68 protein-coding genes (1 of these 68 running past the window's edge) are annotated in these 83,862 nt (G+C 67.2%); 30 read left to right on the top strand and 38 right to left on the bottom strand.

The features are described from left to right. Nucleotides 1-199: 199 nt before the first annotated feature. Genes G154_RS20995 through G154_RS20985 form a run of 3 tightly spaced genes read right to left on the bottom strand, consistent with a single transcriptional unit; the run spans nt 200 to nt 3,879 of the window. Complete coding sequence (locus tag G154_RS20995; protein ID WP_019511766.1) at nt 200-1,402, bottom strand: alpha/beta hydrolase; 1,203 nt, start codon at nt 1,400-1,402, stop codon at nt 200-202. 9 nt (nt 1,403-1,411) lie between these two features. Further along, nucleotides 1,412-3,070 (bottom strand): acyl-CoA ligase FadD12, encoded by a 1,659-nt coding sequence (fadD12, locus tag G154_RS20990; protein WP_019511765.1) that lies wholly within the window; start codon nt 3,068-3,070, stop codon nt 1,412-1,414. After that, the gene (locus G154_RS20985) at nt 3,070-3,879 is read right to left on the bottom strand and encodes a 1-acyl-sn-glycerol-3-phosphate acyltransferase (RefSeq protein ID WP_023985140.1); all 810 of its coding nucleotides are present in this window, start codon (nt 3,877-3,879) and stop codon (nt 3,070-3,072) included. Before G154_RS20985 ends, fadD12 begins: the two co-directional genes overlap by 1 nt. Nucleotides 3,880-3,960: 81 nt before the next feature. Between G154_RS20985 and G154_RS20980 the strand changes: the two genes are divergently transcribed. Next, the gene (locus tag G154_RS20980; protein ID WP_019511763.1) at nt 3,961-4,785 is read left to right on the top strand and encodes an arylamine N-acetyltransferase; all 825 of its coding nucleotides are present in this window, start codon (nt 3,961-3,963) and stop codon (nt 4,783-4,785) included. Here G154_RS20980 and G154_RS20975 read toward each other — a convergent pair. Continuing rightward, on the bottom strand, nt 4,763-5,749 hold the full coding sequence (locus G154_RS20975; protein WP_019511762.1) for an acyl-CoA dehydrogenase family protein: 987 nt from the start codon (nt 5,747-5,749) through the stop codon (nt 4,763-4,765). The genes G154_RS20980 and G154_RS20975 overlap by 23 nt on opposite strands. Next, on the bottom strand, nt 5,749-6,903 hold the full coding sequence (locus tag G154_RS20970) for an acyl-CoA dehydrogenase family protein (RefSeq protein ID WP_019511761.1): 1,155 nt from the start codon (nt 6,901-6,903) through the stop codon (nt 5,749-5,751). The genes G154_RS20975 and G154_RS20970 overlap by 1 nt, the downstream gene beginning before the upstream one ends. A gap of 71 nt (nt 6,904-6,974) precedes the next feature. Between G154_RS20970 and G154_RS20965 the strand changes: the two genes are divergently transcribed. From G154_RS20965 to G154_RS20955, 3 genes are all read left to right on the top strand, one after another. Next, the gene (locus G154_RS20965) at nt 6,975-7,877 is read left to right on the top strand and encodes a helix-turn-helix domain-containing protein (RefSeq protein ID WP_023985141.1); all 903 of its coding nucleotides are present in this window, start codon (nt 6,975-6,977) and stop codon (nt 7,875-7,877) included. Between the two features lies 1 nt (nt 7,878). After that, nucleotides 7,879-8,424 (top strand): dihydrofolate reductase family protein, encoded by a 546-nt coding sequence (locus G154_RS20960; RefSeq protein WP_023985142.1) that lies wholly within the window; start codon nt 7,879-7,881, stop codon nt 8,422-8,424. 257 nt (nt 8,425-8,681) lie between these two features. Next, nucleotides 8,682-10,514, top strand: a complete 1,833-nt coding sequence (locus G154_RS20955) for an acyl-CoA dehydrogenase (RefSeq protein ID WP_023985143.1) — start codon at nt 8,682-8,684, stop codon at nt 10,512-10,514. Between the two features lie 119 nt (nt 10,515-10,633). Here G154_RS20955 and G154_RS20950 read toward each other — a convergent pair whose 3' ends face one another. Together G154_RS20950 and G154_RS20945 are read right to left on the bottom strand one after the other, a co-directional pair. After that, complete coding sequence (locus G154_RS20950; protein ID WP_019511757.1) at nt 10,634-12,103, bottom strand: aldehyde dehydrogenase; 1,470 nt, start codon at nt 12,101-12,103, stop codon at nt 10,634-10,636. 46 nt (nt 12,104-12,149) lie between these two features. After that, the gene (locus G154_RS20945) at nt 12,150-12,914 is read right to left on the bottom strand and encodes a class I SAM-dependent methyltransferase (RefSeq protein ID WP_019511756.1); all 765 of its coding nucleotides are present in this window, start codon (nt 12,912-12,914) and stop codon (nt 12,150-12,152) included. A 95-nt stretch (nt 12,915-13,009) separates the two neighbouring features. Here G154_RS20945 and G154_RS20940 point away from each other — a divergent pair, with 95 nt between their 5' ends. Then, nucleotides 13,010-14,182, top strand: coding sequence for a glycosyltransferase family 4 protein (locus tag G154_RS20940; RefSeq protein WP_031601268.1), 1,173 nt, complete (start codon nt 13,010-13,012; stop codon nt 14,180-14,182). Here the strand turns inward: G154_RS20940 and G154_RS20935 are convergent. Together G154_RS20935 and G154_RS20930 are read right to left on the bottom strand one after the other, a co-directional pair. Then, nucleotides 14,166-15,683: a hypothetical protein gene (locus tag G154_RS20935; protein WP_019511754.1), complete on the bottom strand. Its 1,518-nt coding sequence runs from the start codon at nt 15,681-15,683 to the stop codon at nt 14,166-14,168. The two genes, G154_RS20940 and G154_RS20935, sit on opposite strands and share 17 nt — an antisense overlap. Before the next feature lie 109 nt (nt 15,684-15,792). After that, a complete protein-coding gene (locus G154_RS20930; RefSeq protein ID WP_023985145.1) occupies nt 15,793-17,004 on the bottom strand; it encodes a DUF3068 domain-containing protein in 1,212 nt (403 codons plus the stop codon). Nucleotides 17,005-17,246: 242 nt separating this feature from the next. Here G154_RS20930 and G154_RS20925 point away from each other — a divergent pair, with 242 nt between their 5' ends. Next, complete coding sequence (locus tag G154_RS20925; protein ID WP_234713145.1) at nt 17,247-18,347, top strand: acyltransferase; 1,101 nt, start codon at nt 17,247-17,249, stop codon at nt 18,345-18,347. On the opposite strand, the gene G154_RS20920 is transcribed toward G154_RS20925, so the two are convergent. Beyond that, nucleotides 18,341-19,318, bottom strand: coding sequence for a phosphotriesterase (locus tag G154_RS20920; protein ID WP_019511751.1), 978 nt, complete (start codon nt 19,316-19,318; stop codon nt 18,341-18,343). The two genes, G154_RS20925 and G154_RS20920, sit on opposite strands and share 7 nt — an antisense overlap. Before the next feature lie 86 nt (nt 19,319-19,404). Here G154_RS20920 and G154_RS20915 point away from each other — a divergent pair, with 86 nt between their 5' ends. Next, complete coding sequence (locus G154_RS20915) at nt 19,405-20,301, top strand: metal-dependent hydrolase (RefSeq protein WP_019511750.1); 897 nt, start codon at nt 19,405-19,407, stop codon at nt 20,299-20,301. Then, nucleotides 20,298-21,368: a PDR/VanB family oxidoreductase gene (locus G154_RS20910; protein WP_019511749.1), complete on the top strand. Its 1,071-nt coding sequence runs from the start codon at nt 20,298-20,300 to the stop codon at nt 21,366-21,368. Before G154_RS20915 ends, G154_RS20910 begins: the two co-directional genes overlap by 4 nt. A 10-nt stretch (nt 21,369-21,378) precedes the next feature. Here the strand turns inward: G154_RS20910 and G154_RS20905 are convergent, their stop codons facing one another. Continuing rightward, on the bottom strand, nt 21,379-21,939 hold the full coding sequence (locus G154_RS20905) for a TetR/AcrR family transcriptional regulator (protein WP_019511748.1): 561 nt from the start codon (nt 21,937-21,939) through the stop codon (nt 21,379-21,381). Between the two features lie 210 nt (nt 21,940-22,149). Here G154_RS20905 and G154_RS20900 point away from each other — a divergent pair, with 210 nt between their 5' ends. The 5 genes from G154_RS20900 (at nt 22,150) to G154_RS20880 (ending at nt 26,829) form a co-directional block, all read left to right on the top strand. Next, nucleotides 22,150-22,548: an MmpS family transport accessory protein gene (locus tag G154_RS20900; protein ID WP_234713144.1), complete on the top strand. Its 399-nt coding sequence runs from the start codon at nt 22,150-22,152 to the stop codon at nt 22,546-22,548. Next, nucleotides 22,545-25,460, top strand: a complete 2,916-nt coding sequence (locus G154_RS20895) for an RND family transporter (RefSeq protein ID WP_019511746.1) — start codon at nt 22,545-22,547, stop codon at nt 25,458-25,460. The genes G154_RS20900 and G154_RS20895 overlap by 4 nt, the downstream gene beginning before the upstream one ends. Further along, a complete protein-coding gene (locus G154_RS20890; protein WP_019511745.1) occupies nt 25,457-25,786 on the top strand; it encodes a DUF732 domain-containing protein in 330 nt (109 codons plus the stop codon). Before G154_RS20895 ends, G154_RS20890 begins: the two co-directional genes overlap by 4 nt. Nucleotides 25,787-25,823: 37 nt before the next feature. Then, nucleotides 25,824-26,255, top strand: a complete 432-nt coding sequence (locus G154_RS20885; protein WP_019511744.1) for a DUF5078 domain-containing protein — start codon at nt 25,824-25,826, stop codon at nt 26,253-26,255. 115 nt (nt 26,256-26,370) lie between these two features. Next, nucleotides 26,371-26,829 (top strand): hypothetical protein, encoded by a 459-nt coding sequence (locus tag G154_RS20880; protein WP_019511743.1) that lies wholly within the window; start codon nt 26,371-26,373, stop codon nt 26,827-26,829. Between the two features lie 74 nt (nt 26,830-26,903). On the opposite strand, the gene G154_RS20875 is transcribed toward G154_RS20880, so the two are convergent. After that, a complete protein-coding gene (locus G154_RS20875) occupies nt 26,904-31,115 on the bottom strand; it encodes a DUF3367 domain-containing protein (RefSeq protein WP_019511742.1) in 4,212 nt (1,403 codons plus the stop codon). Beyond that, complete coding sequence (locus G154_RS26120) at nt 31,093-31,266, bottom strand: DUF2613 domain-containing protein (protein WP_019511741.1); 174 nt, start codon at nt 31,264-31,266, stop codon at nt 31,093-31,095. Before G154_RS26120 ends, G154_RS20875 begins: the two co-directional genes overlap by 23 nt. Nucleotides 31,267-31,369: 103 nt before the next feature. Here G154_RS26120 and G154_RS20870 point away from each other — a divergent pair, with 103 nt between their 5' ends. Then, the gene (locus G154_RS20870) at nt 31,370-32,524 is read left to right on the top strand and encodes a glycoside hydrolase family 3 N-terminal domain-containing protein (RefSeq protein WP_019511740.1); all 1,155 of its coding nucleotides are present in this window, start codon (nt 31,370-31,372) and stop codon (nt 32,522-32,524) included. Nucleotides 32,525-32,549: 25 nt separating this feature from the next. Further along, nucleotides 32,550-33,149, top strand: coding sequence for a TetR/AcrR family transcriptional regulator (locus G154_RS20865; protein WP_023985149.1), 600 nt, complete (start codon nt 32,550-32,552; stop codon nt 33,147-33,149). Nucleotides 33,150-33,219: 70 nt separating this feature from the next. On the opposite strand, the gene G154_RS20860 is transcribed toward G154_RS20865, so the two are convergent. Both G154_RS20860 and G154_RS20855 read right to left on the bottom strand, forming a co-directional pair. Further along, entirely contained in the window at nt 33,220-34,062 is an 843-nt protein-coding gene (locus tag G154_RS20860) for a MaoC/PaaZ C-terminal domain-containing protein (protein ID WP_019511738.1), read from the bottom strand. Between the two features lie 98 nt (nt 34,063-34,160). Then, on the bottom strand, nt 34,161-35,513 hold the full coding sequence (locus tag G154_RS20855) for a 3-oxoacyl-ACP reductase (RefSeq protein ID WP_019511737.1): 1,353 nt from the start codon (nt 35,511-35,513) through the stop codon (nt 34,161-34,163). A 46-nt stretch (nt 35,514-35,559) separates the two neighbouring features. Here G154_RS20855 and G154_RS20850 point away from each other — a divergent pair, with 46 nt between their 5' ends. Continuing rightward, nucleotides 35,560-36,858 carry an acetyl-CoA C-acetyltransferase gene (locus G154_RS20850; RefSeq protein ID WP_023985150.1) on the top strand — a complete coding sequence of 433 codons (1,299 nt, stop codon included), beginning with the start codon at nt 35,560-35,562 and terminating at the stop codon, nt 36,856-36,858. 201 nt (nt 36,859-37,059) lie between these two features. Here the strand turns inward: G154_RS20850 and G154_RS20845 are convergent, their stop codons facing one another. Beyond that, nucleotides 37,060-38,193: a TDT family transporter gene (locus G154_RS20845; RefSeq protein ID WP_234713143.1), complete on the bottom strand. Its 1,134-nt coding sequence runs from the start codon at nt 38,191-38,193 to the stop codon at nt 37,060-37,062. Here G154_RS20845 and G154_RS20840 point away from each other — a divergent pair. Continuing rightward, nucleotides 38,192-39,106 carry a TIGR03564 family F420-dependent LLM class oxidoreductase gene (locus G154_RS20840; RefSeq protein WP_023985151.1) on the top strand — a complete coding sequence of 305 codons (915 nt, stop codon included), beginning with the start codon at nt 38,192-38,194 and terminating at the stop codon, nt 39,104-39,106. The two genes, G154_RS20845 and G154_RS20840, sit on opposite strands and share 2 nt — an antisense overlap. Nucleotides 39,107-39,342: 236 nt before the next feature. After that, entirely contained in the window at nt 39,343-39,669 is a 327-nt protein-coding gene (locus G154_RS20835) for a helix-turn-helix domain-containing protein (RefSeq protein WP_023985152.1), read from the top strand. Here G154_RS20835 and G154_RS20830 read toward each other — a convergent pair. From G154_RS20830 to G154_RS20820, 3 genes are all read right to left on the bottom strand, one after another. Continuing rightward, nucleotides 39,666-40,256, bottom strand: coding sequence for a ClpP family protease (locus G154_RS20830; RefSeq protein WP_023985153.1), 591 nt, complete (start codon nt 40,254-40,256; stop codon nt 39,666-39,668). The genes G154_RS20835 and G154_RS20830 overlap by 4 nt on opposite strands. 2 nt (nt 40,257-40,258) lie before the next feature. Further along, complete coding sequence (locus G154_RS20825; RefSeq protein WP_019511731.1) at nt 40,259-40,870, bottom strand: ClpP family protease; 612 nt, start codon at nt 40,868-40,870, stop codon at nt 40,259-40,261. Nucleotides 40,871-40,998: 128 nt separating this feature from the next. Continuing rightward, nucleotides 40,999-42,834, bottom strand: coding sequence for an acyl-CoA dehydrogenase (locus G154_RS20820; protein ID WP_019511730.1), 1,836 nt, complete (start codon nt 42,832-42,834; stop codon nt 40,999-41,001). Nucleotides 42,835-43,092: 258 nt separating this feature from the next. On the opposite strand from G154_RS20820, the gene G154_RS20815 reads away from it, so the two are divergent. Beyond that, on the top strand, nt 43,093-44,172 hold the full coding sequence (locus tag G154_RS20815) for a dihydrodipicolinate reductase (RefSeq protein WP_023985154.1): 1,080 nt from the start codon (nt 43,093-43,095) through the stop codon (nt 44,170-44,172). A gap of 197 nt (nt 44,173-44,369) precedes the next feature. Here the strand turns inward: G154_RS20815 and G154_RS20810 are convergent, their stop codons facing one another. Then, entirely contained in the window at nt 44,370-55,262 is a 10,893-nt protein-coding gene (locus tag G154_RS20810; protein WP_019511728.1) for a type I polyketide synthase, read from the bottom strand. A 304-nt stretch (nt 55,263-55,566) separates the two neighbouring features. Between G154_RS20810 and G154_RS20805 the strand changes: the two genes are divergently transcribed. The 3 genes from G154_RS20805 to pe are packed head-to-tail and all read left to right on the top strand — an operon-like array spanning nt 55,567 to nt 61,153. Then, entirely contained in the window at nt 55,567-56,988 is a 1,422-nt protein-coding gene (locus tag G154_RS20805) for a condensation domain-containing protein (RefSeq protein WP_019511727.1), read from the top strand. A gap of 41 nt (nt 56,989-57,029) precedes the next feature. Then, a complete protein-coding gene (locus G154_RS20800; protein WP_023985155.1) occupies nt 57,030-60,005 on the top strand; it encodes an RND family transporter in 2,976 nt (991 codons plus the stop codon). Beyond that, a complete protein-coding gene (pe, locus tag G154_RS20795; protein WP_019511725.1) occupies nt 60,002-61,153 on the top strand; it encodes an acyltransferase PE in 1,152 nt (383 codons plus the stop codon). The genes G154_RS20800 and pe overlap by 4 nt, the downstream gene beginning before the upstream one ends. 7 nt (nt 61,154-61,160) lie before the next feature. Here pe and G154_RS20790 read toward each other — a convergent pair whose 3' ends face one another. Both G154_RS20790 and G154_RS20785 read right to left on the bottom strand, forming a co-directional pair. Beyond that, nucleotides 61,161-61,796 carry a GAP family protein gene (locus tag G154_RS20790; protein ID WP_019511724.1) on the bottom strand — a complete coding sequence of 212 codons (636 nt, stop codon included), beginning with the start codon at nt 61,794-61,796 and terminating at the stop codon, nt 61,161-61,163. Nucleotides 61,797-61,805: 9 nt separating this feature from the next. Continuing rightward, on the bottom strand, nt 61,806-63,518 hold the full coding sequence (locus G154_RS20785; RefSeq protein ID WP_036480323.1) for an AMP-binding protein: 1,713 nt from the start codon (nt 63,516-63,518) through the stop codon (nt 61,806-61,808). Nucleotides 63,519-63,732: 214 nt separating this feature from the next. Here G154_RS20785 and G154_RS20780 point away from each other — a divergent pair, with 214 nt between their 5' ends. Continuing rightward, nucleotides 63,733-64,215: a flavin reductase family protein gene (locus G154_RS20780; RefSeq protein WP_019511722.1), complete on the top strand. Its 483-nt coding sequence runs from the start codon at nt 63,733-63,735 to the stop codon at nt 64,213-64,215. Here G154_RS20780 and G154_RS26850 read toward each other — a convergent pair. The 5 genes from G154_RS26850 to G154_RS20760 all read right to left on the bottom strand — a co-directional run bounded on the left by G154_RS26850 (nt 64,212) and on the right by G154_RS20760 (nt 68,422). After that, a complete protein-coding gene (locus G154_RS26850; protein WP_019511721.1) occupies nt 64,212-64,373 on the bottom strand; it encodes a hypothetical protein in 162 nt (53 codons plus the stop codon). The two genes, G154_RS20780 and G154_RS26850, sit on opposite strands and share 4 nt — an antisense overlap. A gap of 172 nt (nt 64,374-64,545) precedes the next feature. Next, nucleotides 64,546-65,295 (bottom strand): succinate dehydrogenase/fumarate reductase iron-sulfur subunit, encoded by a 750-nt coding sequence (locus tag G154_RS20775; RefSeq protein WP_019511720.1) that lies wholly within the window; start codon nt 65,293-65,295, stop codon nt 64,546-64,548. 2 nt (nt 65,296-65,297) lie between these two features. Next, nucleotides 65,298-67,229: a fumarate reductase/succinate dehydrogenase flavoprotein subunit gene (locus G154_RS20770; RefSeq protein ID WP_019511719.1), complete on the bottom strand. Its 1,932-nt coding sequence runs from the start codon at nt 67,227-67,229 to the stop codon at nt 65,298-65,300. Nucleotides 67,230-67,260: 31 nt separating this feature from the next. Then, complete coding sequence (locus G154_RS20765) at nt 67,261-68,082, bottom strand: hypothetical protein (RefSeq protein WP_019511718.1); 822 nt, start codon at nt 68,080-68,082, stop codon at nt 67,261-67,263. Between the two features lie 46 nt (nt 68,083-68,128). Next, a complete protein-coding gene (locus G154_RS20760) occupies nt 68,129-68,422 on the bottom strand; it encodes a hypothetical protein (protein WP_019511717.1) in 294 nt (97 codons plus the stop codon). 114 nt (nt 68,423-68,536) lie between these two features. Here G154_RS20760 and G154_RS20755 point away from each other — a divergent pair, with 114 nt between their 5' ends. After that, nucleotides 68,537-69,295, top strand: a complete 759-nt coding sequence (locus G154_RS20755; protein ID WP_019511716.1) for an isocitrate lyase/phosphoenolpyruvate mutase family protein — start codon at nt 68,537-68,539, stop codon at nt 69,293-69,295. Between the two features lie 66 nt (nt 69,296-69,361). Here G154_RS20755 and G154_RS20750 read toward each other — a convergent pair whose 3' ends face one another. Beyond that, nucleotides 69,362-69,787 carry an Hsp20/alpha crystallin family protein gene (locus tag G154_RS20750; protein ID WP_023985156.1) on the bottom strand — a complete coding sequence of 142 codons (426 nt, stop codon included), beginning with the start codon at nt 69,785-69,787 and terminating at the stop codon, nt 69,362-69,364. Nucleotides 69,788-70,005: 218 nt separating this feature from the next. Between G154_RS20750 and nirB the strand changes: the two genes are divergently transcribed. Further along, nucleotides 70,006-72,573, top strand: a complete 2,568-nt coding sequence (gene nirB / locus G154_RS20745; protein WP_019511714.1) for a nitrite reductase large subunit NirB — start codon at nt 70,006-70,008, stop codon at nt 72,571-72,573. Next, nucleotides 72,570-72,941 carry a nitrite reductase small subunit NirD gene (nirD, locus tag G154_RS20740; protein ID WP_019511713.1) on the top strand — a complete coding sequence of 124 codons (372 nt, stop codon included), beginning with the start codon at nt 72,570-72,572 and terminating at the stop codon, nt 72,939-72,941. Before nirB ends, nirD begins: the two co-directional genes overlap by 4 nt. On the opposite strand, the gene G154_RS26115 is transcribed toward nirD, so the two are convergent. The 9 genes from G154_RS26115 to G154_RS20700 form a co-directional block, all read right to left on the bottom strand. Further along, entirely contained in the window at nt 72,907-73,167 is a 261-nt protein-coding gene (locus G154_RS26115) for a hypothetical protein (RefSeq protein WP_081650070.1), read from the bottom strand. The two genes, nirD and G154_RS26115, sit on opposite strands and share 35 nt — an antisense overlap. A 46-nt stretch (nt 73,168-73,213) precedes the next feature. Continuing rightward, nucleotides 73,214-73,924, bottom strand: a complete 711-nt coding sequence (locus tag G154_RS20735; protein ID WP_019511712.1) for a sirohydrochlorin chelatase — start codon at nt 73,922-73,924, stop codon at nt 73,214-73,216. Continuing rightward, entirely contained in the window at nt 73,921-75,069 is a 1,149-nt protein-coding gene (locus G154_RS20730; RefSeq protein ID WP_019511711.1) for a uroporphyrinogen-III synthase, read from the bottom strand. Before G154_RS20730 ends, G154_RS20735 begins: the two co-directional genes overlap by 4 nt. Before the next feature lie 203 nt (nt 75,070-75,272). Then, nucleotides 75,273-75,857: a GNAT family N-acetyltransferase gene (locus tag G154_RS20725; RefSeq protein ID WP_019511710.1), complete on the bottom strand. Its 585-nt coding sequence runs from the start codon at nt 75,855-75,857 to the stop codon at nt 75,273-75,275. A 16-nt stretch (nt 75,858-75,873) separates the two neighbouring features. Then, nucleotides 75,874-76,758, bottom strand: a complete 885-nt coding sequence (locus G154_RS20720) for a 5-oxoprolinase/urea amidolyase family protein (RefSeq protein WP_019511709.1) — start codon at nt 76,756-76,758, stop codon at nt 75,874-75,876. 93 nt (nt 76,759-76,851) lie between these two features. After that, a complete protein-coding gene (locus tag G154_RS20715; RefSeq protein ID WP_019511708.1) occupies nt 76,852-77,511 on the bottom strand; it encodes an allophanate hydrolase subunit 1 in 660 nt (219 codons plus the stop codon). 86 nt (nt 77,512-77,597) lie between these two features. After that, nucleotides 77,598-78,284 carry a queuosine precursor transporter gene (locus tag G154_RS20710; RefSeq protein ID WP_019511707.1) on the bottom strand — a complete coding sequence of 229 codons (687 nt, stop codon included), beginning with the start codon at nt 78,282-78,284 and terminating at the stop codon, nt 77,598-77,600. A 12-nt stretch (nt 78,285-78,296) separates the two neighbouring features. Next, on the bottom strand, nt 78,297-79,244 hold the full coding sequence (locus tag G154_RS20705; RefSeq protein WP_023985157.1) for an ABC transporter substrate-binding protein: 948 nt from the start codon (nt 79,242-79,244) through the stop codon (nt 78,297-78,299). Between the two features lie 116 nt (nt 79,245-79,360). Further along, nucleotides 79,361-79,897 carry a TetR/AcrR family transcriptional regulator C-terminal domain-containing protein gene (locus G154_RS20700; protein ID WP_187697587.1) on the bottom strand — a complete coding sequence of 179 codons (537 nt, stop codon included), beginning with the start codon at nt 79,895-79,897 and terminating at the stop codon, nt 79,361-79,363. 136 nt (nt 79,898-80,033) lie between these two features. On the opposite strand from G154_RS20700, the gene G154_RS20695 reads away from it, so the two are divergent. Both G154_RS20695 and G154_RS20690 read left to right on the top strand, forming a co-directional pair. Next, nucleotides 80,034-81,014, top strand: coding sequence for a nitrilase-related carbon-nitrogen hydrolase (locus G154_RS20695; protein WP_019511704.1), 981 nt, complete (start codon nt 80,034-80,036; stop codon nt 81,012-81,014). After that, nucleotides 81,011-82,024 (top strand): agmatine/peptidylarginine deiminase, encoded by a 1,014-nt coding sequence (locus G154_RS20690; protein WP_031601275.1) that lies wholly within the window; start codon nt 81,011-81,013, stop codon nt 82,022-82,024. The genes G154_RS20695 and G154_RS20690 overlap by 4 nt, the downstream gene beginning before the upstream one ends. Before the next feature lie 52 nt (nt 82,025-82,076). Here G154_RS20690 and G154_RS20685 read toward each other — a convergent pair whose 3' ends face one another. Continuing rightward, the gene (locus G154_RS20685) at nt 82,077-82,481 is read right to left on the bottom strand and encodes an organic hydroperoxide resistance protein (protein WP_031601276.1); all 405 of its coding nucleotides are present in this window, start codon (nt 82,479-82,481) and stop codon (nt 82,077-82,079) included. 111 nt (nt 82,482-82,592) lie between these two features. Here G154_RS20685 and G154_RS20680 point away from each other — a divergent pair, with 111 nt between their 5' ends. Next, nucleotides 82,593-83,033: a MarR family winged helix-turn-helix transcriptional regulator gene (locus G154_RS20680; protein WP_019511701.1), complete on the top strand. Its 441-nt coding sequence runs from the start codon at nt 82,593-82,595 to the stop codon at nt 83,031-83,033. Between the two features lie 21 nt (nt 83,034-83,054). Further along, on the top strand, nt 83,055-83,862 hold the 5' portion of the coding sequence (locus G154_RS20675; RefSeq protein WP_019511700.1) for an FAD-dependent monooxygenase. 743 nt of this gene lie beyond the right edge of the window; the window shows 808 of its 1,551 coding nt (coding positions 1-808); the start codon lies at nt 83,055-83,057; its stop codon lies off the right edge, out of view.

Here is an 83,862-nt window from a genome sequence, read left to right as displayed (position 1 = left end):
ACGACGGGGTGCCGCCGGTCCCACCCGCGCCGCGTGGGCCTGCGCTTCCCCCGCCACCGCAGCTGCCGCCGCCACCGCAGCTGCCGCCGCCGCCCAGGCTGCCGCCGCCACCGGCGCTGCCCGCCCCGCAATTACCGCCGCTGCCTGCTGGTGTCTGCGGTAACACGCCGTTGTGCTGAGCGGTTGATCGCCGAGAATTTCAGCCGCGCAACCAGTTCAGGAAGCGCTCCACCGCTGCGGCGGTGTTGTGCCCGTGTGCCGACCCGAAGAAGTCGAAAGCGTGCTGGGCGTGCGGGATCTCGGCGTAGATGACCGGGGCCTTCGACACTGCCCGCAGCGCGGCGACGAAATCGCGGCCCTCCTGCACCGGGATGACCGAATCGTCTGCCCCGTGCAGCACGAAGAACGGCGGCGCGTCCGCGTGCACCAGACTGATCGGGGAGGCGTCGAGGTACACCTGCCGGTTCGTGGCGAACGGTAGTTTGACGATGAACTTCTGCAGGATCGCCACGAATTCGGCTCGGCCGGAACCCGTGTCGGTGAACCAGTCGTAACGTCCGTAGATCGGAACCGCGGCCGCCACCGACGTGTCGACATGCTCGAACCCGGGCTGCCATTTCGGATCGTTGGGTGTCAGCGCCGCCAGCGCGGTCAGGTGTCCGCCGGCCGAGCCGCCGGTGATGTACACCGATTCGGGATCACCGCCGTACTCGGCGATGTTCTCCCTGACCCAGGCGATGGCACGCTTGACGTCGACGATGTGATCCGGCCAGGTGTGCTTAGGGCTGATCCGGTAGCCGATGGACACACAGATCCAGCCGTGTTCGGCGAGCCTGCTGAGCATCGGGTAGGCCTGCGGCCTGCGCATCCCGATCATCCATGCCCCACCCGGAACCTGCAGCAGCACAGGCGCTTTGCCGTCGCGTGGCAGGTCAGGACGCATCCAGACATCGGCGAGGTTGGGACCGTGGGGGCCGTACCGCGCCGTCTCGTGCACGTAGCGGCGGCGCGTCCATCCGGTGCCGAAGACCCCGCGGGGTTTGCGTTCGGGTTCCTCGGCCTCCGGATAGTCCGGACCCAGCGCCGCGCGAAGCGGGTCTTCAAAGTACTTCTTGGATGTGTCCTCGCGGCGTTGCACCATGACGAGCAGGCCCCAGGTGAGTGCCTTGAGCGCCAGCGAGACACGACCGTTGCGGGTTCGATAGTGGCCGAGCAATGTTCGGCGCAGCACATCGAGCAGCGAGCCGGTCAGGAACAGCGGCGCGTTCTCCGACGTCGGCCAGCCGAAGGCGAATGTCGGCAAGGTGCTGTAGCCCTTACGCCCGAGTGGGCGTACAGCATTGGCGGCATTGACCAACTCGGCCAGCGCGCCCAGCGCAGGACGGGGTTTACGCACGGTCATGCGGTCCTACTACCCACCGAGGCGGTCTTGCAAAGCACGACGGTCGATCTTTCCGGTGCTGTTGCGCGGCAGCTCATCGAGGATCGTGATGTCGCGAGGGACCTTGTAATTGGCCAGGTTCTCCCGCACGTGCGCCTTGAGCGCGTCGACGGTGACCGCGCCCTGCAGCACCACGAATGCCGACAGGCGCTGACCGAACTGTTCGTCGTCGACCCCCAACACAGCGGCCTCGGCGACATCGTCGTGGGTGACCAGCGTCTTCTCCACCTCGATGGGATAGACATTCTCACCGCCGGAAACGATCATCTCGTCATCTCGGCCGACGACGAACAGCCGGCCGGCCGCATCCAGATAACCGACGTCCCCGGAATTCATGAAACCATCGTGGAAGTCTTTGTTCTTACCGTTGGTGTAGCCGTCGAACTGAGTGGAGTTTCGGACGTAGATGGTTCCCACTTCGCCGGCCGGCAGCGGGTTCAGATCGGGATCCAGAATGCGAATCTCGGTGCCCTCGGCCGGTTTTCCGGCGGTGTCCGGTGCCGCGCGCAGATCGGCCGGGGTCGCCGTGGCGATCATGCCTGCCTCGGTGGCGTTGTAGTTGTTGTAGATCACGTCACCGAACTGGTCCATGAATTTGATGACCACATCGGGCCGCATCCGGGATCCGGACGCGGCCGCGAACCGCAGGGTGCGTCCGCTGTAGCGATTGCGGACCTCGTCGGGCAGTTCCACGATCCGGTCGAACATCACGGGTACCACGCACAGGCCGGTGGCGCGGTGGGTGTCGACGAGCGCCAGGGTCGCCTCCGGATCGAACTTTCGCCTGGTGATGATCGTGCACGCCATCGATGCGGCGAAGGCCAGCTGGGAGAAACCCCAGGCGTGGAACATCGGAGCGACCACGACCACGGGCTCCTCGGCCCGCCACGGCGTGCGGTCGAGGATCGCCTTGAGCACCTCCGGACCACCGCCGGAATGCCTTGCCCCCTTGGGGGTTCCGGTGGTTCCCGAGGTCAACAGGATGACCTTGGACTTCTCCTTGGCGCGCTGCGGCTCCCGACCGGCGTACTCGGTGATCAACTTCTCGACGGTGAACAACGCCGTCGCACTGTCGGCCCAGGCGACCACACGCGTGGTCTGCGGGGAATCTTCCAGCGCCCGTTCGACCGTCGAACTGAACTCCTCGTCGTAGATGACCGCACTGGGCCGGTCCGCGGTCTCGCGTTGCCAGACCTCGGCCAGAGCGGGGCCGGCGAATGCGGTGTTGAGCAACAGCACGTCGGCGCCGAGCCGGTTGGCCGCGATCAAGGATTCGACGAAGCCCCGGTGATTGCGCGCCATGATGCCGATCACCTGCGGCTCACCCGACGGCAGGTCCTGCAGCCCCGCCGCGAGCGCATCGGAACGCTGGTCGATCTCCCGCCAGGTCAGCGCGCCGAGTTCGTCGATCAACCCGACCCGGTCGCCGCAGCGTTGCGCCGCGCTCGCGAAACCCGATGTGATTCCCATGTTCTCGCGTGCCATGGCCGCCGCGATACGCAGGTACTTGTCGGGGCGCAGGGGAGCGATGACACCGGCCCGGACCATGGTGTCGACCAGACCGACCGTCGCGGTGACCCGGTCGACGACGGGGCGGGCGAGGCGTCCGGGGATATCCTGCAGGCCCATCAGCCGATCACCGGAAGCCGTCGCTCGGCGGCCAACTCGTCCAGAGCGCCCTGCATGACACGGCGCACGTGGGCGTCGACCTCGTCGATATCGGGGTTCTCCCCGAACTGTTCCTCGATGTGGACCGGCGGCAACACCTGCATCGTGATCTTGGCGGGCAACGGGACGTTCAACGGAACCACCGCGGACAGGCCGAACGGGAACCCGAAGGACACCGGGACGATCTTGGTACGCGCCAGTCGGGCGATCGGTCCGAGCCGCTTGGCCAGCCAGGTGCCCCGCGAGAGGTAGAGCTGGGTCTCTTGTCCACCGATGCCGACCATCGGCACGATCGGCACCCCGGCGTTGATGGCGGCGCGGACGTACCCCTGGCGGCCGTCGAAGTCGATCTTGTTGGCCTCCAGGGTGGGGCGGTAGACATCGAAGTCACCGCCGGGGAAGACCACCACCACACCGCCCGAGCGCAGCGCCTCGTCGGCATTCTCGTGGCTGGCCAATATGAAACCGGTCTTCTTGAAGAAGTCGCCGGTCGGCCCGATCATCAGCATGGCGTGGCTCAGCGTGTAGACCGGCCTGCCGTACCCGTGACGGTCGTAGAAGTCGGCGGCGAAGATCGGTACGTCCATCGGGAACAGCCCGCCGGAGTGGTTGCACACCACCAGCGCACCCCCCTCGGGGAAGTTCTCCAGTCCGCGGACCTCGGAGCGGTGATAGGCCTTCAGGAACGGCCGCAACAGCCCCATCACCCGCTCGGTGAGTCCGGGGTCGAACTTGGTGATCTCGGTCGGTTCGATATCGGTCGAGCCCATGGCCATGCCTCCGGCGGTCGAAATAGAACGTGTTCTAATTTTGCACGTAATCTCGTCCGGGGTCAAAGGCATGATGGAGCCATGACCGTCGATGTGGCCGCCTACTTCGCCCGGGTCGGGTACTCCGGCGATGGCGCGCCCACCCTGGATACGCTGCAGGTTCTGCACGCCGCACACAACCGGAGCATCCCGTTCGAGAACCTCGATCCGGTGCTGGGCACACCCGTGGTGGACCTCGGTGCCGACGCGTTGTTCGCCAAACTGGTCGACCGCCGCCGCGGCGGATACTGCTACGAGCAGAACGGACTGTTCGGCTACGTCCTCGAGGCGCTCGGGTTCGGGGTGGCGCGGCTGACCGGCCGCGTGGTGTGGATGCAGGAACCGGGCGCTGCGCTGCCTGCCGAAACGCACAACGTGCTCGCCGTGAGCGTCCCCGGGCGTGACGGTCGCTACCTGTGTGACGTGGGGTTCGGCGGCCAGACGCTGTCGTCACCGATCCGGTTGGAGGCCGGACCCGTGCAACAGACCCGGCATGAGCCCTACCGCCTGGTCGCCACCAGTCCTGATGCCTTGCGGCTGGAGGCCTTGGTGCGCGAGAAGTGGCAGGCCCTGTACGTCTTCACCACCGAGCCGCGACCGCGCATCGATCTGGAGGTCGGCAGCTGGTACGTCTCGACCTACCCGAAGTCGGTGTTCGTCGCCGGGTTGTCGGCAGCTCTGGTGACCGACGACGCGCGCTGGAACCTACGCGGCAGACAGCTCGCCGTGCACGGCAAGGGCGGCACCGAACGCATCGACCTCGCCGGGGCCGACGAGGTCGTCGATCAGCTGGTGCACCGGTTCGGGCTGGATCTCACCGGCCTCGGCGATGTGGCGGCCGGCATCAGTCGCGTGCTGGGGAACTGACGAACACATCCCATGGGTCGGCGGCATCCAGCGCCCAGCGGCCCAGCCGGCGTGCATGGGACGCGGTGCTGCCGAACTCATCGGCCCAGCTACGCGCCCGCATGGTGACCGACCACAGCGGATGCTCGATGGTGACCCCGATGGCGCCGTGCAGCTGGTGTGCGATCGTCGTCACCGGTGTGGTGGCGCGGCCGACGGCCACCTTCGCCACCGTCACCGCGTAGTCGGCGCGGGGATCGGCGAAACCGTACTCGGTGACCGCGGCGGTCGCCAGATCTGTTGCCGCCCTGGCCTGTTCGATTTCACCGGCCATCGATGCCAGCGAATGTTGGACGGCTTGGAACTTGCTCAACGCCCGGCCGAACTGCACCCGGTCGGAGGTGTGTGCCACCGTCAGCCCCAACGCCGCGTCCAGTGCCCCGACGATCTGCACACAGCGGGCCCACGCGCCGCGGCGCATCAACTCTTCGAGCGCCGAGGCATCGAGGCGGGTCTGCCCAGGGGCCGCGTAGCGCAGCGTGCCGCGTGGTTCACCGCCCAGGTTGTGCCCGGTGGTGAGTTCGGGATCGTCGATCCACCCGATGTGCAGCCCGTCGTCGGTGCGTGCGGCGAGCAGGATCGCCGCATCCTCGGGCCACGGCACATCGCGTGCGACGCCGTCGGTGCCGATGGCGATCGTCAGGGGCCCATCCGGCGCATCGAGTCCCGCCTGCCCGGCCAGCCAACCCGCCAGCAGATCGGTCTCGGCGACCGGCACGGCCGCGGCATGGCGGGCCAGTCCGGCCAGCACCACCGCGGCCTCGGCGGGTCCGGCGTCCTGTTCGGTGGTCAGCCGGGCCAGCCCGGTCTCTTCCATATCCCGCCACAGATCGGCGTCGAAGGTCTCCGGTAACCGGCGGTTGCCGAACCGGGCCTGTGCCGCCTTGGTGCCGATATCGTCGACCAGTTGCGTGAGCTCATCCACTAGCGAACCCCCAGTCCCCGGGCGATGACTCCGCGCAGCACCTCGTTGGTGCCGCCGCGCAGGGTGAACATGGGCGAATGTTGCCGGGCCGTGGCCAGCACCGCGCGTAGCCGCTCGGCCGCCGCGTCGTCGCTGACGTAGTCGATCAACTCGGCGCACAGCTCCACCGACTGCTGCTCGAAACGGGTACCCAGATCCTTGACCAGTGCCGCCCGCGTTGCCGCATCCTCACCGGCGGACAGCGCTCGGGCCACCGAGACCGACAATTGGCGCAGCGCCATCGCGCGGCCGAGCAGGTCGCCGACCTCGGCGGCGGTGCGATCGTCGACGGTCTGTTGGCCGAGCGACCGGATGACGTCGATGACGAGCGTCGCGGTGGACAGGATGCGTTCCGGTCCGCTGCGCTCGAAGCCCAGTTCGGCGGTCACCTGGTGCCATCCGTCGCCGATCTCGCCGAGCACGTCGGCATCGGCGACGCGCACCTCGTCGAAGGTGACCTCGTTGAAGTGATGGTGCCCGTCGAGGGTGATGATCGGGCTGATGGTCACACCGGGGGAGTCCAGCGCGACGATGAACTGGCTGAACCCGGCGTGCCGGTGGTCGGGATCCAGCGCGCTGGTGCGGGCCAGCACGATCGCGAAATGTGCGCGGTGCCCGCCGCTGGTCCACACCTTGGTGCCGTTGATGGCCCACCCGCCATCGACCCGGGTCGCCTTGGTGGCGGTCGCGGCCAGATCGGACCCCGCACCGTGTTCACTCATCCCGATCGCCGAGTACAACGTGCCCGCGGCGATTCCGGGTAGCAGGCGACGGCGCTGCTCCTCGGTGCCGTAGGTCAGCAGTGACGGCGCCACTTGCCGGTCGGCGAACCAGTGCGCGGCCACCGGGGCGCCGGCGCCGAGCAGTTCCTCGGTCACCACGTACCGGTGCAGGAAGCCCAGACCGTGCCCGCCGTACTCGGTCGGGATCGTCAACCCGACGAAGCCCGCGTCGGCCAGCCGCTCACTGAACGCGGCATCCCAACTCGTCAGCCAGGAGTCGATCTCGGGTTGCCAGCCGAACGTGTCTCTGTCGGCCACCAGGAACTGCCGGACCGTGGACCTCAACTCGGCCAGGTCCCCGTCGTTGGCGCACAGCGCATCGAATTCACTCACCGATCGCCAAGTCTAGAACCAGCAGGAAATGTCATGGTCGCCGCGGCCGCCCTGGCAATACGCTCCGAGACGTGAATGCCCCTCGGCGTGACCGGTTGCGCGAGCTGCTCGACGCGGTCATCGATGCGCAGAACACCGATGTTGCCGGCATGGCGCGCAGCAGTTTCGCCTCGGAGTTCCATTTCTCCCGCGAGGTCAGCCGGTTCACCGGTGAGCCACCTGCGGCGTTGCGCCGCCGGGTGATGCTCGAACGTGCGGCCTGGCGGTTACAGCGCGGCGCCGGTGTGGCGGCGGTCGCGGTGGCGGAGGGCTGGTCCTCACCGGAAGTGTTCTCCCGGGCCTTCCGGCGTGCGTTCGGGGTGCCGCCCTCGCAGGCCGACGCCGTCGGGTTCCGGTTGCCGGCACCCAACGGGGTGCACTTCCACCCGCCGGAGTCGCTGTGGCTGGACTCGCCCGGCGATTCCGTCGCGCCCGATATCTCGTTGCTGATGATCGCCCACGATATCGCCGATACGAGCGAACTCATCGGTATCGCCGCCGGTCTCGCCGAAGAGCAATGGAGACAGCAGATTTCCCCCGGACAGGTGGTGCTGGACTGGGACGGGCCGGAACCGAGCGTGGGTGCGGTGCTCGATGCGCTGGTGTGGAGCAAGGAGGTCTGGCTGGCCAGCATCGAGGGACGCGATCTGCCTACCCGCGCGGGGCAGCGCAGCGCACGTGCGCTGGCCGCCGATCACGACGATATCGCCGCCCGCTGGACGGCGATGGTGCGCGAGTATGGGGAGCAAGGCAGGTTGGGCGACACCGTCATCGACGCGTTGTGTGATCCGCCCGAGTCGTTCCAGCTGTACGGCATCATCGCCCACGTCCTGACCTACTCCGCGCATCGCCGGGAACTGGTGCGCACCATGCTTTCCCGCCTCGGTGTCCAGGTGCATCGCGGTGACCCACTGGAATGGATGAGAGGTAACTGAGATGGCTTGCGTGTATTTCACGGCGTCCAGCCTCGACGGGTTCGTCGTCGACGAGCGCGACAGCCTCGACTGGCTGGTGACCCGCGATTTCGATGCAAAGGGCCCGTTCGGTTATGACACGTTCGCCGAGGGTGTCGGCGCGCTCGCGATGGGCTCGAGCACCTATGAATGGATCGTCGAGAATCACCCGGGCGACTGGCCGTATCGGCAGCCCAGTTGGGTGCTGACCAGCCGGGAAGGCGTCGTTGCGCCAGGACGCCCGGTGCGTACGTTCGACGGCGATGTGGCGCAGCTGTATTCGGTGCTGACCGAGGCGGCCGCCGACAAGGATGTCTGGGTGATGGGCGGCGGCAGGACCGCCGCGCAGTTCGTGGCGGCGGGGCTGGTCGACGAATTGGTGGTCACCTACGCGCCGTGCAGTCTCGGTACCGGTGCGCACCTGTTACCGGTGCGTTCGGAGTGGGAACTGGCCGAGGTCGACCGCAACGGTGAGTTCGTCTGCGCGCGCTGGCTCAGGCGGCCCGATCCGTCCGCGGTGGCCGGCTGAGCGGGTTGCGGCGGCGCATCGTGGGCCGCGGAACGCCGAGCTTCCCGGTGAATCGACGGCCTGCCACGTTGAGCTCGATCAGCAACATCGGTGCGCCTCCTTTCTGTCTGGTTCAGCTTAGGCAAAGTAACGCCGGCGCACGTCGTGGCTATTTCGCGTATCGGCAGGTGATCGGTGAACAACTGATGAACATCCGGTCACCGTCGAACCTGACCGTTGGGCGGGACTGCGCGCCGCCGCCGGTTTATCCTCACCGGATGGGGCACTACCTTTCCAACGTTCGCGACGTCGAGTTCAACCTCTTCGAGGCGCTCAATCTCGACAAGGTGCTGGCGACCGGCGAGTTCGGCGACCTCGACGGTGCATCCGTGCGGGAGATGCTGGCCGAGGCCGCACGGCTGTGTGAGGGCCCGATGGCCGAGGCATTCGCCGAAACTGACCGTCAGCCACCGACTTTCGATCCCAAGACGCACACCGTGAGTTATCCGGAACCGTTCAAGGCTGCTCTGCAGGCCTGGCAGGACGGTGAGTGGTTCCGGGTTGGGCTCCACGAGGCCGTCGGCGGGATGCCCGCGCCGGCGGCCCTGACCTGGGCCATCGCCGAGTTCGCGCTCGGCGCCCAGCCCGCGGCCTACATCTGCCATTCCGGGCCGGTGCTGTCGGACATCGTCTACAGCCTGGGTAACGAGCAGCAGAAGCACTGGGCGACGCTGATGGCCGAGCGCAACTGGGGCGGCACCATGGTGTTGACCGAACCGGATGCCGGTTCCGATGTCGGCGCCGGCCGCACCAAGGCGACCCAGCAGCCCGATGGCAGTTGGCATCTGGACGGCGTCAAGCGGTTCATCACCAACGGCGACACCGGCGACATCTACGAGAACATCGTGCACGCGGTGCTGGCGCGGCCCGCGGGTGCAGGTCCTGGCACCAAGGGCCTTTCGCTGTTCTTCGTCCCGAAGTTCCTCTTCGATCCGCAGACCGGTGAGATCGGGGAGCGCAACGGGGTGTACGTGACCGGACTGGAACACAAGATGGGTCTCAAGGCCTCGGCGACCTGCGAGCTGACCTTCGGCCAGCACGGCCGTCCGGCCGTCGGATGGTTGGTCGGCGACGAGCACAGCGGAATCGCGCAGATGTTCAAGATCATCGAGTATGCGCGGATGATGGTCGGCACCAAGGCGATCGCGACCCTGTCGACCGGTTATCTGAATGCCCTGGAGTACGCCAAGACTCGTGTGCAGGGTGCCGATCTGACGCAGATGACCGACAAGACCGCACCGCGGGTGACGATCCTGCACCACCCCGACGTACGGCGATCTCTGTTGACGCAGAAGGCCTATGCCGAGGGTCTGCGTGCGCTGTATCTCTACACCGCGGCGCACCACGACCCCGTGGTTGCCGAGATCGTCTCCGGCGCCGATCCCGACATGGCGGCTCGGATCAACGATCTGCTGCTACCGATCGTCAAGGGTTTCGGTTCGGAGACGGCCTACCGCTACCTGACCGATTCGTTGCAGACCTTCGGCGGATCGGGCTATCTGCAGGACTATCCGATCGAGCAGTACATCCGCGACGCCAAGATCGACTCGCTGTACGAGGGCACCACAGCGATCCAGGCGCAGGACTTCTTCTTCCGCAAGATCGCCCGCGATCAGGGTGCGGCGCTGACCCATCTGCTGGGGCAGGTGCAGTCCTTCCTGGATCGCGAGGATGCCCGCCCGGAACTGGCCGAGGGGCGCGCGGCGCTGGCGGCGGCGGTCGGCCACGCGCAGGCCATGGTGGGCGCGCTCATCGGGTATCTTGTTGCCTCCCAACAGGAGCCGCGTGAGCTTTACCGCGTGGGCTTGGGTTCGGTGCCGTTCCTGATGGCCATCGGTGACCTGCTGATCGGCTGGTTGCTGTTGGAGCACGCCGAAATCGCAGCCACCGCACTGGAGTCGGCGTCGGATAAGGACCGGGCGTTCTACCAGGGCAAGATCGGGGCCGCCGAGTTCTTCGCCAGACACGTTCTGCCGCGACTGAGTTCGGATCGCGCCGTCATCGAGTCGGTGCGACTGGACACCATGGAGTTGCCCGAAGAGGCGTTCTAACCTGTTTTACCGAGGGTTATCTGGGCCCGGCTGCCCTGTCTCACCTCGCGAGCAGACACTTCTACCCCCAAAAGCTTGGGGAATTGGGGGTAGAAGCGTCTGCTCGCGAAAGGAAATGGCTACTCCGGGGTGTACCCGAACGGCAGCAGCACGCTCTTGGACTCGCAGTAGCCGGCGATGCCCTCGGGACCACACTCGCGTCCCACACCGGAGTTCTTGTAGCCGCCGAACGGGGCTCCGGCGTCGAAGGCGTACATGTTGATTCCGTAGGTACCGGTGCGGATCTGCTTGGCGATCTCGACGGCCTTGGCGAAATCGGTGGTGTACACCGATCCGGCCAGCCCGTACACCGAGTCGTTGGCGATGCGTACGGCGTCGGCCTCGTCCTCGTAGGGGATCACCACCAGGACCGGTCCGAAGATCTCCTCCTGGGCGATTGTCATCGAGTTGTCGACATCGGCGAACACGGTGGGCTGGACGAACCAGCCGGTGTCCAGGCCCTCGGGTCGGCCGCCACCGGTGACCAGCCGGGCGCCCTCGTCGAGACCCTTCTTGATGTACCCCTCGACGCGCTCACGCTGCTTCTCCGAGATCAGCGGGCCCACCATGGAGGCCGGGTCGTCCGGCTGGCCGGCCTGCATGCCTGCCGCCGCGGCGGCGACCTTCTCGACGACCTCGTCATAACGCGAGCGCGGGGCCAGGATGCGGGTCTGGCCCACACACGCCTGCCCGGAGTTCATCAGCCCGGAGAAGATCAGCATGGGCAGCGTCGAGTCCAGGTCGGCGTCTTCGAGGATGATCGCCGCGGACTTGCCGCCCAGTTCCAGCGTGCACGGCTTGAGCTTCTCGGCGGCGATCTTGCCGATCTCCTTGCCGACGGCGCTGGAGCCGGTGAAGGTGTACTTGTCCAGTGCCGGATTGTCGGTCAGCGCGCGGCCGGTCTCGACACCACCGGGCACCACCGAGAGCACACCCTCGGGCAGCCCGGCCTCGGCGAACACCTCGGCCATCAGGTTCGTGGTCAGCGGCGTCTCGGCGGCGGGCTTGAGCACGATGGTGCAGCCGGCCAGCAGTGCCGGGCCCAGCTTGTTGGCGGCCAGGAAGAACGGCACGTTCCAGGCGACGACCGCGCCGACGACCCCGACGGGCTCCTTGAGCACCAGCGTCTGGCCGTACAACCCGTCGCGGATCTCCTGCCAGGAGAACTTGTCGGCGCCGGAGGCGTAGAACTGCAGCGTCGACATCGCCGCGCCGAACTGCATCATGTCCACGATGGTCGGCGGCTGACCGGTCTCCAGCTTGAGCAGGTGCTTGAACTCCTCGGCGCGCGCCTCGATCAGTTCCACCGCCTTGGCCAGGACGGCCTCGCGCTCCTTGGGCGACATCCGGGGCCACGGGCCCTCGTCGAACGCCTTGCGCGCGGCCTCGCAGGCGGCATCGACATCCGCCTTGGCGGCCATCGGAACCTGGCCCACCTTCTGTTCGGTGGCGGGCGAGTAGACCTCGATGACCTCGGCGGTCGACGGTTCGACCCACTGGCCTCCGATGAACAGCTTGTCCCACGTTGTCTTGAACGCCGTCTGTGTCATACGCGTCACATTACCCAGAAAACACCGAAACGAGAACCTGTTGCAGTCAGGGCTGTAGCACCAGCACCAGATTGCTCACCGTGAACTCCCGAAACCCTGGTACCTCGGTCATCCACCACGCCCATCGTGGGTGGTAGCGGGGAAATGCGGCCACCAGCGCGCCGGTTGAGCGGCCCCAGCGCAACCCGTCTGCCGCCGAGACCGCGAACAACGACGATCCGTAGTCGTTTTTCGGCCGATGTCCGTGCCTGCGGGCATATCGGTCGGCGGCCCGCGCTCCGCCCAGATAGTGCGTCAGGCCCATCTCGTGCCCGCCGAACGGCCCGAGCCACACCGTGTAGGACAGCACCACCAACCCACCGGGCCTGGTGACGCGCAGCATCTCGTTGCCGAGCCGCCACGGTTGCGCGACGTGTTCGGCGACATTGGAGGACAGGCAGATGTCGACGCTGGCGTCGGCGAAGGGCAGCGCGGTTCCCGAGGCCCGCACGAAGGTCCCCGCGCCGCCCGGTGTCCCGGCGGGACCGGCATGCATCTCGCCGGGGTCTGGTTCGACGCCGATATAGGCCATCCCGGCCGCGGTGAACGCCGATGCGAAGTAACCAGGGCCCCCACCGACGTCGATGACGGTGCGGCCGGCGGCGGTGGAGGCGGTCAGGCCCGTCCACAGATCGGTGACCATGTCCACCGTGTCATCGGCCAGCGCCCCGTAGAAGCGTGCCGGGTCGGACTGTTCGAACCGAAACGAGCTCAGCAGCCCGACGGAGCGCCGCAGAGTGGCCCGACGGGCGAAAAGGGAGGTGGGCGGCACCTCGTCACCCTAGGTGTTCGGCTCTCGCAGGGGCCTGGCCACCGGCTTTCCCGCAGGTTCGACCGCAGGCGTGCGCAGGCTAGGCTGGCCGGGTTATGACTTCAGGCTCGGTACACGCCCCCGTGCAGCGCGTCCTGCTGCTGTGCTGGCGCGATACCGGCCACCCGCAGGGCGGCGGTAGCGAGGCCTATCTGCAGCGCATCGGCAGCCAGCTGGCCGCCGCCGGTATCGAGGTCACCCTGCGCACCGCGCGCTACCCCGGGTCGGCGCGCCGCGACGTGATCGACGGCGTCACCGTCAGCCGCGGCGGAGGCCCCTATTCGGTCTACATATGGGCCGGGCTGTCGATGGTCGCGGCACGGATCGGCCTCGGCCCGTTGCGCCGGACCCGTCCCGATGTGGTCGTCGACACCCAGAACGGTATTCCGTTCCTGGCCAGGCTGGCCTATGGGAAACGCTCGGTGCTTTTGGTGCATCATTGCCACCGCGAGCAGTGGCCAGTGGCCGGCGAACGGACCGGTCGATTCGGGTGGTTCGTCGAATCCCGGTTGTCGCCGCGGCTGCACCGACGCAATCAGTACGTGACGGTGTCGTTGCCCTCGGCGCGCGAACTCACCGAGCTCGGTGTCACACCGGATCGGATCGCGGTGGTGCGCAACGGGCTCGACGAGGCGCCCGCGGCCACCCTCAGCGCGCCACGATCGGTGACACCGCGGGTCGCGGTGCTGTCACGGCTGGTGCCGCACAAGCAGATAGAGGATGCGCTCGACGCCGTCGCCGCGCTCCGCGCCGATATCCCGGATCTGCACCTGGACATCGTCGGCGGTGGGTGGTGGAAGCAACGGTTGGTCGAACACGCCGCCGCGCTCGGCATCACCGACCACGTCACCTTCCACGGGCATATCGATGACGCCGCCAAACATGCTGTGGTGCAGCAGTGTTGGGTGCACCTGATGCCCTCGCGCAAAGAGGGCTGGGGGCTGGCGGTCATCGAGGCCGCTCAGCACGGGGTGCCGACCATCGGCTACCGCGCCTCGGGTGGGCTCACCGACTCGATTGTCGACGGGGTGACCGGTTTGTTGGTCGACGGGCCCGACGAATTGGCCGACGGCCTGCGCAGGCTGCTGTCCGACCGGGTGCTGCGCGAGGAACTCGGGGCCAAGGCGCGCATCCGCAGCGCGGAGTTCTCCTGGGCGCTCAGCGCCGATTCCATGCGCACGGTGCTCCAGGAGGTTGCCGGCGGCCGCCGCGTCAGCGGCGTCGTCTGAGCGCTGCGGTCACCCCGGCACCGAACAACGACGCCAACCACACCAGGTGCGCGCCGATCAGCAGACCGCGCCCGTCGGCGGGTGATGTCGAGCCGCCCACGTCGTAGAGGGCCAGATCCGCATCGCGGTAGACCACCGGCAGATCCAGCGGGGCGCCGCTCCCTTCGACGACCACCCACCCGACGCCGGCGTCGGCGAGCTCACGCTGTGGTGCCCCGTCGAGCACCAATTGGGTGACTGCGCGTCCGTGCGCCCCCTCCCCGGGGATGATCCGACCGCCGATCAGCAGATCACCACTGACCAGGACGTCGGCGGACACCCAGCGCGGCAGGGGATCCAACACCGGCGCGGAGCCCGCCCAGTCGAACTGCCGCATGCTGTCCAGGGGTAGCACCGCCACCGGCCGGGGGTCGGCATTGATCAGTGCGGCCACCGCGGGCCACGCCTGCGGATAGTGCACCGCGCGCAGCTGACCGCCGACGCCCCAGGCGAGGTCCGGCAGCACCGCGATCAGGGCCACCCCGGACACCACGGCAACCGAACGGCCGAGCCGCGCGACACCCGCGGCCGCCAGCGCGTAGCCGGGTAACGCCAATGCCACCCACTTCTGGCCGTCGCGCAGCACGCCGAGGCCGGGCAGCTGACCGGACGCCCAGGCGAGCACCGCCTGTCCGGGGCCGGTGGCCAACGCCGCAGGCACCAGCACGGCCACCGCCGCCAGCACCAGCAGTGGGCGCGCGAGCGGCGAGGCGACCGCCGCCGGTGCGCCGACCGCGACCACCGCCACCAGGACCAATGTTGCGGTGACCGCGAAAATCGTTGTCCGGGAATCGGGTACCGCCTGGGCGTTCCAGATCCCGGCCAGCCCGGCCAGGCTGCCGAGGGTGCCGAGCCCCGGCTCGGCGCGGGCGGCGAACGCGTCAACCCCCGCCCCCGCCGTCGAGCTCAACGACGCCGAGACCACCGTGGCCACCAGCCACGGCAGGGCAGTCACCACGGTCGCGGCCAGCGCCGCGGCGGCCGTGCCCCAGCGGCGGGCACACGCCAGGGCCGTCACCGCGGCCAGCAGCACCCCGGTGGGGGTCAGTCCGGCGAGCGCGATCCAGAACACCAGTGCCCAGCGTCGTTGTGCCAGCGCGGCGGCGGCCACCCAGGGCAGGCAGCCATATCCGACCAGCAGGCTCCAGTGGCCCTGCAGGAGACGCTCGGCGACATACGGGTTCCAGATCGCCAGGGTGGCCGCCACCAGCCTGCCGCCGAACGCGATATCGGGCAGAAGCTGGGCAACCAGGCGCGCCGATCCCCAGCCGGCCAGCGTCAACCCGAGGACAAGCAGCGCCTTGACGACGATTCCGCCGTCGAGGACATGCGATGCCAACGCGATCGCGAAATCCTGCGGCAGGGCCCGCGGCGCGGCATCGGTGAGGCCGAGGGCGGCGTCGGTCAGATATGACCGCGGTGTCGAGACGGCATCACGCAGCAGCAGGTACCCGGGACCCAACAGCGGGCCGGTGACAACCAGACTCAGCGCCAGCGAGTAGACCGGCGGAACCCACCGGTGGTGACGGGCCGAGCGGGGTGCGGTGTCCGAAATGTCCGCGGCGTCCGCGTCAGACCGGTCGGTCCGGCGGCAGGTCGGTAGGCCGCCGGGTCGGGATCTTCTCGGTCTGCGCTTCGGCCGCGGGCATGGGCCCGGACTCGTCATCGCGGCGGCCGAAGAACCCGCGGTCCGAGCCGTCCAGGCCCGGGTCGATCAGGGCCGACTCGGCGCGCAGCGCGAACGATCCCAACAACGCCCCGCCCACCAAGGTCACCAGGCCGAGCGCGGTGAAGGTGATCGGCAGGATCCTGGTCCACAGCGCCAGGTGATCGGCCTCGTCGCGGGCGGCCGCAACCTGTGACTCGACGGTCTTCTCGGTGGAGGTCACGTCGAACTCGGCGAAGGTCACCTCGGGCCGCAGCGCATCGCGCGAGTAGTAGTGGAAGCCGTGATCTTCGGCGCGGACGATCGTGCCGGTGATCGGGTCGACCCAGAAGGTCCGCTTGGCCGCGTAATAGCGGTTCATCGTGATCGGGTCTTCGGGATTCTCGGCCTCGACGCCCCACAGGGACGCCCGCGCGGTCACCTCGGAGTCCTCGTCGTTGTCGTAGAGCGAGGAGTACTTGAGCGGGTCGGCGAGCTTGCCGTCGGCGTCATAGCCGATGTTCTGGGTGAACCGGTAGGTGGTAAGCCCGTTGACATCTTCTTCGCCGTCGTAGTTGGCGTCGAAAGCCTTCTGCGCGATCGGATCGAAGTAGGGGTAGGTCTTCTTTTCGGTGCCGAACGGGAAGCGATAGGACAACCCCTCGTGCGGCAGCGCGATGTTGGTGGGCGGCGCATCGTCCTCGATGGTGCGCGGCTTCTGCACCGCACCGCCCGGGTTGGTGTCACTGGACACCGCTTCAGCGGTGATGCGATCCAGCGTCACGGTGTCGACCATCGCCAGCAGCAAACCCTTGTCCTGCTGCTGATCGGTGCGGCGCAGCGAGCTGCCGACCTGCAGGGTCACGACATCGGCGTTGGCCGGCGCCTCGACCGACAGCTGCTGCTGCAGCGCGACCGGCACGTCCTGGTTGATCACGAAACGTTCCGGCGAGGACAGCGACGCCGGATCCAGCGCCGTGGCCGTGCCCTCGCTGACGAGGTCGGCGTCCAGATTCAGCGGAATCTTGGCGATCTTGCCGTGGGTGTAGGTGGATAGCAGCAATGCCGCTATGAGCAGGGCAGCGCCCAGCCCAAGAAGTCCACATGCGGCAAAGCGCAGGGCCACTGCTCGGTTCAACCCAAGCTCCCTTCGGTCACGGACGACCCTAACAGCACAGGGTAAGCGCGATGTTCATGACGACGTTCACTGATGCCGATCACCGATACCGACTACCGACTAGTTGTGAGGTCGGCACCCGATCGCGGCACACTGACATCATGACTGTCCAGCGAGCCTCGGCGATCGACGGTGATCGCGCACCGGCCGGCCGACCGTCGACCTCCGGTGGCACCCGCAGCTTCCTGCCCGCCGTCGAGGGCATGCGAGCCTGCGCGGCAATCGGCGTCGTCATCACCCATGTCGCGTTCCAGACCGGGCACACCGGCGGGGTGTCGGGCCGACTGCTCGGCCGCTTCGATCTGGCCGTCGCCGTGTTTTTCGCGCTGTCCGGTTTCCTGCTGTGGCGCGGGCACGCCGCCGCGGCCCGGGGGCTGCGCCACCGTCCCCCGACGGGGCACTATCTGCGCTCCCGGCTGGTGCGCATCATGCCGGGCTATCTGGTGGCTGTCATCGTCATCCTCGCCCTGATGCCGGACACAAACGCCAACCTGACGGTCTGGCTGGCGAACCTGACGCTCACCCAGATCTACGTTCCGTTGACACTCACGTCGGGGTTGACCCAGATGTGGAGCCTGGCGGTGGAGGTGAGCTTCTACCTGGCCCTGCCGTTCCTGGCGATGCTGGCCCGACGGCTCCCGGTGTCGGCGCGCATCCCGGCGGTGCTCGGCGTCGCCGCCGTGAGCCTCGCGTGGGGGCTGATCCCGTTCGATCCGCCGTACGGTGTCAACCCCCTGAACTGGCCGCCGGCGTTCTTCTCCTGGTTCGCGGCGGGCATCGTGCTGGCCGAACTCTCGGTGAGCCCGGTGGGGCGGCTGCATCGATTGGCCCGCAGGCCGTGGGTGATGGCGGGTATCGCCGCGGTGGCATTCGTCGTGGCCGCCTCCCCGCTGGCCGGGCCCGAGGGCCTCACGCCGGGCACCGTGGGTCAGTTCGTCGTCAAGATCAGCATGGGCGCGATCGTGGCCGGCGCGCTGCTGGCCCCGTTGGTGCTCGATGCGCCCGACACCGAGCACCGGATTCTGGGCAGCGCGGTGATGGTGACGATGGGCCGGTGGTCCTACGGTTTGTTCGTCTGGCATCTGGCCGCGTTGGCGATGGTCTTCCCGATCATGGGTTATTTCCCGTTCAACGGGCACATGCCGGTGGTGCTGGTGCTGACGTTGATCTTCGGATTCGCCATCGCAGCGGTCAGCTATGCGCTGGTGGAATCACCGTGCCGGGAGGCGCTGCGGCGGTGGGAGAACCGCCACCATCGGGCTGCCCCCTTGGATAGCGCGGTATCCGACACAGGCGGTCAGTAGCCGCCGCCGTGGTCGAAGATCCGGCGGGGATTGTCCACCAGCATGGTGTGCAGCTGATCGTCGGTGACACCGCGCTGCTTGAGCGCGGGGATCACGTCATTGTGGATGTGCAGGTAGTGCCAGTTCGGCAGCAGCGCGGAGACGGTGTCCTCGGGCAGTGCGTCGAAATAGCACGACGCATCATGGGACAGCACCATCTTCTCGGCGTGCCCGCGTTCGCACATCTGCGCCACGGTGTCGACGCGCTGCTCGAACGGCAGGATCGAGTCCACCCCGAACCGGTCCATCCCCAGGTAGGAGCCGTCGGCGATGAGCTCCTCCAGATACGCCAGATCGGTGGTGTCCCCGGAGTGCCCGATGATCACCCGGCTCAGGTCCACCCCCTCCTCGGCGAAGATGCGCTGCTGTTCCAGGCCGCGCCGGGTACCGGCGTGAGTGTGCGTCGAGATCGGGACACCGGTCTCGCGGTGGGCCGCGGCAACGGCCCGCAACACCCGTTCCACGCCGGGAGTCACGCCCGGCTCATCGGTCGCGCATTTGAGGATTGCCGCCTTCACGCCGGTATCGGCGATCCCGGTGGTGATATCGCCGACGAACATCTCGGTCATGATCTCGGGTCCGTCGAGCATGGTGCCGGGTCCCTGGAAGTGGAAACGGAACGGTACGTCGTTGTAGGTGTACAGGCCGGTCGCGACGACGATGTTGATCTCGGTGGCGGCCGCGATGCGGGCGATCCTGGGGATATAGCGTCCCAGCCCGATGACGGTGAGGTCGACGACGGTGTCCACACCGCGCGCCTTGAGTTCGTTGAGTCGCGCGATCGCATCCTGCTCGCGCCGCGCTTCATCGCCCCAGGCCTGCGGGTAGTTCTCGGTGATCTCGGTGGTCATGATGAACACGTGCTCGTGCATGAGCGTCACGCCGAGCCGGGAGGTTTCGATGGGCCCGCGTGCGGTATTCAGCTTGGACACCTCGCCGATGCTAGGAGGCCGGCGCGATGCCCGGGCCCGATCACGCGTATCGACATCTACCCGGTACCAGGGGTACCGTTTCGCAGATGGAGCTGTTGGACACCGATACCCCGGACAGCGGTCAGATTGCTCTACACGCACGTGCCGTGCAGTTCGATCTCAGCGATGTGCCCGCGCAGTGCGTCTATGGCGATCCTTACGCCAGTCACCTCTACAACGGGCTGAGCCTGCTGTTGCCCGCCGGCGAGGAATGGTTCATCGAGTTGCTCAAGGAAGCGCTGCCGCAGATCCACGACGAGAAGCTGCGCGAGGATGTCATCGGCTTCATGGGGCAGGAGGCGATGCACGCCACCGCCCACTCGGGCATCTACGAATATCTGGAGCGCCACGGTATCGACCCGACTCCGGTGATCGATCGTGCCAACTGGGTGTTCGGCAGCCTGCTGGGGCCGCGCGCGGCCAAGGGCGCCAAGGCGCACAACTACATGGTCGAGCGGCTGGCCGTGATGGCCGCCCTCGAGCACATCTTCTCCTTCCTCGGCGACTGGGTGCTCAACGCCAAGCGACTCAATGCCGAGACCGCCGACCCGACGATCGTCGACCTGTTGCGCTGGCATGGTGCCGAGGAAGTGGAGCACCGCATGGTGTCCCATGACGTGCTGCGCTACTTCGACCACAACTACGCCCGCCGGGCGTGGGCGCAGGTGGTCGCCGGGCCGATGCTGCTGTACTTGTTGTGGCAGGCCACCCGCTACCTGATGCGGGTCGACCCGAACCTGAAGATGTCGGTGCGCAAGCGCAGGGCGATCTGGCGCGGATTGATCCGATCCGGCCGCCGCGGGGTCGCACCGTCGGTCATGCACACCACCTGGCGTGGGCTGCAATACTTCTCGCCGCGCTATCACCCCGGTGATGTCGGTGACACCGCGCAGGCGGTGGCCTACCTGGCTTCCTCGCCCGCCGCGCGCGCCGCAGTCAAGTGAAGCGCACCGCTCCGCCGTTGGGTTCGCCGATCGATGACAGGGCGACCAATCTCGTGGTCACCCTGCTCGACCGTTTCTGGCTGAACCGAGTCGTCAAGGCTGACTATGCCGATGAGCGGGCAGATCGGACCCCACACGATCCGATGACGCTGCAACTGCGCGGGCGGGAGATCGTCGCCCATGACAAAGACGTTGTGGCGCTGACCTTTACCGCACCGGATGGTGGCGATCTGCCGGGCTGGCAGCCCGGCAGTCATCTGGACCTCCATCTGCCGTCGGGACGCCGCAGGCAGTACTCGCTGTGCGGGGACCCGCAGGATCGGGACCGTTACCGTATCGCCGTGCGCAAGATCCCCAGCGGTGGTGGCGGATCACTGGAGATGCACGATCTGCGCATCGGCGACACGGTCACGGTCCGCGGGCCACGTAACGGCTTTCCGTTCATCCCCTACGAGCGGGCGCTCTATATCGCGGGCGGGATCGGCATCACACCGATTCTGCCGATGGTGCGTGCGGCGCAACGCCTGGGCACCGACTGGCATTTCGTGTACTGCGGTCGTAGTGCCGACACCATCCCGTTCCTCGACGAAATATGGCAGTGGGATCCGCAGCGGGTGACCGTCCGCTTGGACGAGGAACACGGGATACCTACGCCGGCGGACCTGCTCGGGCGCGCCGCGCCCGGCGGGGCGGTCTACGTGTGCGGCCCGCCGCCCATGATCGAGACGGTGCGCGGCAATTTCGATCGATCCCCGGCCTCGGCACTGCATTTCGAACGTTTCAGCGCGCCGCCCGTCACCGATGGCACTGCGTTCGAGATAGAGATTGCCAGTACCGGTGCGGTCGCCACCGTTGCCGCCGACGAGTCGCTGCTCGACGCGCTGGTCCGGGTACGGCCCGATGTCGCGTACTCCTGCAGGCAAGGATTCTGTGGGACCTGCCGGGTGGGCGTGCTGTCCGGGACGCCGGAACACCGCGATGCGCGGCTCACCGCCGCCGAGCGGGCGAATTCGATGTTGGCCTGCGTATCTCGTTCGGCGAACGGGCGACTGGTCCTCGATCTCTGAGAAGGTCTGCTCACATGGCGCTGGTGAAGGTCTTGACCACCGTCTCCAGCTCGGCCCGCAGCTCCTCGTCGGTGAGCTCGGCGATCCTGGGATCGGTTGTGCAGCAGTAGATGCCGGCCGTCAGTAGTGTCATCGCGACCAGCTGGGTGCGGTTGGTGGAGGCGCCCGTCAGTAGCTTGGTGAAGCCATCGACACACTGCCTCATCGATTCATGGGTGACCATCAGCTCGCGCATCGCGGGATCGCCGTAGAGGACATTGGCCACCTGACGGTGTCGGATGGCCAGGTCGATCAGACCGCTCAACGCGACATCGCGACGCGCCTCGTCGGTGGGTAGGGCGTCGGCGATGCGCCGTACGTGCTCGATATCGTCGAGGATCGGCTGGGCAACTGCCAGCACGATGTCGTCCTTGGATTGGAACTGATAGTACACCGAGGCCTTGGTGACCCCCAGTCGCGAGGCGATCATCTGGATCGACGTGCCGCGAACACCGTGCTGGACGAACAGCTCCAGCGCAGCGTCGACCACGCGTTCTCGCGCGAAGCCTCGGGCGGCGACGGGCTTTGCCATGGGTCGGCACCTCCTCGCCTGAAGGTTACCGGCCCCCCATGGTGCGACGGCGATCACAGCAAAACCCCAGCATCGTGTGGGTCACACACAGACTTGCACTGGTTGATTGAACTCATACGAATGGTTAAGTTCAGTCAGTCAATCGTGTGGCTAAGATCTGCCAAGTCGAAGGGTTGGGGCACGAAGGTGCTGGCGCGCAACTGGTTGCCGATGGTGATCATCGCGGTCCTCTGTGTCGGTGCAGTGGCCGTGTGGCAGATCAGGGGGATCTTCGGTGCCGACCCGGTGATCGTGGTCCCGCAGAACTTCGCCGGCGATGCCGAACGCTTCAACAAGAAGGTCGTGCGGATGGAGGTCTTCGGTAATCCCGGTGCGGTGGTGGACATCAGCTACCTCGACCTCGATGCGGTACCGCAACAGGCCAAGGGCGTTCCTTTGCCTTGGACGCTGATCCTGTCCACGACCGATCCGTCGACAGCGACCACCCTGGTTGCCCAGGGCGATGCGAACTCGCTGGGCTGCCGCGTTTTCGTCGACGACGAGTTGATGGCCGAGCGGGTCGTCGACGGGTACAACGCCCAGACCTACTGCATCGTGAAGTCCGCATGAGCGGCAAGCATGCGGATGCCGTGACCGAAGAGATTCCGGTTGCCGTGCCCGTCTACCGCACCGAACATTTCGGCCGGATCGCCCACATCCTGCGCAAGCTGTCGGTGCCGATCATGATCGCCTGGCTGGGACTGGCGGTCTTCCTCAATGTCTCCACCCCCCAGCTGGAAAAGGTTGGCGAGCTGCGGTCGGTCTCGATGAGCCCGCAGGGGGCGCCGGCCGCCATCGCCACCCAGCGAGTGGGCGAGGTCTTCGAGGAGTACACGTCAGACAGCTCGGTGATGGTGGTGCTGGAGGGGCAGGACAAGCTGGAAGCCCCGGCACGGAACTACTACGCCGAGTTGGTGAAGCGGTTGCGGGCCGATACCGAGCATGTCGAGCACATCCAGGACCTGTGGAGTGATCCGCTGACCGCGACCGGGGCGCAGAGCGGTGACGGCAAGGCCGCCTATGTGCAGGTCTATCTGTCCGGAAACCAGGGCGAGGCCAAATCGAACGAGTCGGTGGCCGCGGTGCGACAGATCATCGCCGACACCCCGGCTCCGGATGGCGTCAAGGCCTATGTCACCGGCGGCGCTGCGCTGGCATCCGATCAGCAGGAGGCCGGACACAACAGCATGCGGACCATCGAGACGCTGACGATGGCCGTCATCTTCACCTTTCTGATCATCTACTTCCGGTCGATCATCACCACGACGCTGATCATGACCATGCTGCTGCTCGGTCTGGCCACCGTGCGCGGTGTCATCGCCTTCCTCGGCTATCACCACATCATCGGTCTCTCCACCTTCGCGACCTCCCTGGTGGTCACTCTCGCGATCGCCATTGCGGTGGACTACGCCATCTTCCTGATCGGCCGGTATCAGGAGGAACGCGGTAAAGGTGCCGATCGAGAAGTCGCCTACTACAAGATGTTCGGTGGCACCGCCCATGTGGTGGTCGGATCCGGGCTGACGATCGCGGGTGCGACATTCTGCCTGAGTTTCACGCGGCTGCCGTACTTCCAGACCCTGGGTATCCCGCTGGCCATCGGCATGCTGGTGCTGATCGGCTATGCCATGACGTTCGGCCCGGCCTTGGTGACCATCGGTAGTAGATTTGGTTGGTTGGATCCTAAACATGTTGTGCGGGTTTCCCGTTGGCGCAAGGTCGGCACGGCGGTGGTGCGCTGGCCCGGACCGATCCTGGTGGCCAGTCTCGCGGTGTCCTTGATCGGCTTGGTCGCCATCCCCAGCTATCAGACCAGCTACAACGACCGCCTCTACATGCCGGCGGACCTTCCCTCCAATCAGGGCTACGCCGCCGCCGAACGGCATTTCTCCCCGGCTCGACTCAACCCCGAGATGTTGATGATCGAGACCGACAAGGACCTGCGCAATCCCGCGGACTTTTTGGTCATCGACAAGGTGGCCAAGAACATCTTCCGAGTGCCGGGTATCGGTCGGGTGCAAACGATCACCCGCCCTGACGGGCTACCCATCGAGCACAGCACGATTCCCTATGCCATGTCGCAGCAGAGCGCGCTGAACAAGCTCAACGAGCAGTTCCAGGGCGACCGCACGGCCGACATGCTCAAGCAGGCCGACGATATGCAGAAGAACATCGACAACTTGGAGAAGATGCAGTCGATCACCGTCGAGATGGCGAGTACGACCAACGACATGGTCGTCAAGATGAAGGATATGGCGATCTCGATCGGCGAAGTACGCGACAAGATGGCCGAATTCGACGATTTCTTCCGGCCGATGCGTAACTACTTCTACTGGGAGCCGCACTGCTACAACATCCCGATCTGCTCGGCCATGCGCTCCATCTTCGATGCGCTCGACGGCATCGACACCATGACCGACGGCATCCAGGGAATGATCCCAGACATGGAGCGCTTGAATGCGCTCATGCCGCAGATGACGGCGCTCATGCCGGCGATGATCGACACGATGAAGTCGGTCAAGCAGATGATGCTGACCACATATCAGACGCAGAACGGCATGCAGCAGCAGATGATCGAGATGCAGAAGGACTCCAGGGCAATGGGGGAGGCCTTCGACACCGCCAAGAACGACGACTCGTTCTACCTACCGCCAGAGGCCTTCGAGAACGCAGACTTCAAGCGCGGCATCGAACAATTCATTTCGCCGAACGGCAATGCCGTGCGGTTCATCATCGCCCATGAGGGTGACCCGATGTCCGCCGACGGCATCGAGAAGATCGATGCGATCAAGGAAGCCGCCAAGGAAGCGCTGAAGGGCACGCCGCTGGAGGGCGCACGCATCTACCTCGGGGGTACGGCGTCGACCTTCAAGGACATGGCCGACGGCACGAGATACGACCTGATGATCGCCGGCATCGCCGCGCTGGGGTTGATCTTCCTGATCATGCTGATCATCACCAGGGCGATCGTGGCCGCCGCGGTCATCGTGTTCGCGGTCGGTATGTCGCTGTGCGCCTCATTCGGTATATCGGTGCTGATATGGCAACACCTGATCGGGCTTGAGCTGCACTGGATGGTGCTACCGATGGCCATGATCATCTTGTTGGCCGTTGGCGCCGACTACAACCTGCTGGTCATCTCGCGGCTCAAAGAGGAGGTCGGGGCCGGGGTCAAGACCGGGATCATCCGCACCCTGGGCGGCAGCGGATCGACGGTCACCGCGGCTGCGGCGCTGTTCGCCCTCACCATGATGGCGATGGCAGTCAGTGACCTGAGGGTGATCGGTCAGGTGGGCACCACCATCGGGCTCGGTCTGTTCTTCGACACCGTGGTGGTCCGGTCGTTCATGACGCCGTCGATCGCCAACCTGCTCGGCCGATGGTTCTGGTGGCCGCAACGCATCCGGGTGCGACCGGTGCCGGCTCCGTGGCCCAATCCGCCACGGCTGCAAACCGATCCAGCGACAGGGGTGACGTCGTGAAATGGCCGTCGTTGATCGGCGGTGTCCTCGCGGCAGCGGTGGCACTCGCCCCGCCGGCGTCGGCGGATCGCGATATCGATTTCGCGCGAGAGCTACACACCTATGGCATCTACGGTCAGCGCGACCACAACGCCTGGCTGGCCAAGATCGCCTGTGAACGATTGGACCGAGGAGTCGATGAAAATGCTCATGACGCAGCTGCATTCGTCCACACCAATCTCGACAGCGGCACCTCTACGGAGCAGGCGTGGCAGTTCCTCGCAGCGGGCATACGAACGTACTGTCCGCAGCAGATCGGCCGGCTCGATGCCGCCTCGCGACCCTGAGCGCTCATGGCCGGTGCGAGCGTTGCGTGCAATCGGGATGGTCCTGGCCATCATCGTGCTGCTCACGGCCTTCGCCGTCGCGGTCGCGGCAGTCACCCGCGCCGACGCCACCGAGGACTACCCGATACCGCGACGGATGTTGCACACGACGTGCACCGCTGAGCAGATCCTGGCCGCCGCAAGGGATGTCGAACCGGTCTACTACGAGCGATACATGACCGACTACAACAACAAATCGCCTGAGGTGCAGCGGGCGGTGCGTGACCGCATCCATTGGTTCTACTCCATGGACTACTCGGGGCGGCGCGCCTACTCGGAGAACACCGCTACCAACGCGTTCTACGAACAGCTGTCCTGGAACTGGCCCAACTGGGCGAAGATCTTCTTCAACAACAAGGGTGTAGCGGCGCACACCACCGACATCTGCGCGAACTACGCACCCGAGGACACCTCGGTATGGGTGTGGTGATCATCCCGGCCCAGATCGGCTTGAACCTGGTGGTTCAGCAAGGCGGTGGGGCCACCGGAGACGGCCCCGCCAACCTTTTCCGAAGCCTGGCGCCCGAAAATGGAACATCGCGGCCATGACCTCGCAGTTCTCGCAACGATTCCCCACTGTGCGGCCTCAACTGGGCGCGAATCAACGGGCCCGGCTCATTGCCTGGATATCGACCGTCACGATAGGAGCGGGCTACGCGACCTTCGAACGATTCACCCGTGGCTTGTTCGATACCGGCAGCGGAGATCTCGGTGACAGCCGAGGTGACCAGATTCCCGGTGAGGTGTATGCGCGACATACGTACTCCAGGGTCCGGGACGAAATCAACGTCGCCCTGCGTCGCTGCGGCTATGGCGACCTCACTGCGGTTGTCGAGGACTGCGCGCGCAGGCACCTCGATGATGCCGTCGCTCCCGCTGTCTGGGGCTTCGCGTTCGAAAGAAGCTCACGTGCCGAGGTTGGCGCAGATATCTGCGACGGCCTGGATCGCGAAGGGCTCGCCCTCGCTGCGCGATTGAGCGCCCTGTTCGACGCTCAGCACTAGAAGGACCCCTGGCAGAGGACACGACGTCGGCCACGTCCGGGTGCGGACCGAGCCGACCATCCTCGGTGGTGCGCTCATTCTCGCAGGGGCCTCCGGTTGAACGTCACCGTGGATGCGGCCAACGCTGCCACCGAGATGAGCGCCAGTAGCTGTATACCGGCGGAGTGGCCGATGTACCCGTCCACCGAGCGCCACGGATTGCGCGACAGCACCGCCCCCGCCGCGATCAGCCCACCGGCGGTGAATCCGACGGTCACCTTCTCGGCCAATCCGGCCCGCCGGGCGAGAAGGTACCGAAGCCCGATGGCGGCGCCGACCACGACCGCGCCGGCGAGACCACTGATCAGCGTGCCCGCCGCGACCGCGGCGGCCAGCAGGATCGCCGGTCGGGGATGCCAGGTCGAAACGGGCTGGGCGCCAACCGATCGCCGGCTCGGCAACATGGCCAGCAGCGCCAATATCGGTAGCAGGGCCAACCCGCCGAACAGCCCGATCCGGTAGGTGAGGTTCGACGGGAAGGTCAAGTTCACCGTGCCCTGCGCACCCGCAGGGACGATCCAGCCCTGCTGCCATCCGTTGACGGTGATCGCACGCAGCGACGTTCCGTCCTCGGTGTGGGCGACCCAGCCGGGATTGCGGCTCTCGGGGATCACGATGACCCGGTCGCGGTCCGCGGGTTGCACGCGCACCTGCCGATGATCTGCGGTCCAGATGCCCACGTCGGCCGGAACCACCTGCGCGGGACGTACTTCGGCGGCACGGGGGGTGCTCAGCACGATGCCGTCCACCACGAACGTCTCGCCGGCGCTGATCACGACTTCCTGCTGCCCCTTGGGCAATGCGATGCCGCCGATTCGGCACGGCGTGGCGGCTATGGGTTCGTTGTCCAACAGCGCGCCGACGGTGGTGCGCACCGAGGTCTGCACGAACTGCCCTGCCGCACCTATGATCGGTCCGCGCCCACACGGAACCTCGACGGTTCGGTCACGATCGACCGGACCGGCCGCGGCGATCGGTGCGCCCGCCGCGTCGCGTACCTGCACCTCGGCCAGGCCTGGCGGCTTGAGCTGATCGAACCCCAGCGCGGTGCGGTCGATGACATCGCGCCAGCCCAGGATCGACAGCGTCACGGTGTCGGTCACCGTGGGTGTGAGGTCGATGGTCTGGGGTCCGTCGCCGGTCAGCCGGCGCAGCTGGGGCCCGGCACCGAGGTCGACCGCGACCAGGGTGGGGTGGGCAGGCACATCGGTCGGACTCGGGGTGAGCGTCAACGCCGCCACCTCGGTGCGGCGGGGCAGCGATAGGGTCAGGGTCGCCGGTTTACGTTGTGCCACACCGTTCTGCGGCGCGGTCCAGGACGTGCGCGGATCACCGTCGGTGGCGGCGTAGGCGGATCCCAGAACGTCGATCAGATCGGATTCGCCGGATGCCCGGACCGTTCCGGGGGGATGGATGAGATCTGCCAACCGCGGCCCCTGCCGGGCCCGCACCCACACCGTGGGGGCTGCTTCGGTGTCGGTCGGGATGGTCAGGGTGCGGCTGATACTGACCGGTTCCTCGGGCGACAGACCCATGGTCGCGGCGCAGTGCACCGCCTCCGGGCCGTCCGCGCAGCCGGGCCTGCCCAGCAGCTCCGAGCCCAGATCCCATTGGGCCACCGCGGCCCCTGGGGGCGGACCGGGGACATCGAGGGTTCGCCGGAGCGGTATCTGATGCGCGAAACCCGATGCGTCGTACTGGGTGACGGTCAGATCGGTGATGCCGAATTGGACACCCGGAGAGCCGTCGTCGGTGCCGACGGCGGTGATCCTCACCCAGGGTGTCTCACCGAACGGCAAGGCGGCGGCAAGCGGTTTGCCCGGCTGATCGAAGCGCAGGGTGGTGCTGCCGTTGACGGTGGACACCTCGATGCGGCGGACCTGTGCGCCGACGGCCGTCGCACTGGGGGTGATGGTGATCGCGGCGTTGGTGACCGGATTGTCGAAATCGATCTGCATCCACTGGCCCACCGCACTTTGCAGGGAACTGGACACCCAGCTGGTCGAGGAGTCCGCGTCGATCGCGGCGGCAGGGCCCGCGGCGGGCGAGACATCGGGCAGCGCAGTGGAATCCGCGGCCGAACTGGAGACGCTGAGCCGTCCGCCCTCCCAGCGTGCGTACAGCGGGTCGGTGCCGGCGGGGTAATCCATCACCCGGTTGAAGGTGTGCCGCAGGTCGCCGGCCGCGCGCATCTCCGATGAGTGGTGGTCCACCCGCCCGTAGTCGGTCTCGCGTGCCACCGGGGTATCGGTGACGGTGACCAGCGGGGTGGGCAAGCCCGCGCGTTGGGCATCGGCGGTCAGCAGCATCGGCCCGAGCGGCTGCTGGCCGGCCAACCGGCGACGTTCGGCGATGCGCAGCAGTGCTTCCGGGCCGCCGTCGACGCGTGCGAGTGTGTCGGCATCGGTCACGTACGGACCGGGGTGGGCGTCGTCGACGCGGTAGATCTCGACCGCCGGATAACGCGGGCGCAATCCGCTGTCGCTGACGAACCCGTCGAGGGTGCCCGGGCCGACGGGGTCACCGAACTCGGCGACCCTGGTCAGTCCGGGCGAGTTGTCCATCACCCGGTGTACCAGCAGCGGACGCGCCGACCGCGAGGCCTCCGGATCCAGGTCGTTGCGGACGACCACGAACGAGATGTTCTGCTGGGCAAGGATGTCGGCCAGGCCCGCGGAGGGCCGGCCGGCCGCGAAGAGGCGCTGTACCGAATCGAGGGCGCGGATGGTCTCCGGTGGTGTGAGCGGGATGGAGTCGCGCACTCCCCACGGACTGTGGCCGAGCACCTGCAGTGGTTCGTCGTGGCTGTTGCCCCAGACCTGGGTGGCGAACGGAGCACCCGGTGCGACCAGGACCCGGCCCCCGTCGGTGTTGTGCTCATCCAGCCATGCCGCGGTGTCGTGCCAGTGCGCCGGGATGGCCTCGAAGCTGCCCGGCGGTGTGAGCCTGCCGGTCCAGGCCAGCGAGGTCCCGGCCGCCAGCGCGGTCAGGATCACGATGCCCACCGCGACCCGTCGGTCACGCTCCGGGTGGGCGAAGGCGTCGACCAAGGTGCGGCGCGACACGCTGCCCGGCAGCGGAATCCGGCCGAGCAGGTGCGCAAGGCCAAGGGCGATCGGCAACCGCAGCAGTGGTTCCAGCTTGTGCACGTTGCGCAGCGGGGTGCCGTCGGCATCGAGGAACAGTTGCACTCCGGCGGCGATCGGTGACCCGAGCCCACCGGAATAGCCGACCGCCAGTGCGGTGACACCGACGAAGAGGATGAGGATCAACCGGCCGCGGGACGGCATGCTGGCCATCGCCAGCCCGGCCAGCCCGGCCGCCGCGACCAACGTGGTGGCGAGCACCGCGACCGATCCGGTCACCAGCGGCGAACCGGCCGTCGCCGTGGGCGCGACGAATGGCGTCCAGCTGTCGGTACCGCGCAGCATCTCGGTCAGCGACAGCCACCGCGTGGTCACCCCAGAGGATTCGATGTAGTCCAGGAACGGTGGGCTGATCCGGCCCAGCAGCACCAGCGCGACCGCCCACCAGGTGACCGCGAGCGCGGTGCAGCCCAGCCACCACCCGGTGAACCGCCACCACTGGCGGTTGGGTTTGTGCGCGGCCCACCAGATGATGGCGGCCAGGCACCCGGTGAGCGTCGCCACGGCGTTGACAGCGCCCATCAGGGCGACGGCCGCCGCGGAACGGGCCGCGAGCAATCGGATCCGTGGATCGCCGCGCAGGACGTAGATCACCGGTAGCAGCACCCAGGGAGCCAGCATCATCGGCAGCGTCTCGGAAGAGATCGCGCCCAGGGTCGTCAACACCCGGGGGGAGAGGGCGAATGCGCCGGCGGCGACGACGCGTGCGGCGGTCGTGCCGATACCGAGCGCCTCCGCGACGCGCAGTAGGCCCCAGAAGCCGACCGTCAGCAGCAGTGCCCACCACAGGCGCTGGGTCACCCAGCCGGGAACGCCGAGGAGGTCACCGGCCAGGAAGAACGCACCGTGCGGGAACAGGTAGCCGTACGCCTGGTTCTGCGCCTGCCCGAACGGCAGTTCGCTGTTCCACAGATCGCCTGCCCGCGCCAGGAAGCGCAGCGGATTGGCGGTGAGATCGAGTTTGGTGTCGGGCGCGATCTGCCCGGGGGCCTGCAGGAAGGTCAGTACCAGGAAGAACGTGCCGACCAGCCATAGCCACCGCCGCGATAGTGCTGTGTCGGCGAGGGGCGCGCCCGGGCTAGGCCCGGTCGCCGTATTCAACGCGGTTGAGCACCGACGACGCCGGATCCCCGGACTGCACGGGGGGCTTGGTGTCCTGCTGGACCATCAAGGTCACACCGAAGATGGCGGCCGCACCGAGGAGAAGGCCGACCACCAGGCTGGCAGCGGCGGGCACGACGAACCGATCCATGCGGCCAACCTAGCACGCCGGAACGAACGGGCGAGTGCTGCCCGAACGGGCGTTCCGGCCGCCCGGGCCCCCAGATCGGGGCGCCCCGTTACTGTGGGGAACCATGTCGACGTCACGCACCCTGGGTGCCCTGACCGCACTGTCCGCGCTGCTGATGGCCTGCGCGCCGGCTGCCACCGAGGACACCGCCACGGCGCCCGCGCCGCAGAGCAGCGCCGCGACACCGACCAACGCCTCACTGGATCGGCCGCTGCCGGCCGCACCGGGCCCACAGGTGTGCGGCGATATCGCCTCGCTGTCCACCCGCGACAAGCTGGCCCAATTGTTGATGGTGGGCGTCAGCAATGCCGCCGACGCGCAGGCCGCGGTGACCGATCACAAGGTCGGCGGCATCATGATCGGCAGCTGGACCGACAAGTCCATCCTCGGAGCGCCACTCGCCCAGATCGCGGCGTCGGCGACGGCCCTGCCACTCGGGGTCAGCGTCGACGAGGAGGGCGGCCGGGTCTCGCGGTTGTCCGGTCTGATCGGCAGCCAGCCCCCGGCCCGGGTGCTCGCCGAGACCAAGACTCCCGACGAGGTGTACGGCATCGCGCTCGAACGCGGCCGGGCCATGCGCGGACTGGGCATCACCGTCGATTTCGCTCCCGTGGTCGATCTCACGCAGGAGAGCGCCGCCATCGGTGATCGGTCGTTCGGCGACGATCCCGAGACGGTGACCGCCTACGCCGGCGCCTACGCCCGCGGCCTGCGCGACGCCGGCGTGCTGCCGGTGCTCAAGCATTTCCCCGGGCATGGTCGCGCGGCGGGGGATTCTCACACCGGCGCGGTATCGACACCGCCGCTGGCCGAACTGCAGACCAGCGATCTGGTCCCCTACCGCACCTTGGTCAACCAGCCGCCGGTGGCGGTGATGGTGGGCCACATGCAGGTGCCCGGGCTGACCGGCAGTGAGCAGGCCAGCCTCAGCCCGGCCGCCTACGGCCTGTTGCGCAACGAGTTCGGGTTCGGTGGTGTGGTGTTCACCGACGATCTGTCGAGCATGGCCGCGATCAACCAGCAGTACGGCGTTGCCGAGGCGGTGCTGAAATCGCTGCAGGCGGGTGCGGATATCGCCCTGTGGATCACCACCGCCGAGGTTCCCGCGGTGCTGGACCGCCTCGAGCAGGCCGTCGCCTCGGGTGAGCTTCCGCAGGCGAAGGTGGACGATTCGTTGCGGCGGGTGGCGGCGTCCAAGGGCCCCAATCCCAACTGCTAGGCCCATCCGGCCGTAATCTGTTCCGATGGCCGGAGGAACGAAGCGCTTGCCGCGCGCGGTGCGTGAGCAGCAGATGCTCGATGCCGCGGTGCAGATGTTCTCCATCAACGGCTATCACGAGACGTCGATGGATGCCATCGCGGCCGAGGCGCAAATCTCCAAGCCGATGCTCTACCTCTACTACGGGTCCAAGGAGGACCTGTTCGGGGCCTGCCTCGACCGCGAGCTGAACCGTTTCGTCGACGAGGTACGCGGCAAGATCGACTTCACGCTGAGTCCAAAAGATATGTTGAGCAACGCCGTTCGTGCGTTCCTGGGCTATATCGACGCCCACCGCGCGTCCTGGATCGTGTTGTACAGCCAGGCCACCAGCTCTCAGGCGTTCGCCCACACCGTGCGTGAGGGCCGCGAGCGCATCATCGATCTGGTCGGCCGGCTGCTGCAATCGGGCACGCGCAATCCGGAACCGGATGCCGATTTCAACATGATGGCGGTGGCGCTGGTGGGGGCGGGCGAGGCGATCGCCGACCGGGTCAGCTCCGGGGACGCCGATGTGGCCGAGGCGACCGAGCTGATGATCAATCTGTTCTGGCGCGGTCTGAAGGGCAGGCCGACCCCCGGCTGATGCCGAATCCGAAGACGATGGCGTGAATTCGATCCCGCGCGTGATCGTCCTCGGATTCGGCGCCGTCCGTTCAGAGCGCGGCGACCGTCGCGGTCAGGTGCGGGTACCCCTTCGAGAGGTGTCGTAAGGCCAGTTCCCAGCCGCTGTCGGTGCTCTCCACATACAACCCGGCCTTCGCGGGCAGCAGCACCGGCTTGCCGAACCGCACCGAGTACGTCACCGCATCGGGTAGCTGACCCTCGATGTTCGCCAGTACCGCAGCGGCACTGAACATCCCGTGCGCGATCGCGGTCGGGAAGCCGAACAGCTTGGCGCCCACGGTGCTGGTGTGGATCGGATTGTGGTCGCCGCCGATGGCCGCGTAGGAGCGGATCTGGGAGGCCGAGATGCTCAGCACCGCGTTGGGCGGCGGCAGCTTGGGCTGCTTGGGCGGTTCGGGGCGCGGCTCATCGGACAGACTGGTGCGCTGCTGGTGCAGGAACGTCGTGGTCTGCCGCCACGCCAGGTCGTAGCCCACCTTGATCTCGGTGATGATGTCGACCAGCAGACCCTTGCGGTGTTCGCGCAGATTTTCCGCGTGCACCCGTACGTCCAGGGTGTCGCTGACCGAGATCGGCCGGTACTGGGTGATGTGGTTCTCGGTGTGCACCGAACCCATTGCCGCGAAGGGGAAATCGAAACCCGTGGCCAGTGACATCACGCTGGGGAAGGTGAGCGCGAACGGGTAGGTCAACGGCACCGTATCGTCGAAGCGCAACCCCGTCACCCCGGCGTAGGCGGCCACATTGGCCGGATCGATGCGCAACTCCGGTACGTGCACGGTGCGCTCGGGCAGACCGCCGGCGCGCGGGACGAACGGCAGCGCCCCGGCGACCGCGCGGGCCATGTTCAACAGACCGTTGGGCTGGGACATCGTCAGTACCTCCGGTTCTTCGCGCAGGCGTTCATCGGTGCTCCCGGTTCTTCGCGCAAGCGCTCATCAGTGCTCTCGGTTCTTCCCGCAGGCGCTCATCACGCTCCCAGCAGGGCCTGGCCGCAGACCCGGATCGTGTTGCCGGTCACGGCATTCGAGGCCGGGCTGGCGAAGTAGGCGATCGCCTCGGCGACATCCACCGGTTGGCCGCCCTGGAACAGCGAGTTCAGCCGCCGACCGACCTCGCGGGTGGCCAGCGGGATCGCCTCGGTCATCTTGGTCTCGATGAACCCCGGGGCGACGGCGTTGATGGTGATGCCCTTGCCGGCCAGGCTGGGCGCCAGTGCGTCGACGATGCCGATCATGCCGGCCTTGGTTGCCGCGTAGTTGGTCTGGCCACGGTTGCCCGCGATACCGGCCATGGAGGACAGCCCGATGACCCGGCCGCCTTCGGCGAGCGCACCGGCGGCCACGAGGCCTTCGGTGAGGGTCAGTGGTGCAACGAGATTCACCGCGATCACCGAATCCCAGCGGGAATCGTCCATATTGGCCAGCAGCTTGTCGCGCGTGATGCCCGCGTTGTTCACCAGCACATCGAGCGTGCCCCCGTGGTGTTCCTTGAGGTGGGCGACGATCTGGTCGACCGCGTCGGCGGCGGTGACGTCGAGTGCCAGCGCCGTGCCGCCCACCTTCTCGGCGGTCTGCTTGAGCGCATCCTCGGCCGAGGGCACGTCGACGGCCACCACGGCGGCACCGTCACGGGCGAACACCTCCGCGATGGTCGCACCGATGCCGCGGGCGGCGCCGGTCACCACGGCGACCTTGCCCGCCAGGGGCTTGTCCCAGTCGGCGGGAGCGGTCGAGTCGACGGCGCCCACCCGGAACACCTGGCCGTCCACATAGGCGGACTTGCCGGAGAGGATGAAGCGCAGGGTGGATTCCAGACCGCCGACACCGGGGGCGGCGTCGGCGGCCAGGTAGACCAGCGACACGGTGGCGCCGCGCTGCAGCTCCTTGCCCAGCGAGCGGGTGAACCCTTCCAGCGCGCGCTGCACGATCTGCTCGTGCGCACCGGCCGCCTCGGTCGGGGTGGTGCCGATCACGACGACCCGGCCGGAGGCGCCCAGGTTGCGCAGCACCGGGGTGAAGAACTCGTAGAGCTCCTTGAGGTCTGAGGGCTCAGTGATGCCGGTCGCGTCGAACACCAGGCCGCCGAACTTGTCGGCCCAGCGACCACCGATGTTGTTGGAGACGACGTCGTAGTCGTCGGCCAGCGCCGCGCGCAGGGGCTCGACGACGCGTCCCGACCCACCGATGAGCAGGGAGCCGTTCAGTGGCGGCTGCCCCGGACGGTAGCGACGCAGCTCTTCGGGCTGCGGGACGCCGAGTTGCTTGGCCAGGAACGATCCGGGCCCGGAATTGACCACTTGGGAGAACAGGTCGGATGCCATGGGGACTAACTTACTCCAGAGTAAGAACTGTGGGTAACATTGGGATATGGCTAACACGAATTCTCGCCGCGTCGCCGTCCTCGGCGGAAACCGGATCCCGTTCGTTCGTTCCGACGGCGCCTACGCAAACGCCTCCAACCAGGACATGTTCACCGCCGTCCTGGACGGGCTCGCCGACCGCTTCAACCTCAAGGGGGAGAAGCTCGACGCCGTCATCGGCGGAGCGGTGCTCAAGCACAGCCGCGATTTCAACCTGATGCGCGAAAGCGTGCTCGGCAGCTCCCTGTCGCCGTACACACCGGCCTTCGACCTGCAGCAGGCGTGTGGCACCGGTCTGCAGTCCGCGATCGCGGCGGCCGACGGCATCGCCATGGGCCGCTACGAGGTCGCCGCCGCCGGTGGTGTGGACACCACCTCCGACGCGCCCATCGCCTTCGGTGACGACCTGCGCGGGGTGCTGCTGAGCCTGCGCCGCGCCAAGTCGACCGCCGACCGCCTGAAGCTGGTCGGCAAACTGCCTGCGGCATTGGGCGTCGAGATCCCCACCAACGGCGAGCCGCGCACCGGGCTCTCGATGGGCGAGCACGCGGCGATCACCGCCAAGCAGATGGGCGTCAAGCGCGTCGACCAGGACGAGCTGGCGGCCGCCAGCCACCGCAACATGGCCGCGGCCTACGACCGCGGGTTCTTCGATGATCTGGTCACCCCGTTCCTCGGTGTCTACCGTGACAACAACCTGCGCCCCGATTCCTCGGCCGAGAAGCTGGCCAGGCTCAAGCCCGTCTTCGGGGTCCGTAACGGCGACGCCACCATGACCGCCGGAAACTCCACCCCGCTGACCGACGGCGCATCGGTGGCGCTGCTGTCCTCCGAGGAGTGGGCCGCTGCGCACGACATCCCGGTGCTGGCCTACTTCGTCGACGGGGAGACCGCCGCCGTGGATTACGTCAACGGCTCCGACGGGTTGCTGATGGCACCGACCTACGCGGTGCCGCGACTGCTCGCCCGCAACGGGCTGACCTTGCAGGATTTCGACTTCTACGAGATCCACGAGGCGTTCGCGTCGGTGGTATTGGCCACCCTCGCCGCCTGGGAGTCCGACGACTATTGCAAGAACCGGCTGGGCCTGGACAAGGCGTTGGGCAGCATCGACCGCGCCAAGCTCAACGTCAACGGTTCCTCGCTCGCGGCGGGGCACCCGTTCGCGGCGACCGGTGGGCGCATCGTCGCCCAGCTGGCCAAACAGCTGGCCGAGAAAAAGAAAGAGACCGGACAACCGGTCCGCGGCCTGATCTCGATCTGTGCCGCCGGTGGCCAGGGCGTGACGGCCATCCTGGAGGCCTGATTCCGCACCCGACACATCGGTGCGGAACCCGGATGACCTGGCCTCTTCCATCGTTTCGGTAGCCGGGAAAAGTTTTTCGGAAAAAAACTTCTCGATCGCTGTAACGCCCGCCGGAGCACTGTCGATACATGGGATAGCTCCGTGTTGCCGTCTGACCCCCCGACCCGACGGCAACACGGGGCTCTTTCATTTTTCGGGTTGTCAGGGATCCTTGGACGCCGTGATCGGGCCCGCCCCGGCCGGCGCGAACAGGCTCCCGGCCAGACTTCCGCGGGTGGTGCGCACCGCGACCAGGGCCCACGTGCACAGCAGTCCCCCGTAGGCGAGCACCGCCGCCACCTCGAAGGCGGGCAGTCCGGTGTGGATGGCCAACTGGGTGGTGCCGGTGACGAAGGTGCCCACCGGGAAGGTCAGGCTCCACCAGGTCAGGGCGAACGGCATCCCGCGGCGCAGGGTGCGGATCGTCAGCGCGGTGGCCAGCGCGATCCACAGCACGCAGAAGCCCCACACCGGCACGCCGAACAGGATCGAGAAGATCCCGACACCGGCCGCCAGGTCGGGCGCGACCGCCAGATGGGCATGGGTCGCCAGCAACCCGGCCACCGTGACCGATTGCCCGAGCGGACCGAGGACGATCCACAGCGTCGGCACCCGCGCCGTCCCCGAGGTCCCGTACAGCGCCAACCTGCTCCAGATCATCGTGATGATGATCAGCGCCGCGATCAGGGACAGTCCGAACATGGCAAGACAGCCGAAGAACATGGTGGTTCGGCCGGTACCCGGTGCCATGTGCGGCAACAGCATCGCTCCGCCCGCCGCCGAGACCATCGGCGGGACCACCGGCATCAGCCATCCCCCGAACGCGGCGTCCGGACCGACGTTGAGCTGGGTGAACATCAGATAGGGAATCGAGACCGCGGTGTAGAGCCCGCCGATCGTGCCGGCCGACCACAACACCCAGTTGACGTCGACGGCCAGTCGTTCACCGATGAGATCCGCACCGACCAGCATGGTGGCGCTGCCCACCGTCATCAACGCCATCGGGGCCGCGCCGTAGAAATGTGCCATCTGCGGGTTGCGGACGTGTCCGCGGGCCACCGTGGGATGGCGGAACCACTGCACGCTGACCGCGATGATCAGGGTTACCAGCAGCGCCGCGGCGACCACCCAGACGACCTCGGTGAACACCCGCAGACCCGGCACGTGCATCGGCAGCGTGGCGCCCGCGACGACCAGGATCCCGGTGCCCATCACCGAGGAGAACCAATTGGGGCCGAAGTTTCCCAACCGAGTCCCAGGTTCCGCCGTCGACCGACCCGGCATGATTGGCGTCATGGAGATCAGCATCCTCGGGTCGTTGTCCGGATCGAGCGGTACGTCCCTCATCGACGGTGTCGTGTCGGAATTCGCCCAACTGCGTGACGAAGGGTTTCGTCGCATCTGGATGACGCAGATGCCCTACGAGCCCGATCTGCTGACGGTGCTCGCGGTGGCACTGCGCGAGGTCGACACCATCGAGGTGGGCACCGGGGTGGTGCCGATCCAGAATCAGCACCCGATGCAGTTGGCGCAGCGGGCGCTGACGCTGAGCCTGATCTCCGGTGGACGGTTCATCCTGGGGCTGGGCATGACCCATGCCGCGGTCACCGAGGGCATGTGGGGGATTCCGTGGGATCGTCCGGTGCGCAGGCTCAACGAGTACCTCGACGGGTTGCTGCCGCTGCTCGCCGGTGAGCCGGCGGACGCCGCCGGCGAGATCTACACCACCCGGGGCGCGGTGCAGGTGCCCGCAGCGCCCGCGCCGCCGGTGTACATCGCGGCACTCGGCCCGCAGCTGCTGAAGATCGCCGGCCGCCGGACCGCGGGCACCGTCACCTGGATGACGGGACCCAAGACACTGTCCGAACACGTCGGCCCAGGACTGCGGGCGGCAGCCGACGGACGACCGGTTCGGGTGGTGGCCGCCCTTCCGGTCGCCGTCACCGACGATGTCGACGGCACCCGGGCCCAGGCGGCCGAGCAGTTCGCCATGTACGGCCACCTCCCGTCCTACCGCGCCATGCTCGATCGCGAGGGTTACGCCGGGCCCGCCGACGCCGCGCTCATCGGTGACGAGGCCACGGTGACCGCGAGGATCAACGAGCTCTCCGCAGCCGGCGTCGACGAGTACGTCGGCGTCGTCTTCGATCGATCGCCCGAGGTCAGGGCCCGTACCCGGGCTCTGTTGCGGACACTGGACAACGCGTGAAATTTGCTATGGTGTGATCTTGGTCACGGGCGTACAGTCGGTGTCACGACGGGTTCGGGAGTGACTGATCCGAAAGAGCCGGGCAAGAGGTGAAACACCGGCCGCGCGAGATACCGCCAGGTATGAGTGGACGCCCTCAGGTTGATAAACCGAATGTCCTCCCGAACCCGCCCTCATGCGTTCAGCCGGTGGTGAACACGCGCGCACGTCGCCGTGTCGGTGGCAACGATGCTGTCATGGGCCAGGTCATTCCGTTCGATCCGAACCGCGCTGAGCCGGACCGCACGCCGGAGCCGTTGTGGCGCGAGGTGCTGGGCCGTCGGCTGCGCGACACCCGCCGCGCCAAGGGAGAGCGACTGGTGGACGTCGCCGCGCGCGCCGGGGTGTCCCCGCAGTATCTTTCCGAGATCGAGCGGGGCCGCAAGGAACCGTCGAGCGAGATGATCGCCGCGGTGTGCGGGGCGCTCGGTGTCGGGTTGGGTCGATTGCTCGGCGGTATCTCGGCCGATCTCACCCGTGCCAAGGGGCGTCGCGGCGACGGCATTGCACGGCTGGCGGCTTAGGCGCGTTCCCGCAGAACCCGGTCGGCAAGCCCGTAGGCCACCGCCTGGTCGGCGTCGAACACCCGGTCGCGGTCGGTGTCGTGGCGTAGCTGCTCGGTGCTGCGGCCGGTGTGCCGGGCCAGGATCGTCTCCAGCTGGTTGCGGGTGCGCACCACCTCGTCGGCCTGCAGGATCAGGTCGGGGATGGTGCCCCGGCCCTGGGCGGCCGGCTGGTGTAGCACCACCCGGGAGTGTGGCAGCACCGAACGCCGTCCCGGGGCGCCGGCGGCCAGCAGCACCGCGCCGGTGGCGACGGCCTGGCCGATGCATGTCGTCGCCACCGGGGCCTTGATGAACCGCATGGTGTCGTAGACGGCGAGCATCGCCGACAGGTCGCCGCCCTCGGAGTTGATGTAGAGCGCGATCTCCTGCTCGGGGTTGTCGGCCTCCAGATGCAGCAGTTGCGCGATCAACGCGTTGGCGACACCGGAATCGATGGCGGTGCCCAGATAGACGATGCGTTCGGTGAGCAGATGGCTGTAGACGTCCATGATGCGCTCACCGTTGGTTGTACGGGCGATGACGTTGGGGATGGTGTAGGTGCTCATCACTATGCCCCGATCCCGATCCCGATCCCGATGCGCTGCTTGCGGTTCGGTGCGATCTGAGCGAACTCGCCGACCATGTGGTCGACGAAACCGTATTCGCGGGCCTGCTCGGCGGTGAACCACCGGTCATGCAGTGAGTCGGTGAAGATGCGGTCGACAGGCTGACCGGTATCGGCGGCGATGAGCCCCAGCACGGTATCGCGGGTGTGCCGCAGATCGTCGGCCTGCACCTCGACCTCGACGGCCGACCCGGCGATCCCCGCCGAGCCCTGGTGCATCAGGATGCGGGCGTGCGGCAGTGCGAAACGCTTACCGGGAGCACCGGCCGAGAGTAGGAATTGCCCTGCGCTGCATGCCAGTCCGAGGGCGAGGGTGGTGACGTCGGCAGGAATCAGCCGCATCACGTCGCGGATGGCCAGCATGGCGGGCACCGATCCGCCGGGGGAGTGGATCCACAGGGCGATGTCGTCGTCGGAGTCGGCGGCCAGCGTCAGCAGCTGCGCCACCAGCACGGCACCGTTGTCGTCGTCGAGGCCGCCGTCGAGGACGAGTACCCGTTTGCGGTACAGGTCGTCGCGCAGCTGCCTGCCGAACAGGGGCGGTTTCTGGTTCATGGTGGTGACTCTGCCTGCTGCGGAGTCCTTTTCGCAGCCCACGCTGCTCTCAGCAGAACGGCCGGCATGACCGCCCCGACAACGCAAGAGCCCCCGGCGAGTTCGCCGGGGGCTCTTGGTCAGGTGAATCAGAAGGACGCTTCGTCCAGCTCCATCACTTCGTTGTCGAGTGCGTCGAGCACCGTGCGGGTGCTGGTCAGCAGCGGCAGGAAGTTCTTGGCGAAGAACGACGCGGCAGCGATCTTGCCCTCGTAGAAGGCCTTGTCCGCACCGGTGGCGCCTTCGTCGAGCTTCTCGATCGCGACGGCGGCCTCACGCTGCAGCAGCCAGCCGATGATCAGATCGCCGACGCTCATCAGGAAGCGCACCGAGCCCAAGCCCACCTTGTAGATGGCGCTCTGGTCCTCCTGCGAGGCCATCAGGTAGCCGGTCAGGGTGGCGGCCATGCCCTGCACGTCTTCCAGGGCGGTCGCGAGCAGTGCACGCTCGGCCTTGAGGCGGCCGTTGCCGGTCTCGTTCTTGACGAAGGTGTCGATCTGGCCGGAGACGTAGGCCAGGGCCTGTCCCTTGTCGCGGACGATCTTGCGGAAGAAGAAGTCCTGCGCCTGGATGGCGGTGGTGCCTTCGTACAGCGAGTCGATCTTGGCGTCGCGGATGTACTGCTCGATCGGGTAGTCCTGCAGGAAGCCCGAACCACCCAGGGTCTGCAGCGACTCGGTCAGGTACCGGTACGCGGTCTCCGAGCCGAAGCCCTTGACCACCGGCAGCAGCAGGTCGTTGACGCGTACCGCCAGGTCGGGATCCACGTCGTGCAGTGCCTTGGCGACCTCGGCGTCCTGGAAGGTGGCCGTGTACATGTACAGCGCGCGCATGCCCTCGGCGTAGGCCTTCTGGGTCATCAGCGAGCGACGCACATCCGGGTGATGGGTGATGGTGACGCGCGGAGCGGTCTTGTCGGTCATCTGGGTCAGATCGGCACCCTGCACACGCTCCTTGGCGTACTCCAGAGCGTTCAGGTAACCGGTCGACAGCGTGGCGATGGCCTTGGTGCCCACCATCATCCGGGCCTGCTCGATGACGTCGAACATCTGCGCGATGCCGTTGTGCACCTCGCCGACGAGCCAGCCAACGGCCGGGACGCCGTGCTGGCCGAAGGTCAGCTCACAGGTGGCCGAGACCTTCAAGCCCATCTTGTGCTCGACGTTGGTGACGAAGACACCGTTGCGCTCGCCGAGCTCCCCGGTCTCCTTGTCGAAGTGGAACTTGGGTACGAAGAACAGCGACAGACCCTTGGTGCCCGGTCCCGCACCCTCGGGGCGGGCGAGCACCAGGTGCGCGATGTTGGGGAAGAGGTCATCGGCGTCGGCGGAGGTGATGAAGCGCTTCACGCCGTCGATGTGCCAGGTGCCGTCGGGCTGCTGGACGGCCTTGGTACGGCCGGCGCCCACGTCGGAGCCTGCGTCGGGCTCGGTCAGCACCATGGTGGCGCCCCAGTTGTTCTCCGCGGCGATCGCGGCCCACTTCTTCTGCTCTTCGGTGCCGTTGTGGGCGAAGATCTGCGCGAAGCCGGCGCCGCCGCCGTACATCCACACGGCCGGGTTGGCGCCGAGGATGTGCTCGTTGAGAGCCCACAGCAGAGCCTTGGGGGCGGGCATACCGCCGAGCTCCTCGTCGAGGGCGACCTTGTTCCAGCCACCTTCGATGGTCGCGTTGACCGACTTCTTGAAGGACTCCGGCAGCTTGACCGTGTGCGTGGCGGGATCGAAGATCGGCGGGTTGCGGTCGCCGTCGGCGAACGATTCGGCGATCGGGCCCTCGGCCAGTCGCGCCATCTCGTTGATCATCTCGCGGGCGGTGTCGGCGTCGAGCTCGGCGAACGAGCCCTCGCCGAGCGCCTTGTCGAGACCGAGCACATCGAACAAGGTAAAGACCTGGTCACGGACGTTGCTCTTGTAATGGCTCACGGTTTCTCCTCGGTGAGATCGAAGCTTGTCGGTTGGGTTCTCGTGCGGACTGCGCTAAGTTACCCACCAGTAACTGCCTGAAACTATACCGCTCGGTAACCGCATCTCAAAGGGGTGTCGAGCAAATTGGCGCCAGCGAACCAACCCGGTGGTTGATTGGGCTGGCCGCCGGCTACCGAAACCCGTTCTGAACTGCGATTTCAGGTGATATGTGATGCTCGCCACGAAGGCGCCCAACAAACCTCTAAGGTGAGGCGCATGAGGCGTGTGGTGGTGTGGGGAACAGGGAACATGGGCTCGACGGCGATCCGATCGGCGGTCGCCTTCCCCGGCCTCGAACTGGCCGGCGTCCTCACCTCCAGCGCCGAGAAGGCCGGCCGTGATGCCGCCGAATTCGCCGGCCTGCCCGACCCGACCGGGATCCGGGCAGGCACCGATGTCGACGCCGCGCTCGCCGCCGCCGACGCGGTCGCCTACATGGCCTCCGGTGATATCCGGCCCGAAGAGGCGATCGCCGATATCGAACGGTGCCTACGCGCCGGGAAGCACGTCGTCACACCGTCGCTGTACTCGCTCTACGACCCGGCCTCGGCGCCGGTGGAGTGGGTGCAGCGGCTGACCTCCGCCGCCGAGGAGGGTGGTGCCACCCTGCTGGTCAGCGGTGTCGACCCGGGTTGGGGCAATGACGCGCTGGCGGTCACCGCGGCCAGCCTGTGCACGCGCATCGACACCATCACCTGCCAGGAGATCTTCGACTACTCGACCTACAACCAGCCGGAGGCGGTGCGGCTGCGCTGTGGTTTTGGGGGCGCCATGGACGACACCCCGATGATGCTCCTGCCGAGCATCCCCACGATGGTGTGGGGCGGCAATGTCCGGCTGATCGGCCGCGGCCTGGGTATCGAGATCGACGACATCACCGAGGAGGTCGAGCGGCTGCCGCTGGAACAGACCGTCGACACCGTCATGGGGCCGTTCGAGAAGGGGACCCAGGGGGCCTTCTTCCTCAAGGTGATCGGCTGGTCGCAGGGCAGGAAGCGCGTCATCATCGAGCACATCACCCGGATCCATCCCAGTTGCGCGCCGGAATGGCCACAGCCCGACGAGGGTGTGGGTGATCACCGTGTCATCGTGGATGGCGACCCGCAGCTCACCATCACCACCCGGGCCGACGTTCCCGGCGGAACCCGCGCGGACGGCGGCAACACCACCGCGGCCAACCGGCTGCTCGGCGCGCTGAACTGGCTGGCCGAACAAAAACCGGGGATCTACGACGGACTCCAGGTGCCGCTGCGCTCGGCGGTGGCACCGGAGGCAGAGGCCGCGCGCTGGACCTGACCGGGTTTCCTACCTCGGTTCAACCAGAACGCCACAACCGGTGTCGTGGCTGCACCGAGGTAGGTGAATCGGTCGTACTACCTACTTGGTTGCAGCCGGGACGGGGCGACCGGTTCGCCGGCTGCGATCAGGTACGTCATGACGCGCAGCGAGGTTCAGGTCGGTCCACCCGAACTGAACCCCGCTACATGCGCACCTCAGCCGGCTTTGGCCTCGGATTCGGCAGGAGCCTCGGCATCGGGAAGCTGCGAGACCAGATGCTCGCCGAGCTCACCGATCGTCGGATAGTCGAACACCGCCGTCGGGCTGATGTCGAACTTGCCGCCGAACTGCCCGAACAGCCGGTTGCGCAGCTCGACCGCCATGAGCGAGTCGGTCCCCAGGTCCAGGAATCGGCTGGTCGCCGCCGGCGGCTGTGCCAGGCGCAGGAAGCCCTGCACCTCACGCTGCAGGAACTCGGTGACGAATCCCGCACGCGCGGCCACCGGTAGCTCCTGGAGCTGCCGGAGCAACTCGCTGTCGCCGCCACCGGCCGAATCACCGCTGGGCAGCACCTGATCCAGCAGCGGCGGACGGATACCGCCGAGCATCTTCGCGGTCCGCTGCCAGTTCGCCTTGAGCACCGTGGACTGCCCGACGCCGTGCCGGATCGCCTCACCGAGGGCGGCCAACGCGGCCGATGGCTCAAGCGGCATCATGCCCTGCGCGCTCAAGTTGGCCACCGCGGCCTGTGAACTGGCCATACCGCCATGGCCCCAGGGGCCGAAGTTCACCGCGGTGGCCGGCAACCCGGCTGCCCGGCGCTGCGCGACGAGCCCGTCGAGCAGCGCGTTGGCGGTCGCGTAGTTCGACTGTGACGGTGAGCCGAGCACTGCCGAGGCCGAGGAGTACAGGATGAAGAAGTCCAGATCCTCGCCCGCGGTCAACCGGTGCAGGTGGTGGGCGCCGTACGCCTTGGGGCCCAGGGTCTTCCGGAATCGGTCCAGGTTCTGGTCCGGCAGCAGAGCGTCATCGAGCACGCCGGCCAGATGAGCGACGCCGGCCAGTGGCGGCAGCTCCCGCCGGATGCGCTCCAGGACCCCGGCCACCTCTGCTTCGTCGCCGATATCGGCCGAGAAGACGTGCACCCGGCAGTGGTAGCGCTCGGTGATGGCATCGATCGCCTGCTGGGTCTCCGCATCAGGGCTGCGGCGACTGGTCAGCACGATATCGCCTGCGCCGAGCTGTGCGAGATAGCCGGCCGTGTGCAGACCGAGCGCACCGAGGCCGCCGGTCACCAGGTAGGTCCGGTCACCCTGCGGCTGCAGCGGTTTGGGCATCTGGATGACGATCTTGCCGATATGACGCGCCTGTTGCATGCGGCGGAAGGCGGTCCTGGCCTCGGTCAGCGGGTAGACCTCGGCGGGCACCGGCGTCCACACGCCATCGGCCAGACCGTCGGACACCTCGGACATCAGACGCTGGATGTGGTCGGGATCGCTCATCATCGTGACGTCCAACGCGATGATCTCGTAGTCGATATCCGGACGTACCGCGGCCATCTGGGCGGGGGTCCAGATATCGCGCTTGGCGATCTCGGCGAAACGCCCGCCCAATGCCGTCGCCCGGACCGTCGCCTCGATGAAGCCGTCGTTGGTCAGGCTGTTGAGCACCACATCCACGCCGGCGCCATCGGTGTCGGCCAGGATCTGGTCGGCGAAATCGACGGTGCGCGAGTCGTACACGTACTCGACGCCCATGGCCCGCAGCGTCGCCCGCTTGTAGGTGCTCGCGGTGGCGAACACCGTCGCACCGTGCTGGCGGGCCATCTGCACTGCCGCCAGGCCCACGCCACCGCTGGCGGCGTGGATGAGCACCTTGTCGCCCGGTTTGATCTGAGCCCAGTCGAAGGCCAGCCGCACCGTCAGCGCCGCCGCGGGAATGGTCGCGGCGTCGACCGAGCTGATGCCGTCGGGCACGGTCGCCAGGAGCTGCGCAGGCACGTTGAGCCGGCTGGCGAACGCTCCCTGCATCGAGCCGAACACCCGTTGCCCGACCTCGAATTCGGTGACGTCCTCGCCCACCTCGGTGATCACACCGCACAGGTCGCCACCGATCGGCCCCGGATCTCCCGGGTACAGGCCGAGCACGTTGAGCACGTCACGGAAGTTCAGCCCGGCCGCCTCGATCCGGACCTGCACCTCGTGGGGCTCGGGTGCCGTCACGTCCTTCTCGGTCAGGCGCAGGTTGTCGATGGCGCCGCGTTCGGTCGGTGCGAGCACGAAGTCCTCCGACCGCGGCATCGGCAGGTAACCGTTGCGCGCCCAGTGCAGCAGCCGTGGCACCAGGAAGCGGCCCTGACGCACGGCCATCTCCGGCTCGGTGACCGGCGTTCCGAGCGCCGCGGGCAACCAGCTGTCCGCCGAGACGTCCCCGTCGATCATCCGGACCCGCAGCATCGGCTGTTCGGCGATCAACGTACGCCCGAATCCCCACAGTGCGGATTGCACCGGATCGACCGGCTCACCGGGTTCGGTGGCCACCGCGCCGTCGGTGAGGATCCACACACCGCCCGCCAGGGTGCTGGTCTGCTCGGCCAGCGCAGTCTGGGTGGCAGCGAGCAGCGCACTCACCTCGGCCTCGAGCCGGACGGCCAGCTCTGCGGTCGTCTCGTCGGATTGCGCCGAAGTCTTGCTGCGCCAGACGATTCCGGCGACGCCGGCCCCATGCTCGGTGGCCGCGCCGAAGGCCTGCTGCCAGGCCTGCGGATCGGTGGGCGTATCGATGGTGACCGCACCGGGCCGGTGGGCCGCGAGCTCGTCGAATCCGGCGATCAGCCAGGTCCCCGCGCTGTCTTCGGTGGCCGATTCCGGCGCCGCGCCCTCGTGCCAGCCGAGGGTGTAGAGCAACCTGGTCGAGTCACCACCGAGGCCACGCAGCAAGGCTTCGCGCGGTGCGCGCTTGACCGTGAACTCGCGGATACCACCCAGGACGCGGCCGTCGCGGTCGACGAAATCCAGGTCGAAGACCAATGTTTCGCTGTTGAGCGGACCTTCATGCCAACGGGCCCGGCAGTAGAACCGGTTCGGCATCTTGGCCGCCAGCTGTACCTGCCCGTATCGCAGCGGCAGGAACAGATCGTGGATGCCCTGTTCGGCGGCCAGTACGGCCGGGAACGCCGGGAACGCGACACCCGTGCACAGATCGAGCAACACAGGGTGGATCGGTTCGCTGCCGAGATGCTCGGCGAGCTCGTCGCCGACGGACACATCGCCGATGGCTTCACCGTCACCCACCCACAGCGAGCGCAGCGAGCTGGACCACGTCGGGCCCCAGGCCAGTTCGAGATCGTTGAAGATGTCGAACAATTCTTGCGGGCGTGTCCGGTTCATGTGCTCGACGGCCTCGTCGGGCGCGGCGGTCGACTCGTCCGGCTGGTCGATGTCGACACCGGAGGTCAACGTGCCGTCGGCGTTGAGCGACCATTCGGCTTCGCGCACCCCGTACGGCCGGGAGTGCACCTGGAACTTCCAGCCGTCCTCGACGGTGCGCAGGGTCAGCTGCACCTCACGGGCCGCCTTGTCCGGCAGGATGATCGGCTCGTAGAAGTAGACATCGCTCACCCGCGCCGGCGCGCCGGCGGCCGCCAGGGCCATCGACGCGTAGGTGGCGCCGGGAACCACGACGGTCCCGTAGATGACGTGATGGGCCAACCACGGCTGCGTCTTCACCGAGAACACATTGCTGTAGACGGTGTCCCCGGACGCCAGATCCTTGGGGCTGCCGAGGATCCCCGAGGCGGCGGTGCCGCCGGAACTCAGGATCGCCGACGCCTTGGGCCAGTAGCGGCGCCGCTGGAACGGGTAGGTCGGCAGCTCGAGTCGGTGTGCCGGACTGTGGAATCGGGCCGAGAAGTCCGGACGGTGGCCGCTGATGTAGGCGGTGGCCAGCGCATCGGCGACCTGACGCTGCGCGTTGGCCCCCTTGCGCAGCGACACGATGGTCCGCGGCGTGGCCGCCGACTCAGGCCAGGACTGCAGGGCGGCCGCGGTCAGGATCGGCTGTGGCCCGATCTCCATGAGCACCGTGCAGCCCAACGCGGCCACCGTGCGCACACTCTCGGTGAACTGCACCGGCTGGCGGGAATGCCGGCGCCAGTACAGCGCGTCGATCGGGGTCTCGGCGCTGAGCACCGCACCGGTCCGGTTGCACACCAACGGCCGAGACGGCACCGCATACTCGAACTGCGCTGCGAACGACTCGAACTCGTCGAGGACCGGGTCCAGCAACTCGGAGTGGAACGCGTGGCTGGTCTCCAACCAGGTGCAGCGCGCGCCCTCCTGACTGCAATTGGTGACGATCTGCTCCAGATCCTCGCCAGGACCCGACAGCACCGTGTTGCGGCCGTTGTAGGCCCCGACCGACACCCGCGGGAATGCTTCGGCGGCGCGTTCGACGTACTGCGGATCGGCGAACACCGCCACCATCCGGCCGCCTGCGGGCAGGCTGCCGAAAAGTCGCCCGCGCTCGGCGATCAGCCGCGCACCGTCTTCGAGGCTGAACACCCCGGCGACACAGGCCGCCGCGTACTGACCGACGCTGTGCCCGAGCACCACGTCCGGTTCGATACCCCAAGACTGCCACAGCCGGGCCAGCCCCATTTCGACGGCGAAGATCGCCGGCTGTGCGAACGAGGTGTGCTTGAGCGTCTCGGCCGCCTCGCGGCCCGATCCGAACAGCACCTCGAGCAGCGGTTGCGGCAGGATCCCGTCGACGGCCTGCGCGCAACTGCGCACGGTTTCGGCGAAAACCGGTTCGGTGTCGAAGAGTTCGCGCGCCATGCCGGGGTACTGGCTGCCCTGGCCCGGGAAGAACCAGGCGGTGGTCGGGGGATCGGCGCACTCACCGCGCACCACTCCCGGTCGCAGCCGGTTGGCCACCAGATCTTCCAGCAGCATCTTGGCCTCGGCGGTGGAACTGGCCACCACCGCCGCGCGATGCTCGAAGTGCGACCGTCCCGCGCCCGCGGTGAAGGCCACATCGGTGAGTTCGGCATCGGGGTTGGCGGCCAGCCAGCCCCCGTACCGCTGTGCCAACGCGGTCAATCCCGCCGCCGACCGGGCCGACAACGGCAGAACGCACAGTGCCTCTCTGGCCGTGGCCTCGGGCTCGTCAGTCGGTTCGGCGGGCAGTGCGGCCGGCGCCTCTTCGAGCAGGACGTGGGCGTTGGTGCCGGTGAAGCCGAACGAGCTGACCCCGGCGCGCCGCGGACGGCCGTCGGTGTGCCAGGGGGTCGCCTCGTCGACGACCTTGACAGGCAGGGTTTCCCACGGGATGTGCGGAGACGGATTACTGAAGTGCAACGTCTTCGGCAGCATCTCGTGCTGCATCGAGAGCACGACCTTGATGAGTCCCGCGACGCCCGCCGCGGACTCCAGGTGCCCGATATTGGTCTTGGCGGTACCCATCAACAACGGCCGGTGCACGTCACGGCCGCGCCCGTACGCCGCAGCGGCCGCCTGCACCTCGATCGGGTCACCGAGCGGAGTGCCGGTGCCGTGCGCTTCCAGGTAGTCGACGTCACCGCCGCCGAGACCGGCGCGGTCCAGGGCGGACGCGATGAGACGTTGTTGGGCACCACCATTGGGGACCGTCAGACCGCTGGAGGCGCCGTCCTGGTTGACCGCGCTGCTGCGGATCACCGCGCAGATCCGATCCCCGTCGCGCTGGGCATCGGAGAGCCGCTTGAGCACCAGCACACCGCAGCCCTCGCTGCGGACGTACCCGTCGGCGGCGGCGTCGAAGGTCTTGCAGCGGCCGTCCGGCGACAGCATCCGGGCCTGCGATGCCGCGACGATGGAGGCCGGGCTGAGCAGGACGTTCACCCCGCCGGCCAGGGCCAGATCACAGTCACCGGAATGCAGTGCCTGGGCGGCCTGGTGGACGGCGACCAGCGATGAACTGCAGGCGGTGTCCACCGCCATGGCCGGGCCCTCCAGGCCGAGGGTGAAGGCGACGCGGCCGGCGATGGCGTTCAGCGCGTTACCGGTGATGAAGTGGGCCTCAAGGTTTTCCACCGAATCGCCCGAGAGTAGGTGGGAGTACTCGTTGGCGCCGACGCCGACGAACACACCGCTTCGGCTGCCGCGCAGGGACGACGGCGCGTATCCGGCGCGTTCGAGTCCCTCCCAGGCGATTTCGAGCATCAGCCGCTGCTGTGGGTCGATCCACATCGCCTCGCGGGGGGAGATGCCGAAGAACTCGGGGTCGAATGTGTCGACGCTGTCGAGGTATCCGCCGTTGCGGGTGTAGATCTTGCCGGGTGTCTGCTGATCGGGGTCGTAGAACTCGTCGACGTCGAACCGGTCCTCGGGGATCTCCCGGATCGCATCGACTCCGCCGGAGAGCAGTTCCCAGTACGCGTCGGGATCCGGTGCGCCCGGGAACCGGCAGGCGACCGCGATGACCGCGATCGGTTCGTCGGTGGCCGCCGACGCCAGCGAGACCGGCTGCGCCTCGGTGCGGCCAGCCGACCGGTCGTTGAGCTTGAGCACGTCGCCGAGCAGGTAGTCGGCCACATCGGACAGGCGCGGGTAATCCATCGCCAGTGTCGCCGGAAGTTCCTGGCCCACCGCGCCTTCCAGGCGGCGCCGCAGTTCGACGGCCATGAGTGAGTCCATGCCGAGGTCGAAGAACCCGGCCTCCTCACGGATATCGGCGGCATCGACCTGGGTCACCTCGGCGACCGCATTGCGCAGATACTCCAGCACGATCTTCTTGCGCTGTTGTACCGGTGCGGTGCTGAGCTGACCGACCAGCGGGGTGGCACCCGAAGCGCGGGTCGGTGCGCTCACCGAGTCGGGCACCTCGCGCGCCACCTCGGCCAACAGCGCACGCGAGCCGGTCTGTAGGTACACCGGAAGGAACTTCGACCAATCGACGCGGGCGAGTACGGATTGCACGCTCGTACCGACCAATACGTCGGCCAGACCGGCCAGCGCATCGGCCGGCGGCAGTGTCCGCACCCCTCGTCGTTCCAGCTGTTCGCGCGCGTGCGGGTCGGCCATGCCGGCCGCCCATGGTCCGAAATTCACGCTGCAACCGGCGATGCCCTGCTCGCGCAGCCGCCAGGTCAGACCGTCGAGGAAGGCATTGGCCGCGCCGTACGCGCTCTGGCCATAGCTGCCCCACACCGACGAGATCGACGATGTGGAGACGAAGAAGTCCAGCGGCAGACCCTCGACGGCTTCGCTCAGATACCAGGCGCCCCACACCTTGCCGCCGAACACCCGATCCAACTCGGCGGCCTCCAGGGTGGCCAGCGGTGTCGTGCTGTTCTCGCCTGCTGCGTGCACGATGCCCGCCAGCGCCGGCAACTCGGCGCGCACCGTCGCGATCAGGTGGGCGATGTCGTGCGGGTTGGCGACATCGGCGGTTATCACGCGCACGGCACAACCGTGCGTGGCCGTGATATCGGCGATGCGCTTCTGTGCCGCCTCGTTCGGTGCACGCCGGCTGGTCAGTACCAGCTGCTTGGCGCCGTGTGCGGCGAGGTGCGCGGCGATCTCAAGGCCGAGCGAGCCCAACCCGCCGGTGATCAGATAGGTTGCCTCGGAACGCAATTCCAGCGGCTTCGGGTTGGGCTGACCGGTGCGCCGGACCAGTCGTGGAACCCAGACCTGCCGACCGCGGAGAACGATCTGGTCCTCACCGCGGGGCAGGCCGGGAATCTGGCGGATCAGTTCCGGCCACTCCTGGGCATCTCCGCTCAGATCGGCGAGCCCACCCCACACCTGGGGATATTCGAGGGCGACCGCGCGGCCGAAACCCCACAGCAGGGTCTGTTCGGGGGCCACCGCATCGCCTTCGGCGACCCGTTGTGCCTGCCGTGTCACGGTCCAGATGGGTGTGCGCACCCCGGCGGTGGCGGCCGCACGGAACAACCGCTGGGTTCCGCCGAGGACCCGGTGCTGCATCCGCAGCAGGGTCTGCATCGACGGGGCGGTGTGGGAGTCCAAGGCGGCGACATGCAGGATGCGGACCTCGGGTTCGTCCTGCACCGCCGAGGCCAGATCGGTCACCAGGCGTTGCTCGTCGGCATCGGAGACCGGGAGTGCCACCAGTCGGTGGCGGTGGCCCATGGCCGCCACGGCATCGACAAGCCCGGCGATGGCCGTCGTGTCGTCACCGATGAGCACCCAGGTGGCGTCCGTTGCCGTCGACGCGGAGCGTGCGCCGGCCTGCTGCCAACGGATCTCGTAACGGGCATCGCCGATCGACTGCGCGTCGCGTTGCCGATTGTGCTGTGCGGCAAGCTTGCTCAGGGCGTCCACGGTTGCCTGATTGACATCGGATCCATCGAGCAGTGCGGCCAGTTCGGCGATTCGGCCGTCTTCGAGCAGTCGAACGGCTTCGGTGCGCGGCGCGTCGTCGGTCCAACCCGTCCGGCCCTTGTCGGCCTGCTTGTCCTTGAACCAGTACTGGCGGTGCTGGAACGGATAGGTGGGCAGGTCGAGCTTGTGCGCCGGCCGGTGCACCACGGCATCGAAATCGGGCAGGTGTCCGGCGATGTAGGCCTGGGCCAATGCGTCGATGACCTGACGATGATCGGCGCCGTTCTGGCGCATGGAGGCGATCGCCCGTGGGGTGTGGGTCGGATCCGGCCAGGCACGCATGGCGGCGGCGGTCAGCACCGGCTGCGGGCCGACTTCCAGCAACACCGCGCATCCGAGTTCGGCCAATGTCGCCACGCTCTTGGCGAATTCGACAGGCTGCCGGGCGTGCCTACGCCAGTAGGCGCCGTCGAGCTTTGCGGTCCTGCCGAGCGCGGCCCCGGTGCGATTGCACACCAGAATTCGTTGCGGCGCCTTGTACTCGAACTGATTGGCAAATGACTCGAAGGCGTCCAGCGCCGGGTCGAGCAGTGCGGAGTGGAACGCATGGCTGGTGTCGAGCCAGTCGCAACGCACTCCGTCGTCGGCCAGCCCGGCGATAGCCTTCTCCAGATCCGTTGCAGGACCGGATAGTACGGTGTTCGCGCCGTTGTAGGCAGCCACCGACAGGCTCGGATACTGATCGACCAGACGCTCGACCCTGTCGGGATCGGCGAAGATGGCTGCCATCCGACCACCGGCAGGCAGCTCACCGAACAGTCGGCCACGTTCGGCGAGCAGTCGGATGCCGTCCTCCATGCTGAAGACGCCGGCGACGCAGGCCGCCGAATACTGGCCGACACTGTGGCCGAGCACGATATCGGGTTGCAGGCCCCAGGATTCCCACAGCCGGGCCAGGCCCATCTCGACCGCGAAGATCGCGGGCTGGGCGTACTGGGTCAGCCGGATCGTCGCGTCACCCTCGGGGGCGTCGAAGATCAGGTCGAGCAACGGGATGTCGAGTGCATTCGCGCATCGGGTCATGGTGTCGGCGAAGACCGGTTCGGTCTCGAAGAGCTGCCGTGCCATCCCGGCGTACTGACTGCCCTGTCCGGGGAACAACCACGCGGTCTTGGGCGCGTCGACGCAGTCACCGCGCACCAGACCCGGCGCGGGGCGGTCGTCGGCCAACGCACCGAGCAGTTCGCGTGCCGATTCCAATGAGTTGACCACCAGCGCGGCCCGGTGCTCGAGGTGGGCCCGGCCGGCGCCGGCGGTCAGGCAGACATCGGCCAGGGTGGCCTCGGGGTGCTCGCCGAGCCAGTTGCGGTACTCCTCGGCGGCCTGCACCAACGCGGCGGGTGTGCGCGCGGACAGCGGCAGCAGCATGAACCGCCGGTCGTCGCCGGCGGCGGTCCCGGCCGGCACGGTTTCGGGCGCTTCCTCGAGGATGACGTGGGCATTGGTGCCGGAGAAGCCGAACGAGCTGACCCCGGCCAGTCGTGGCCGGTCCGAGCGCTGCCAGGCGGTCGCCTCCTCCACGACGCGGACCGGGATGCGGTCCCACGGGATGTGCGGGGATGGGTGCTGGAAGTTCAGGTGCTTGGGCAACTCCTGGTTCTCCAGCGCCAAGACCACCTTGAGCACCCCGGCGATACCGGCGGCGGCCTCCAGGTGGCCGATGTTGGTCTTGGCCGAGCCGATGAGCAGCGGCTGATCGCGGTCCTTGCCGAGGGCGGCCGCGGCGGCCTGGACCTCGATGGGATCGCCGAGGGACGTGCCGGTGCCGTGCGCCTCCAGGTAATCGATATCCCCGGGTGCCACGCCGGCACGGTGCAGCGCCTCGGAGATGACGCGTTGCTGGGCGACGCCGTTGGGAACGGTCAGACCACCCGAGGCGCCGTCCTGGTTGACCGCGCTGCCGCGGATCACGGCGCGGATCCGGTCGCCGTCGCGCACCGCGTCCTCAAGGCGCTTGATCACGATGACACCGCACCCCTCGCCGCGGACGTATCCGTCGGCAGCGGCGTCGAACGTCTTGCACTTGCCGTCGGGAGCCAGCATCCGGGACTGCGAGAACGTGATCATGGTGGCCGGGCTGAGCAGTACGTTCGCGCCGCCCGCCAACGCCATATCGCATTCGCCCAACTGCAGCGCCTGGCAGGCCTGGTGGATGGCGACAAGGGAAGAACTGCAGGCGGTGTCGACGGTGACGGCCGGGCCGTGCAGGCCGAGCCGGTAGCTGATCCGCCCGGCACCGGCGGCGCCCGAGGTGCCGATGGCCAGGTACGCCTCGACCTCGGGATAGTTCAGCTCAGAGGAGGCCATGGCCAGGTAGTCGTGCGTGGACAGCCCGACGAACACGCCGGTCTTGGTGTTGGCCAATGCCGTTGGCGCGGTACCCGAATGCTCGACCGCCCGCCACGAGGTCTCCAGCAGCAGCCGGTGCTGCGGGTCCATCAGGCGCGCCTCGCGGGCGGACACGCCGAAGAACGGTGCGTCGAACCCGGTCACGTCGTCGACGAACCCTGCGCGCCGCGTGACGACCTTGCCCGGCGCCCCTGGATCGGCGTCGAAGAACTCGTCGATGTCCCAGCGGTCCGCCGGGATCGGGGATACCGCGTCACGGCCGCCGCGCAGGACGTCCCAATAGGCGGATGCGTCGGTCGCTCCGGGCAGTCGGGCGGCGTAGCCGATGATCGCGAATCGGGTCGGCTCGGCGTGCTCGGTCTCGGCCATCAGGTGTACTCCCCGCTTCGGTCTGATGAACTGTGGATGATGAGATATGGGTGCCAGGGTCCAGACCCCGTGCAGTGGCCTCGGTTGCCTGTGCAACGATCACTGCCGCTCATCTGCCGGCATTCACCGCCGGTACCTTACTCGGCGGTCAGTATTGCATGTACCGTGCTATCGCACGCGGTTTCATGACCGCCGTCGAGGGCCCCTGCCGGGCGGCCCCGCGTGCCGACAGCCGCTATCGTGAAGTCGCCTTCGGTTTTGCCCATCCGCTCACCGTCGACGCAAAGACCCCGGAGGGACCAGGTTGCACATCGGGAAGATCACGATCGGAACGATCGATGATTGGACGCCGGCCCCAGGTGTCGTGACGTCCTGGCATCCGACCAGCGCGGCGATGGCAAAGGCCCGCCAGGCGCCGGTCAGCTCGGTCCCTGTCAGCTATATGCAGGGACAGCACATCCGCGGCGTCTACGAGCAGGCCGCCAAGGGGTTGGACTACTCGCGGCAGATCATCGCCACCTGCGAGGTCCCGGGCGTCTGCGATATCGATGCGATGAACCACGCCCTGAACTCCTATCTGCGCAGGCATGACACGTACCGCAGTTGGTTCGCCTACGACGGGTCCGGCGATATCGTGCGGCATACCATCGTCGACCCGGCCGATATCGAGTTCGAGCCCATCGTCCACGGTGAGATCACCACCGAGGATGCCCGCAAACACATCGTGGACATCCCGTCGCCGCTGGAATGGGGGTGCTTCTCGTTCGGAATCGTGCAGAGCGAGGATCATTTCGATTTCTACGCCAGCATCGACCACGTCCATGGTGATGCCGCCCTGATCGGTATCACCATGCTCGAGGCGCACGGCATGTACACCTCGCTGACCACCACCGGCCAGCCCATGCCGTTGCCAGAAGCCGGCCACTTCGACGACTTCTGCCTACAGGAACGCGAACGTACCGCCGCGCTGACCGTCGATTCGCCCGAAGTCCGGGCCTGGATCGAGTTCGCCGAGAACAACAACAACAGCATGCCGGAGTTCCCGCTGCCGCTGGGCGATCCCTCGGTGCCGACGGTGGCCGATATGGTCGGGGAGATGCTGCTCGATGCCGAGCAGACCGAGCGTTTCGACGCCGCCTGCGTCGCCGCCGGTGTCCGGTTCGTCGGCGGCCTGTACGCCTGTACCGCCATGGTCGAGCATGAGCTGACCGGCGCGGCAACGTATTACGGTCTGACACCGCGCGACACCCGGCGGACCTCGGACAATTTCATGACGCAGGGCTGGTTCACCGGCCTGGTGCCGCTGACCGTGCCGATCGCCGCGACGACGTTCGCCGAGGCCGCCTGGGCGGCGCAGACATCCTTCGACACCGGCCTCGAGCTGGCCCGCGTTCCGTACTACCGCGTGCTGGAACTGGCACCATGGCTGGACAACCCGCGCCCGAACTTCCCGGTGTCGAACTTCCTGCACGGGGGTGCCGCGCCCTTGAACGCCGTTCTCGCGGCGGCCGAGATGGGTTACTCGAACAACATCGGCATCTATTCCGACGGCCGGTTCTCCTATCAGTTGACGGTGTATGTGTTCCGCTACGGCGCGGGCACCGCGATGGCGGTCATGTTCCCGGACAACGAGGTCGCCCAGAAATCGGTCACCCGCTACATCGCGACGATGAAATCGGTGATCGAGCAGGTGGCCGAGACCGGGGACTGGGGTCGTTTTGGTTAAGCCGGTGTGCCGGTTCGGTGAGGGGCAGTAGTGGGGGACGTGTGCGTCGGTTAGCCGGTTTTGTGGTGCGGTGGCCGCTGGCCGTCATCGGTATCTGGGTGGCCCTTGCGGTGGCACTGCCACTTGCCGTCCCCAGTCTGAACGAGATGGCGCAGCGCAATCCGCTGTCCATGCTTCCGGGTGACGCGCCGTCGAATATCGCCGCCCGCCAGATGGCGGACGCATTCCAGGAGCCGGGCACCGACGACCTGCTGCTGGTCGTGCTGACCGACGAGGACGGTCTCGGTCCCGAGCACGAGGCGACGTATCGCAAGTTGGTCGACGCGCTGCGCGACGATCAGCAGAACGTCGTCATGCTGCAGGAATTCATCGGAACCCCCGCTCTGCGTTCGACTTTGACCAGCAAGGACGACAAGTCCTGGGTACTGCCGGTCGGTTTGGCCGGAGCGCTGGGTACCCCGCAGTCCTACCAGTCGTTCAAGCAGGTCTCCGACCTGATCGAGCAGACCACCGCGGGCGGCCCGCTGGAGGTGCACCTGGCGGGCCCGGCCGCGACCGTGGCGGACCTGACCGTCGCGGGCGAGAACGATCGCCTGCCCATCGAGATCGCCATCGCCGTGCTGGTGCTGTTGGTGCTGCTGATCGTCTACCGCAACCCGGTCACGATGCTGCTTCCGCTGGCCGGGATCGGCATGTCCCTGGTGATCGCCCAGGCCTCGGTGGCCGGGCTGTCCGAACTCACCGGGCTCGGGGTGTCCAACCAGGCGATGATCCTGCTCAGCGCCATCATCTTCGGCGCGGGCACCGACTACGCGGTATTCCTCATCAGCCGATATCACGACTTCGTGCGCAAGGGCGAGGACTCCACCGACGCGGTCCGCGCCGCGCTCGGTTCGGTCGGCAAGGTCATCACGGCCTCGGCGGCCACCGTCGGCCTCACCTTCCTGGCGATCAGCTTCGCCGAGATGGGCATCTTCTCCACCGTCGGCGTGTCCTCGGCCGTCGGTGTCTTTGTGGCCTACCTGGCCGCGATGACGCTGCTTCCCGCGTTGCTGACACTCGTGGGACCCCGGGGCTGGATCGCACCCCGCAAGGAGTTGACCGCGCGGCTGTGGCGCCGTTCGGGAACGCGCATCGTGCGGCGACCGTGGACTCATCTGGTGGGCAGCCTGCTGGTGTTGCTCCTGCTGGCCGGGCTGTCCGGTTTCGCCACCTTCAACTATGACGACCGCAAGGCCGTGGCCGACTCGGAGCCGAGTTCGCTGGGCTACGCGGCGCTGGAGAAGCACTTCGACATCAACCAGTCGATCCCGTCCTATGTGCTGATCCACTCGGACAAGGACCTGCGCAACCCGGCCGCACTGGCAGATCTGGAGCAGCTCGCCGAGCGCATCACCCAGTTGCCCGATATCCAGATGGTCACCGGTATCACCCGGCCGCTGGGGTCGGTACCGCCGGAGTTCCGGGCCACCTATCAGGCCGGCATCGTCGGTACCCGCCTGGCCGATGGCGCCAAGATGATCAGCGACGGCTCCAAGGATCTGAACCGGCTCTCCAGCGGCGCGAACACCCTGGCGGGCAGCCTCGGCGATGTGCGCGGACAGATCACCGATATCGCGGGCAGTCTCAAGCAGATGGTGGACGCGTTCGCCGCCCTGCGCGGGCAGTACGGCGGCGACAAACTCGTCAAGAACGTCGATGTGGCGGCCAAGCTGGTGGCCAGCATCAACCGACTGGGTAACTCCATGGGCGTGAACCTGATGGCGACCAGGGACATGTTCGCCTGGGTGCCGCCGGTGCTGGCCGCCCTGCACGGCAACGTGGTGTGCGATCTGGACGTCTCGTGCAGCCAGACCCGGATCCACCTGTCCCGGCTGGCCGCGGCACGCAACGACGGCACACTGGACGAGATCGAGGATCTGGCAGGCCAGCTGGAGTCGTTGCAGGACCGCCAGTCGCTCAACGCCGCACTGCAGCAGGTCGGTACCGCCTTCACCCGATTGACCAAGGCCATGCAGGCGATGGGCCTGGACAGCCCGGCCGGTGCCGAGGCGACGCTGGCGCAGTTGCAGCAGGGTGCCGAACGCTCGGCCAGCGGCAGCCGGCAGGTGGCCGACGGGGTGGACCAGGTCGTCGACCAGATTCAGCTGATGCGCTCCGGGCTCGACCAGGCCGCGGCGTTCTTGCTGACCATGGCCGAGAACGCCAACTCGCCCGCGATGTCGGGCTTCAACATTCCGCCGGAGGTCCTGCAGTTGGAGGATTTCAAGGCGGCCACCAAGGCCTATGTGTCCCCGGACGGGCATTCGGCGCGCTATCTGGTGTTCACCAAGCTCGACCCGTTCAGCCCGGCCGCGATGGATCAGGTCAAGGACATCGAGGACGCCGCGCGCGGCGCCCTGCCCAACACCGAACTGTCGGACGCCACGGTGTCGATGGGCGGCTACCCGGTGGCACTGGCCGACACCCGTGACTACTACGAGAACGACATCCGCTACATCGTGGTCGTCACCGTGATCGTCGTGCTGATCATCCTGATGCTGCTCCTGCGGGCGCTCATCGCACCGCTGTATCTCGTTGGTTCCGTGGTGATCTCATACTTCGCCGCGCTCGGCCTCGGCGTGCTGCTGTTCCAGGTGATCCTCGACCAGCAGTTGCACTGGTCGGTGCCGCCCCTGGCGTTCGTGGTGTTGGTGGCCGTCGGCGCCGACTACAACCTGTTGCTGGTGTCCCGGATGCGGGACGAGGCTCCGGCGGGCAGATTCGGCATCATCCGCACCCTCAGCTCGACCGGTGGTGTCATCACCGCGGCCGGTCTGATCTTCGCCGCGTCGATGTGGGGCCTGTTGTTCTCCAGCATCGGTACTGTGGTGCAGGGCGGGTTCGTCATCGGCATCGGCATTCTGCTGGACACCTTCCTGGTCCGTACCGTCACCGTGCCTGCCATGGCCACGTTGGTCGGCCGGGCGAACTGGTGGCCATCTCGACTCACGGCGCGAGGGAGCAGCAGGGCATGAGGAAACTTCTCGCGGCGACCACCGCCCTCCTGACGATCGCGGCGACGGGTTCGTCGGGCGCCGCGATCGCGACCGCCGAGCCAGCCCCGCCGCCGGCCCCGAGTCCTGCGGTCCCCGGCCCCGCAGGCCCGGGTAACGCCCGCACCATCGAGGGTCGCGGCTACGCACTCGGCGGTGCCCACGTGCTCGGCATCCCCTACGACGAATACATCATGCGCACGGGCGCCGAGTGGTTCCCCGGTCTGAAACGCCAGATCGTCGACTACCCGGCCGGTCAGGTCCAGGGCCACACCCTGGAGCGGCTGTTTCCCGGTATCGGGCGGCTGGATGATCAGTTCCCCGGGCTGGGCATCGACGGGCCGAGTTACGGCGAGTCCATCGATGTCGGGGGACCCAACCTTGTCAACGCCATCCGCCAGGGCGGTCCGGGCATGGCGATCGGCCTGTCCGAGGGCGCGTCTGTCCTCGAGGACGTCAAGATCCGGTTGGCCAACGACCCGACCGCCCCGCCGCCGGACCAGCTCGCGTTCGCGACCTACGGCAACCCGGTCGGCAAGCACGCTTTCGGCGAGAGCTTCCTGAGCCAGAATTTCCCGGTGGGCAGCGTCGTGCCGTCGCTGGATTACCGGATGCCGCCCGAGGTGGAGAGCCAGTACGACACCCACCTGTTCGTCTCGGCGTATGACAGCATCGCCGACTGGCCGCAGCGCTCGGACAACTGGATCTCGGTGGCCAATGCGATCGTCGGTCTGGCGACCGGGCACACCGCCGTCGCCTTCACCAATCCGAAAATGGTTCCGCCGCAAAACATCCGTACCACGGTGAACTCGCGCGGAGCGCGTACGACGACCTACATGATCCCCGAGGAGCACCTGCCGCTGGTGCTGCCGTTCAAGTATCTCGGCGTCGACCAGAAGACCTTGATCGAGCTGGACAAGGTTCTGCAGCCCTATGTCGATGCCGGTTACACCCGCAACGACAATCCGGCGACGGCGCCGATCACGGTCGACCCGGTGAACGGTTATGACCCGGCAGAGGTCACCGCGCCGGCCACCCAGGCCGCGTTCGGTGGCGGGGCAGATCCGGTGTCGCAGTTGATGGCCGGGCTGCAGTACGTGCTGAACAATCAGCCGCCGCCCAAGCCCTAGCAGCCCGCTACAGACCGGCGAACCCGACCGCCAGCAGCACCAGGCCCACCATGGCGACCAGTGCGGCCACCGCGCGCCTGCCCTGCGAGCGCAACCAGTCGTTGAACCGGGCGAGCGTGGCCCGGGTCCGCTCAGGTGCCAGAACGTAAGCGATCAGCGGGATTTCGACCAGCGCGAAGGCCACGGTGTTGAACACCAGCAGGGCGGCCAGTTGGGTTCCGACGCTGACGCCGGCGGCACCGATGACGGCGAGGGCGGCCAGATAGTCCACCGAGGGCAGCGCGATGCCCAGCCCGGCCGCCCCCGCCACCCACAGCGAGCGGCCGTCCAGTGCCCGACGCACCCAGCCCGGTGGGGTGCGCGGTTTGCCCTTGGTGGCGGCGATGATCGCGGCGACCAGCAGCGCGCCCACTCCGATGACGATCTGCACCTTGGGCAGCGTGAACCGGGCGGAGTCCGGCAGGTGGGCATCCAACACCAGCAGTACCACCGCGCCGACGACGAGGCCCATGGAGAAGCCGCCTGCCAAGAAGGCGGCCAACTGTAGTTGTGGGCGTGGCCGATTCAGCATCACCACCGACATGCCGACGCGGAAGGGCTCCAGGCTGACCGCGACAGCCATGACCAGGAGGGTGATCCACATCGGTTGGCGCTACGCGTCCAACCGGACGAACTGTCCCTGTCGGTACAGCTGGACACACGCCGAGCGGCGGATCTTTCCGCTGGTGGTGGTCGGGATCGAGCCCGGCTCGACCAACACGATATCGGCAACCTGCAGGCCGTGCGCGCGGGAAATCGCAGCGGTCACGGTGCTTTTCAGATCATCGAGGTCGTGCTCGCGATTCTTCAGCTCGACTACGGTGACCAGTTTCTCGGCCTGTTCGTCGGCCACCGCGATCGCCGCCACCCGGCCGCGGGTCAGATCCGACACCGTGGCCTCGATATCGTCGGAATAGTGGTTGCGGCCGCGGACGATGAGCATGTCCTTGATGCGGCCCACGATGAACAGTTCGCCCTCGGAGATGAATCCGCGGTCCCCGGTGCGTAGCCAGTCCGACGTCGGCACATCGGCCGGGCCGTCGACAAGCGTTGCGCCGAAACCGGTTCCGGTCTGGTCGGGCTTGTGCCAGTACCCGGCGGACACATTCGCGCCGTGTGTCCAGATCTCGCCGACGGTGCCGTGCGGGCATGGTGTGCCGGTCTCGGCGTCGACGATCAGGACCAGCGGGGAGGACTCGGGCAGGCCGTAGCGCAGCAGCGGTGTGCCGCCCGGTGCGCGGATCGCGTGCCCCTGCGCCAGCTGATCGGTGTCGAATTCCATGGCCTCCGGCGCTCGTCCACGGCTACCGCTGGCCACGAACACCGTCGCCTCGGCCAGGCCGTAGGACGGCATCAGGGCTTCCGGCCGGAAACCGAGGGGGCCGAACCGATCGGTGAACCGGGCGACCGTCGGTGGGTGCACCCGCTCGGCACCGCAGATGATGCTGAGGACGCCGCCGAGGTCCAGGTCCGCGGTCTCGGCTTCGGTGCTGCGCCGCGCGGTGAGGTCCAGTGCGAAGTTCGGACCACCGGTCACCACGTAGGAATGTCGTGCCATGGTCTGCACCCAGCGCGCCGGGCGGGTCAGGAACGCGATCGGACTCATCAGGTCGGCCTGGCACCCGCCAAGGATGGGCGCCGCCACTCCGAGCATGAGGCCCATATCGTGGTAGAAGGGCAACCAGGAGACCAGTGCGCAGCCCGGCGGGAATACGCCGTCGAACTGGGCCAGATAATCGGGCATCAGCTGTTCGAAGTTGGCGACCAGGTTACGGTGGCTGATCATCACCCCGGCCGGGGCGCGAGTGGACCCCGAGGTGTACTGCAGATAGGCGATGTCCGGGCCATCGGGGATGTCCGCGGTGTCGATGGGTTCACGGCCGTCGAGGTCCAGGGTGTCCACCGATACCACCGCGGTCATCGCGGCCCCGTCGTCGACGTACTGGGTCGCGATGTCCGACAGCGCGGCCGTCGTCAGCACCACCGCCGGTTGGGTGTCGGCCACCACGGCACTTGTGCGCTCGTCGTGAGAGCCGGGCACCGGCGCCGAGAGCGGGACGGCGATGAAGCCCGCCTGCATGGCGCCCAGGAACGCCACGATGTAGGGCAGGCCCTGCGGGGCGATGATCAGTGCGCGTTCCCCGGGGGCGCCGTGCTGGCTGATCTCGTCGGCCAGGTTGCGGGTGCGGCGGTAGAGCTGACCCCAGGTCAGCGTTTCGGGCACACCGTCGGGATCACGGTCGTAATCGGTGAAGGTGAAGGCAAGGCCGTCAGGTGTGTCACCAGCGCGGTCCCGCAGCACGGTCAGGATGGACGCGTTGGGCATGGGGGTCAGGCTACTCAAAGGTTGTGGTCAGCCTGAGCGTGACCATGGCACCGGGCGCGGATCGAGGCCAAGATGAGGGGGTGTCCTGTCTGCAGGCGGCGTATCCGGTCGCGTCCGGCGAGGCCGATCGAGGTCGTCGGTTACCCCGGCGGCACCGCGCGCGGTCACCCCGATCACGCCACGACGCACCGTTACATGTGAAGATGGAAGTGTTATGAGTGACACTGAACTGAGCCCGGCCTCGCTGCGTGAGGCATTCGGGCATTTCCCGACCGGCGTCATCGCCATCGCCGCCGAGGTCGACGGCGTGCGGATCGGCCTGGCGGCCAGCACGTTCGTACCGGTGTCGCTGGACCCGCCGCTGGTGTCGTTCTGCGTGCAGAACTCGTCGGAGACGTGGCCCAAGCTGAAGAATCTTCCGTCGCTGGGCATCAGCGTGCTGGGCGAGTCGCATGACGCGGCAGCGCGCACGTTGGCTGCCAAGACCGGCGACCGCTTCGCCGGCCTGGAGACCCAGTCGCGGGAGACCGGCGCAGTGTTCGTGCACGGCACCAGCGTGTGGCTGGAGAGCACGATCACCCAGGAAGTGCCCGCCGGTGATCACACCATCGTGGTGCTACAGGTCAGCGATATCGTCGTTCACGATGTGCCGCCGATCGTGTTCCATCGCAGCACTTTCCGCAAGCTCGGCAATTAGGGCCTGGCGGCCAGCTGCTCGCGGTATCCGCTGATCCGCCGGTCCAGCTCGGCGGCGTCGCCCGGGCGGCCCTCCTTGCGGGCAAGCTGCGCGCGGACCGTGAGCTCGCGGATGGCGGTGCGAATATCGTTGACGCTGATCGTTTCTCGCTGTGACATGAGGCGGCCTTCTCATCGCTGATCGGACGGTTGTGGTCTGTGTCACCAACCGTACGCCTGATGTCGGGCGCCGCCCAGGTATCGCGCCGAGGTGATTCATCTCGGTGACTCTGCGCCCAGGGCGCGTGCTACTCGCACTTCTGCGCCGTGCGCGCAGAGTCAGCGGCAGGAGCTACCGCCGGAAGAGCTTGTTGCCCAGCCAGACGATCGGGTCGTACTTGCGGTCGGCCACACGCTCTTTCATCGGGATCAGCGCATTGTCGGTGATCTTGATGTGCTCGGGGCATACCTCGGTGCAGCACTTGGTGATGTTGCAGTAGCCCAGCCCGAACTCGTCCTGGGCCATCTCCTGACGGTCGACGGTGTCCAGCGGATGCATGTCGAGTTCGGCGATGCGCATGTGGAACCGCGGACCGGCGAAGTTCTCCTTGTTCTCCTCGTGGTCACGCACCACGTGGCAGACGTTCTGGCACAGGAAGCACTCGATGCACTTGCGGAACTCCTGGCTGCGGTTCACGTCCTCCTGCTGCATCCGGTACTCGCCGGGCTGCAGATCCTTCGGCGGGGTGAACGACGGGATCTGGCGCGCCTTCTCGTAGTTGAAGGACACGTCGGTGACCAGATCACGCATCACCGGGAAGGTCCGCAGTGGGGTGATCGTGACGGTCTCGTTCTCGTCGAAGGTCGACATGCGCGTCATGCACATCAGCCGCGGCCGGCCGTTGATCTCCGCCGAACACGACCCGCACTTGCCCGCCTTGCAGTTCCACCGCACCGCCAGGTCGCCGGCCTGGGTGGCCTGTAACCGGTGCACGATGTCGAGCACCACCTCGCCGTCGTTGACCTCGACGGTGTAGTCCTGCAGGTCACCGCCGGACTCGTCGCCCCGCCATACCCGTAGGTTCGCGTTGTAAGCAGCCATGATCAGCCCTTCCGGTCCGGGTGTGCGGCCAGTTGGTCATCGGTGTAGTACTTCTCGAGTTCGGACAGTTCGAAGGTCGCCAGCAGGTCGGGCCGCATCACCGGTTGTTCCTCGGGGGTGACGACGACGTCGGGCACCACCGGGTCGCCGGGCTTGTCGCCCGCACCGTCGACGGTCTTGCAGACCAGCAGCTTGTTGCGCCAGGTGCGGTCCATCTGCGGATGGTCGTCGCGGGTGTGTCCGCCGCGGCTCTCGGTGCGCTGTAGTGCGGCCTTGGCGACGCACTCGCTGACAAGCAGCATGTTGCGCAGGTCGATGGCCAGGTGCCAGCCCGGGTTGAAGACTCGGCCGCCCTCGACGACGACGTTGGCGTAGCGCTTCTTCAACTCGTCGATCTTGGCCAAGGCTTCCTGGAGCTCACCCTCCTTGCGGATGATGCCGGCCAGGTCGTTCATCGACTCCTGCAGCTCGGCGTGCAGTGTGTACGGATTCTCCGGGTTGGCCTTGGGCTCGAATGGATCGAGCGCCAGCTCGGTCGCCCGGTTGAGCGCATCCTCGGACACCGTCGGACGGGTCTGCGCGGACAGCGCCCGCACGTAGTCGGCGGCGCCGAGACCGGCGCGCCGGCCGAACACCAGCAGATCCGAGAGCGAGTTGCCGCCGAGCCGGTTGGAGCCGTGCATACCGCCCGAACACTCGCCGGCGGCGAACAGGCCCGGCGTGGCGGCACCGCCGCTGTCCGGGTCGACCTCGATACCGCCCATCACGTAGTGGCAGGTCGGACCGACCTCCATCTCGTCCTTGGTGATGTCGACCTCGGCGAGCTCGATGAACTGGTGATACATCGACGGGAGTCGGCGCTTGATCTCCTCGGCCGGCATACGCGAGGCGATGTCGAGATACACCCCGCCGTGCGGGGTTCCGCGGCCCGCCTTGACCTCTTCGTTGATGGCGCGGGCCACCTCGTCGCGGGGGAGCAGATCAGGGGTGCGGCGCGCGGAGTCGTTGTCCTTGAGCCACTGGTCGGCTTCCTCTTCGGTCTCGGCGTACTGGCCCTTGAAGACGTCGGGAATGTAGTCGAACATGAAGCGCTTGCCCTCGGAGTTCTTCAACACTCCGCCGTCACCACGCACACCCTCGGTGACCAGGATGCCCTTCACCGACAGCGGCCAGACCATCCCGGTGGGGTGGAACTGGATGAACTCCATGTTGATCAGGCCGGACCCCGCTCGCAGCGCCAAGGCGTGGCCATCGCCGGTGTACTCCCAGGAGTTCGACGACACCTTGAAGCTCTTGCCGATCCCGCCGGTGGCCAGCACGATCGCAGGCGCCTCGAACAGCACGAACTTGCCGGTCTCGCGGTAATAGCCGAAGGCCCCTGCCACTCGATCGCCATCTTTGACGATCTCGGTGATCGAACACTCGTGGAACACCCGGATGCGCGCGTCGTAGTCGCCGAGTTCGCGCTTGTCCTCCTGCTGCAGCGAGACGATCTTCTGCTGCAGGGTGCGGATGATCTCCAGGCCGGTGCGGTCGCCGACGTGCGCCAACCGCGGGTAGGTGTGGCCGCCGAAGTTACGCTGGCTGATCTTGCCGTCCTTGGTGCGGTCGAACAGCGCCCCATAGGTTTCCAGCTCCCAGACCCGGTCCGGGGCCTCCTGGGCGTGCAGTTCGGCCATTCGCCAGTTGTTCAGGAACTTGCCGCCGCGCATGGTGTCACCGAAGTGCACCTGCCAGGAATCCTTGGTATTGACATTGCGCATGGCCGCGGCGCAACCGCCCTCGGCCATCACGGTGTGCGCCTTGCCGAACAGCGATTTCGTCACCACGGCCACGCGCAGGCCGCGCTCGCGGGCCTCGATCACCGCGCGTAGTCCTGCCCCGCCGGCACCGATCACGACGACGTCGTAGGTGTGCCGTTCCAGGTCACCCATTGAGAATCCTCACTAATCCGTAATTGAGTTGTCAGCCAACGAATCTCAGGTCGGGGAACCAGCCCGCGGCCAAAGCCATGACATAGAAGTCGGTGAACATCAGGGTGCCGAGGGTGATCCACGCGTACAGCTTGTGCCGGGTGTTCAGCTTGCTGATCTGCGTCCACATCCAATACCTGACGGGGTGCTTGGAGAAATGCTTGAGCCGCCCGCCCGCGACGTGCCGGCAGGAGTGACAGGACACCGTGTAGGTCCACAGCAGCAGCACGTTGATGACGAGGATCAGGTTGCCCAGCCCGAAGCCGAATCCGCCGTCGGGCTTGTGGAAGGCGATGATCGCGTCGTAGGTGTTGATCACCGAGATCAGCACGGCCAGATAGAAGAAGTATCGGTGGGTGTTCTGGATGATCAGCGGGAATCGCGTCTCACCGGTGTACTTGGCGTGCGGTTCGGCGACGGCGCACGCGGTGGGGGACTGCCATACGGAACGGTAGTAGGCGCCGCGGTAGTAGTAGCACGTCAGCCGGAACAACAGCAGGAACGGCAGGGACACCGCCGCGTAGGGCAACCACCAGACATCCGGAATGAACTGACCGAAGTGGCTGGCTTCGGGCACGCAGCCGGTACTGACGCACGGTGAGTAGAACGGGGTCAGGTACCCGTACTCGGCGACGTAGTAGTTGTTCTGCATGAACGCCCGCACCGTCGCGTAGATGACGAACGCGGCGAAACCGAGATCGGTGATCAGCGGAGACTTCCACCACGCATCGGTGCGAAGCGTGCGCTCCTTGATCCGCGCTCTGGTTGGTGAGAAGACGCCGGTACCTTGAGGATTCGAGGTCGGTGCGCTCACTGATTCCCTCTTCTTCTGTTGTGTCGGGGCTCTTCACCCCTGCGGTCTAGCGGCTGCCGCCGAGACCCTCGTCATCGACACCGCTCCAGAAGTCTCTGGAGTAGTCGTGATCGGGGATGGTGATCTTCTCGGCGGCGCGGGGGTGCGCTGGTGCTCCACGCATCTCCAGTTCCGCGGCATCGATGTCCAACCGGTCGATATCGTTGAGCATGCGTTCGGCGTCGTTGACGATGCGGCGCATCGCGGGGGCGTCGCCATATCGGGCGCGCAGCGATGTGACGCAGCGGCGAAGGTTGCCGATGAGTTCGTGCAGTTCGGCAAGCTCGGTCGTGGTGGACAAGGGTGACCTCCTTGGGCTGAAGGGTGTCAAGGATCACAGTACGCATTCGATGTTAGCCACAACACGCACTTGAGAGTGAGACAGATCACGTCTATATCGCAGAAAGGCTCGAAAATGTCGAACGACGACCTCAAGCAGAAGGCGGCGGCACTGCTGGCGCTGCACCGCCCCGGCGACCCCGCGATCTTGCCGACGGTATGGGACGCCTGGTCGGCAAAGACCGTGGTCGACGCGGGTTTCACGGCATTGACCGTGGGCAGCCACCCGGTCGCCGACTCCGTCGGCAAACCCGACGGGGAGGGGATGAGTTACGACGATCTGGTCACCCGGGTCGCCCAGATCACCGGAGCGGTCGATGTCCCGATCTCGGTGGACATCGAATCCGGCTACGGCGAGTCGGCGGCCCGGCTGATCGAGGGGCTGCTGTCGGCGGGCGCGGTCGGACTCAACATCGAGGACACCGTGCATTCCGAGGGTGGGCGCATCCGGTCCGGTGAAGACCATGCCGCGTTGGTCGGGGACCTGCGCAAGGCGGCCGACGCCGCCGGCGTACACGTCGTGATCAATGCGCGCACCGATCTGTTCCTGCGGCAGGTCGGTGACGAGGCCGACCGGTTCGACCGTGCGGTGCACAAGCTCAGGCTGGCCGCCGACGCGGGCGCGGACAGTCTGTATCCGGTGGGTCGCCACGATGACGACACCTATCGTCGCCTCGTCGAGGCATTACCGCTGCCGGTCAACGCGATCGCGCTGCCGGGACAGGATGACCCGGCGCGGTTCGGGCCACTGGGTGTGGGTCGGATCAGCTTCGGCCCGTTCCTGCAGGGCGCGCTGACGAGCCGCATCACCGAGCTCGTCACCCCCTGGAAGTAGATCCCGCCCAACGGGGAGAACACGACGAGGCCCCGCGACATCTCGCGGGGCCTCGTTTCGTGCCGCTTACTTGGCGGTGATGGTGATGCGTTGGGGCTCGGTACCGGCGTACACGCCGGCCACCCGGACGGTCAGCACCCCGGCCTCGTATGAGGCGGTGACGGCCTCGCCGGTGACCTGCGCGGGCACCTTGAACGACCGGCGGAACGCGCCGTAGCGGACCTCGGAGAGGGTGCGGCCCTCGGAATGCTCGTCGCGGCGCTCTCCGTGGATCACCAGTTGTCCGCGGTCGAGTTCGACGTGCACGTCCTCGCTGAGAGCCTCGGTGCTGAAGCCGGGCAGTTCGAGGCGGACGACGGCATCGTCTCCGTCGCGGACCACCTCGGCGGCGGGGTGGAAGTCCGCCGAGACCGGCGCGGGGTTACCGAAGAAATCACGCAGCCAGACGTCGACCGGCGACGCGGGGCGGGTGCGTACGGGGGTGCTGCTCATCGGGATCGTCTCCTGTTTCTCGTGCTGATGGTGTCGGGTGACCAGCCCTGCGCCGGTCCTCTGAAAAGAGAACTTGAGTCGGTGGCGCTTAAGTTCCAACTGGGCGTTCGCCGTCAGCGAAGCACTCACACGTTCCGCGCCGGACATGTGAGGAAGCCGTGACGGCCACTTCACACGAGGGCACATTGCGGCAATATCGGCTTTCTACCGTCACCGGTATGAAGGCAGCCAAGCATGTGATCGTGGTCGGACACGGCATGGTCGGACACCGCTTCGTCGAGGCCCTGCGGGCCCGCGACGCCGAGGGCGCCTGGCGGATCACGGTGCTCTCCGAGGAGGCCGACGCCGCCTACGACCGCGTCGGTCTGACCGGTTACACCGAGCACTGGGACCGCACGCAGTTGGCGCTGCCCGGCAACGACTATGCCGGCGACAGCGCCGTGGCGCTACGACTTGCCATGCCCGCCAAGGCCATCGACCGGGAAGCCAAGACGGTGACCACGGTCGATGGTCAGCTCTTGAGCTATGACGCGCTGGTGCTGGCCACCGGCTCGTACGCCTTCGTGCCCCCGGTGCCCGGGCACGACCTGCCGCATTGCCATGTCTATCGCACCCTGGACGACCTGGATGCCATCCGCGCAGGCTCGCTCGCCGCGGCCAAGTCCAAGACCCCCGTCGGGGTGGTCATCGGCGGCGGGCTGCTCGGGCTGGAGGCGGCCAATGCGTTGCGCGCCTTCGGTTTGCAGACCCACGTGCTGGAGATGTCGCCGCATCTCATGGCCGCGCAGCTCGATCCGGCCGGCGGCGCCCTACTGAACCGGATGATCCGCAGCCTCGGTATCGAGGTGCACACCGGTGTCGGCACCGAGACCATCGCGCCGGCGCAGCGCAACAAGCCGCTGCGTAAATCCCAGGACGACGATGCCGTGCGCCTCACTCTCAACGACGGCACCAGCATCGACGCCGGCGTGGTCGTCTTTGCCGCCGGTGTGCGCCCCCGCGACGAACTCGCGCGCGCCGCCGGTCTGGACATCGCCCAGCGGGGCGGTGTGATGACCGACCGTGCTTGTGTGACAAGTGATCCCGCTATCTACGCAATCGGTGAGGTCGCCGCGATCGAGGGCCGCTGCTACGGCCTGGTCGGGCCGGGTTACACCAGCGCCGAGGTGGTCGCCGACCGATTGTTGGGCGGCGCGGCCGAGTTCGGCGAGGCCGATATGTCGACCAAACTCAAGCTGCTAGGTGTGGACGTCGCCAGCTTCGGTGACGCGCAGGGCCGCACACCCAACAGCCTCGACGTCGTCGTCAACGATCCGGTGAAACAGACCTACGCCAAGCTGGTGCTCTCCGATGACGCCAAAACCCTGCTGGGCGGGATCCTGGTCGGCGACGCCTCCGCCTATGGAGTGCTGCGCCCGATGGTGGCCAGTGAACTGCCCGGCGACCCGCTGTCGTTGATCGCACCCGCAGGTGACGGCGGTGCGGGTGCGCTGGGGATCGGCGCGCTGCCGGATTTCGCCCAGATCTGCTCCTGCAACAACGTCACCAAGGGCGATCTGAAGGAGGCCATCTGTGGTGGCTGCACCGATGTCGCCGGTCTGAAGAAGTGCACGTTGGCAGGCACGTCCTGTGGCTCCTGCGTGCCGCTGCTCAAGCAGCTGTTGGAGGCCGAGGGTGTCGAGCAGTCCAAGGCCCTCTGTGAGCACTTCAGCCACTCCCGCGCCGAGATGTTCGAACTGATCCGGGCGACCGAGATCCGCACCTTCTCCGGGCTGATCGAGAAGTACGGCACCGGAAAGGGCTGCGATATCTGCAAGCCCACCGTCGCCTCGATTCTCGCGTCGACCAGCTCCGACCATGTGCTCGACGGCGAGCAGGCGTCGCTGCAGGACTCCAACGACCATTTCCTGGCCAACATCCAGAAGAACGGCAGCTACTCGGTGGTGCCGCGTTCGCCCGGTGGTGAGATCACCCCCGAGCAGTTGATCCTGATCGGCGAGATCGCAAGGGACTTCGATCTGTACACGAAGATCACCGGTGGACAGCGCATCGACATGTTCGGTGCACGGGTGGACCAGCTACCCGAGATCTGGCGGCGTCTGGTCGAGGGCGGTATGGAATCCGGGCACGCGTACGGCAAGTCGCTGCGCACCGTCAAGAGTTGCGTCGGCAGCACCTGGTGCCGCTACGGGCAACAGGATTCGGTGGATATGGCCGTCGAGATCGAGAAGCGCTACCGAGGTCTGCGCGCACCACACAAGATCAAGATGGCGGTGTCCGGATGTGCCCGCGAATGCGCCGAGGCGCAGAGCAAGGACGTCGGCATCATCGCCACCGAGCAGGGCTGGAACCTCTACGTGTGTGGCAACGGCGGGATGTCGCCCCGGCACGCCCAGCTGCTGGCCGGTGATCTCGACGACGAGACGTTGATCCGCTACATCGACCGCTTCCTGATGTACTACATCCGCACTGCAGATCGGTTGCAGCGGACCGCACCGTGGTTGGAGGCGCTCGAGGGCGGCCTGGATCAGGTCCGCGACGTCGTGTGCAACGACTCCCTCGGCCTTGCCGCCGAGTTCGAGGAGGCGATGGCCAAGCACGTGGCAGGCTACGCCTGCGAATGGAAGGGCGTCCTGGACGATCCGGAGAAGCTGTCGCGCTTCGTGTCCTTCGTCAACGCCCCCGAGGTGGCCGACCCGACCATCGAGTTCACCGAGTCCTCGGGACGTAAGGTGCCCGTCGCCATCGGTATGCCGAAGTTCACGCCGCAGGAGGACCCGAAATGACCATTACCGATGATCGCAACGATGTTGCTGCCGAGGCGAATACGGACTGGACGACGGCGTGCTCACTGAACCGGTTGCTGCCCAACCGGGGCGCTGGGGTGTTGCTGCCAGGCGGTGTACAGGCAGCCCTGTTCCGCCTCGACGACGGATCGCTGCACGCAGTGGGCAATATCGACCCGTTCTCCGGCGCGGCGGTGATGTCGCGTGGCATCGTGGGAGACCGGGCCGGTCGGGCCTGCGTGCAGACGCCGATCAAGAAGCAGGCCTTCGCCTTGGATGACGGAGTCTGCCTTGATGATCCGGCGGTATCGCTGCCGGTCTACCGGACCAGGGTCACGCCGGACGGTCTTGTGCAGATCGCTGTGTGACGGCGGCCGCCCACTGGGCATCGCGGCCGGGGCCGGGATGGCGTACCACGTCACCGCGGCGCTGCAGCACGGTCAGGTTGCGATATACCGACTCGATAACGGCGCTTGAATTTCCCTGCCGCAGAACGTAATCGCGCAACTCGGCCGTCGTCATGGGCCGATCTTCCTGCTGCAATGCGCTCACCAACTGCGCGCGCAAACGCTCACTCTGCCCCACCGAAGCCATTTGCACGATCTTAGCCGAGCAGGTGGGTCGGGCCCGAATCGGCTGGTCAGGCCGCGGTCGACAACCGGACGGCGGCGGCGCGGCGGAACCGGCTGGCGATCAGCCGGACCATCCCCGGGTGGATGCCCAGCGGTTCGGCAACCAGGTCGGCGCCCGAGTTGCGCAACCGGTCCTGGAACAACCCGTCGGCCAGCAGATAGGACGCCACCGCGATCCGTGCCCCGCGGCCGTGTGCGCGTGCCACCTGCACCGCATCGGCCACCGTGGGCGTACCGGTGGCGGCATAACCGAGTTCCACCCGGTCGCCGATCAGCGCGGACAGCATGGCCGCGGTCTGACGCAGGTCGGACTGTGCGCTGCGATCCGATGTGCCCGCGGCGGCCATGACCACCGAATCGCCCGGGCGCCAGCCGGATTCCTGCAGCCGGTCGGCGAGTACGCGCACGGTGCCATGACACGGGCCCAGGGGCGGGGTGACCGTCACGGCAGGGTGTGTGCTGGCCTCGACGTGCGCCGGGACGTCGGCGCGAACATGGTAGCCACCGGCCAAAAAGGCCGGTACCACGACAGCGGGCCGGTCTGCTGGCAGTCTGTCGAGCACCTCCGACGGTGTCGGCCCGAGTACATCGACGAAAGCCACGTGGACCTCACGGTCCAGCAGATCCGAGACACGTTCGGCCAGTTGGCCGATCATGTCGACTCCGCCCGGTTTGCGGGTGCCGTGGGCCACCAGCACCGCGGAGGCATCGCGATTCATGACACTCCCATCGGATACTCGTCGACGGCCAGCCGGTAGCCCCGCTTGACCACGGTTGACACGATATTCTTGTCACCCAGCGCATTTCGTAACCGCAGCACCGCGGTCTCGACGGCGTGGGTGTCGGTGCCACTGCCCGGCAGAGCGTTGAGAAGGTCCTGGCGCGACACCACCGAGCCCGGCCGATGTGCAAGGGCGCGGATGGTGGCCATCCCCGCCGGCGGTAGTTCCTTGACCACATCGTCGACCAGTACGCAGGTGCCGCGGATCTCCAGCAGATGCCCGGCCACCCGCATCCGTCGTGACTGCAACAGCGGCAGCTCGTCGGTGATGTGACGGGCGAGGGCACCCAGCCGCATCCGTTCCGGAGCCGAGGTGGGCACCCCGAGGCGAACCAGCGGACGGGCGGTGATCGGGCCGACGCACATCGCGTGCACGTTGGTGCGCAGGGCGTCCAGCACCGCCGATTCCACGCCGAGATCGGCCGCGCGCAAGAGCAGGGCAGCGACCGCCGGGGCGGAGGTGAAGCTGACGGCGTCGAAACGCTGGTCGGCGATACTCAGCACCAATTGATCGAAGGGACCGTTGCGCGGCGCCGGGTTCCATCGATACACCCGGATGGGCACGACGTCGGCACCGGCGGCGCGCAACTCGTCGAGGAACTCGGGGAACGGGTCCCAGTCGTCGTTGGTGCCGTGCAACTGCACGGCGACCCGCATACCGACGATGCCACCCTCCAACAGGTAGTGCAGCAGCTCGCGGGACGATTCGGACTCCGGGGACCATTCCTCTGGCAGACCGGCGGCGCGCAGTGCCCCGGTGGCCTTCGGCCCCCGCGAGACGATACGAGCGTTGCCGAGCGCGGCGGTCAGGTCGTGGGCCAGACCCCAGCCGTCGGCGGCCGCGATCCAGCCGCGGAACCCGATCCCGGTGGTCGCGATCACGATATTGGGTGGCGCGGCGATCAGCGCCTCGGTGTTGGTTCGCAGCTCGTCGTCGTCGGGAAGCGGGACCATCGTGATGGCCGCGGCACTGGTCACGTCGGCACCGCGCCGGGTGAGCAGGGCGGCGAGCTCTTCGCTGCGTCGAGCCGAGGTGACCGCCACCCGGAACCCGGTGAGCGGCGCCCAGTCAGGTCCAGTCATGTCACCTGTGTATTCAGTCGGTGTTTCGGGGCTGTTACTCCGCGATTGCGCGCGGGTGTCGCCGCTGGCCGAGCTGTAGTGGCTGCAGGCGACATCGATGAGAGGTTATGGGCGCTTTGTTGCGTGGGCGCTGCTGACGATAACCCGGCCGTGAACTTCCGCTCACCGCGGTAACCTTCCGGCGGTGAGGTCCTGAACAGGCATTACCAGACGTCGCCGGCTCGCCAATCACAGCTCAGCTCCGCGCTGGTGTCCAGTTCGACACTGACGGGAAGGACGTAGACGCCGCCATCGTCATCCGGGGTGCGGGTGATACCGCTCGGTGCCAGCACCGAGGTGGGGCCGTGCCACTGCTGCCAACCGCGTGGCAGGTACAACTGCATCCCCACCTCCGACGCGCCGAGCGCACCCAGCTGGTAGGCCCCGCGCAGCACCTGTTCCAACGCATCCATGATCGCGGTGCCAAGGCCCTGCCTGCGCCAGTCCTCGCGGACCGCGACGGCCTCGACGTAGCCGCACCGCAGCGGCATATCGCGGTACAGCAGCCGGCGTTGGACGACGGCTCCGTGGGCGATGATCGCGCCACGGTGAAAGATCAGGGCGTGCATGCCGCCGAGCGCGTGCTCCCAATCCGAATCTTCGAAGGTGTCCTCGGTGTCATCGGCGAAGGCCTCGACGACCATGCGGCGGGCGTCCGCGCGGGTTTCGGCGTCCAGGTCGGCGGTGTGGATCAGCCGCGCTGTGTGGACGTCGCGGACCGCGGCGGGTCCCGGTGTGTGACTGCGCACACAGCCGTTTCTACCATCAAATGTCGTGCGGGTGGCGCGGCCGCGACCAGTGCAGCCGGACCGTCTGTCCGGGGCGCACCTGGCCCAGCTTGTCGATGTCCTCGTCGGTGACCACGCCGATCACCGGGTAGCCACCGGTCACCGGATGGTCGGGGCCGAGGATGACCGGAAAACCGTTGGGCGGTATCTGGATCGCCCCGCGGGTGGCGCCCTCGCTGGGCAGCTGCCGGTCGGGCCGGCTGTGTTCCAGCGGCATCCCCGCCAGTCGCATGCCGACCCGGTCGCTGCGGTTGGTCACCAGCCAATTGGTGCGGACCAGGATGTCGGGGTCGACGAACCAGTCGTCACGCGGTCCCGGAACGACCTGGAGGTCCACGATCTCCGGCGAGATGGCGCCCACTGGCGCCTGGTCGAGCTCGGGGAAGCCGGTGCTGTGTTCCCCGATCGGCAGCACGTCACCGGCGCGCAGCGGTGCCGGGCCGATCGCCGACATCACGTCATGACTGCGTGAACCGAGCACCGGGGCCACGTCGATCCCGCCGCGTACCGCCAGGTAGCTTCGCAGCCCGGAGTGCGGTGCGCCCAATGAGATCACCTCACCGTCGCGTGCGTGGTGGATGCTGTTGGTGCCGAAAGGAACTCCGTTGACGGCCGGGTCGGTGTCGGCGCCGGTGACGGCGATGGTGACATCCCCGCCGTGTACGCGGGCGGAGAATCCACCGAAGGTGACCTCGACGGTGGCGTGTTCACCCGGGTTGGCGACCAGTCGGTTCGCCAGGGTGTGTGCCCGCCGATCGGCGGCACCCGAGGTGGTCACCCCCATATGCGCCATGCCCGGCCTGCCCAGATCCTCCACCAGGGCCAGCGGGCCGGTGCGCAGTACTTCCAGCGTGATGCTCATGATTGTCGATTCGCTCCGCAAGCGTCGCTCACGCGATCTCCTCGCAGGCTCGGAGTTCGCATCGTGTTTGTCGATTCGCTCCGCAAGCGTCGCTCATGAATCCGCCCGGAACGCGACGGTCATCCCCGGCGTGAGCAGGGCGGGCCGGTCGCGGGTGACGTCGAACAGGACCGTCGACGTGCGCCCGATCAGCTGCCAGCCACCGGGCGACTCGCGAGGGTATACCCCGCTGAATTCGCCTGCCAGACCGACTGATCCGGCCGGAACCCGGGTCCGTGGTTCGGCCCGGCGGGGGACTCGTAATCTGGGGTCGCCGCCGATCAGATAGGCGAATCCCGGTGCGAAACCGCCGAATCCGACCTGCCAGAGGGTGTCGGTATGGGCGGCGACCACCTCGGCGGTACTCAGACCTGTCAGCTCGGCGACCTCGGCCAGGTCGGCACCGTCATAGGTCACACCGATCACAACGTCGGGTTGGGCCGCCTTACCGTACTCATCGACGGGACGCTGCAGGCGCAGGGCTTTGAGCCGTTGCCGGGTGGGGGCCAGATACCGTGGGCCCGCCAACTTCACCAGGATCGTCCGGGAGGCGGGCACGATGTCGAGGACGCCGGGCAGCCCGGCGCTCTTCAGAGTGTCGGTCCAGGCCAATACCGCCGCGGTGCCGTCGAACTCGAGCAGCAGCGCCTGATCGCCGTAATCGCGAACGGTGCCCAGATCACCGGGCACGTGGACTTCCGTCGTCACCGTCATCTACCGAAGCTACCGCCGGGTAACGTGACGTTCGACGTGTCTGAGGGGTTTGCCAGAGGAGCCTTAACAAAGGTTCATACGCTCGTTCACGCGACCGGCTGATAGGTCGGTTCGCGGCGCTTGACCATTGCGATCACCCGGTAGGTGACGGGCAGCAGCACCACCTCGACGATGGTCTTGTAGAACCAACCCTGCGCGGTGTAGATCAAGAAATCGCTGAACGAGGTGATACCGATGACGCTGGCCGCGATGGCGCAGAACACGACGGTGTCACCGAGCTGCCCGACGAAGGTCGACCCGACAAGGCGTGCCCAGAGATGCTTCTCCTTGGTCCGTTCCTTGATGAGCACCAGCGACCAGGCATTGAGAGTCTGCCCGACGAGAAACCCGGCCATGCCGGCGATGATCAGCCCGGTGTAGGCGCTGACGATGTTCTCCAGGTGTTCTTGGTTCGGGTAGAAATCAGCGGCGGGTAGGTACACGGTTGCCCAGAAGGCGGCGGCGGCAAGGGCATTCATCGCAAAACCGGTGAGGATCGCGCGCCGGGCCGCCTTGAATCCGTAGACCTCGGACAGTACGTCGCCGATCACATAGGTCAGCGGGAAGACGATGAACCCGCCGTCGGTGATGATCGGGCCGAACTCGACGCCCTTGGTGGCAGTGACGTTGGAGATGATCACCAGTGCGGTGAAAACCGCTACGAAGATCGGATAGTAGGCCGAACCGACCTGTGCGTAGGACGGGCCGTGCTGGGTGTCGTTCGGACTGCTCACCCGGATATCTTGTCAGGCCAGCGCGGGCCTGAGCATGGCCGGGAGCTGGTCGGCGACCGCGGGCAGCGACAACGGCGAGCTGAAGGCGATCGCCGCGGCCAGGTCGCGGCCGGTGAAGACGTTGCGGGCCCCCCGTTCGGCGATGATGGGGTCCGCTGTCAGCACCGCAGTCTCGGCGTCGTCGGCACACCAGATGAGCACATCGGCCGCGCCGAGGACCTGCGCCATCCGGTCGCGCGGAACGGTGGCGTCGGTGTCGGCCACGGTGAAACCGAGCTGGGTCAAGAACTCGGTGCGCCAGCCCGGTGGCGTGACCACGACGTCCCCGCCCTCGAGGCTGCCCTGCAAGAGCAGCGCGCGTTTGTCCTTGAACTGGGGGTTTTCGGTACCCACGGTCGTGAACCGGGTGTCGACGTCGGCGATCAGCCGGGTCATCTCGTCGTGTTTGAACACCGCGGCACCGATGGCTGCGGCCTGGTCCTTCCACGGTTCGAAGAAGGCCTGCGTCCCGGACTGGGCGATCGTCGGCGCGACGTCGGACAGCCGGTCATAGGTGTCGCGGTCCAGGCCGGCGTTGGTGGCGATGATCAGATCGGGGTCGAGCGTCGCGATGGCGTCCACGTCGATACCGTTGTCGAGGTTGAGCACCGCTGGTCGGGCGGCGCCGAGCGCCGGGAGCGCCCATGGCCAGGTGGCGAACGGCTGCCCGCCGAACCATTCGGTCACCCCGACGGGGGTAACGCCGACGGCCATCAGGCAATCCTGGCCGGTGAGCCCGGCGCTGACCACGCGGGTCGGTGGCGCGGGTACTCGGGTTTCGCCGAATGCGTGCCGGATGGTGACCGACCCGTCATCGGCAACCGCGCCGGGCCGTTGCTCGGAGCTGCAGGCAGCGGCTGCAGCCGCCGATCCGGCGGCAAGCGCCAGCAGGAAACCTCGCCGGGACCAGGGTGTCGGCACGCCGTGAGCGTACTTCCCGGCGAGCGTGCGTGTCTGCACGATGACACGCCGGTGCGGTGGAGAGTTCGCGCACCGTCGCGGCGATGACACCGCGAAGGTTCCCACCAGCCGACCGGCTACGGGGCCAGCCCGCGCAGCAGCACCGCCAGACCGAACTCGAAGGCGTCCTCCGCGCGGTCCGGGCCCGATCCGGCTGCCAGCGCGGCCGCGAGTTGCGGGCTGACGTCGGGGCTGGACCCCCACGGCGCATCGGGCGCTGCGGCATCCAGCGCAGAGCCGAGGACGAAGGAGTCGATGAGCGTGATGGCGCGCAGGGTGTCGGGAGCGCTGAACCCGGCAGCGGTGAGCGTCTGTGCCAGCGCGTTGTACATCGCGACGGCGTGCGTGCTGGCGACCGGGTAGGCGGTCAGTAAGGGGATCAGCCTCGGGTAGCGGGCGTAGCTGCGACGGTAGGAACGCATGATGTCGGCGACGACGTCGATCCATGGTCCGTCGGTGTCGGGAAGCGTCACTGCGCTCATGGCCTTTTCGCGGAGCAGTTCGATGATCTGCTCGCGCCCGGTGACGTGGTTGTACAACGAGGACGGGCTCACCTTGAGTGAGCGGGCCAATTCGGGGATGGTGAAACCGCCGGTGCTCTCGACCAGATCCATTGCGGCACCAGCGATCCGGTCGGTCGACAGAATCGCCACCCTGGGTCGTCCCACTGATCGATTTCCCTTCGGCTCTTTACAACGGCTTCTCCGCATCCCACAATAAACGAAACTCATTCGTTTTAGGAGCGTCGACATGCTCGTTCTCACCGCCGAGCCCGCTGAACCGTTGTCCCGGACCGCCGAGTCGCGACGGCTGCCGGTGCGCGTCGCACTGGTGCAGCACCGGTGGCGCGCCGATGCCGCCGAGCTGATCGGGGTGCTCGACGACGGCATCGCCCGTGCCGCTGACGCCGGTGCGACCGCGGTGTTCCTGCCCGAGATCACCCTGTTGCGCTATCCCGCCGACACCCGGGCCGGTGCGAATCCCGGTGACTCTGCCGAGAACCTGCTGGACGGCCCGACCTTCTCGATGGCCGCCGAGGCGGCCCGGCGGCACGGGATCTTCGTGCACGCCTCGCTGTACGAAAAGGCGCCAGACGCCGACGGTCTCGGTTTCAACACCGCGATCCTGGTCTCGCCGGCGGGCGACTTGGTCGGGCGTACCCGCAAGATGCATATTCCGATCTCGGCGGGCTACTACGAGGACACCTACTTCCGTCAGGGACCGGCCGAGGACGCGTACCCGGTGTACGCGCCGGAGGGTCTCGGTGCGCGGGTGGGCCTGCCGACCTGCTGGGACGAATGGTTCCCCGAGGTCGCGCGGAGCTACGCGCTCGGCGGCGCCGAGATCGTCGTCTATCCGACCGCCATCGGATCCGAACCTGTGTTCCCCGCGTTCGACACCCAGCCGCTGTGGCGGCATGTGATCGTCGGGCACGGCATCAGCAACGGACTGTTCATGGTGGTGCCCAACCGGACCGGGAACGAGGGCGCCCTGTCGTTCTACGGGTCATCGTTCATCTCCGACCCATATGGTCGGGTGCTGGTGTCGGCGCCCCGTGACGAGGAGGCGGTACTGATCGCCGATCTGGACCTCGATCAACGGCGTGACTGGCTGGAGCTCTTCCCGTTCCTGCTGACGCGCCGACCGGACAGCTATGGCGCGCTGACCGCGCCGGTGGATGTCGCGCACCCCTACGGCGCGGGGCACTCAGCCACGGCGGTGGTCAAATGAGTAATCGGCCGACCTACATGATGCCTGCCGAGGGTGCCACCCAGGACCGGGTGTGGATGGCCTTCCCATCCGCCGGATACTCCCTGGGCGATACCGCCGATGAACAGCACGAGGCACGGTCGACGTGGGCGGCCGTCGCACACGCCATCGCAGAGTTCGAACCGGTCACCATGCTGGTCGACCCCGACGAGGTCGACGTCGCGAAACGCTATCTGTCGCAGGACATCCAGACAGTCGAGGTCCCACTCGACGACGCCTGGATGCGCGATATCGGGCCGACTTTCGTGCATACCGACGACGGTTCGGTCGCCGCGGTGGATTGGGTGTTCAACGGCTGGGGCGGCCAGGACTGGGCGCGCTGGGACCGCGACTGCAAGGTCGGTGCGGTGGTGGCCGAACTGGCCGGCGTGCCATTGGTCTCTTCCCCGCTGGTGAACGAGGGCGGCGGCATCCATGTCGACGGATGTGGGACCGTACTGGTCACCGAGACAGTGCAACTCGACCCCGGCCGCAATCCTGATCTGACGAAGGCCGATGTCGAGAGCGAATTGTCGCGCACCATCGGGGCCACCGCCGTGGTCTGGCTACCGATGGGCCTCACCAGGGATTCGCAGCGCTTCGGTACGCGCGGGCATGTCGATATCGTCGCGACATTCGCCGAGCCCGGTCGCCTCCTCGTGCATGCCCAGACCGACGACAACCACCCGGATGCCGCGGTATGTCACAAAATTCGGCATTCACTCGGCGAGCGCTTCGAGATCGTCGAGATACCGGCCCCGACGGTCCTCACCGATGGCGAAGGCTTCGTCGACTACAGCTACATCAACCACCTCGTGGTCAACGGCGGGGTGATCGCCTGCGCGTTCGGTGATCCCCGCGACCGCGAAGCCGCCGCCATCCTCACCGAGCAGTACCCGGGCCGCCGGGTGGTGTCGGTGGATGCCCGGCCGCTGTTCGCCCGCGGCGGCGGAATCCATTGCATCACACAGCAGCAGCCCTCCCCGCGCTGAGCACCCGGACGGCCTGGGACACGTCGGGCGCCCCAGGCCGCTGGGCTGCGGGTCAGACCAGGTTGATGGTCACCGTGATGTTGCCGCGGGTGGCTTTCGAGTAGGGGCATACCTCGTGTGCGCCGTCGACGATCTGGCGTGCGGTCTCTGGGTCCACACCCGGGATGCTGACGTTGAGACGCGCCTGCAGCGAGAACCCGCCGTCAGCGTTCACCAGGTCCACCTCTGCGTCGACAGCGGTCTGTGCGGGCAGCTTCACCTTGTGCTGTCCGGCAACCAGTCCCATGGCGCTCAGATAGCAGGCCGACCAGCCGGCGGCGAACAGTTGCTCGGGGTTGGTGCCGGTGCCCTCGGCGCCCGGCGCGGTGAGTTGGATGTCCAGATTGCCGTCAGAGCTGTAGGACTCGCCCTGGCGGCCGCCGGTGGTGTGGGTTGAGGCGGTGTAGACGACGGACATGGTCTTCTCCTTCGAGGGTTCGGCGGCCTGTGCTTTCGCTTCGGCTGATCGGTGCAACTCGACCGAGATTTACTTCATTCCCGATTCAATCGCGCGCGCTAGAATCGGCATATGAAGCCGCAGCTTCCCCAGCTCTCGGATTTCCTGTGTTTCGCCGTGTACTCGGCGAACCTCGCCTACGGAAAAGCGTACAAACCGCTCCTCGACAAAGCCGGTATCACCTACACCCAATACCTGGTGATCGTTTCCCTGTGGGAAAAGGATCACCAGACCGTCAGCGGCCTCGGTGAGAAGCTCTTCCTGGAGTCAAACACCCTCACTCCGATACTGAAGCGACTCGAGGGCGCCGGTTACCTCACTCGGGAACGTTCGGCAGATGACGAGCGCCAGGTGCTGGTCAGTCTGACCGATACCGGCCGCGCGCTACGGGAGCAAGGCGTGGAAATGGATCTGATAGCCGCCACCGGTTTGGAGCCCGACGAACTGCGCGCCATCCAGAAGGGCATGGTGAAGTTGCGAGACAATCTACGATCGCACGTCCGCGAAAACTGACGCTCGGGCATAATCTCGGGCGTGACCGACGTACTGATTGCGGGCGCCGGCCCGATCGGACTGACCGCCGCCATCGAACTGGCCCGCCGCGGTGTGGCCGTGCGGATCATCGATCCGCTACTCGAACCGCCCCGGTACGCCAAAGCTGTTGGTGTTCAACCACGGACCCTCGAAGTGTTCGAGCGGATGGGGATAGTGCGCCAGATCCTCGATGCGGCGGTGCATTTTCGCGGGCAGATCGCCTACCTCAACGGTGAACGGGTCGGTGACATCGAGCTGACGCTTCCCGACGATGTGCCGTTTCGCTTCATCGGCATACCCCAGTACAGCACGGAGCGGGTGTTGCGCCGGGAGCTCACGGCCCGCGGTGTGCGCATCGAACGCGGCGTCCGGTTGACCGGTTTCGAACAGGACTCCGACGGTGTCACCGCCATGCTCGACAACGCGACACCCGTTCGGGCGCAATATCTGATCGGTGCCGACGGCGCACACTCGATCGTCCGCAAGACGCTCGGCCTGAATTTCGAAGGCGCCGCCTTCGAAGAGCAATACATGCTCGCCGATGTCGAGGTGGACTGGACGCTACCGCCCGGTTACGCGGTGCGATCCATGCACAACTCCGAGGGCAAGGTCGACGACATTCTGGTGTGCATACCGCTGCCCGGGCGGGGACGCTATCGGATGTCGATGCTGGTGCCGCCCGAGCTGTCCACCCAGGGTGGGGTGCAGCACGGCTTCGGTGAGGGCACGCCGGAGCTACACCACATCCAGGCGGTGTTGGATCGGTTGTCACCGGAGCCGACCACAGCTCGGAACATGCGGTGGTCCT

This window comes from Mycobacterium sp. VKM Ac-1816D (assembly GCF_000416385.1).
Lineage (GTDB): Bacteria > Actinomycetota > Actinomycetes > Mycobacteriales > Mycobacteriaceae > Mycobacterium > Mycobacterium neoaurum_A.
This window is presented reverse-complemented; position numbering and strand designations above follow the sequence as displayed.

What these genes read in the sequence shown, in the direction of transcription:
- G154_RS20850 (WP_023985150.1), top strand. Translation starts at nt 35,560, where the DNA reads ATGGCTAACACGAATTCTCGCCGCGTCGCCGTCCTCGGCGGAAACCGG.
- G154_RS20885 (WP_019511744.1), top strand. Translation starts at nt 25,824, where the DNA reads ATGGTCCTGGCCATCATCGTGCTGCTCACGGCCTTCGCCGTCGCGGTC.
- nirB (WP_019511714.1), top strand. Translation starts at nt 70,006, where the DNA reads ATGAAGGCAGCCAAGCATGTGATCGTGGTCGGACACGGCATGGTCGGA.
- G154_RS20855 (WP_019511737.1), bottom strand. Translation starts at nt 35,513, where the DNA reads ATGGCATCCGACCTGTTCTCCCAAGTGGTCAATTCCGGGCCCGGATCG.
- G154_RS20995 (WP_019511766.1), bottom strand. Translation starts at nt 1,402, where the DNA reads ATGACCGTGCGTAAACCCCGTCCTGCGCTGGGCGCGCTGGCCGAGTTG.
- G154_RS20950 (WP_019511757.1), bottom strand. Translation starts at nt 12,103, where the DNA reads ATGACACAGACGGCGTTCAAGACAACGTGGGACAAGCTGTTCATCGGA.
- G154_RS20940 (WP_031601268.1), top strand. Translation starts at nt 13,010, where the DNA reads ATGACTTCAGGCTCGGTACACGCCCCCGTGCAGCGCGTCCTGCTGCTG.
- fadD12 (WP_019511765.1), bottom strand. Translation starts at nt 3,070, where the DNA reads ATGGGCCTGCAGGATATCCCCGGACGCCTCGCCCGCCCCGTCGTCGAC.
- G154_RS20690 (WP_031601275.1), top strand. Translation starts at nt 81,011, where the DNA reads ATGAGTAATCGGCCGACCTACATGATGCCTGCCGAGGGTGCCACCCAG.
- G154_RS20860 (WP_019511738.1), bottom strand. Translation starts at nt 34,062, where the DNA reads ATGTCCCAGCCCAACGGTCTGTTGAACATGGCCCGCGCGGTCGCCGGG.
- G154_RS20905 (WP_019511748.1), bottom strand. Translation starts at nt 21,939, where the DNA reads ATGGCAAAGCCCGTCGCCGCCCGAGGCTTCGCGCGAGAACGCGTGGTC.
- G154_RS20865 (WP_023985149.1), top strand. Translation starts at nt 32,550, where the DNA reads ATGGCCGGAGGAACGAAGCGCTTGCCGCGCGCGGTGCGTGAGCAGCAG.
- G154_RS20720 (WP_019511709.1), bottom strand. Translation starts at nt 76,758, where the DNA reads ATGAGCATCACGCTGGAAGTACTGCGCACCGGCCCGCTGGCCCTGGTG.
- pe (WP_019511725.1), top strand. Translation starts at nt 60,002, where the DNA reads ATGAGGAAACTTCTCGCGGCGACCACCGCCCTCCTGACGATCGCGGCG.
- G154_RS20790 (WP_019511724.1), bottom strand. Translation starts at nt 61,796, where the DNA reads ATGTGGATCACCCTCCTGGTCATGGCTGTCGCGGTCAGCCTGGAGCCC.
- G154_RS20870 (WP_019511740.1), top strand. Translation starts at nt 31,370, where the DNA reads ATGTCGACGTCACGCACCCTGGGTGCCCTGACCGCACTGTCCGCGCTG.
- G154_RS26850 (WP_019511721.1), bottom strand. Translation starts at nt 64,373, where the DNA reads ATGTCACAGCGAGAAACGATCAGCGTCAACGATATTCGCACCGCCATC.
- G154_RS20830 (WP_023985153.1), bottom strand. Translation starts at nt 40,256, where the DNA reads ATGAGCACCTACACCATCCCCAACGTCATCGCCCGTACAACCAACGGT.
- G154_RS20780 (WP_019511722.1), top strand. Translation starts at nt 63,733, where the DNA reads ATGAGTGACACTGAACTGAGCCCGGCCTCGCTGCGTGAGGCATTCGGG.
- G154_RS20685 (WP_031601276.1), bottom strand. Translation starts at nt 82,481, where the DNA reads ATGTCCGTCGTCTACACCGCCTCAACCCACACCACCGGCGGCCGCCAG.
- G154_RS20980 (WP_019511763.1), top strand. Translation starts at nt 3,961, where the DNA reads ATGACCGTCGATGTGGCCGCCTACTTCGCCCGGGTCGGGTACTCCGGC.
- G154_RS26115 (WP_081650070.1), bottom strand. Translation starts at nt 73,167, where the DNA reads ATGGCTTCGGTGGGGCAGAGTGAGCGTTTGCGCGCGCAGTTGGTGAGC.
- G154_RS20985 (WP_023985140.1), bottom strand. Translation starts at nt 3,879, where the DNA reads ATGGGCTCGACCGATATCGAACCGACCGAGATCACCAAGTTCGACCCC.
- G154_RS20900 (WP_234713144.1), top strand. Translation starts at nt 22,150, where the DNA reads ATGGTGATCATCGCGGTCCTCTGTGTCGGTGCAGTGGCCGTGTGGCAG.
- G154_RS20735 (WP_019511712.1), bottom strand. Translation starts at nt 73,924, where the DNA reads ATGAATCGCGATGCCTCCGCGGTGCTGGTGGCCCACGGCACCCGCAAA.
- G154_RS20825 (WP_019511731.1), bottom strand. Translation starts at nt 40,870, where the DNA reads ATGAACCAGAAACCGCCCCTGTTCGGCAGGCAGCTGCGCGACGACCTG.
- G154_RS20960 (WP_023985142.1), top strand. Translation starts at nt 7,879, where the DNA reads ATGGCTTGCGTGTATTTCACGGCGTCCAGCCTCGACGGGTTCGTCGTC.
- G154_RS20755 (WP_019511716.1), top strand. Translation starts at nt 68,537, where the DNA reads ATGTCGAACGACGACCTCAAGCAGAAGGCGGCGGCACTGCTGGCGCTG.
- G154_RS20695 (WP_019511704.1), top strand. Translation starts at nt 80,034, where the DNA reads ATGCTCGTTCTCACCGCCGAGCCCGCTGAACCGTTGTCCCGGACCGCC.
- G154_RS20750 (WP_023985156.1), bottom strand. Translation starts at nt 69,787, where the DNA reads ATGAGCAGCACCCCCGTACGCACCCGCCCCGCGTCGCCGGTCGACGTC.
- nirD (WP_019511713.1), top strand. Translation starts at nt 72,570, where the DNA reads ATGACCATTACCGATGATCGCAACGATGTTGCTGCCGAGGCGAATACG.
- G154_RS20880 (WP_019511743.1), top strand. Translation starts at nt 26,371, where the DNA reads ATGACCTCGCAGTTCTCGCAACGATTCCCCACTGTGCGGCCTCAACTG.
- G154_RS20810 (WP_019511728.1), bottom strand. Translation starts at nt 55,262, where the DNA reads ATGGCCGAGACCGAGCACGCCGAGCCGACCCGATTCGCGATCATCGGC.
- G154_RS20955 (WP_023985143.1), top strand. Translation starts at nt 8,682, where the DNA reads ATGGGGCACTACCTTTCCAACGTTCGCGACGTCGAGTTCAACCTCTTC.
- G154_RS20775 (WP_019511720.1), bottom strand. Translation starts at nt 65,295, where the DNA reads ATGGCTGCTTACAACGCGAACCTACGGGTATGGCGGGGCGACGAGTCC.
- G154_RS20700 (WP_187697587.1), bottom strand. Translation starts at nt 79,897, where the DNA reads ATGGATCTGGTCGAGAGCACCGGCGGTTTCACCATCCCCGAATTGGCC.
- G154_RS20730 (WP_019511711.1), bottom strand. Translation starts at nt 75,069, where the DNA reads ATGACTGGACCTGACTGGGCGCCGCTCACCGGGTTCCGGGTGGCGGTC.
- G154_RS20715 (WP_019511708.1), bottom strand. Translation starts at nt 77,511, where the DNA reads ATGACGGTGACGACGGAAGTCCACGTGCCCGGTGATCTGGGCACCGTT.
- G154_RS20785 (WP_036480323.1), bottom strand. Translation starts at nt 63,518, where the DNA reads ATGCCCAACGCGTCCATCCTGACCGTGCTGCGGGACCGCGCTGGTGAC.
- G154_RS20845 (WP_234713143.1), bottom strand. Translation starts at nt 38,193, where the DNA reads ATGACGCCAATCATGCCGGGTCGGTCGACGGCGGAACCTGGGACTCGG.
- G154_RS20815 (WP_023985154.1), top strand. Translation starts at nt 43,093, where the DNA reads ATGAGGCGTGTGGTGGTGTGGGGAACAGGGAACATGGGCTCGACGGCG.
- G154_RS20770 (WP_019511719.1), bottom strand. Translation starts at nt 67,229, where the DNA reads ATGGGTGACCTGGAACGGCACACCTACGACGTCGTCGTGATCGGTGCC.
- G154_RS20840 (WP_023985151.1), top strand. Translation starts at nt 38,192, where the DNA reads ATGGAGATCAGCATCCTCGGGTCGTTGTCCGGATCGAGCGGTACGTCC.
- G154_RS20835 (WP_023985152.1), top strand. Translation starts at nt 39,343, where the DNA reads ATGGGCCAGGTCATTCCGTTCGATCCGAACCGCGCTGAGCCGGACCGC.
- G154_RS20925 (WP_234713145.1), top strand. Translation starts at nt 17,247, where the DNA reads ATGCGAGCCTGCGCGGCAATCGGCGTCGTCATCACCCATGTCGCGTTC.
- G154_RS20915 (WP_019511750.1), top strand. Translation starts at nt 19,405, where the DNA reads ATGGAGCTGTTGGACACCGATACCCCGGACAGCGGTCAGATTGCTCTA.
- G154_RS20895 (WP_019511746.1), top strand. Translation starts at nt 22,545, where the DNA reads ATGAGCGGCAAGCATGCGGATGCCGTGACCGAAGAGATTCCGGTTGCC.
- G154_RS26120 (WP_019511741.1), bottom strand. Translation starts at nt 31,266, where the DNA reads ATGGATCGGTTCGTCGTGCCCGCCGCTGCCAGCCTGGTGGTCGGCCTT.
- G154_RS20680 (WP_019511701.1), top strand. Translation starts at nt 82,593, where the DNA reads ATGAAGCCGCAGCTTCCCCAGCTCTCGGATTTCCTGTGTTTCGCCGTG.